The following is a 115,343-nucleotide window of genomic DNA, read 5'->3' as shown; positions in this document are numbered from 1 at the left end:
GGATTTTGAACAATAGTTACATTATATCCTTTTTTGGTTAAAATTTGGTACAAACCTTTCCATCCAGAACCGTCTGCGAAAGCACCGTGTACTAATACTACATTTTTAATTTGTGGAGCAGCTTGTGCGTTTACATTTGCTGATGTAAATACTAAACTAAAGATTATCGCTGCGAATGCTAAAAAGCTTTTAATTGTTTTCATTTTATTTAAATTTTAAAGTGTTGATTTTAATTGTTGTGTTGTTTTTATTTTATTCTTTTTGAAATTCCCACAATCTTTGTCATTCTGAGGAACGAAGAATCTTCGTTAGTAACTCCGTCTAGTAAGTCGCCAATCTTTGTAGAGCAGCTTGCGAAGATTCCTCCTCCGTCGGAATGACAAGATTGTGTTGAAATTTTATTATCTAGAAATTAGTTCAACGTTACCGCCAAAGTAATTTCAGTGTTTAATAATTTCGAAATTGGACAAATTTCTTTTGCTTTTTGAGCTGCTTGTTGAAAATCTTCTGCTGAGATTCCAGGAACTTTTCCAGTTAATTCTAATTGAATTAAAGTAATTGTACCGTCTTCAAAAGTTACTTTAGCAGTTGTATCTAAATCTTCCGGAACAAAACCAGCTTCAGATAATAAAAAGCTTAACTGCATGGTAAAACATCCTGAATGTGCTGCTGCGATTAATTCTTCCGGGTTAGTTCCAACACCTTGTTCGAAACGAGTTTTAAAAGATAATTGTGCATTATCTAAAGTTGTACTTTGAGTACTAATAGTACCTTTTCCTTCCATTCCTGTACCTTTCCAGTTTGCGTTTGCTCTTCTTGTAAATTTCATGATTTCTATTTTTTAAAGTTATTTTTTAAGATGATCAAATCATTTGTTTGATTTTGATGAGACAAATTTATGGCGATGATGTTTATTGATCAAATTAATAATTTTTAGTACTTATAAAAATAATTTATAATGATAGATTTTACTGGGCTGGATCAAAACTCGGGGCTATAATTTTTTTTCTGATAAATTTTAAATCTAAGGAGAAAGGATGATTATTTATCTCTTTTTTGGTTTCAAGTTAGAATTTGAAACCAACTAAATAGCTGAATAATAGTTTTATATGTTGTATGGATTTAATTTTATTCGAAACAATTTTAAAGGAATACCCCAGAGAATAAATTTTTAATGAATAATCTAACTTTTAAATTTATGAAAAAAGCTTTTCTAATAATTGTAGTTTGCCTGAGTACAGTTTTGTTCTCCTGCAAAAAAGATAAAGATACTGCTCAATCAAATCCGGAAGACGTAAAGTCTGATACTGCCGATGCTGCATTTGCCGATAACGGCTGGCCGCGCGAAACTGAAAACAACGGAACAAAACTCGTTTATTATCAGCCTCAGGTAGATGACTGGAAAGATTATAAAGAAATTACCGCCCGACTGGCTTTTTCGTTAACTCCAAAAGATGGAAAACAAGTTATAGGTGTAGCTTCTTTAAAAGCAGAAACTTTAGTAGATAAAGATAACCGAAGCGCTTATATTAAAAACCTTCAGGTAACTGATGTGCGTTTTCCAGCTCTCGACGAAAAGAAAGTTCCAGAAATGGAAAAACTGTTTAAAGAAACGCTGCCTAAAAGCGGAGATCCAATTTCTGTAGATCGTATTCTGGCAGATTTAAGCCAAACCAAAAGCCCTGCAAAAGGAATTGTGGCTAAGAACGATCCTCCCGCAATTTTTTACAGCACCAATCCTGCTGTTTTATTGATCGTGCAGGGAGAACCGGTTTTAGTGCCCGTAGAAAAAACAGATATACAATATGTAGTCAATACAAACTGGGATTTATTTTTTGATAAAACTTCAAAAGATTATTATTTATTGGCCGATAATGTCTGGCTGACTTCTAAAAAAATAGAAGGAAAATGGACAAAAACCGCCAAGCTGCCTTCGGGATTAATTAACCTGCCTTCGGGACAAAATTTTGATGATGTTAAAAAGATGATTCCGCCTCCGTCAACCGGAACAACGCCTGAAGTTTTCTACAGCAATAAACCCGCTGAATTGATTGCCATAAACGGAAATCCTAAGTTTATTAAAATAGACGGAACCAAATTATTATATATTGACAATACCGAAAATGATGTTTTTGCCGATGAAGGCGATGGACAATATTATGTATTATTATCAGGAAGATGGTTTAAATCGAAAGACTTAACCGGACCGTGGACGTATGCCGGAAATAACCTTCCTGCTGATTTTTCCAAAATCCCTAAAGATTCACCGCGTGCCAATGTATTATCATCTGTACCCGGAACGCAGGAAGCCCAAGACGCCGTTATGCTGGCACAAGTTCCCACAACTGCGATTATAAAGAAATCTGATGCCGAAGCCAAAGTAAAAGTTACCTATGACGGAGTACCGCAGTTTAAACCAATTGAAGGAACAAAAATGCAATATGCGAGCAATACACAGGAGAAAATTATAAAAGTAGGCGATTTGTATTATTTGTGTTTTCAGGCCGTTTGGTTTATGTCGACAAGTCCTAACGGACCTTGGAAAACAGCCGATTCTGTTCCGAAAGAAATATATACCATTCCGCCGAGTTCTCCGGTTTATAATGTAACGTATGTTACACAAACCACAACCGATACAACTGTCGAAAGCAGTTCAACAGCAGGATATTTAGGTGCTTTTATTATTGGTGCTACAGTAGGTGCTATATTAACGTATGGCACAGGATGGTATTATCCGCCTTATGTGTATTATGGCGGATTATACCCAATTTACCGCCCGTGGCCTTATGCGTACGGATCAGGAGCAGTTTACAATCCGTGGACGGGTGGTTATGCTGTCGGAAGACGTGTTTACGGGCCTTATGGCGCTGCCGGAACTTCGGCCTGGTATAATCCGGCAACGGGAAGATACGGACGTTCTGCAAGTGTGCAGGGCTGGTATGGCGGTCGAACAGCTGCAAGCACTTACAATCCGTGGACGGGAAATTACGCCAGAACCAATCAGGGGCATAACGCGTATGCGCAATGGGGACATTCTGCTGCTACAAATGGTAATCAATGGGTGCAGACGGGACACGTTACAACCCGACGCGGAACTGCAATTGGTTATGAAACTTCGGGAGGAAATAAAGGAGTAATTACGCATAACAGAGGCGGAGGAACAACAATTCATACCAACAATAATGTATACGCAGGTCACGACGGACATGTGTATAAAAAAGATGCAAACGGAAACTGGAGTCATTATAATAACGGAAACGGCGGCTGGACGCAAGCAGGAACTTTAGGTTCGTCAAACAAATCTGGCGGAGCTGTTGAACGTAATAAACCAAATCAGGGATTGGGTGCAAATGGAGCAGGAGAGAAGATTCAGCGTGATAATCTGCCGAAACCCGAACAAAACCTAGGCGGCGAAACCCGATTAGGCGACAGAACTCAGCGCGATAATTTCCCTAAAGCAGACCAAACCCTCGGACAACCGAATAAACCGCTTGGTGAAGCAGGTCGTCCTGATATTACAAACGATCTAGATCGCTCAGCTTTATCCAGAGACCGCGGAGAATCACAAACCCGAAATTTCAAAAACTTCCAACATCAAGGCGGTTTTGGCGGTGGAGGATTTAGAGGCGGCGGCGGTTTTAGAGGCAGAAGATAAATAAAAGTAAAAGGTTGATTATAAGAGGAAAATCAGGAATGGTAGTGATATTGCCAGACCTGATTTTTTTGTTTTTATTGTTTCAAGTTTCAGGTTTGAAGTTTCAGGTTTCACCAAAGTTTGTCATTTCGAGGAACGAGACTCGAGCGATAGCGAACAGGCGAAGCAAATCGCACTAGAAACTCTACAAAGATTGGCGACATTTATTAAAAATTCCAAATCCCAACGCAATCTTGTCATTTCGAGGAACGAGAAATCTTCGTAAGAAACTCTACAAAGATTGGCGAAATTCTGTACGAAGCTACTCGCGAAGATTTCTCCTCCGTCGAAATGACAAGATTGTGAAAAATTGGAATCGTTCTAAAACGAGCAAAGCGAGAAACGAAACATGAAACATGAAACAAAACAAAATCCCTATATTTAACATTTAAAAAATCAGACAAATGAACTCTAACAAACTTTTACTTTGTCTTTTATTCACAATGCAAATAGCATTAGGACAAATCAACCCGGACACTACTTTAAAACAATTAAGCAAACAGCATCAGTATGCTAAAATGGACAGCTTAAACAATATAGAAAAAGGCAAAGACTATTATTTCTATAAAGGATTATATGCCAATGTCTGCAACAAACCCAAGTTGTCAAACCAGTATTTAGACAGTTTGAAAAACAACGAACTGACCAATACTTACGAATTTGCGAAGCTGAAAAACGATAACTATATCAAACTCTTTAATTACAATTTGGCTTATACGGCTTCTAAAGTTTTGACGCTTAAATTTCAAAAGCATTATAAAGAAGACGAACTTCAGGACGAATTAAACACGCAGCGAATCTGGCAGACTTTACGCAATACGCGCGCGCAGACAATTGATAAATTTTCGACAATTTCAGTTGCTGCAGTAAAAGACAAAGCAGGTTTAATTACAACGGAAGTTAAGGCAAATGATACGCAGTCCAGTTTTGTTTTTGATACCGGAGCAGGAATTAGCTGTATTACCGAAAGTGTGGCGAAGAAAATGGGAGTTAAAATTCTGCCGGATAATAATATTTTGGTGGCGAGTTTTACGGGACAAAAAAACAAAGTTCGTATAGGCGTTGCACCCGAAATTAATTTAGGAGAATTGAAAATTCATAATGCGGTGTTTTTAGTATATCCTGATAAGGCTTTTACATTTGCAGACGGCGCTTATGTCATTAACGGAATTATTGGTTTTCCTATAGTAAAAGAGTTAGGAACGATTACGATTGAAAAAGATAAACTTACCTTTTCTAAAGAATTAGAAACCAATACAACCGAAAAAAACTTATTTGTAGACGAACTCAGAGCGATTGTAATGCTTACGTATAAAGGCAAAACCCTGCCGTTTAATTTTGACAGCGGAGCAAAAGAAAGTCTTTTCAACAAAGCGTTTTACGAAACCTTCAAAACCGATCTTGACCGTATGGGTACTTTAGAAACGACTAAATCTTCCAGTGCTGGCGCAGAAGTAGTTTCTAAAGAAGTTTTGGTTTTAAAAGACCAGCAAATATATCTTGGAAAAAAACTAATTCAACTCTCAAAAATGGAAATTGACCAAAAGGATTATGGCGTTTATGGTGAAGTAAATTTTGGAAATATTGGGCAAGATGTATTGGAACAATTTGAAAAAGTTGTGATTAGTTTTGATTTGAATTATTTGAGGTTGGAGGATTGAGTTATTTATTCTTCAAAAGAATAACCATCTTCTTCATGAAAAGAAGATTGACCAATCCAAATTTCTAATTCAATAAGTTCTACAACAATATCATTTAAATAAGAAATATCCAGTTCTTTAAATTTTATTATGACTTTTTTAGAATCACATAAAGAATCATATAGAGAAGCCAAAGTTTTAGTATCGAAAACACTTGTTTGTTTTAAGATACTTATAAATTTGATTTTAAAATTTTTGCTGCTGGTTCCTAATAACTCTATTTGATGCATGATTTTAATATAGTTCGTGTTATATTTTATGTTTACAAATTTGTTGTAATTAATCGTAAATTTTAAATTTTAATTCTAAATAATTAAGCTAAAATTAAAACTTTGTGTTTACGAACTGACTTAAATATTTTGAGGTATGGTTTTCCATAATATAATCTTGAATTTATTAATGTTATTTGTTTCCAAGAGTAGAAGTTTAAATTTCTAATCTTAAATAAAATGTTTAATTTAAAAATACATTAATGGAAACAATTCAAGCAATTAAACCTGGTCCAAAACCGAAAAAAGAAGATGGATCATTAGATGAAAGAAGGCGTGTAACTCCTGAAAAGAAGGAAGATTATCGCCCTTTAAAGCCTCATATTCATAAACCAAAGGATTGATGAATTATGATTTCAAAAAAAAAGAGACAGTTTAATGCTGTCTCTTTTCGTATAAGTTTTTCTTCTGCTAGCGCGAGCGTCCCGCTCGTGACACGTATGTTATAAATTAAGTTAAGATCAAAAACTTTGCGTTCACGAGCGGGACGCTCGCGCTAGCGAAGGGACGCGATTGTCTCGAAATAGATTGATTTTAAATTTTGGGACTGCCTTGATACAAACCGTCAATAAAAACTTGGGAAACTGTACTATATTTATTTTTGGCTTCTTGAAATTTTTGTTCAATCCAAAAAGCTCCTTCTTGACTCAGTTCAACATCGGGTTTCTGTTTTAAAGCTAATCTAGGATTGATGTTTTCTTCGCCAGATTCATGTCGTTCTTTGGTAGTTCGAAAACTCTCGTAACCTAATTCATTCATCATTCTTCCCATTCTTGGACAAGATGAAAATGTCGAATCTAAAAACTCAGATGAATGGACTCTGATATAAATATTATAATGACTTTTCCAAGAAATTAGCTTGATATCTTCTTCACTTGCAATATCATTAATTCGGTCATGCTTTTTTGCAATAGCTTTTCCAAATATTGCATATTCACTATCATTCATCAGATATGCCATATATACTATATCACCATCATTATATCTGTTTGGTCTTCCCATTGCACTTGGAAAAGTTATAGCAAAATGACAATGTGTACGTTCTACTAAATCTTTTATTTCCCAATCCCATTTTCCTCTATCATCACCTGTTCCATAAAATTTAATAAAATGCTTTTTGTCCCCAATTACTTTTCTAATAATTGACGTTCCATAATCTTTTAATTTAGGGATATTTGTTGGTAATCTATTTTCGGAAATGATTTTTTTCCATTTAGAAACTATATTCCGATCCAATACATTTGGATCAAGTATCCATAATCTATTAAAATAATCTAAAGCTTTTTTTATTTGTTCTTCATCTTTACTTTTAATACCCAATTCATAGTTAGTGAAGAATCCTCCATTTGTGAAATTTGCTGATGTAATGATCAAACTTTTTGTATCAAAAATATAGGCTTTACTATGTAAATTTTTTATCCCTTTTATTTCTATGCCCTTTTCAATTAATCTTTCTAATGCTTTGAGACTAGAGACACCTGAACGAAAATCATTTAAATTGAACCGGGTAATAACTTGAATTGTGTTTCCATGCCAATTATTTAATAAATGAGTAACCATATTATCAGTAATAAATGGAGATATTAATTTTAAATTTTTCGTATTTTCTAATTCTGTTAAAAAATTATCTAGCCATTTATTTTGTATTACTTCCATTTGTGTCTAATTTTATGAGTATTTATTTACTGTATATTGGAACAGGTGAATTAAAAAAACGAATTGATGATTATTAAATTTTTTCTGCAGACTTGGATCCACTGTTCGTAATATATCGATAATTAAGAAAAACTTATATTGTTAACGAGCTTGAGGTAAAATTAATGTGTTTCAAATTTGTTAAGATAGCATTGTAATTTCATAGCACAGTATATTTCAAATAAATACATTTCTTCATCATTTTCTATAGGGATGAATGCAATTCTTTGTTTTAAAAGAAACTCTTTTGCTGGCGTTACATCTAATTTGAAATCAAATTGTTTGCGTTTTCCAATATATTTTTCTCCTTTTTCAATTTCATATCTTATCAAACCTATATTAAAAGCTAGTGTAGATGTATTATGACTATGCCCTTTTAAATGTTGTAATGTTCTACCAATTACACCTTTTGAGATGCCAACATAAATTGGAGTGTTTTGATGAATATAGATGTACAGACCCTTAAAATCTGTTTTTATTTTCCCTCCTTTTGTTTTGTATTGGCGTAACCAATTTTTTTTAATAATCCCGTCTTGAATTAATTTATTTGTCACTTTTGAAATTCCGCATTTACCGCCGAAATATTTTTCAATTTCGAAACAATTTTGTACAGGATTAAATTCTTCAAATTTTCTTTCAAATTGAGATGTTATTTCTAAAAATGAAGTTTTGTAAGCCTGTTTTTTTGTTATGATGTTTGATAAGTTTTTTTCTAGTTCCATTTAATTGTATCGTATTTATATCTTTTGCGAATCAAATTAGGAGATATATCTTAAAAACAAATTTTAAATAATTAAGGTTAATTATACTCTTATATCATGGAAATTTTCAAAAGAAACGGGAATAATTTACTTATTATGTATTTAAATATTCTTAAATGTAAATCGTTTAATAAATTGATAATGCTTTCTTGAAAGACTAGCTTCTTGTTTTAATAAATTATTACCCTTTTCTGATAATAGTATTTTTAACTCATTTTTTTGTAGAAGTAGCTCATTTGAAAGCTCAAAAACATGAGTGTTCTCAAAGTATTCTGAAATATGAAGCTTTTTGTCAACTGCATTATCTAAAAAATATTCAAATGACTTTACTAAATTTTTGAATTCTCCTATTGATAAAGCTAAAAAGAACATAGCTATTAGTAGCTCATTTTCTTTGTTTTCTTCTTTATAACTAAAGTCTTTATGTGTTTTTATTATTCTATAAATATTAATGAATCTTTTTATACATCTTGGGTTTTTACCAATTATTTTAGTGAGACTTTTAATTTGTAAAATTTCTTCTGGTAAAATATCCAAAGAATCTATTTCTTCATTTTCTAGATTTAAACTTCCGTTGCTATCATCTAAATTTCTAATTTCAAATGAATTGTTTAACGGTTTACTATTTCCAACATTTGGTTTTTTTATATTTTTATCTACGGTTTCAGTTGTTTTTGCTATTTTATCAGTTGTTTTGATTTGTGCCAATTTCTCGATCATATTTTTAATATTTATGTCGTCAGCATCTTTTATATGAAAAGGAACTTGAAAGATTTTTTCTAAATAATTTGAAGCTGAAATTTTATCATCATTAGGATCACTTCCACTAAATAGCTTTTCATACTTATGATTTAATGCTGTTTTCACCCATCTAGGATCTACACCAACAACGACGATAAATAAAGGAAAAGCCATTAACAGATTTACAGCTTCTAAGACTTCAACAACTCTATCTTCTGGACATCGATCCAAATCATCTATGTAAAGAATAATTCGTTGAAGTGGTTTGTTAAACATTTTTTTGAAATCCTCACTTTCTTTGTTTTCTTCTGTTTCAATATTATGATCAGTTAATAAATCACTAAGTATTTCAAAATCTTTTCTGATTGTAGATACTATTCCTAGATGCTTTTTATAATCATCACTATTAGCTCTTTTTTCAATAAATGTATATAATGCTTCAGTAGATAGCGCATTATTTAATTTAAATTCTAATCTTGATTTTATCTCTAAAATATCACTTAATCTTTGGTTAATTATATTAATGTTTTCTTTCGAATTTTTAATTTCAAGCTTTAGAGCTTTTTCTCTTTGTTTAAACTTAAATATTGCATCTGCTTTTTCTATTTCATAATTAGTTTTGAGATTCCAAAATGAGGCTATTAAAGGGTGTAATTTATTGTATGTATCAATTGCTCTTTTCCAAAAATTTCCAAAAATTAATAAAAAACTTACTGTCTTGGCTGAAAAGGAAAAATCCTGCCAGCTTATTAAAAGTGAAGTTAAACTTGAGAAAATAGGTGTAAAAAAAATTATTGCTAATATTGCTAACAAATAGGATGTATTTTTCAGCCATTTGTCATTTTCAAAAAAAACTTTAAAAAAAGTATACTTTGATTTTGTCTGATTATATAATTCATTTGGAGAAACCCAGTATTTTTCGGGAATAATTTGTTTTAATTCATCCGTTGATTTAATAAATGTTGGATTCTCGTTTAAAGAATTTTCTATAGTTGATTTAACTGTAAATTTTTCATTAACATTTTTTAAAACCTTTTTTAAAGTATTTTGTTTTATAGTGTTAATTTTTAATTTGAGTTCTTTTTTTGCTACTATTTTTTGTCTATATAGCCCAAACAATTGAACTCTTATTATCTGACTTTGTTGTTCTAAAGATTTTATTTCTTCTTTTGAGAAGTTTAAATTTTGAGTTAATTTCTTTTCTATTTCTTTTTTAAAATTTTTAGCTTTAGTATCACTCGTAATATATTCTTGTAAGCCTTCAAAAATCCGAGTAACAATACTTGCCCAAAGATTAGAATCCATATACGACCAAGCATTAAAGTGTACGTGGGCTATTCCTTCACAGAATGCCTTTTGAGGATTTTTTAAAGATAAATATTGTATCTCTTCTTTTAATTTGTGCATGAAGAAGCTTTTTCCTGAGCCCCATTTTCCTAATAAAGCAATAGCTAATGGAGGGACAAAATTTTTAGCAGCTATAACACGAGCAAAAGCCTCATAATCTTCTTTTATGTTCAAATGATCTACCCCTTTATCAGAATCACTTAATATTCCTGGTAAAGTTGTAATATTTTGTTTAAGTTGTTTTTTTTCTTCTTTTTCATTAGAAGATATAACTCCGTCCCTTAAATCTTGTAATTCCTTTAATTGGGTTGGGTCAATTGATCCTCCAATATTTATATTATCTGGTTTAATTCCTGAGTGATAATTTTTAGATGATTCCTCAATTTTTTTATAGAGATCATTTCCATCTTTATCATTAGGTATAGAAATTATAAATTGACAATTGAATTTTTGAATATATGTTTCTAAATCCTTTAAGATGGATATTGTAACTTCATAACTTTCTTGATAACTAACTCTTCCAACACCAGTTGCCATTAATGGGATCCAAATCTTTTTGTTACTTAAAATTTCCCAATTAAATGTAATTGCTTGTCTTAGGTTTACATTTAAGTTGTTTACCGGATTACCTATACCAACAGTAACGATAAATAAAATTGGCTTGCCATTAAGTTGATATAAATCAAATCCTTTTGCTAAATTAAGTTGCTTAAGAATTGTTTTTTTGTAACCATATTCATCAAGGACTAATTGGTTTAATTGACCAATATTAGCATTCATATCTATAGAGACAATAGCAATATCAGCTTCTTTAGGAGAACTTCCAATTTTAGTTTGAGAATTATTTATGTCAAAAAAGAAAAACATTTCTAAAAAAATTTATGTTGTAAGAATAAGAAGTTTTACTTTGATCATCATACGGTAAATCCATAAACTCAAGTAAATTTATTGTTAACAAGTATATCAAAAATCCAAACCTAAAACAACGCGTACTTATACGGTATTTTTCACAAACCCAATAAAAAACAAAACCCTCAATCAAAAAAATGATCAAGGGTCTTAAAAATTTTAAAATAACTATTTACTCCACATCCAAATAAGGATTCAAAATCTCGGCTAGTTCATTGAGCCAGTAAAAGCTATTTTCAAGTTTATCGATTTCTTGCTGCAGGGTTTCGTTTTCACGAAAAACACTTAAAGCAAGAACAAAATTTACCTGCCTTAAGGCTTTTGCCATTTGTTCTGGCGCTACGGTTTGATTGAAGAAATTGGTTAGCCTGATTTCGGCTTCTTTGGAAAGGGGGTTGGTACTCATAATCTCTACTTTAAGGGAAATAAAACCCGCGTGACTTAGGTGTCCTACGCTGTAAAGAGAGCGTTGCAGCTGTTTCCAATACCGCCACCATACCACACGGGCAAATTTTTTTTCTGATATCATAACTCTACTTTTAGGACTGTAAAGATATCAAAAAAATATTTTATTATAGGAAAAATATTACTTTTAAGTATTTGTTTCTACATCTAATTTCCACAAAATCTTCTTATGAAAACGAGTGTCCTAGTCCTGATCGAAGCGGCATCCTTTTTTGCCGGGGTTCGGCATAAAAGATACAGCGGAGAGCAGGAATCAGCTCCTAAATAGTATTACGAATATAAGAAATGGAAATGAAAACCTAAGCTTCGATAATACTTAAAATGGTCTTTGGAATTTCGGCGAAAGCCTCAAAAGAATAGGGTTTTATAAGATAAGCTTTTACGCCCAGATCATCGCATTTTTCTTTGTACGACGGATTTATGCTGGTGGAATAAACAAAGCAGGGAATGTCTTTTAAATCTGAATTGTTTAGAATTTGCTGTAAGGCTTCGATGCCGTCGACAATGGGCATGTTGATATCGGTCAGGATTACGTCGGGATTTTCGTTTGCCGTGTCTTTTAGGTAATTGAGCAGTTCTTCGCCATTGGCTACGAGGCTTACTTTCCCGAAATTGGGGTTTTGGTTGAAGGTTTCACAGATAACGTCAGCGTCATCAAAGTCATCTTCGGCGATTATGATATGTAGGTTGTTTTTTTGTGGCATTTTATACAATTGGAAAGTAAAGATTAAATGTTGTGCCTTCGTTGAGCGTACTTTCGACGGTTATGTTTCCAGAGTGGTTTTCCATGATCTTTTTACAAATCGCAAGGCCAATTCCGTTTCCTGAATATTCGTTTCGGGCATGAAGGCGCTGAAAAATGGTAAAGATTTTAAGAAGATGGCTTGATTCCATGCCAATTCCGTTGTCTTTAATTTGAATCTTTACAAATTTAGCGTTTTGATTTGGCATTTCGGCGTTTAAATTTTCGGCCTGATAAATTTCTATAAACGGAGCAACGGCTTCTTTGCTGTATTTTATGGCGTTGGTTATCAGGTTTCCAAAAAGCTGTCGGATTTGAACTTTAGAGGCTTTTATGGCCGGAAGTTTTCCTATTTGAATCTCGGCTTTTTTATCGGTAATAATAATTTCGAGATCTTCAATGACTTCACCAATTATGGTTTTCAAGTCAATTTCGGTTCGTTCTTCCTGCGCGGTGTGCGACGAATACTGAACCAAATCATCAACAAGTGAATTCAATCGCAATGCCGATGATTTTAGAACGTTCATTGATTTGGCATCGGTTTCAGAAAGATAACTTCCATCAATTCTATCATTGTGCATGACAATTTTTCGAAGTGGTTCTTTTAAATCGTGCGAGATAACATGAATAAATTCTTCGAGATTGGTATTGATTCGGTTTAACTCCTTTATTTTTTCTTCTAATTCTTCTTGATGGCGAATTAAAGCTTCTTCGTGTTTTTTCTTTTCGGTTAAATCGGTAATTACGATTCCAATGGCTTCTACGGCGGGTTCAAGATCGGTTAAAGCGATATAAGCCGGAAAAGTATTTTTATCGTCATTCGATTTAAAAAGAATTTCGTGCGTGGCGATTCCGTATCTCAGTGCCTGAATAAGCTGGACAAACTGTGTGGGATTATCAAAATATTCGTTTAAATACGTACCAATAATCTGTTCTGAAGGAATACCAACGAGTTCAGAAAAATAATCGTTGCAATATAATATAAGTCCGTTGCGGGAAATACTAAGCGCGCCTTGTCTGAATTTTTCAATAAGAAGCCTGTAAGTATAATCGGCCGTTTCGAGAGAATATAGCTCCGGAACTCCGTTATTACTTACTACTAAAGCATCAACATCTCCTTGTTTTATAGCATTTACAATACTATTTGATTCAAAAAGTTCTTCCTTTAAGGATTCTATTTCTGCCAATAAAGATTCTATATTTCTTTTTTTTACCTCCAAATTATTGTTCAATATTTAATATATACAAGACCTTATCTTTATCTGATAAATCGCCCAAAATGATTCTTTTGGGTTCAGGATGTATTTTGATTAGTGTAGGGATAGCCACAATTTGATGAATCACGGCTTGTTCCTTGTCACGACTGATATCTATAATTTCTAATTCGTAATTATTTTTGAGATAGGTGTCGCATATTTTTCGTAAATTTTCGATTGCATGTCCTGATTTAACAGACATACCTGAAACAAAAAGTCTGAACTTATGTTTGGTTGTACTTGTGCCATCAGATGAATCTTCCATGATTATGAGTTTATAGGTTTGATATTAAGTCCTACAAGCACTCTTTCTTCATTTGAAAGGTCACCTATAATTTTACGAATTGGCTCAGGAAATTTTCTCACCAGGGTTGGTACAGCCAGAATTTGATCGCCTTCTGCCAATTGCGGATTCTTCAGCAAATCGATAATCTCGATGCTGTATTTACCTTTTAAATGTTCTTCGGCGTATTTTTTTATATTCTCAAGCGCCTTGATCGATTTTGGCGTTTGACCCGCTATATAGAGCAATAATTGCCATTCGGCTACTTCTTTTTTCATTTTAATTTTCTTTTTTCTTAGAAGACAGTTTTTCCTGCAATTCTTCTGTTGCTTTAAGGATACTCAGTTCTTCTTCTGCCGATTCAAATTCGGTTCTCAAGGCTTCAATATTAGCTTCAAGGACTTTGCGTTTACGCTCAATTTCACGGTCTTTTCTGTTGATTTCGTTTTGAAGCTTAATATCAGAAATGGTTTTCTTAAACTGATGAGATTTTCTGGCAGCTCCGGTCAGGATTCCCTGCGGACCTAATTCTACATCGAGTAATTCGATTCCGTTATTGGTAATCACAAATTCCCTAACTTGGTTAGAATGCCCCATTCCTCTGGCTTTGATAATGAAAATACCGCGGTTTCTTTCGCCAACTCCTTCCATATCACGAACGGTAATCCAGGTATCTACTAATGACGATACAGATTCTTCGGCTAAATCTGGTCTGAAATTATCCGTTTGTTTGTTTAATGACGTAAACATTGCCGTAATATTATTTGCTTTGAGCATATCAATGAGCCTTACGAGCATAGAACGAACTTCGTGTTCGCTTCCCACCGAAATAAGGTTACTGATAGGATCGATAATAATAGTGGTAGGCTGAAACTCTTTGATCATTTTTCTAAGCGTAAGCAAATGCAGTTCAAGACCGTTTAATGACGGACGTGAAGAATGGATTTGCAAAATACCTTTTTTGATGTGTTTGTCCAGATCGATACCAATTGATTTCATGTTGCGAACCAATTGATGCGGAGATTCTTCAAAAGCAAAATAAATCGTTTTTTCGTTCTTTTCGCATTGTTCATTGGCAAAATAACAGGCAACGGTTGTTTTAGCTGTTCCGGCAGTTCCTGATATTAAAATGTTGCTGCCGCGATAGAATCCGCCGCTGTTAAACATATCGTTTAATCCGGGAACACCAGTTGAAATAATATCCGAAGAAACTTCGTTATCGAGTTTTAATGATGTAATAGGAAGTACCGAAATACCTTCTTCATCAATTAAAAACGGATATTCGTTTGTTCCGTGTGTTGAACCTCTGTATTTTACAATGCGGAGTCTTCTGGTAGAAACCTGCTCAATAACACGATGATCGAGAACAATAACGCAGTCAGAAACATATTCTTCTAATCCTTGTCGGGTTAAAGTTGCTTCTCCGCGTTCGCCTGTAATTATTGCTGTAACTCCTTTTGTTTTAAGCCAATGAAATAATCTTCGTAATTCGGCTCTCAAAATTGCCTGGTTGTCAAGACCTGCAAATAAAGATTCGATCGTATCGAGTACAACGCGTGTTGCTTTTATAGAATCGATGGCGTGGCCTAATCTTATAAATAAACCGTCAAGATCGTATTCTCCGGCTTCTTCAATTTCAGATCTTTCGACGCGAACATGATCGACTACGAGTTTTTTATCTTTTTTGAGTTGTTCGAGGTCAAAGCCAAGGGATTTTACATTTAAAGTAAGATCATCCGAAGGTTCTTCAAAAGACATGAAAACTCCGGCTTCGCCATATTCAGTTATACCTTTAATAAGGAATTGCATTGACAATAATGTTTTTCCGCATCCGGCACCACCGCAGATTAAAGTTGGACGTCCTTGCGGAAATCCACCATCAGTAATCTCGTCTAGTCCGTCAACTCCTGTTGGAGTTTTTGGGAATATAAATTGATGTGATTTTGTTTTTTCTTGCACGATAATAAAATTCAGTATTATCTCAAATATACGTTTTCCTACACGATTTACAATGGATTCTTGTTAAGATTTAACAGCTGTTTAATGAAGTTTTAAAAATAAATTAAGAAAATCGAGCTTTAAATATGAATAAATCGGAGAATTTTAACCAAATAAATGCAAAATCAATTTGAACATTTAACAGTAATTTTTCAGTTTTGACTGAAATTGATTTTTGACAATATTTAAATGTTAAAATCTACTTTCCAGTATACTCTATGATACCTTTAAAAAAGCAATACCTTTCGTAATTTAACTTTGTACCGTTAATTTAAAACATATAAAAATGGACAATTTAAAAGATAAAGTAGCCGTAATTACAGGCGGAAACAGCGGTATAGGATATTCTACAGCAAAACAATTAAAAGAGCAGGGAGCAAATGTGATTATTACCGGAAGAAGAAAAGAAGCAATTGAAAAAGCAGCACTGGAATTAGGCGTTACGGCGATAACATCAGATCAATCGAGTATTTCAGACATTGAAAATCTGGCTTTAAAAGTTAAACAGGATTTTGGTAAAGTAGACATTCTTTTCATTAATGCCGGAATTGCAGGTTTAGGAAATATCGAGCAGGCATCAGAAGAACAATTTGACAGTATTATGAATGTGAACTTCAAAGGTGCGTATTTCACACTAAGCCGATTCATTCCCATTTTGAATGATTGTGCATCGGTAGTTTTTCTTTCTTCGAATACTGCCAGTATGCCTGGGCCGGGATCTTCGGTTTATTCGGCTAGTAAAACGGCTTTGAATTCGGTTATGAAATCAGCAGCATTAGAATTAGCGCCTAGAAAAATCAGAGTGAATTCTGTTAGTCCGGGGCCAACTCAAACTGAGGTTATGAAGAAAGTTGGTTTAGATGAAGCCACCGTAAATGGTATTATGGATATGGTTATAGAGAAAGTACCATTAAAACAAATGGGAAAATCTGAAGATGTTGCCAAAATGGTTGCATACGTAAGCAGTGAAGCCGCAAAATTCATCACCGGAGCAGATTTTATTATGGATGGGGGAATGGTGTTAGCTTAATTTAGTTTGTTTCAAGTTTCAAGTTTCAGGTTTCATGTTGGAATGCTGATGATTTAACCGCAAAGTTCGCTAAGGTTTACGCAATCCCGATAGCTATCGGGAGCTAAGATTTTTTTTAATCTCGCAAAGTCGCGAAGTCGCAAAGTTTTTTGTTTCCCGCAGAATCTGCGGAAGAAAATCATTTTAATCCTTTTAATCTGTGGCAAAAAAATAATAATCTGTGGCAAAAACACACATAAAGATCGCAAAGTTATTACCCACATAGCTTTGCGATCTTTGCATTTTTATAAAACCAAACGAGCCAAAAAACCTTAGCGAACTTTGCGTTAAAAAAAATCACATTTCACTCTGTCCGTTTCACCTCAAACTTCGTCCGTTTGGACTGTTTTCTCATTTCGTAAGAAGGGTTATCGAAATACTTTTGACGAAGAAATTAACTGATATTCAAATAATTTAAAAATCAAAAAAATGAAAACACTTCAACTAAACAAGCGTAGTTTTTTAAACGCTATTGCAACGGGAACTTTTATGCTGGCCACTGCCGTATCTTTTGCACAGAACGAAACTAAAACCGATTGTAATTTAATTCGTCCGTATCATATCAGCGTTTCACAGGAAGCGATTACAGAACTTCGCAATCGTGTAAATGCCACAAGATGGCCGGATAAAGAAACCGTAACAGATCAATCGCAAGGAGTAAAACTAGAGCAGATTCAGAATCTGGTTAAATATTGGGGAACGGATTATGACTGGCATAAAACAGAAGAAAAACTAAATGCACTTCCTCAATTTGTAACGAACATTGACGGACTGGATATTCAATTCATCCACATTAAATCAAAACATAAAAATGCTTTACCGTTAATTATTACCCACGGATGGCCGGGATCATTTTTTGAACTTTTAAAAGTAATTGGTCCATTAACAGATCCAACAGCTTATGGCGGAAAAGCCGAAGATGCATTTGATTTGGTTATTCCTTCAATGCCGGGTTACGGTTTTTCTGAAAAGCCAAAAGGAACAGGCTGGGGACCAGAGAAAATAGGAAATGCATGGGATGTTTTAATGAAACGTTTGGGTTACAAACATTATGTATCGCAAGGTGGTGACTGGGGTTCTGTAATTGCCGATGCGATGGCGCGCCAGGCTCCTGAAGGTTTATTGGGAATTCACGTAAACATGCCCGCAACAGTTCCAGCAGATGTTGCCAAAGCACTTAAAGACGGAGATCCTGCACCAAAAGGATTATCGGTTAAAGAAAATGCAGCTTTTAATTCGCTAAACAAATTATATACAAAAGGCGGCGGTTATGCCGGAATGATGGTGACGCGTCCGCAGACTATAGGTTACGGACTTACGGATTCTCCTGTTGGTTTGGCTTCGTTTTTCCTGGATAAATTCAACGATTGGACATACAGCGGAGGAAATGCAGAAAAATCACTGACTAAAGATGAAATGCTGGATGATATTTCACTTTATTGGTTTACAAATACAGCCAATTCATCTGCTAATTTATATTGGGAAAATAACAACAATAACTTCAATGCTGTAGAACAAAGAACGGCTGAAATCAAGATTCCGGTTGCGATAACTGTTTTTCCCGGAGAAATTTACCAAGCACCAAAAACATGGGCTGAAAAAGCATACAAAAACCTGATTTATTTTAAAGAAGTAAACAAAGGCGGACATTTCGCTTCTTGGGAAGAGCCACAATTGTTTTCAGTTGAACTTCGAGCAGCTTTTAAATCATTGAGAAAATAATCTAAATAATTTATTTAAACACATAGGAACATAGGTTGAAAGCTTGGTAAAAGGTTTTTGAAAAAATCTGGATTTTCACACATAGTTATGTTTGTCGATAAAAAGTTTCACGCAGATTCGGCAGATTTAAGCAGATTAAATTAAACAAAAAAATCTGCGTTTATCTGCTTAAATCTTTTTAAAATCTGCGTGAAAAACCCAGCAAACTATGTTTGTTCAAAACAAGTGAAACGCCTTTCCAGACAAAGAAAACTATGTCCCTATGTGTTAAAAAAAACTAACCACTAAAAAAAATAAAATCATGGAAACTAAAAAACAAAAAACTTGGGTAATAATTGCCATTATCATTTTAGGCATAATTGCCTTTCTAATTCCAAATCAAATTGCTGCCCAAACAGGAATAAAACGTACTGATTTACAAAAACACGATTTAAGCATTCCAGGAAGAGAAACCGTTCAAGCTAGAATCGATTTCGACGGACATACCGCTTTCGGAAAGCATTCTCATCCGGGTGAAGAAATCATTTATGTATTAGAAGGCTCACTAGAATATGAAGTAGAAGGACAAGCACCTGTAACCTTAAAAGCCGGAGAAGTTCTTTTTATCCCCGCAGGAGTTGTTCACTCCGCTAAAAATAATACGAATACAAAAGCATCAGAACTGGCAACATATATAGTTGAAAAAGGAAAACCGGTTTTGGTTATGAAAAAATAGTTTCAGGTTTAAAGTTTCAAGTTTCAGGTTGAAATGCGAATAGTTTAACCGCAAAGTGCGCTAAGGATACGCAAAGGTTCGCAAAGTTTTTTTCAGCATACAGCTTTGCGATCTTTGTTTTTTAAAAAGCCTTACGAGCCAAAAACCTTAGCGTACTTTGCGTTAAAAAAACATACGCTATCCGCATTTGAAACTCATAACTCAACCATTGTCCATTTCACCTTTTTCTTTGTCCACTTCAGCTTTTTTCTCCTTTTAAAACGTGGATTGTCGAGATACCTTTGACGAAGAAATTAACTGATAATCAACTAATCAAAAAAAATAATAATTATGAAAACGATATTAAAAATCAAAAACAGAATTACAAACGCAGTTCTTTTAATTGCCTTTCTTTTAGTAAACGCAGTATCAATTGCACAAACAGAAAAACCAGAAGGTTCACTAGGAACTTTAAAACAAATCAACGCCGGATTATTAAACGTAGGATATACCGAAGCAGGTCCTTCAAACGGAACTCCGGTAATCCTGCTTCACGGATGGCCTTATGATATTCACAGTTACAATGAAGTAGTGCCAATTTTAGTTTCAAAAGGATATCATGTATTTACGCCTTATTTAAGAGGTTCAGGAACAACAACCTTCCTTTCAAAAGATACTTTTCGAAACGGGCAGCAAGCAGCATTAGCAAACGATATTATTGCTTTTATGGATGCTTTAAAAATCGACAAAGCCGTAGTTGGCGGGTTCGATTGGGGCGCAAGAACAGCAGTAGTTATGGCAGCACTTTGGCCGGAACGTGTAAAAGGTCTGGTTTCGGTAAGTGGTTATTTGGTTGTGAATTTGGAAGCTAATTTAAAACCATTGCCTCCAAAAGCAGAATTAGGATGGTGGTACCAATATTATTTCGCAACCGAAAGAGGAAAACTCGGCTACAGCCAAAACACTTACGAATTCAACAAACAAATCTGGCAGATCGCTTCTCCATTATGGAGTTTCGACAAAGCAACTTACGATAAAACGGCTCAGTCTTTTGATAATCCGGATCACGTTGCAATCGTAATTCACAATTACAGATGGAGACAATCCCTTGAAGCAGGAGAATCTAAATATGATGCTTTAGAAAAACGTCTTGCCGCAAGACCCGAAATTAAAGTTCCAACAATTACAATAGGAAGTGATTTTGACGGCGCTTTCGCAGATGGAAAAGCATACGCAAACAAATTCACAGGAAAATACGCCCACAGAATTCTAAAAGGAATTGGACACAACGTTCCGCAAGAAGACCCGAAATCATTTGCACAAGCGATAATTGATGTGGATGGCTTCAAGAATTAAAAATTGAGAATTAAAAATTAAAAATCAGAAATAATCTAAAATCAACAATCTAAAATTTTTTAAACATGGACACAAAAGTATTATACACAGGAAAAACACACACAACAGGTGGTAGAGAAGGCACTTCTCAAAGTTCAGATGAACAATTGAATATCAAATTAAGTTCACCGGGAACATCACGTCCGGGAACAAATCCAGAGCAGTTATTTGCTGCAGGATGGTCGGCTTGTTTTATTGGAGCTTTAGGAATTGCTGCTTCAAAACAAGGAGTTAGACTTCCGGCAGAAACTGCGGTAGATGCAGAAGTAGATTTATGTGTAACTGAAGGCGAATATTCTTTGCAGGCACGTTTAAACATCAGCCTTCCGGGAATTGATCGTGAAACGGCAGAAGCTTTAGCAGCTCAGGCACACCAAACTTGTCCTTACTCAAAAGCAACAAGAGGAAATATAAACGTTGAGATTAATATTCTGTAAGTTGTAAAAAGTGAAATGTAAGCTGTGAAATGTAAAAAGAATACGTCATTTCACAGCTTACATCTCACATCTAACACAAAAATTATGAAAAAGATAAAAATAATAAGTGCTTTTGCAATGCTGTTTTTCTTAACAGGAAACACCATTTTCAGCCAAAGCAATCCCGATAAAAAAGGGTTTGCCCTTTTAGAATTATATACTTCCGAAGGCTGTTCGAGTTGTCCGCCCGCAGATGAGTTACTGGGGAAAATTCAAAATGAATTAAAAGATAAAAATGTTTATGTGCTTTCTTATCATGTTGATTATTGGGACAAACAAGGCTGGAAAGATATTTTCAGTAATGCCGATTATACTAAAAGACAATACGATTATGCGAAATACATGGAGAAAGATCCAATCTACACGCCGCAAGTAATTATTAACGGAAAAATAGATTATATCGGATCTCAGGAAACAAGCTTACGAAACGGAATCAAGTCGGCACTTTCTAAACCAGCTTTTACGAGTTTAAGCTTAGAAGCGACTCAAAATGCTAATGCTGTTGCTGTAAATTACAATGTAGAAGGAACTTCAAAAAACAGTCGTTTATTAATTGCTGTAGTTCAAAAAGAAGCCAAAAGCAATGTAAAAAGAGGGGAGAATGCTCATAGAGTTTTATCTCATTATCAAATCGTTCGTAATCAGCAATCGGTAGATTTAAACAAAGTTAAAAAAGGAACAGCATCGGTTCATCTTCCTAAAAATTATAATGCACAGGATTTTGAGATTATTGGGTTTGTTCAGGATATGAACTCAGGGGCAATTTTAGAAGTAAAACGAGCTTAAATTTTTTACGCAGATTTATGCCATGTTTGTCATTCCGAGGAACGAGGAATCTTCGCAAGTAACTCCATACAGTATGTCGCCAATCTTTGTAGAGCTACTCGTGAAGATTCCTCGTTCCTCGGAATGACAAAAATGAGTATAAAAACTTTGCGTCTCTGAGCGTTTGCGAGATTAAATGCAAACTTAAATTATCTGCTTATTCTTCTTGAATCTGCGTGAAAATTTCTAACAAAGCTATGTTTGTTTAAATTAGTAAAACGCCTTTACACACAAAGAAAAACTATGTTTCTATGTGTTTAAAAAAAATCAAAATAAAACTATCTTTGACAAACAGGATAAAAAACGGATACAATTATGGAAAAATCAAAACGTTTTCAGGTTTCGCTCAAAATTATTTGGGGAAGCTCGATTGCACTCGCAATTCTGGCTTCAATCCCCAAATTATTTGATGCCGATTCTACGCCTGGAGACATCATCATAAACTCTTCAATTACACTGCTGTTCTCCCTTTTTATATGGTATTACAACATTTATAGTCTACCCAAATTTTCATCGCAGCGTACGAATAAAAGTCTGTTTAACTGGAAACTTTTACTGAGTGTTGTTTTGGGGATTTTGCTGATGGTGATTCTTGTAATTGCACATCAGGAACTTTTTCAGGTTTCAAAAATGGACGCGCCAATCATGTTCGAACTTCGGGGTATTCTGATCAATTTGATAGTATATATGTTTCTGCATTTACTTTTTCAGAATTATCAAACACAGCAAATGGGAGTAGAGTTGGAACGCACCAAAGCAGTACATTTAGGAGCGCAATACGAATTATTGAAGCAACAGGTAAACCCGCATTTTTTATTCAACAGTCTGAATACTTTAAAATCGATGGTGGATATGCAGGATCCGCAGAGTTCTGATTTTATCCTGAAATTATCTGATTTTTACAGATTTACTCTCGAAAGTAGAAAAATGGATTTGATTCCGTTAAAAGAAGAATTACAGATATTAGATTCGTACGTATATTTGCTGAAAGCCCGTTTTGAAGACGGATTTGAAGTGATAAAAGAAATCGATGAAAAACAATTAGATTGTGCGATTCCGCCTTTTTCATTGCAATTATTAATCGAGAATTGTATCAAACACAATGTGGTTTCGCTTGATAAACCTTTGAAAATTAAATTATATACCGAAAATGATTTTCTGGTAATCGAAAACCCAATTCAGCTGAAACGAGGTACTTTGTCAACCGGCGTTGGACTGAACAATATCAACCAGCGTTTTCTGCATTTGGTTAACAAGGAAATTGAAATTGATAAAACCGAAACTCTTTTTAAAGTTAAAATACCACTGATTTATGACTATCGTAATAATTGAAGATGAAGTAAAAACGGCCAAAGCGCTTGGTCAGCTAATTTTGAGTATCAGACCCGATGCTCAAATTTTGTCGTATATTCAAAGTATAGACGGAGCTGTGAGTTATCTTTTAGAAAACGATCAGCCCGATTTGATTTTTATGGATATTCAACTTGCAGATGGTTTGAGTTTTGAAATCTTCAAAAATGTAGAAGTTTTGTCACCGGTTATTTTTTGTACGGCCTTTGATGATTACGCCATCGACGCTTTCAAATCAAACGGAATCGATTATGTCTTAAAACCTTTTTCAAGAGAAAGTATTTCGCAGGCTATTAAAAAAGCAGGCGAGCTGAAAAACTTCTTCCAAAGAAATAAAAAAATGATGCCTGATTTCGATTATCTCTTAACGAGAACAGGAGAAAATAAAGGAAAAAGCAGTTTTTTAGTTTTTAAAAACAACAAATACCAAACGATTCAAACAGAGAATATTGCCTTTTTCTACATCAAAAATGAAACACCAACCATCGTCACTTTTGATAAAACCGAATATCAAATTACGCAATCTCTCGATGAAGTTCATAAGCTTTTATCAGCCATTCAGTTCTTCAGAATCAACAGACAGTATTTGGTTAATTTTTCAGCGATAAGAGAAGCAGAGCATTATTTTTCAAGAAAATTAATTCTAAAACTTACTATTCCAACAGAAGAAAAATTATTGGTTGGGAAAGAAAAAGCTACGGCATTTTTAAGCTGGTTAGAGAATAGATAGTTTTTTTTAGTGGTCAGTGGTCAGTTTTTTAGTGATCAGTTTTAGTATCAGTTTAAAGAATTAACCTAATGCAGTTTGTCATTTCGAGGAACGAGAAATCGCACTAGATATTCCACACAGTAATTCTCCAATCTTTGGCGAGTTCCGTGTGCGATTTCTCGTTCCTCGAAATGACAAACTGTAACTGATTACTAAAAAAACTGACCACTAACCACTAAACCTTAGAAGGCGGTAACCCAAACTGTTTCTTAAAAGCAAACGAAAAATGCGATAAATCCTCAAAACCCACTTCTAAATAAACTTCCGAAGGCGTTTTTCCTTTTTCCTTAATTTGATAATAAGCTTCCTGTAATCTTTTCTGAATGAGCCATCGGCTAGGGGAAAGATCAAAAATACGCTGGAAATCCCTTTTAAAAGTCGCCAGACTTCTTCCAGTTAAATAAGCAAAACGATCTAATTGAACATTAAAATGAAAATTCTTTTTCATAAACGCTTCCAAATCAATTTTTCCGGGCTCGTTGAAATCAAATAAAATATCTTTTAATTCCGGATTGCATTGTAATAAAATCGTAACGGCTTCATTTACTTTTAAAGTCTGAAGATCTTCGGTAATAAGTTGGTCTTCGTTGATATACGGAATCAACGAATTCATAAAGCTTTTCAATAACGGAACTTCTTTTAACTGCAGAACCATTTCCGTTTCCGGACTTTTAATTAAATTTGTTTTTTGATTGTATTGTATGGAATAGTCCCGAAGTGCTTCCTGATTCAGATAAATCGAAATAGACTGAAAAGCGGTATTCGGATCGGGTTGTTTGATGAATTTTATTAGCTGATTTCTTCGGATAAATCTAAAATCACCAGGATTAAAAACATATTCTTTATTCCCATTATTTAAAGTCAGAACTCCCGAAATCTGAAAACTCAAAACATGTTGTGCAGCAAATTGCTCGCCTTCACGATTTTGTGTGTAATAGCAGGAATACGCAATGGGCGAGGTTTTCTGATTTATTTTTGAATCGTTCATATCACAAATTTATAAAAATTAAAGTTGGAGAATATTTTAAACACATAGAAACATAGATTATATTCTAAATAAAAGATGTTTTAAAAATCTAGATTTTCACACATAGCTTTATGTTTAAAATATTTCACGCAGATTTTAATGATTTAAGCAGATATACGCAGATTTTTTTTTAAATTTAATCTGCATAAATCTGCTAAATCTGTGTGATAAACAATAAGCTATGTTTATTCAAACAAGTGAAACGCCTTTATAGACAAAGAAAAACTATGTCCCTATGTGTTTAAAAAATTATGCATTAACCATTGATAATGCTTATTTCTTACCAGTATACCATTTTCCCTGAGCTGAATCAAAAAAACTTCCAGAATCTTCATGATCTGTAGACAAACTAACATTCATCCATTTCTCCATTTCTTCCGTTCTGCTTTTATCAGCATTTTGTAAAATTCCAATTGCCTCGCTTCCCAATACAAGATGTACAGGCGGATGTGGATGCGAAGCCAGATCAACCATCACTTTAGCCGCTTTTTCAGGATCACCAACCGGAACAAAATTTCCTCCTTTAAAGAAATCGGTACGTTGTTTCACCATTTCATAACCTTCAATATCTTCGGCATACGTCATCGATGCACCAGCCCAATCCGTACGGAATCCGCCTGGTTCTACGCTGGTAACTAAAATTCCAAGTGGAGCAACTTCTTTGGCTAAAGCCTCAGTGAATCCGCCAAGACCAAATTTCGCTGCCTGATAGATTGTTAAACCCGGATTTCCAACGCGTCCGCCAACAGAGCTTATTTGTAAAATTCGGCCAGAACCTTGTTTACGCATAAAAGGTAAAACAGCGCGTGTAATTTCAATTGGCGCATATAAATTGGTTTCTAACTGACTTCTAACTTGTTCGCTTGTATAAGCTTCCGCAGCGCCAATAATTCCGAATCCTGCATTGTTAACCAATACATCGATTCTTCCGAAATGCTCAACAGCTTTATTTACTGCCTGATGAACTTCATCATAATTGTTAACATCTAATTTCAAAGGCAGAATCTGATCCTGAAATTTTTCTTTTAAATCATTTAACTGATTAATGTCTCGTGCAGTTGCAGCCACTTTGTCACCGCTTTCTAAAACTGCTTCAGTAAGATTACGTCCTAACCCTCGAGAGCTTCCTGTAATAAACCATATTTTGTTCATTGTAATTGTGTTTTTAAGTTCATTACAAATTTACGTCAGTAATGGAGGTTGTTGTTTTGTTGAAAAGCTCAAAATTATTTGTTTAAAGGCTCGAAGATGTTTTGCCACGAAGACACAAAGGCACTAAGTTTTTTTTGCCACAGATTAAAAGGATTAATAGGATTTTTTATTTCACGCAGATTTAAAAAGATTTAAGCAGATGTGCGCAGATATTTTTAAATCTGCGTGAAATAAAAACTTTGCGTCTTCGCGACTTTGTGGCGAAAAAAATTAGTTAACTGTATAAGTTGCAGTATATAATCTTCTAAACATTATATAAGTAACACTTACCATAACAAAAGCAATAATAGCATCAATAGTTGCAGGGAAACCTAATACAACCAATTTTGAAAAGAAAGCGAAAATGATATCAAAAAATACTCCCGCAAATACCCATTCTTTTAATCGTAATAACCTATTCGGAATTAATAAAGTGATGACTCCTGAAACTTTCATTACTCCTAAGATGTAAATAAAATGAGCTGGGTAACCTAATAGTTGTGTAATTTCCCAAACTAATTTGTTGGTTGTAAGTTCAAAAAATCCGCTGGCACCAAACCATAAAGAAGTTAAAATAATTCCTGTCCAATAAATAATTTTTGTTGTTTTTGCATTCATGATTTTAAATTTTAAGTTGTTAAACAGGACAAATTTGCGGCAACGGCAATCGATTTCATATTCAAATTTTGGTGAAACGGACAAATTCAAATCCGAAATAGACAATCAATAAGTTCATTTGATTTTATAACTTTACAAAAGATTTTCAAACCCAATAGTCACCATTTAAAATGGAAGCCAAAACACTTTTAAAAGAACATATCACCAAAACAGTTTCGCTGACAGAGGAAGAGTTTGATTATTTCTTTTCGCATTTCAAACCATTATCTTTTAAAAAAGGGCAGACGATTATTAGCGCAGGCGATAAAGTCGATTGTGAGTATTTTGTGATTTCGGGTTGTCTGAAAGCTTTTTATATAAATGATGAAATCAAAATGTACATTTTGCAGTTTGCCATGCCAACTTGGTGGACATCTGATTATAATGCACTTTACAACCAAACTCCCGCCGCTATAAATGTTGATTGTATTACGGACGCCGAAGTGCTTTGCCTTTCTAACAGCGACCGCGAAAAACTCTGCGCCGAATTTCATCAGGTGGAACATTTCTTTAGATGGAGAACGAACAAAGGTTACATAGCATCTCAAAAAAGACTTTTATCTTTTATGAATAATAATGTCAAAATTCGTTACGAAGAACTTTTGGCTTTATATCCTCAATTATACAATTTAGTTCCGAAGCATTTAATTGCGGCTTATTTAGGTGTTTCGAGAGAAACCCTTAGCCGACTTTATAATTCTTGATTTTAGCCCACGGATTTTACGGATTCATTTTTTTGTTTTGCGCATATTTGGTTTCTCACAGATTTTCGGATTGAGCAGATTATTTTACTGCTGAGAAATATTGCCTGTGGTTTCAACCACAGGGATTTAGATTATGACAAAACTTTGCGTTCCAGCGGTTGAAACCGCTGGCTATGTTTTAAATTCTACATCAATATAAAAACCTTTGTCTCTTTGTCTCTTTGACCCTTTGAACCTAAAAAATAAGAATGTGATCTACATCACGTAACCGATTTCCATAGTCGCCGTTCCTTTGTACTGTACTTTTAAATACAATAAAAATGGAAACAATAAATTTTGAAATCGTAAGCTCAAACAGCAGCGTAGAATGGACTGGTAGAAAAGTTACTGGTGCACATAATGGTACAATTGGTATCAAAAATGGTAGTTTCATCTTTAATGATGGAAAAATAAAAGGAGGAAATGTTGTTATTGACACGACTTCTATTAAAATTCTGGATGTAACAGATCCGGCAACGAACACTCAATTTGCAGGACACCTTGCATCTGATGATTTTTTCTCTATCGAAAAATTCCCAACAGCAACATTAGATATTTTAAGCGTAAAAGAAATATCAGGCACAACGTATCATCTTGAAGGAAACCTGACTATAAAAGATATTACACATCTTGTTGGGTTTGACGTGCAGGTAAACAATGACAACAACACACTTTCACTTGGAGGTAAATTGATTATCGATCGTACCAAATACGATATCAAATTCCGTTCAGGAAATTTCTTCAAAGATTTGGGAGATACCTTAATCTACAATGACTTTGAGCTTGATTTTAATATCACTGCCGAAGCTGTTTTTACAGGACAATCTAAAAACTAATTATCATGCCTTACGTAAAAATCGAATTGACCCGCGAAGGAGTAACACGCGGGCAAAAACAACAATTAATCAGCGGCATTACCAACCTGATTACAGAAGTATTAAATAAAGATCCGCATTTGACTCACGTTGTGATTCAGGAAATTGAATTAGACGATTGGGGTTATGCAGGAGAACAAGTATCAGTATTAAGAGAAAAAGGCATAACAGCCGACAAAAAATAAACATCATGAAAAAACAAACAATAATCGTTACCGGAGCAGCTTCTGGTATCGGAAAAGGAATCGCTAAATATTTCTTAGACAGAGGCGATAATGTGGTTATAAACTCAGTTACAGCAGCTTCATTAGAAAAAACTTTCAACGAATTTGGCGCAGGCGAAAACCTTGCAATGTTTGCAGGAGACGTAAGTGATAAAAGAACCGGAGAACAATTGGTTAAAATTGCTTTAGAAAAATTTGGTTCTGTAGATGTATTGGTTAATAATGCAGGGATTTTTGCAAGCAAACCATTTTTAGAAGTGGATGAAGCGTATTTAGATACATTTTTGAAAACCAACCTAAAAGGAACTTATTTCACTACACAATCAGTGCTTCCGCAAATGCTAAAACAACAAGGCGGGGTTGTAATCAATATTGGAACTCCATTAGTAAATCATGGTTTAGGCGGATGGCCGGCTTCGGCTCCAATTGCAAGTAAAGGAGCAATTCATGCTTTAACGATTCAGTTAGCAGCAGAATTTGGGAAACAAAACATTCGTTTCAATACCGTTGCGCCGGGTGTAATTCGTACGCCAATGCACGGAGATAACGCAGATCAAAGTGCCGGTTTGCATTTATTAAACAGAGTAGGTGAGATCGACGATGTTTCTGAAATGGTCTACACAGTTGCCAAAAGCAATTTTATTACCGGATCAATCATCAATGTGGATGGTGGAAAAGGTGCAGGACACAATTTAAATTAAGGTGAAAACGATATTATTAACTGCTTTTATGCTCTGGAGTTTTCAGGGCATAAAAGCTCAAAATACTAATAAAATGGAAAATCAAATAGAAATTCAGGCTATTACCGATGCAATAGAAAACTATTACTTTAAAGGTATTTATGAAGGTGATGAAATCTTGCTTGGGAGTATTTTTCAACCTGGAACATTCCTTTTCGGAGATATAAACGGACAACCGTACTTCAAAACCGTTGATTTGTATTTAGACGGCGTTAAAAACAGACAAAGTCCAAAGGATTCAGGAAAACCTTTTAAAGGTGAAATTTTGCATATAAGCGTTGTAAATTCTATCGCTGTAGCGGAATTAAATGTTAAAATGTACGACTTTAATTATAGGGATTTTTTATCTTTCCATAAGATTAATGGCAAATGGCTTATCGTCAATAAAATGTTGACTGATACCAATAAATAACTTAAATTTTGAAGCTATGTGGTACAATACAAAAGCTAAGGAACTGTTAGGAATTGATTATCCAATTTTGCAAGGCCCTTTTGGAGGCAATTTATCAACGGTAGAATTAACGGCGACGGTTTCTAATCTTGGCGGATTAGGCGGTTATGGAGCTTACACTTTAAGTCCGCAGGAAATTTATGAAGTTGATAAACAAATAAAAGCAGCCACGGATAAACCATACAATATTAATCTTTGGGTTTCAGATCATGATATTCCGGATGGAGGTTTAACCGATGAACAATTTGAGAAAACAAAAGCACTTTTTAAACCTTATTATGACGAGTTAGGAATTCCGTTACCGGAAAAACCTGCACCGTTTCAATCGAGATTCGAAAACCAGTTACAAGTTATTTTAGATGTTAAACCCAAGGTCTTCAGCTTTATGTTTGGCGTTCCTTCAGATGATGTTTTAGAACAATTTCGAAGATCAGGAATTGTTACCGTCGGCGCGGCTACAACGCTTGATGAAGCTATTTTTCTGGAAAGTAAAGGTGTAGATATGATTATTGCTTCTGGTTTTGAAGCTGGCGGACACCGACCTTCTTTTTTAACCAATGCCGAAGCATCTGTAACCGGAACTTTTGTTTTACTGCAGTTAATGCGCGAAAAAATTAAAACTCCAATCATTGCAGCTGGCGGAATTGCCGACGGAAAAGGAGTTGCCGCAGCCTTAACATTAGGCGCAAGCGCAGCCCAAATAGGAACGGCTTTTTTAGCTGTCGATGAATCGAATGCATTGCCTATTCACAGAGAAATGTTATTTTCTGATGCTGCAAAATATACAACACTTTCACGCGCATACACCGGAAGACTCGGACGCGGAATTACAAGCCGAATTGCAAAAGATATTATAGGAAAAGAATCGAATATTCTGCCTTTTCCATTACAAACTACTTTTATTTCTCCTTTGAGAAAAGCAGCACTCGATCAGCAAAAATGGGATATGATATTATTTTGGGGAGGACAAATTTCGCCAATCTTAAAGCATACAAAAGCAAAGGAATTGATGCATTCATTGATTGAAGAAACTACAGCGTATTTTGATGGATTAAAATCTTAACTTTAGGTTGTTTTAATTAACAAGCTTTGGAGAAAATCACTGTAATTTCAAATCAATAATTTTTAAATGAAGTTAAAGAAGAATATTAAAATTGAATCGGCAAAAATAGGAAAGGATAAAAACCATTCTTTGATAAAATGCGACTTCAAGGTTTTAGAATTAGAAAAGTTCTTGAAAAGAAAAGAATATTTTTTCAAAAAAGACGGTATTAATTCAGATTATATTCTATTGGTTTTATCTTCTGAAAATAAAGGTTATAAAATATATTTAGGAGATTCGGCTTATGAAAAATCAATTGATAAAAATATTAAATTACTTAAAGAACATATTTTTATTCAAAACAAAAAAGTTACTTATAAGGAATATTTTGTTGTTCTGAAAAAAGATGATTTCATAGAAAATGAAGCTGTATTTTATGAATTATTCTCCTTGTTTAGTTTTTTATTGATTGCCGAATTAAAAGAAAAGCTCTCCAAAGATGATTTATTAAAAAAAATAAATAGATTTAGTCTTTATGGAATTTTCAATTTTAAACGATGGTCTGGTATTTCGAACGACCAGCTTTTTTTTGATGTTGATCATAACTGCGGAACACTAAAAAATTATGTTGTTCAGCTTTAATACAAACTCATTTCAAAAACGGAATGAGTTTTTTTATGCTTTTTCTACAGTAAAAAAGCAGAATTAGTCAATTTTATTCTATCAAACGTATGAATTTCCATTATAAAATAAGGAATTATTAAAATTTATTATTCTGTTTTAATTGTCTAAAAATCAATCATTTGTATTTCGTGTAAAATGTTTTTCAAATAAAATTCAAAAAAAATAATTTTAAACACTACTAATTCGGTAGAATTAATATATATTTGTATCACAGAAAAATTCTGAATGATACTTATCCAGAAAGACTGAGGGAGCAGGCCCTATGAAGTCTTAGCAACCTGTTATCGAATAAGGTGCTAAATCCTTCCCGTCTTGCGGGACAGATAAGAAAGATTGGCGCAAATCTGAATAAGATCATCATTGTTGAAATTATTTATTTTTTAAAATGAAAACCAAACTACATTTTTTACACGACAGTGACGAACTTTTGAATTCAATCTTCGAAGAATATAGTCTTGCCGGTTTCCGAATGCGAAAGCATTAAACTCTCTCTCATTTCTTTTAAATACCATTTACTAAAAGCCTTTTTATATCGGCTTAAAGGAATTCTTTTGCCCCAATATTAAACTATAATAAAAATCATATCATCACCTTAAAATCAAAATAAAATGAAAAAAATACTATTAGGTTTTGCCTTATTTCTTGGAGTTGCACAAACTCAGGCACAAGAAAATAATTTACAATTAAAAGGAACTGTTGTCGATACAGTTGCTCAATATGTGTATTTGCAAAAATTCCACAATAAAATGTTTACCACAATTGATTCGGTAAAAGTAAAAGACGGAAGTTTTAGTTTTAAAACTAAAGTAAAAACTCCAGAATTATATGGTTTAAGCGTAAACACAGAAGATTCTCCATTGTATATTTTCCTTGAAAAAACGCCAATTACAGTAAAATTAAGTCCGAAGAAATATTATACAAGTTCTGTAGTTGAAGGTTCTGAATCTCAGAATTTATTTGATTCCTATAAAAAATCAAAAGATGTAGAAATCAGTAAATTCATTACAGAAAATCCTAAATCTATTGTTTCGGCTTATGTATTGTACAGAAACTGGTCGTATAGATTAACGCCGGAACAAATTACTCAAAACATTGCTTTGCTTGATAAAAGTCTGCAAAGTACCACTTACGTGAAAGAACTTAAAGAACTGGTTACTGTTTTAGACGGATTAGCGGTTGGTAAAAAAGCCCCAGATTTTACTGCTAATGATCCGCAAGGTAAACCAGTTCGTCTTTCAGAAAATTTAAAAGGATATACTTTAGTTGATTTTTGGGCTTCATGGTGCGGGCCTTGCCGAAGAGAAAATCCGAATATCGTGGCGGCTTACAAAGAATATCATGACAAAGGATTTAACATTGTAGGTGTTTCTTTAGATAAAAAGAAAGAAAACTGGATTAAAGGAATTCAGGATGATAACTTGACTTGGACTCATGTTTCTGATTTACTTTTCTGGAATAGTGCTATTGCAAAATTATATGGAGTAAGAGCGATTCCTGGGAATTATTTAGTGGATTCAAAAGGAATAATCGTGGCAAAAAATCTTCACGGAGAAGAATTGCAGACTACACTAAAATCACTTTTAGAAAAAAAGATTTAGAAGACTATTTTCATTTTTGTCATTCCGAGGAACGAGGACCCGAGCGATAGCGAACTGGCGAAGCAATCTTCACAAGAAACTCGACAATCATAATTGACAATCTTTGCAGAGCTACTTGCGAAGATTCCTCGTTCCTCGGAATGACAAACAGAACTTATATAAGCCCAAATAATAAATTTAGTTAATTAAAATGATAAAGGAAATGAATGCTATTGAGACAACAACAGAACCAATCGAGTTGGAGTGTTACTTCTCTAAATTTAGAGAAAATACAATAGGAGTAGATCACCGCTTTAAATCCGTTTACGGAAAGCAAAACCTGCTTTATGCAGATTGGGTTGCCAGTGGTAGATTATACGCTCCAATTGAGGATATTATGCTCAATAAGATTGGTCCAATGATTGCCAATACGCATTCACTTTCTAGTCAGACAGGAAAGACTTCAACGCACGCTTATCAATATGCGAGAGATATCATTAAGAAATCAGTAAATGCCAATGAATCTGATGTTTTGGTGACAACCGGAACCGGAATGACAGCAGCTTTATCAAAATTACACCGCATTATGCGTTTGCGAAAAGAGTATGAAAATGATAAACCAGTTGTTTTTATTACGCATATGGAGCATCATTCGAATCAGGTTTCGTGGTATGAAACCAATGCCGATGTTGTTATTCTGCCTCCAGACGAAAATAATTTAGTTGATCCCAAAATCCTTTCCGAAGAAATTAAAAAATACGCTCACAGAAGCTTAAAAATAGGTTCGTTTACGGCTTGTTCCAATGTTACAGGAATTATTACGCCTTATCATGAATTGGCTAAAATCATGCATCAAAACGGCGGACTTTGTTTTGTTGATTTTGCAGCTTCGGCACCGTATGTCAAAATCGATATGCACCCAAAAGATACGGAACAGCAATTAGATGCTATTTTCTTTTCTCCGCATAAATTCTTAGGCGGACCGGGAACTTGCGGTGTTTTGGTTTTTAATGAAAAATTATATCAATCTGAGTTTCCCGATAATCCGGGCGGAGGAAATGTAAAATGGACGAATCCGTTAGGCAGATATTGTTATAGCGAGGACAAAGAAGTTAGAGAAGATGGCGGGACACCAGGCTTTCTACAAGTAATAAGAGCTGCTTTGGCTTTAGAATTAAAAGATAAAATGGGAGTGGCAAACATCAAAAACAGAGAAAAAGAACTGCTTGCTCTTTGTTTTTCAAGACTTCAAAAAATAAAAGGTTTGTCTATTTTAGGAGATTTAAAAACAGAAAGAATCGGCTGTGTTTCTTTTATAATCGAAGATATTCACTATAATTTAATCGTAAGGCTTTTAAATGACCGTTTCGGAATTCAGGTTCGCGGAGGCTGGTCATGTGCAAGTACTTATGCGCATTATTTGTTTAATATAAACGAAAAGAAATCGGCGCAAATTACAAACGAACTTCTGGAAAGAAATCAAACTAATAAACCGGGCTGGGTGCGTTTGTCGCTGCATCCAATTACGACAAATGATGAGCTTAATTTTATCTGTGACGCAATTGAACAAGTATCTTTACATTATAAAAAATGGCAGAAAGATTACGAGTATTATTCGGTTACAAATGAATTTGAAAATCCTGAAATTAAAGAAACTATAGCGGAAGAAGTAAATGAATGGTTTAAGCTGGATTAAATGTTTAAACACATAGAAACATAGATTTTTTTAGTTTGTATAAAAGTTGATAAAAAGAAACTAGTTTCTAACACATAGTTATGTTTGTTTAAACAAAGGAAATGTAAAAAGTTTGTTTGTCATTCCGAGGAACGAGGAATCGCACAAGAAACTCCGTACAGAATGTTGCCAATCTTTGACGAGTTGCGAGTGCGATTCCTCGTTCCTCGGAATGACAAATACTGACTAGCTATGTTTGTTTAAACAAGTGAAACGCCTTTTACCACAAAGAAAAACTATGTCTCTATGTGTTTAAAAAAAACTTAACAGCTATACTTTTGTATAACAAAACGATAAAAATGAAAGCAATTGTATTACAGGAAAACCGGGAATTTCAATTAGAAGATGTTGAAATTCCGCAGCCCTTAGATCATCAGATTCAGGTAAAAATTAAAGCTTCAGGTTTTAATCCGATTGATTATCAAATGACAGAAGACGGATCAGAAAGAAAGCTTTTGCATTCTCCAATTCTGGGGCGGGAATTCTCCGGAGTTGTATCGGCAATTGGTAAAAACGTAAGTGATTTTAAAATTGGTGATGCTGTTTTCTGCGGATCAGGAAGCATGGGTTCTAACGGAACTTATGCCGAATATATTTCTGTTCCCGAGGCAATTGCAGTAAATAAACCTTCTAATATTTCTTTTGAAGAAGCGGCAGCAATTCCGTCAGCAGGATTAACAGCTTTGCAAGCTTTTAAACGTATCAATGCCAGTTTTTCTGATTCGATATTGATTACCGGAGCTGCGGGCGGGGTTGGGAATGTATTTGTTAAAATATTGATAGCAAATGGCTTTCAAAATTTTGTAGTGACTGCCGGAAATGAAAACAGCATTAATGCATTAATTGACCTCGGTGTAAAACCAAAACAAATCATCAACTATAAAAAAGAAGAAATATACGAAGCTGCTCTTTCTTTAAACGGAAATAAAAAATTTGATATTGCAGTTGATTTGGTTGGAAATAGTGTTGCAGAAATTGCAGCAAAACTTTTGAAAACCAACGGAATTTATGTTGATGTGACGAATTTTTCGACTCCGGAATCTCGAGGAATTCTTTTTTCAAAAGGCGCTGCAATCTTAAATATTTCTAACTACGCATACGGACTTGAAAAACGCTACGATTATTATAAAAACGGATTGAATTCGTTACGATTACTTTTAGAACAGCAAAAGATTACACCACCCGCTATTTTAATAGTTGGAGAACTAGAAGTAAATACGGTAATAAATGCACATACAATACTCCGTGAAAATAAAACGGAAGGAAAAAAGTTAATCATGAAAATTTAGATATTTTTTCACGCAGATTTGGCAGATTTAGGCAGATTTTAATAGTAAAATGCCAAAAAAAAGTAATCTGCTCAAATCTGCCAAATCTGCGTGAAAGAATCTTTTTAATCCTTTAATCTGTGGCAAAAATTGGCGATAATCTGTACGGAGTTTCTAGTGCGATTCCTCGTTCCTCGGAATGACAAATTGGTCGTTTAAACAAAGTAGAGAAGCTTTAAATCAAAGCAATCGTTATAGTAATCTACTATTTTGATAGGTTAATAAAAGTTTTAATGGTTTTTATATTAAAATTAAAATTATCTGTTTAAATTTGCAGCAACAATGAGAAATAATAGCCAGAAAATGAATAATTATTATAGCTGCAGCATGATGTGCTGTGATGCTTTATAATTGATTTGGCTTATATATAAAATAATATTATTTATTTCAAAAAGCCTTTCAAATAATTATGAAAGGCTTTTTTGTTTTTAAACCTGAATTAAACAAATGATTGAATTAAAAAACGTTACCAAAACTTTTCATCAAAAGGACAGAATCGTTTCTGCTTTAGATGATGTTTCGCTAAAGGTGCCGCCTGGGAAAATTTTTGGTGTTATTGGAACTTCGGGAGCTGGAAAAAGTACACTGATTCGATGTGTGAATCTTTTGGAAAGACCAACTTCTGGAGAAATTATTGTAGATGGAAAAGCTTTGCAGCAATTATCAAATGCTGAATTGGCGATTGAAAGAAGACAAATCGGAATGATTTTTCAACACTTCAACCTGCTTTCTTCGAGAACAGTTTTTGATAATGTTGCTTTCCCGCTTGAATTGGTTGGAACTCCAAAAACGGCGATTAAAACTCGTGTTTTAGAATTACTGCAATTAGTTGGTTTAGCCGAAAAAGCAAACGATTATCCGGCAAGTCTTTCTGGCGGACAGAAACAAAGAGTTGCGATTGCGAGAACATTGGCAAATAACCCAAAAGTTTTATTGTGTGACGAAGCGACAAGTGCGTTAGATCCCGCAACCACACGTTCAATCCTGAATTTACTGAAAGACATTAACCGTCGTTTAAATATTACCGTTTTGTTGATTACACACCAAATGGAAGTCGTTAAATCGATTTGTGATGAAGTGGCGGTAATCAGTCACGGAAAATTAATAGAGCAGGGAAGTGTAGGCGAAATTTTTGCCGATCCAAAACATGAATTAACAAAAGAATTTATTGCTTCGTCGCTTCATTTAGAGATTCCAGACGTTTATCAGGAAAAACTACAAAAGACAGATAACGGAAGCTTAAATCCGTTATTAAAGCTTGAAATGACTGGAAAATCAGTTAATGAACCTGTGATTTCAGAGGTTTCAAGATTGTTTGATACCAATTTCAAAATCGTTAGCGCGCAGATGGATCAGGCCGGAGATGTGAACTTTGGCGTTATGCTGATTGAACTATCTGGAAAACGCGAAAACTACGACGCTGCCATTCAATATTTTATTTCAAAACACATTAAAACAGAAATCATAGGTTATGTCTGATTCTATTATCACTTTATTATTAAATGGAACCTGGGAAACTATTGTTATGACTTTTGTGTCTGGCTTTTTCGGTTTCCTAATCGGACTTCCAACGGGAGTTTTACTTTTCCTTACCCGAAAAAATCAAATACTGGATCAGCCAGTTTTAAACAGAACTTTATCGGTTATTGTAAACGTTTTTCGTTCGATTCCATTTATTATTTTAATTGTTTGGATGATTCCGTTTACACGTGCTATTGTGGGAACTTCAATTGGTGTAAGCGCTGCTTTGGTTCCGTTAAGTATTGGCGCAGCACCGTTTATTGCCCGTTTGGTCGAAAACAGTTTATTAGGTCTGCCATCAGGTTTAATTGAAGCTGCAAGAGCTTTAGGAGCAACACCTTTACAGATTGTATATAAAGTGTTACTTCCGGAAGCTTTGCCATCATTAATAAACGCAGCGTCGATTACTTTAATCACTCTTGTGGGTTATTCTGCAATGGGTGGAGCAGTTGGAGCCGGCGGTTTAGGACAAGTTGGTTATCAATACGGATATATTGGTTATGATGCCGTAACGATGAATTCGGTTTTGGCATTATTGGTGATTTTGGTTTTCCTGATTCAGTTTATTGGAGACAGGTTATCGAAACATTTTGACCACAGATAATTATCAATTAAAAATTAGGAATTAAAAATTAAAAATAGATTTGTCATGAAAATAAATTTCTTGAAAACAGCCGGAATTTTAGCTTTATCATTAGTTTTAGTGAATTGCGGAAAAAGTAAAAACAACGATCCGCATTTTATTAAAGTGGGTGTAGCTTCCGGGCCTGAATTAAAAGTTGCCGAGGCAGCAAAAAAAGTAGCCAAAGAAAAATTCGGACTTGAGGTAGAATTGGTTTCTTTCAACGATTATGTAATTCCAAATGAAGCTTTAAGCCAAGGAGATATTGATGCGAATGCTTTTCAGCATAAACCTTATTTAGATGAACAATCTAAGCAACGTGGTTATAAGTTGGCAATTATCGGAAATACATTCGTTTATCCGATTGCGGCTTATTCGAAGAAAATAAAAAACCTTTCTGAGTTGAAAAACGAAAGCACGATTATTATCCCAAATGATCCAACAAACGGCGGACGTTCTTTATTGCTTTTACAGAAAAACGGTTTATTAAAATTGAAAGATGGTGTTGGTTTGTTACCTAAAGTAACGGATATAGTAAGTAATCCTAAAAACTTAAAAATATTAGAGTTAGAAGCGCCTCAATTACCTCGTGCTTTAGATGATGCGAATGTTTCAATTGCAATTATCAACAATACTTTTGCTTCTGCAGCTGGATTAGTTCCGTCTCGTGATGCTTTATTTGTTGAAGATAAAGATTCTCCTTATGTAAACTTGGTTGTTAGTCGTGAGGACAATAAAAACGAAGAAAAAGTAAAACAGTTTTTACAGGCTTTTCAATCTCCGGAAGTTGAAGCTGCAGCGGAACTTGAGTTTAAAGGCGGCGCTGTGAAAGGATGGTAATAATAATTGTTAATTGTGAGTTGTTAATTGTGAGTTGTGAATTGAACTTTGACAACTAACTATTTGATATAAAAAAAGGCAGATGAAAATTGTTTCATCTGCTTTTTTTATTTTAATGTGGTATTTTTATCGGTAATTTCAAACCATGGTATTTTAAATTTACCTTTCATTAAATACACTTTTAATTCCTCATTTTTGTAATGACTATCATATTGCATTTGTGAAACGGAAATTTCGTGTGGTGCAATTTGTTTTCCCCAAGGCGTTAATTTTAAATAGTATGTGTGTCGTTTACCGTATGTCATTCTTTTTTCTAAAATGGAAGTATTAAATATTTCTGGCTTTGATGTATCGTATACGCAATTTAAAGATATATACGAACCATAGGCATAGCTAAAAGATAAAATTAATAAAGCCAAAATGCTTATAAAATTATTCGTTTTAATAAATTTAAATTCCTCATTACGAAAAAGTAAAAATGCTATCCCAAGAAATGCAATCACAAAAATAGGTACCCACACATTAGTATAATCTAAAATTTTAAAATCTAAAAAAGATCTTGTGATAACAGCTGTAATAGTTGAAAACACTCCAAAAAGAATACTGGGATATGTGGTATTTTTTCTTCCTTCAATTCTAATTAAACCTTTATAATAATTTAAAAGAAATACACATAAAACAGGGAAAATTATGGATGCAATTAATGCATATTTGTAATGATCTATAAAAATGAATGTCCAGATTCCAATTCCTATACCTGCAAATTTAGTTATTGCAGCGACCTTTTGAGCTTTTTTTAAGTTTGCCTCTCTTTCATTTTTATCTTTTCCAAATTTTGGATTATTTAAGATTTCATGTTTTTCTTTTAGTTCCTGTCTTAAATCAAGAGTAGAATCTTCTTTTATTAAAGGCATAATGATTTTAGTAGTTGTAGTAATAATGCGAATGCAAAACTAAGAGAAAAAGATTTATATAAGCCCCAACTGTCTCGCTTTATTAATAAGCTCTGTATCGCCGCCTTTTTCTAATAATAAATGACTTTTAATATTCGCTTTTCGTTTTTCAATTGAACTCATTGAAAGCGGAATATGATTGGGAATATTAACGGTTTTAACGCCTTGTGATAAAAGAATTAAAATCTGGCTGTCGTATTCGTCCCAATTTAAGTTTCGGTGCGTTAATTTCTTCTGAGATTTTACAATCTCATCACTGTAAATTATTTCCCCTTTTAGAATTTTTTGACAGATAGTTGGGAAAGATTCAAAATTAACTTCACTTTTTGATATAAACCCGTCGGGAGCAATAGTTTTTATAATTCTGTTTACGATGAAGGCTTCGGTATGCATTGTCAGTAATAGAATTTTGCATGAAGGAAGCACTTTTCTAATCGTTATAGCCAAATCAATACCATCGGTAATATTGAATTCTTCATAAGGCGGCAGATTAACATCCAGAATGGCAAAATCCAGCTTGGTATTTTGTTTTTCGAGCAGCATTATTTTTTTATAAGCAGTCTCGCAATTGTATTTTTTTAGGAAGGTTGGTTCAACTGTATCAAAGCAATCGTCAGACAGTAGGTTAACATAACTGTCTACCGTCATAGGATGATCATCAACAATTAAAATATTAAGTGACATTATAGTAAAATTTAAACAAAATTAAACAATCTTACGGATTTTCCGTAAAATATGCAACTTTTTTGGATGTTTTTTTGCAAAAACATAAAAATAACATACCATGAAAAGTAAAGTAATTCGTATTCTTTTTGCATCAGTTTTAATGATGAATTTATCTTGTACAACTGATGATCTTGACAACCAAGATTTTAATTCAACCGAAAAAAAAAAGCTAAATGATCAAAGCAAAGATGAAACTATTAACTCCAAAACTGTTGACTCTTTAAAAATCAGCTATAATTTACAAATGAGTGCTCCAGATGGAGATCCGCTAAATCCAAAAATTAAATAAAACATGTTCGACTCTATTTACTGAAGACTATAATACTGATATAGAAGTATTATAGTCTTCTTTATTTATAATATATTTGAATTTAATTTATAAAGTATCATTTTGAGATTGAAGTCGAAAATATATATTCCAATACTTCTATTAACAATAGTAATTTTATTAGTGTTTTATCATAGGAGAGATGAATTAAAAATTAGAAATCAAAATCAAAATACTTTTGATACGGAATACTTTAATAAAATTTCAGGAACAGAAAAAGAGAAATATTTAGATTCTCTTATTAATAATTTAAAGCATCTAAAAAATGACTCCATTGTTAGAAATTTATATTTAAAAGCAGGAGAGGAATATTATTACTTGAATAATATAAAAAAATCACATTCATCCAGCTTAACCGCTTTAAAATTATCCAGAGAAGAAAACGATAGTTCCAGAATAGCAAAGTCACTTTATTTTATTGGGGACTGCTACGAAAGTTCACAAAAAGACAGCGCTTACTATTACTATCTGCAGGCCCAAAAAATTTATTTAAAGATTCACGACTACGACAAGTTAGGACAAATGTATTTTAATAAAGCATATGTTCTTTTTTATGATGGAAATTATGTAGAATGCGAGGTGGAATTAACTAAAGGTCTCGGATATTTAAAAGATTCAGATAATATAAAATTGCTTTATTCCTGCAATACCTTAATGGGAAATTGCTTAGAAAAGCTGTTTATGTACGATCAGGCTTTAAAATATCATCAACTGGCGTTGAGAAATTTAAGGGCAATGAAAAAAAATAATACAGATAGTGATGAAGTAAATAATTTCAATATCTCTTCTGTAATTAATATTTGTAATTTATACGATCTAAAAGGCGATTATTCTAAATCAATTAATGAATTAAAGCCTTTGCTGACTAAAAATTTAAGAAAGAACTGGCCTCGTTTTTATGCCATCGTTTTGTCTAATCTGGCATATTCTAAAATGAAAAATAAAGAATATAAAAATGTTGAATCAATGTTTTTAGAGTCTTTAAAAATTGTTGACAGTCTGGGATATACTTCTGATGTGATGTATAAAAAAATTCATTTGGGAGAATTTTATCTGACACAAAAGGATTCTTTAAAATCCTTAAAAACATTGCAGGAAGCTTATACTGTTTCGATCAAATTAAAAAATACCAACGAAACTTTAAATACATTAAAACTGCTTACAAGAATTGACAGCAGAAAAAGACTGTTTTATGCCAATCAATATATTGCCATTAGCGACAGTATAAACAGTATTCAAAGCAGAACGAAGAATAAATACGCCAGAATTGAATATGAAACGGTTAAGGTCGAAGATGAGAATAAGGTTTTGACTAAAAAGAACTTTTATATTTTGATCTTTTCTTTTGCTTTGTTTCTGGCCTTGTCTGCAATTTCGGTAGCTATTTATTTAAAATACAAGAACAAAGAATTGCGATTTGTAAAACAGCAGCAAAGTGACAGCGATGAAATCTATCAGCTTTTGAGCGAACAGCAAAATATAATCAACGCCGCAAAAGAAGAAGAAAAGAATAAAATTGCAAGAGAACTTCACGATGGTGTAATGAATAAGGTTTATGGCGTAAGGATGAATTTAGGATTCTTTAATTCTAAATCAGATGAGAAAACGATAGAAAAAAGAAAGCAGTATATATTTGAATTGCAGAACATCGAAAATGAAATCAGAACCATTTCACACGATTTAAATCAGGATTCTTTTTTAGAAAGCAATGATTTTAATACGCTGTTATCCAATTTAATTAAAAGCCAAAATGAGATCAGTAAAACTCAGTTTAATTATTTTGTAGATGAGAGATTTGAGTGGGAGCAAGTGCAGAATATTTATAAAATAAACTTTTATCGTATTATTCAGGAAGCGCTTTTAAATATTCAGAAATATGCCCAAGCTTCAAAGGTCGAAGTAAAAATAGATTTAATTGATAAAGATGTTTTGCAATTATCAATTATTGATGACGGTGTTGGCTTTGATATCAATACAGCAAAAAGAGGAATTGGTTTATCTAATATAAAAGAGAGAACTAACTCTCTAAAAGGAAACTTCGAAGTAAAATCTAAACCGGGCGAAGGCACCGAAATCATTGTAACTTTTACTATTTAATTGAAAAATAAAGCAATAGAAAAATAAACCTTATTTTGTTGCTCTTCAGACTTTTAGATGTCTTTTTTTGATTTAATGCAGACTAATTTTGCTTCATTAATTTGATTAAAATAAAACAAATCAAATTAATGAAAACTATAGACTTTGCATTCAATTAAAAATACTTGTCATGAAAATATACAGCTTAATTTTTTTGTTTTTTACAATTAGTTTTTTTGGAAATCCTATAGAGGTTAAAAATGATACTCCACCATTAAGCCCGGAAATGGAAAGACTTAATACGGAACTTTTGGATGTGAAAGCGATGATTAAAAAAAATGCATCTTACAATACAAAAATTGCCTTTTTTATTGATATGAGAATTAAATCGGGTAAAAACAGATTTTTTGTTTACGATTTAGAAAAAGATGAAATTGTCGACCAAGGCTTAGTTGCAAACGGTTTTGGTTCTGAAACCAATGTTAGAGGAGAATTAAAATTTAGTAACGAACCTAATTCTAAATGTACATCTTTAGGGAAATATATTGTTGGTAAACCTTATAAAGGAATGTTTGGAAAATCTTATAAATTATCTGGTTTAGATGAAACAAACAGTAACGCCGCAAAAAGAGCGATTGTATTACATTCGTATTCAGCAGTTCCAAATGAAGAACAAGATTATTACATTTCAAACAGCCACGGCTGCCCAATGGTTAGTGAAGCTTTTTTTAAGAAATTAGAAAAGATCATTGATAGTTCTAAATCTAATATTATTATGCAGATCTATTATTAATGATTAATTGTGAGTTGTTAATTGTTAGTTATAAAAAAAAGAGACAGTTTTTAAAGCTGTCTCTTTTTTTATGTTTTCATATTTTATGAATTATCCGTGAGCAGCAACAGATACATCAGCCCATTCTTCCCATGTTTTTAGCTTTTGCTCGTATGTTTGTTTTGCAAATGGTAAAGCTATTTTTCCTAAAAATAAACGTAAAGGTGGATTTTCAGCTTCAACTAATTTAACGATTGCAGGAACTGTTGCGCTAACTTGTCCAAAAGTATCCGGATCATGTCCATCTGCAAGTGCTTTTTTGATTACGTCGTATGCAGGAATACTTTCGCTATGGAATCCGTTACCCCAAATATCTGTAAAATAACCATTTGGTTCTACTAAAGAAACATTAATTCCGAATTGTTTTACTTCAGAAGCTAAAGTTTCGCTTAAACCTTCAACAGCAAATTTTGAAGCATTATAAAGTCCGATAACCGGTAAAGTTGCGATTCCTAAAATAGAAGAAACCTGAATAATGTGTCCGCTTTTTTGATTTCTCATAATTGGTAAAACAGCTTGTGTTAACCATAAAGTTCCAAAGAAATTAGTTTCGAATTGTGCTCTAGCTTCTGCTTCACTTGCTTCTTCAACAGCGCCGTTTAAAGCGTAACCTGCGTTATTGATTAAAATATCAATTGTTCCGAAATGATTTTTTACTTTTTCAACGATTGCAAATGAATCTTCGCGTTTATTAACGTCAAGTTTTAATGGTAAAATTGCGTCACCGTATTTTGCTTTTAAATCATTTAATGTATCGATATTTCTGGCTGTTGCAGCTACTTTATATCCTTTTTCTAAAAATGCTTCTGTCCAGGCTTTTCCAAATCCTTTTGATGCTCCTGAAATTAAAATTGTTTTTGACATGATTTCTTAAATTGTTAATGTGAATTGTTAATTGTGAATGATCTTATTTTAATTGGTATTGTATTTTTTTATTGATATTGAAATTGTTATTTTAAAATATGACTGATCGGTCATATTTTTGATAAAAAAATTAAATGCTGTTTTGGTCTATTAAATTTTTTAGGGTTTTGACAATGACTTCCATTTTATCATTGTTTCCAGACATTCTGGACATTAAATGTCCGCCTTCGAGCATAGCAAACATTACGGTTGCAAAATCAGCCGGTTTTAAATCGGTTTTAAATTCTCCGTTTACTATTCCTTTTTCAGCTATGCCTGAAAGTAATTGCTGTGCGGTGTGAATAGCATTATTTACTTTCTTTTTTACGACAGGATTTGTATCATCGGCTTCTGTTCCAAAATTTAATATCGGACAGCCTCCAATAAGCGGTGACTCCAGCGGATTGCTAAAAAAATCTATATAGGCAAATAACTGTTCTTTTGATGTTTTAGGTTTGCTTAATGCAGCCTGAAGTTTAGCCGTTAAAACTTTTACATTATGATCTACAGCGGCACAGGCAAGTACTTCTTTATTTTCAAAGTGTACATACATGCTTCCTTTAGACAATTTGGTGGCTTCCATAATATCGCTCATAGAAGTAGCTGCAATTCCTTTTGTATTAAAAATAGGAGCGGCTTTTTCTATAATAAATTGTCTGGTTTCTTCACCTTTTGCCATGATAGCTTTTATTTAACGGTACAAATATATGACCGATTGGTCATATCTGCAAACAAAAAGAAGATTATTTTTTAAAAAATTTCAAAAAGTGCCTGTTTATGAGGGATTCGTGAGGGCAATAATTAATTTTTTGTGTTCAGGAAATTGGGTAATTAAGGTATCACGATCTCCTAAAAAGTAATTATTAGGATTAAATGGAGGTGCCATAGATACTCCCATAAGGCTCCAGGAATCTTTACTTTTAATTCTGGAACCAATCCATGTTCCGCCCGGAATCACTTTCATTGGTTTTCCGCCTTTGGCAATATCATTACTAAAAATACAGACTTCAGATTTTGGCGTATGTCCTTCCGGATACAATAAAAGCATTTCTACAGGCTTTCCGGCATAAAAATGATACAGCATATCTCCTGTAACTTTATGCATAATAGAGCAACGGGAATTATCCAGAAAATAATAGATCGCGCTGCAAGGAGTATTTTCTACAGGTGGAATAGGATAAGTATTCGCAAAATAACCGCCTTCGGTACTGTTTAGCTGCAAATTAAGCAGCCTGATTATTTCAGATGCTGGTGACATAATGTTAATGTTTAATTAGTTTGTTAGAAATAGTAAATCCCCGAAGATTTATAGTAAAACTTCGAGGATTTGGGGTTAGTAAGCATTATACTCTGGTTCGGTTAATCGGGCTGATATCTGTTAATTCTTTTGTTGGATTAAATGGCGAACCAACGCTTTGCTGGAAATTAAAATAGTTGTTGGGATCCACTTTCTTTTTAATTTCTAAAAGGCGTTTGTAATTGCTTCCATAATATTGTTCGGCCCAATTATGCTGTAAAGGATCGATGTAGTTGACATAAGCTCCTGTAGCATTTCCGGCATCAGATAATCTTTCGAAAAATTCATACGCCCATTCTACATTTTTTAATGTATCGCCAGGTTTGTCTAAATCCCAGATCGATTTAATTTCCGGAATAAAACGGCTGTTTCTATGTACGTATGCTGTGGCATCTGAGGCAACATTTTCGATTGCACCGCCGGCATGTGTCCAAACGGCAAAACTTTCCGGAGACGGAGCTTTGCTCATTGATTCCACAATAACCTTTGCTACTTTATTATTCATTCCGCCTTGTGGCAGAACAGTAGAACGGATGTAAGAACTCCTTCCGGCAACTCTTGTTGTGTAACCGTTATAAAATTCCCAGTCCGGAAGCGTCATATTAAACAAATCGGCATTAATTGGTTTAAGTTTTAAAAGCCCCTGAAGTAAATCAATTCCTTCGGCGCCATCACCATTAAAAACCGGAGTTAAACCCAGCACTTTTACATTGGTAGTTTTGTCGATTAGGTCTTTTTGATTTCCCATAAAACCGTAAACGGCCATTGCATCTGGAACTGTCTCAACCCAGTCATTGTAGTAACCTAAAACATCTTCGGCCATTTCTAACGGATATCGAATTTGCCCCACTAACATTTTTTTGCTTAATGGTTTACGAACTCTCATTTCCATTTCGACTACAATTCCAAAGTTTCCGCCGCCGCCGCCAGAGCAAGCCCAGAAAAGATCAATATCTTCGGCAGAAGTACTGTTTACACCAATATGACGTAATTCGCCGTCTGGAGTAACGATTTTTAAACTCTCCAGATTATCGATGCTCATTCCGTACGAACGCGAAACAAAACTATAACCGCCGCCAAGCATAAATCCCGGAGGCGCAACAGTAGGGCAGCCGCCGCCTACAGGAATTAATCCCGTATTAGTTAACTGCATAAACTTGTAAACATCGTACCAGATTACGCCCATTTCTGCCGTAACGGTTTCTTTTTTAGGGTCGAATGTAATTCTGTTTAAATTTTTCATTGCAATTACAACTCCGCCTTCATTCAGGCAGTAACCGGCAGCACTATGCCCGCCGCCTTTTATTGAAAAAGGAAGATTGTTTGTAATGGCAAATTTTAATCCCAGTCTCACATCTTCAACTACGGCCGGAAAAATGATTAAACGCGGTCTGAACTGAATTCGTCCGTTATCAATTTTTATAACGTCTTCATATTCTGAATCGCCGGGCTGAAGCACATAACCGCTCAGCTCACGAACTAATTCCTGAATTGCTGTTTCTATCATGATTTTTAATTTTTGGGGTTAATTTTTATCTGGTAAGCGAATACACTTTTGACTGGTATTTTATATAAGAATCAAAAATGTATGTGTTGTCAATCATTCCAGCTGTTGCAGGAAAGAATTCGTCGTGCTTTTTGCTTTTCAGATAATCATCGTACGCTTTTTTACTTTCGTAGATAATAGAAACCGCAACATCAAAATTTCTAACAGAAACATTTCTTTTAATATCCGTCAATCCTCCAGTTGAAAACTGCTGAATTCCCGGATGTCCTGCTAAATATTCTACACAGATATCCGTAAACTTTTTAATGTTTTCCGGTGATTTATCTTTTAGAGAGAAATATAGGTCATGAAACATACTTTGCGGATAGTTTCCATCGGCACCAATAGTCTGCGGTTCTGAAGAATTTCCTCCAATAATAAGATTGGTTACATAATAATCCATAACACGTCTTGTTGTACCCGGAACCCATCTGTTTACATCAATTACGAATTGATTGTGTGCAGAATCATTTCCATTATAGACATTAAAAGCATCTTCGTTTGCAAAAAGCTGATGCATGGCAATGTCATAATTAAGATCATTTTCAGGACGGATCATATCATCGGCCCTAACACCAATCCAGAAAGAAATCATTCCAACAGATTCAGAAAGATATTGTCTTGCTTCGGCCATATAAGCTTCTACAATGCCTTGCGTATTACTTGTACCCAGATTGAAGTACGTGCTGTGCAGCAACATGGGTGCGTTATTTGAATTTTCCATTTGAATTTCTTTTAAATATTTTAATTGATTTTCTTCAGAATTTATTCCTGAAGACGAAGTGTTGCTACTGAAATATGAGGCCATTTAATTTCTACAACGCTTCCATCTGGGGCAAAAACGGGGAAATCAAGGATTACGGTTTGTGTATACTGCAATTGAAGGAAAGAAGTTCCGTCTGCATTTTCAACAGTTTCGATCCAAAAAATTGCTGAAAGGCTGTTTGCATTGGCATTTACATTTACAAACGGAATGTTTGTAATTCCGCCAACAGGAGCTGTTGCGCCTGGAGTTGCTACGCCGTCTATTGGGTTTGCATCTAAAAAGATCACAACAGTTTTAGTAATGTTTTGTCCTTTAATGGCATTTTCCAAAAGAATATTCGGGTTCATAATTACTTCTTTTGGAATTCCCGGAGGCGGAACTGCATTTACCAATTGTGATAAATACGTTTCGCTGGTATCGTTTACTCTTTTTCCGTTTACGATAAAAAATGGAGTAGGATCTGCCACTTCAAATTGTGGCGGGCCGTTTACGGTAAAAAATGTTCCCTGAGCTAAAATTGAATCTCCATGTGGAATTGAACCTAATCTGGCGATACTGGGTTGTACCGCCGGATCAGTGCCACTTGGAAGATTTAAGAATAATCCCGTTTCTAAATGAATTCCGTTTTGACCGCTTGGAAGATTTACATCGTCTACCTGTTGTAAATAATGTAAGCCTTGAAATGCGATATCAGATTGTGCATTTCCACGGTTGATAATATCACCTCCAATAGAATTGAAAGTAAAAGTTTCTGCCGTTGAGTTTAATATGATTTTGAATTTATCAGCCGGCGGCGGACCCGGTTTTGCCTGATTCATATTTGGAACTTCAATTAAATTGAACCCCGGACCAACCCAGGTTCCTACTAATGTTTCTAATACACCAAGATCAACTGGTGCAGTTGTTACAGCTTCGGCTTTAAATTTTGATTTAAGTCCTTTGTTAACTGGTTTTGCTTCTAGCTTTTCTAAACCTGACAGGTTCAGGTTTGCTAACGGATTATTTTGTTGTGATGCCATTTTATTTTTTTTGAATTGATTTTGTTTTTTTGATGGGTTTATTTTTTCTTAGGATTTTAAAGTGCTTTTCGACTAAATCCCTGAATCTGAAATAATACTTCAGTGGTCATGAAAACATTTGGCGGCGTACTAAAATCGCTTAGAAATAAATCGCCGTAAGTTTTTACAAATTCAGTAAATATGGGACCGTTCACATGTTTAAAAAATGCGTCTTGGTTTTCATAAACTTCCCAAAAAATAACCTGACCCTGTGGCGGAGTCGGAAGGCTTTTTTGGTTGAAATCCGGAACGTGAACCATATACAATAAAGTTTCCGGTTCGTTTTCCTGAACATCTTTTGCCAGTTGAATCAAAGCTGTTTTTGCTTTTTCTTCATTTCCGGGCAAAATGGTCCATTTTGCTTCAAGTGGGTAATACATAGTTTTTTGAATTATTAGTTATGAATTATGAGTTATAGCCATTGCCATTGAAATTGCGATTGCTATTGTCATTACCATTGAAATTGCCATTTTTATACTGCTACATATTCAAATGTTGGCCCTGCACATTCACCATTTTCAAGCGGAATGTTTAGCAATTCCAGCGCTTTGTATTTAAGTTCATACATTACTGTAATTCCTTTAATAAGAAGTTCAGGTTCACCGCTCACTGCATCGTTAATTCCGTTTAGGAGCTGTACATATACTCTGTTGAAGTCTTTTGCTTTTTCCAGTAATTCAGGATTTTTTTCATAATCTTTCATTTTTGGATTCGCTTTCATGTTATAAACTGATGACCAGCTTACCGTAAAAGGTTTTCCTGTTGGGATACTTTTTACAGGCATTTGAAAATTGGTGTCATTCGCACTGTACATTCTTCCAAAACAGATTTCCTGAAACTTGAAATAGTGTGCGTATTCAATATCTTCTCCAAATAAAACCTGCTCCGTTGCAATAGTTCCGTCGATACCTTCACCTTGACCTACAATTTCTCCAATTGCTTCTTCAGCATCTTCATAATTTACAACTTTTGTGATTTTACCGCCGCTTCCGTAGTAATGTTCAGCAGTAATTTGACGGCTTGGATCTCCAATGAAAATACCATTCTTTGTTTTTTTCTTTGCTTCTTCATTTAAACGAAGTAAACCGTAACGAATCGCTTCATAAAACTGCCCAATACTATCAAAGTTTTTGGTAATAGGCGCTTTAGGATCAGAAGGTCTTTCGATTGTAGAAAATTCATCTAATGCTTCTCTGGAGAATTTTAAAAGATGAACTTCAAACGGAGGCGAACCTTTTGGAACTTCAGGAACAATGCCTCCCGGAAGCGGAGTAGGGTAGTTTGGAATAATATCTTTTACATTAAAAAGTTTATCTCCTTTTTTTATTGTTTTTGGATCTGTAATCGCGTTTAAAATATTGGATACCAAAACCATGTGCAGCATTTCTTCAACCACAACACTTCTAATAAGAGCTGCCGCTTCGACATTACTACCTTCTTTAATCGTGTAAAGTCCGCATAAATAAGGAGGAATTGTTGAAAGCTCTAATTTTAAAGCGGTTCTAAGAGAGTCCTGAAGATGTTTCAAATCTTTGATGTAATTTTTTACATCTCTTTTAGACATTTTCAATGATGTTTTCAAGGTGCTTTTTTGGGCTATTGCAGGCGCATCGATATTGAATTCATTATCAGCAATAAAGGCATTATCTGTAGCAACGGAGTAAACCTCTTCGTTAATATCCAGATCGGCAATTGGTTTAATTAGCTTTTGACGATTTGGATTGTTCTTTTGAAATAATTTATTTTCCATAATAGTTATTGTTCAAGTTGTTGAAGGATAGCTTCTGCCGCTTTAAAAGTTAGGGCAGACATAGTTAGAGTTGGGTTTGAAGTTCCTAGAGTCGGCATATTTCCGCAGCCAACCAAGTACAAGTTTTCGTGATCCCACGTACGCATATTGGCATCGACTACAGAATCTTCTTTTGAGAATCCCATTCTGTGTGTTCCTACAATGTGTCCTGCACCAGCAAAAGTGTAACCCTTGCCTTTGTAAGTCACATAATCAGCATCCGAAGCCGGATTGTATGAAGTAAAATCTTCGATACCACATTGACTGAACAATTGCTCAGAAACAATTCCTGATGCTTCAAAAGCTTTCAGCATATATTCTGTCGCTTTATAATAAATTATAGGTCTGTAATTGCCAATATTATCTTTGTATTGAGGATCAATTCTTACACGGTTTTCAGGATCCGGAGCCTGTTCGCATTCAAAATGAGTAAAGAATTGTCTCGTAACCAGATTTTCGATTTTAGCGCGAAGTTCTTTTCCAATAATACCTTCATTTACTGCATTAATAACATCTGTTGCAGGTGAACCAGTTGGCCATGCCCAGCCCCAGTTGTCCAGTGGTAAAATCCAGGCGGCATGATTTTTACGAAATTCTCCATCTCTAAAAGTTGGAATGTTAGAAGTAGAACCCGGACCACGATAAGGGTAAATAGGATCTTTTGCTAATCCCCATCTTAAAACCGTCATGTGATCCATTAAATTACGCCCCACCTGATCGCTGCTGTTTGCTGCTCCTGATGCTAATAATAATTTAGCATTTTCAATCGCGCTGCAGGCCATTACATACAATGTTCCTTTTGCAGTATGGGTCTCGTATGAAGAAGAACTTCCTTTAACGTACGTCTTGTATTCAACGCCGTTAATCCAGTTTGAAGTTTCGTTGATTAACAATCGGGAAGCAACGGCTTGTGTTTTTACGACAAGATTTCCCATGTCGCATTTTCTGAATGTTTTTAAGGCATTGTATTTTGCCTGAACCGGACAAATAGGTACACAGCTCGCATTTCCTTCGCAGCGCTGACCTGTATATTGATCCCAGTTTGCGCCAACCGGATCATATTCTCCGGGTTGATTTTTGATAATATCTAATTTTTTTGAACCTGGATTCCATTCAACGCCGCCAATATTGTAATCAAGATTCGGAATTGAATTTCGTCCTTGCGGAGTACTGATACAAGTTAATTTATAGTCTTTACCATTAAGTTTAATGTTATTGTTCTTATCAATTACCTTTTTCATTACGCCGTCAAGGTAACTCGTTGGAATACCTTTCATTGGAAACACGTAATCTTTACCAAAAATGTTTTTTTGTTCGATAGGATAATGCTGATCTTCTACATTTCCTGAAACACCAATTTCATTTTCGGCCATTTGATAATATCGGGACATATCTTCATACTTAATTGGCCAGTCTACACCAACGCCGTATTTAGATTTCATTACAAAATCGTTTGGCAGCATTCTAAGTGTGGTTCCAAGCCAGTGTAAAGTTGTTCCTCCAGGTGCTCTCGTATTATCACTTGCAAAAGGAAGCGGTCCCATTTGTACCAAATAACCTTTTGTTGAAGGTCCGTTTTTTGGGATTTTCTGAATATCAAGAACATTAATTGAAGGCGCATCTTTGATATTCGGGTAAGGTGCATTCGGAACTTTTGCAGAAGCATTATAAAACGTATTAAGATAATCCTGATAGTTTTTATAATTAGCATCCTGATCCATTGCCATACCTGCAGAAAGACCTGCTTCGAGCATTAAAACTTTTTTACCTGCATTGGTAAGAACCTTTGCTATTATTGATCCGGCAATACCAGAACCAACAATTACTACATCATAATTATTTTCCATTTGATTACCTTTTTGTTATGAATTTTTTACTGTAAGAGGACGTTCTGCCCATGAGCCGTAACCAGGTTGTTTTGCTCCCGGCGGATGTGTATGCGCAGCATTCCACATAAGGCCCTGAATGTAAGAAGCTGATGATACTACATCGTTGCCCCAATTTCCTGTATACCAAAGGATAATGATGTTTTTTGCCAATCCGTTGTAAGCAGAAGCAGCCATAAATTGTGAGGCTAAAGCAGCTTCAATGTTTTTTTTGGATTTGTCATTTAAAAGCACATGAACATCCAGAAAGAAGTAATCGATGTCTTGTTTGTCTGTGTTTTTCAGGATCGTGTTGTAGTAGGTTTCCAGCATTCCGGTGGCTTTAAGTTCAGTTTTACTGAAACCGGTTAGAAGCGCCGAAACCTCTAAAAAGAGTTTTGTGTGGGAATTAGGTTCCATGGTGTTAGTTTTTTGGGAATTAAAGGGTTAAACATTTTTTTGTTAATTAGTTTTTGATGTAACATGTTTAAGTCCAATATGCTAACGTTGTACCTTGAGTATAGATGCGATGATACCTCCAGAAGTAAAGACAGGCTTGTACAATTGGCTGTTTCAGCAAGTTTTGAAGCATAAGTATTAGTAGCATTACTTTGCTTCGACACAGTAGTATTAGTTTTGATATTGAGCCTTGTTTTTTCTACTAAAATTACTGGAGATATAAAACGGCTATTGATAAATTGACACAGGAGTAGGATTTTATGTCATAAAAGCGATAATTTTTGGTATTAAAACTTTTATAATGTTAGATTAGATGTTAAAAATTTGAAAAATTAACATTAGCTTAAAGATTATAACATATTGAAATTGAGTTTTCTATACTGTTTTAATTAGTATCGGATGTAAAATGAGTTTTTATTCTGTTCAGTTATAAGCATAAAAAAACTCCCAAATTGCTTTGGGAGTCTTTATTTGAGAATTTTTTTATTCTGAGAATAAAATCAAGATTAAAGTTTATTCGTTTTGGTATCAACAATTTTACTTACTCTAAATACTAAAAAGATAGTAAGTAACATAATTCCAGAAGCAGTCATCGCCAGAATATCATAATGTTCTAACGGTGCATAACTGTCTTTTTGATAAATGATTAATCCGGCAATTACAGCACCAAAACCTCCGGCCATTTGCTGTAAAGACGAGTTAATACTCATAAACGCACCACGATCCTGCGGATCTGGAATAGCAGAAGTTAAAGTCGTTGACGGAACCATTCTGCTCATAATTGTTGCCATCATCAGTACATTAATCACCAATACAATCCAAAATGGAGTTGGGCCAAACTGAGCATAAATATTGATTAGAATCACGGCAGATACGGTAGCAAATGCAAAGATTTTAAATTTATTTACTCTATCACTTAGTTTACCAATAAACGGCATTGTAATTAAAGTAGCAATTCCGGTAATCATGAATAATAGAGGTAACTGCTCATTAGTTACTTTAAGGTTGTTGATAGCAAACGCACTACCAAAAGGCATCATCATAAAACCTCCAATAGAAAGCAGGGCAGTAGCTAAAAAACCAACCTGATAGTTCTTCTTAGAAATAGTATGATACAAATGCATCAAAGCTGTTTTCTCTTGTTTTAAATGTAAATGCTCTGTAACCGGCTTTAATTTTACATATAAAATCATGGTAATAATGGCCGCCATTGCTGCAATCCATAAAAATGGAACATGCCATCCCCATGCATTTGCAATATATAAACCAATTGGGATTCCAAGAACCTGACTAACGCCAAATCCCATTTGAATAAATCCCATTACTTTTCCTCTTTGCTGCAAGCTGAATAAATCAGCAACAATGGCAAGAGAGATCGAACCAATTACACCACCAAATAATCCGGTGAAAACGCGTGCTGCAACTAACAGAAAAAAGTTAGGAGCAAGGGCACAGAATAAAGTCCCGATCGTGAACCCGATGTAAAAGAAAAGTAACAATTTTTTTCGGTCAAATTTATCTGCAAAACCAGCCGTTAGCAATCCGGAAATCCCGGCACTAAAAGCATAAGCAGAAACGGCAATACCAAATTGAGAAGCCGTAATATTTAAGGTTTTAATCATAATATCCCCAAGCGGCGACATTACCATAAAATCAAGCACAACTGTAAATTGTGTCATGGCTAAAAGAAATATAACCAGTTTTTGATAGCCATTAAAACTGGGTGCGATAGTTTGTTTTTCGTTCATATAATTATTATAGTTCTTTGCAGTCAAAATTATGAAAATTCAATAAATCAATAATTTGGGCTGCGTTTAGTTTTTCGCTTATAATTCTCAATACACAATCAATATCTTCCTGATCAATAGACCATTGCAGGATAGATTTGTTTGCATTTAAAAATGTTGCGATTTTGTTTTTACTTGTCTCTGTTTTTATATTAGTGGCGAATATCAATACATTCATAACATAAAATTTAAGGTGTTAATGCCTTTATCACGAGTCTAAAAGCTTCTTGTTGTATTTCATTTGTTAATTGAAATGGAGTGCTGCCTCCAAGTCCTTTACCTTTTTCATGAAAACGCAGCAAGTTGTACAACGGGCCATAAGCAATACTCCAGAATACCTCCTTTGATACTGGTACTATTTCTTTTCTTTCAATTGCCCGATGCAAAAACTTCGTCATGATTTCTTTGAGTTCCATCAAACTTTCGTTAACGATATGTTCGCCATAATTAGAATTTTGGAGAATTTCCCAGCAGGCAATTTTATCAGTGTTTTTCAGCATAAACTCTGATCGGTTTTCCCATTGCTTTGCAAGACCTTCTACAAAAGGCATATCTGGCGAGAAATCTTTAAGCGAACTTTTAAAGAAGTAAGTGCCCATTTCAGTTCCAATTTTTTTAATCAGATCTTCCTTGTCGGCATAATAAATATAAAGCGTCGCTACAGAAATCCCGCACTCTTTTGCAAGTTTGTTCATTGTAAAGCCTTCGATGCCATACTTTACAATCATTTCTATAGTTTTTTCTTTAACTAATTCTTCTTTATTAATATCTCTTGTTCTCAAAATGAAAAGGATTTTATTGAATTGACTCTGCAAAGATATAATAATAAATGAACGTTTATTCATTTATGAAAAATATTTTTCAAAATATTCAAAAAAACACCAAAAGTTGCTTCCAAATTTAATTTTACTATTTTTACTCTTAGCAGCTATCATACTCAATAATTATTTGGTATGAAATACTGAATTGTTTTATTAACCTAATTATTTAAAAATGAGAAAAAACAACGATTTTGGTTTGTTAATACTTCGTATTACAATTGGATTTTTAATGCTTTTGCATGGTATTTCAAAATTTAAAGGCGGATTAGATTTCATCAGTGGAATGCTTGTTGAAAAAGGACTTCCGGGTTTCTTTGCCTATGGCGTTATCATAGGCGAAATTTTGGCACCAATCTTAATTATAATTGGTTTTAGAACCAGAATTGCTGCTTTGATATTAGCTTTCAACTGTTTAGTGGCAGTTTTAATGGCACACAGTCAGGATATTTTTAAATTAAGTGATCACGGAGGTTGGGAATTAGACCTTCTGGGGTTATATTTCTTTACGGCAATTGCATTGTTTTTTACCGGAGGAGGAAAATTTGCTGCTTCAAAAAGCAATAAATGGGACTAAAAAACTCATTAAAATATAAAATTATAAAGCGGCTGTTGAGCCGCTTTTTTTATGATTTTATTAGTAAGAAAGTCAGTAAAATCAAAGGCTGATAATAATTTGAATTCTAATGTTATTCTAATGTAGCGACGAAAATTTAGTTTTAACTTGCGCCTTGAAATTTATTTTTTACTATGCTTAACAAAATTAAAAATAGCCTTTTATGTAAATGCCTTCAGGCGTTACTAATCGGCTATTTTTTAATGAGCAGTATTAATGTTTCAGCAACTTTTAGTAGAATTATAAAAGAAAATACAGAAACTCATTCGGTTAAAGGAATAGCGTGTACTCTTTTGAAGAAAATCTTTAAGTGTGACGGAATCCCAGAAGAACTGGACGATTATGAAACAAAAGATACGAAGACCACAAAACTTGCAAAAGGAATTGTGTTATTAGAATATCTGGTTCCTTTAGATGCGTCTGTACCGGGATTTTATTTTCAAAATAACCTTAAAGGAAAAAATTATATAGACAATCCAATTTTCTCGTTTGGATTTCACGGCAAGATACATTTGCCGCCTCCACGATTTGTAATATAAGTATTTAGTTTTGATTGGATTATGATATTTTTTGTAATCCTTAATGCGATATTTTTCGTAAATTAACATCTATTAATCTTGTATTTATATATAAATCCATGACACCTTTAAAACGTTTTTACAACTTACTTGCGTTAGACAAACGTGACGTATACCAAATTATATTTTATGCCGCTTTTGCGGGTTTGGTAAACCTTTCCCTGCCTTTAGGAATTCAGGCGATTATTAATTTTATTCAAAGCGGACAGCTTAGTGTTTCGTGGATTGTGCTGGTTTTTTTGGTTACAATTGGAGTTGGCTTTGGCGGAATTCTAACCATTCTTCAGCTGCGAATTGTAGAAAATCTGCAGCAGCGAATTTTCGTGCGTTCGTCTTTTGAATTTGCTTACAGACTGCCTTTAATTAAGTTTAAAGAAATGTATTCTGAATACGCGCCGGAAAAAGCCAACCGATTTTTTGATACACTTATGGTTCAAAAAGGAACAGCAAAATTATTACTGGACTTTTGTACTGCCTTTTTGCAGGTTGGTTTGGGGATTATTTTACTGGTTTTGTACCATTCCTTTTTTACCGTAATCGGACTTTTATTTGTTGTTATTCTGTATGTCATTTTTAAATTTTCTTATAAAGATGGTTTAGAAACAAGTCTTAACGAATCAAAGTTTAAGTATAAAGTTGCGGCCTGGCTTCAGGAAATTGCACGTAATCGTGAAAGTTTCCGCAGAAAAGGCGGCTTCGATTATGCATTAGACAGAAATGACGGCTATGTAAGTCATTATGTCAATTACCGCGAAAAACACTTTCAGGTAATGAAAAAACAATACATTCAGCTTACTATTTTTAAAGTAATTGTTACAGCTGCTCTTTTGTCGATTGGTGGTTTTCTGGTAATTCACCATCAAATGAACATTGGGCAGTTTGTGGCAGCTGAAATTGTAATTGTATTGCTGATCAATTCCGTAGAAAAAATAATCTTCGGACTGGAATCTTTTTACGATGTGTTGACATCTTTAGAAAAAATTGGTCAGGTTACCGATATGGAAATTTCATGTATTCCAAAAACATCTGCCGTAACCGAAACCGGAATTACAATCGAGACCGAAAGTATTGCTTACAATTATCCGGAACACAATAAAAAATCACTTAAAAATATTAACCTGAAAATAAATCAGGGCGAAAAGATCATTTTAAGAGGAACAAACGGCGCCGGAAAAAGTACTTTATTAAGATTACTTGCCGGATTGCTGGAACCAGAAGGCGGCGCCATGTATGTGACCGATAATTTCATGAACCGTTTAGACGAAGACACTTACAGAGCACAATCTGGAACACTTTTGCAGGGCGATACGCTTTTTGAGGGAACAATTAAGGAAAACATTCTTTTTGGAAATGAAACCATAAATAATGACGATTTAAAATGGGCTTTAGATAATGTGTGTTTAACGCCTTATATAAAAACTTTTCCGAACGGACTGGAACATCAGATTCATCCTGGAGGACGCGAACTTTCTGCTTCAGATGTACAAAAGATTCTTTTGGCGAGAAGTATTGTGACCAAACCTAATATATTATTCCTTGAAGATCCGGTTGATAAAATGGACGAACTAACGTCGGGTAAAATTGTTGACTTTTTACTTGCCGAAGAAAATGACTGGACGGTAATTGTTACTTCTAAAAATGATATCTGGAAGAACAAATGCAGCCGTATGATTACGATTGACGATGGAAAAATTATTAACGACATAAAGCTTTAATCATGCTTAATATATCTAAAGATAATAACGTACTTATAACGCCGGGAAAATACAAATCGATTACCGCCGTTGCCCGCAGACCGCACTATAAAATTTTAAACCGAGTAATTGTTGGATTTTTAATTTTCTGCATTGCCTGTCTTTTTCTTCCGTGGACACAAAATATTTCCGGAAGTGGTTCTGTTACAACCTTAAAACCAGATCAAAGACCACAGACTGTTCACAATGCTATTGCCGGAAGAATCGAAAAATGGTATGTACAGGAAGGAGATTATGTAAAAAAAGGAGACACAATTTTGTTTATTTCTGAAACCAAAGAAGATTATTTAGATCCGAATTTAGTTGGAAATACAAAAGATCAGGTTGATGCCAAAAAAATGGCTGTAGAATCGTATGCGGATAAAGTAAGTTCGCTTAACGTTCAGGCACAATCGCTTAATACCGAAAGAGAATTGAAACTGCAGCAGGCTCAAAATAAAATCAAGCAAGCCCAGCTGAAAATTAAAAGTGACAGCATGGATCTTGAAGCGGTAAAAACGCAGTTAAGAATCGCAAAAACACAATTTGACCGTTCGACTGCATTAAATAAAGAAGGCTTAAAACCACTTACAGATGTAGAACAAAAACGTTTAAAACTGCAAGAATCTGAAGCGTATATTATTACACAGCAAAATAAACTTTTGAGCAGTAAAAACGAATTGATAAACGCAAGAGTAGAAATAAGCCGCATCACTGCTGAATATTCTGAAAAAATATCAAAATCAAGAAGCGATAAATTCACCGCTTTAAGCACGCAATACGATACAAAAGCTCAGGTAAATAAACTGGAAAATCAATACATAAATTACAGTATTAGAAATGGTTTGTATTACATAACAGCTCCGCAAAGCGGATATGTAAACCGTGCTTTACTGGCCGGACTTGGTGAAACAATTAAAGAAGGAACGCCAATTATCAGCATTATGCCGGCAAGTTATGATATTGCGGTAGAAACTTATGTAGATCCTATCGATCTTCCGCTGGTGCATCGTGGTGCAAAAGTGCGTGTTTGGTTTGACGGATGGCCAAGAATTGTATTTTCTGGATGGCCGGGATTGTCCTACGGAACTTTTGGCGGCAAGGTAGTGGCAATTGAAAATTTTATTAGTGCCAATGGAAAATACAGGGTTTTGATTTCGCCAGATGGAAACAAAGATGAAAAATGGCCGAAAGAATTAAGCATTGGAGCAGGAGCGCAAAGTATTGCTTTATTAGAAACGGTTTCGGTTTGGTATGAAATATGGCGAAACTTAAATGGATTTCCGCCAAATTATTATAAGTCAGATGAAAAGGAGGCAAAAAATGGGAAAGACAAAAAATAAATTTAAGACTATAGTTCGACTGTTTTCTCTTTTATTTTTATTCGGTTTTTCAGCTTATAGTCAGGATTTTAATAAAGAAGAATTGAGTTACAGCGAATATTTAGGATATGTAAAAAAATACCATCCGCTGGTAAAACAGGCCAATCTTGAAATTAGCAATGCGCAGGCAGCGTTGATGCTAGCGCGTGGTGGTTTTGATCCGAAAATTGAAGTCGATTACAATAAAAAAGAATTTAAAGGAACAGAATATTATTCGCTTTTAAACAGTAGTTTTAAAATCCCGACTTGGTACGGAATCGAAATTAAAGCCGGATTTGACGATACAGACGGACAATATTATAATCCGCAGAATCGTACGCCGGATAATGGATTGACTTCTTTAGGAGTCAGCGTGGCGTTGGGGCAGGGAATGTTCATCAACCAAAGAATGGCTGATATTAGAGAAGGAAAACTGCAGTTAAAATTAAGCGATGCACAGCGAAAACTGAGAGCCATTGAGGTTTTGTATAAAGCAAGCGAAGCCTATTTTGAATGGAGAAAAAGCTATAATGAAGCTGAGCTTTATAAGCGATATCTTGGTTTTGCCAGTACACGTTTTACAGGTGTAAAAAAACTGATTGAACTTGGTGATTCTCCTGCAATTGACAGCGTTGAAGCCGGAATTACAGTTAGAAACCGGGAATTAAATGTTGAAAACGCAAATCTAAAATTAGCAAAAGCAAAATTGTATTTGTCTAATTATTTATGGCTTGAAAATGTGCCTGTTGAATTGGGAGATATGGTGAAACCGGAAGAAAATCTAATTCTGACTTTAGAAGAAACCCTAAAAACAGATGCGATGATGGTCAATGTGGAAACGTTAGATACGCATCCCAAAATTCAGGCTTTAGAAACTAAAATGTCAATGCTGGAAGTGAACAGACAATTGAAAGCTAATTCGCTTCTTCCCAAATTAAATGTGGGTTACAATTATATTTCTGAACCTTCTTATTTTGATTCTTTTAATGCCGATGATTATAAATTTAATATAGATTTCAGCATTCCAATTTTTTTGAGAAAGGAGCGAGGAAGTCTGAAAATGGCAAAACTTAAAATTCAGGATTTAAAATTTGATATCGAACAGCAGAGACTGGAATTGAAAAACAAAATAAAAGCACAGCAAACTGAAATTGCTTCTTTAAAAAGGCAGAAAAATGTTATCGACAATTTGGTAAAAGATTATGTAACGATGCTGAATTCTGAAGAGAAGTTATTTTCCTTCGGCGAAAGCTCGATCTTTTTACTTAATTCGAGAGAGAATAATTTGGTAAGCGCAAAACTGTCTCAAATTAGTATTGAAAATCAGTTTTACATTTCAAATGCTGAGTTGTATAAAATATTGGCTAATCCCGATTAATTTGAATTTCATGTTATCATTCCGTAGGAATGTTTCGTTGGTAGAAAAATAATGCCCAACGACATGTTTACGTTCCGTAGGAACGTTTGAGATGTTGGATTATTGAAAAAATGTCAAAATCAAACGTTCCTACGGAACGTAAACAATAATGACAATATATGTTTTCTACCAATGAAATGTTCCTACGGAACAAAGAACACATAAAATAAAAGGGATTGTTTCGATTTTTGAGACAATCCCTTTTATTTTCTAATTAAAATTTACTGGCAAATTCTTTCGCAAAATCTTCCAGTTTTATTTTTCCGTCAACAGAAGCATTGCTTGATAAGAAATGTTCAATGATTTTTCCACTTCTTAAACCAGTTCCCATTTCGGCATAAAGATTAGCAATTTCTTCCGGAATTCCTGCTTGTGCCATTCCTCCAAGAGCTTGTTCATCTGTAAATTCGACCCACGGTAATTCTGGTTTTGCAATTGCAGTACCCAACACTTTTGCTGCTTCACCAGGTTTACGAACATCACTGATAATATATCGGATATTTTTTCCTGCCGGAGTCTGCTGTAATTCTTCGGCGACAGCCTGAGCAATATCTACCGGATGCACAAACGGAATTGTTATATCTGCTGGATAATTTGAACCAATAATTCCAGCTCCCTGAATCATCGGAACATCATTATAAAAATTAGTGAAGAAGAAACCTGCTCTTAAAAAAGTTACAGAAGTATTTAATTCCTTATATATTTCTTCAATTTTATGAAGCCCGGCAATTGGACCAGTTCCGTTTGGTAAATGAGCACCAATACTGCTTAACATTACTACTCTTTTTATTTTAGCTTCTTCAATTGCTTTTGCAAAAGATCTACCAGCGTTTTCAGTATTCGCAATAACATTTGCTCCGCCTAAATTTGGAGGTGTCATGGCAAAAATGGCATCTGCACCTTTTAATGTTTCCAATAGAAATGCAGCATCGCTTACAGAACCTAATGCAGCTTTTGCGCCAAGATTTTCGATTGCTGTTTTTCTGTCAGCATTACTGCTTATTACGATTACGTCGTGACCAGCAGCGACAAGTTTTGTTGTTAATGGTTTTCCTATGTTCCCTAAAGAACCTGTTACTATAATTTTCATATATATAATTTTTTTTATTACAGTTACAAAGGTATCTTTGTACTTACTTTTATACAAGTACTTACCCTATAGTATGTATCATGACAGCAATTAAAGAATCATCGACAATTCAGGAAAATAAGCAGTATGCACTGGAAAAATGCCCAGTTACGTTTGTAATGGAAAAAATAGGCGGTTACTGGAAACCTATTATTCTTTGGCATTTATCAAGCGGAACAAAACGTTACAGCGAATTAAAAAGAGAAATTCCTGCCGTGACAGAAAAAATGCTTATTCAGCATTTAAAACAATTAGAAGCAGATGGTCTTGTGATTCGGGAAGCAAAACCTGTTGTTCCGCCTTTTGTAACTTACAGACTCAGCAATGCCGGACAAGGTTTACTGCCTGTTATTCAAGCAATGGCAGATTGGGCTTTTAAAGTTAAGGATGGAGATTTTTTGTAAGATTCTAAGTTTTTTAGTCGCAAAGGTGCAGAGTTGCAAAGGTTCAAAGGTTTTAGAAAAATCTTAGCATCTCAGAACCTTAGCAACTTAGCAACTAAAAATTACTTAACCACCGTCACTTCCAATTCTATCTTAACGGTTTCAAAAAGGCTTTTTACTTCCATCAAAGTTGTGGCTTGTTGAATGTTGTGTTTTGCAATCCATTCCTGCAGAATATTGAAGTGAGGCCAAAGCTCGGAAGTTGCAGTTGTGTAAATCGTTAATCTCACGATACCACTGCATTCGTAACCTGCTTCGGTGATTACTTGTTCCAGATTTTGGATCGCCAGTTTTAACTGTGATTCCATGTTTTCGTTGCTTGAAATTCCTTCGGCGTTTATAGCAGTCTGCCCGGAAACATATAATGTTCCCTGCGGATTTTTTACTTCAACTGCCTGATTATAACTACGCTCGTTTTGCCATTTCCACGGATTGATAACTCTTTTTTCCATTTGATTTCCTTTTTTAGTTTGTGCCAATATTGGCATTGTTGCGATTAATAATAATCCTAAAAGTTTTGTTGTTGTTTTCACGATTACAGTTTAAAATTTATACTGCAAAATTGAAAATAACTTGTGGAAACAGGTCTTGACATTTGTCACGATTATAATGTGCGAAATGTCACATTTACGAAGATAATCGGCTTAAGGTTTCGCGCGAAACGCCTAAATAAGAAGCGATAAGACTTTTAGGAATGCGCTGAAAAAGAGAAGGGTATTGTTTTAAAAGCTGCTCGTAACGTTCTTTGGGGTTAGAAGTCATCCAGTAAAGAATACGACGCTGTGAGGCAAGAAAACCAAAGTTGGCCTTTTCAAGAAGAAAGCGCAGCATTTTTGGGGAATTATCGCATAGATCTTTATAATCTTCCAAAGTAAAACAAAGCACTTCTGTATCTTCCAGACATTCTAAAGACATGGTTGCTTTGGTTTGAGTGAAAAAAGCATAATAATCGCTTTCCCACCAATCTTCCATAGCAAAAGAAGCAATATGCTGTTTTAGGGATTCATCGGTGTAAACCAATTTTAAAAGTCCGGAAATGACAAAATAAGCATATTTTACATCATCGCCTTCCTGAATTAAAAACTGATGTTTTTTAAATTTTTTGGTGATAAAATGCTGGCTGATAAATGAAAATTCTTCATCTGTCAGCTTTATTATTTTTTCGATATGTTCCCGAAGTTTTTCCTGCATGTTATGGTCAAAGATATTTAAATTTTTCGATGATCAAAATGGGTGGATTTCAATTCGGTTTCAATTCATTTTTGCGGAATATAAATATTAAACGTCGCGCCCTCCATTGGCTTTGCCGTGGCATTAATAATACCATTATGGTTTTCGACAATCTTTTTTACGATGGCAAGACCAATTCCGGTTCCGTCGTAAATATCACGGCTGTGTAAGCGCTGGAAAACACCGAATATTTTTTCGCTGTGTTCCGGTTCAAAACCAATTCCGTTGTCTTTAAAACTGATGTGACAATAATTTTCTGCTGACGATAATTTATCATTTTGTAATTCTTCACCACTGACGATTCGGCTTTTGATTTCAATTTGAAGCGGAATTTCCTTCTGAGAAAATTTCAAGGCATTATTTACCAGATTTTCAATAAGCTGAATAAACAAAAATGGAATGATATTTATTTTGCCATGAAGTTCCGTAATAATGGAGGCATTTTTTTCCTTAATATTTTCCCGAAGCGCTTCTTTTACATCTTCAATAATGATATTGAGATCCGTATTTTCATAAATACGATCTGTAATATTCGTTCGCGAAAAAGTCAATAGATCGTTGATCAGTTCCCGCATTCGGTTGGTGGAATATAAGATTCGCTCAAATTTTGCCTGCCCGTCTGGGCTTAAATTTGGATATTCTTTTGCCAGAATAATGTTTGTAAAAGTCTGAATTTTACGCAGCGGTTCCTGCAAATCGTGACTTGAGATATGTGTAAAAGCATCAAGTTCAGTATTTTTCTTTTTTAACTCAGTCGCATATTTTTCTATGGCAATATATTGCGCGGCCAATTCTTCATTTGCTTTTGTGATTTTGGCATTAAGCGCAGTGGCTTCTTTTTCTTTTAAAAGTAATTCCCTGTTTTTCTTATACAATTCTGTAAACACCATCACTTTGGCCTGAAGGATTTCTGCAGATAAAGGCTTAATCATATAATCAACAGCACCAGACTGATATCCTTTAAAGATATAATCTGTAGTATTCATATTGGCAGTTAAGAAAATAATAGGAACGTGTTTGAGTTTGTCGCTCTGGCGAATGAGTTCGGCAGTTTCGAACCCATCCATAAGCGGCATCTGCACATCCATAAGTATAATGGCAAAATCCTGACTTTTAAGCAGAATTCGCAGTGCATCTTTCCCGGAAGTTGCTTCTACAAACTCATATCCCTGATCTGCAAGTATGACCTGAAGCGAAAGTAGGTTTTCCTTCTTGTCATCGACAATTAATATTTTAACCGGATGTTCTTCTATGGGGTTCTGGCCTTTCATAATAGGGGAATTATTTTAACCACACTCTCATTAAAGAGGATAATTGTTCAACATTAACCGGTTTTGTAATATAATCTGATGCGCCGGATTCGATACAGCGCTGTCTGTCGCCTTTCATTGCTTTTGCTGTTACGGCAATAATAGTTAAGTCCTTATGCTTTAAATTTTGTCTAATGATTTTCATGGTTTCATAACCGTCTAATTCGGGCATCATGATATCCATTAAAACAATATCAATTTTTAAATTCTGACTCAAAATATCAATGGCTTCGTGACCGCTTTCTGCACTGATAACATCTAAACCAAAACGTTCTAAAGCAGTTGTAAGTGCAAATAAATTTCGAACATCATCATCTACTAAAAGTACTTTTTTATTGATTAAAACATCTTCTTTTAAATAATATGTTTCAATTCTGTCTTTCATACTTTCCGGCAGATCTTTGTGTACACGATGCATAAACAAGGCAGTCTGATCTACTAATTCATCAATAGATACAGCACTTTTTGTAATAATACTGTGTGCAAAACGGCTGAGTTTAGCACGCTGTTTTTTATTGACATCACCCGCAGAATGCACAATTATAGCCGTTTCCTGTCCGCTGATATTATTTTCCAGATCGCTGATTAAATCTAAGCCATCAGCATCAGGAAGCATTAGGTCTAATATAATACAATCGAATGATTTTTCCTGTATCAGTTTTACAGCATCTTTTGCCGTTAAAGCAGTTGAGACCAAAATGTCTTCGCCTTCAACAGCTTCAACAATTCGTTCCAGTTCAAATTCATTATCATCAACTACAAGAAGATTTTTTTCTTTCTTGTCTTTAAAGTCTTGAATATCATTGAAAAGAGAAGTCAATAATTCGTTTTTGACCGGTTTAAGGAAAAAGTTTCTCGCTCCGCGTTTTAAGCCTTTGTTTCTTTCATCTTCTCCCGAAATAATATAAACCGGAATATGACGAAGCGTGAAATCTGTTTTTAAACGGTCGAGGATTTTCCAGCCGCTCGTGTCCGGCATATTTAAATCCATTGTAATGGCGTGCGGCTGAAATTGATTGATATAATCTACAACATCATTTCCGCGAGTCGTTACAATCGCTTTTATACCATGCTGATGTGCTCTTTCTAATAATATTTTGGCGAATGTGACATTGTCCTCGGCAATTAAAAGAATTTTGTCATTTGGCTTAATATCAGTTCGATCGTCGCCAACTTCATCTACAAAATACAAATCAATATCTGATTTTTTGAAACTTGCAGACGGAAGTGATTTTAAACGGCTTTTTCCGGCGTGAATAACGTTTGTTTCTTCATTTACATTAATGTCTTCCAGTTCTGGAATATGAACGAATTTAAGCGGTAAGAACAAAGTAAATTTACTTCCAATGTTAGTATCACTTTCGAGTTCGATGCTTCCACCTAATAAATCAGAAAGTCCGCGGCTGATGGATAATCCTAAACCAGTTCCTCCATATTTACGGCTTGTAGATCCTTCTGCTTGTTGGAAAGCTTCAAAAATGATGTTTTGTTTTTCTTTGGAAATTCCAATTCCGGTGTCTGAGATTTCAAAAGCAACAACAGCTTCGGCATTTTCCAAACTTGCGTTTTTCGTTTTCCAGTTGCTATCTGCTTTGTAAATGTTTAATCTAACACCGCCTTTTTCAGTAAACTTGAATGAATTCGAAAGCAGGTTTTTCAGAATCTGATTCAATCTTTGCGAATCGGTTTCCATAACCTCAGGAAGATTATTATCCATCATAATTTCAAAATTAAGATGTTTCGCCTGAGAAATAGGGTTGAAGGTAGACTCCACAAATCGGCTGATTTCTGCAAAACTAATTGGATTGTAATCCACAGAAATGTAACCAGATTCAATTTTAGAAAGATCCAGAATATCGTTAATTAACTGAATTAAGTCATCTCCGCAAGAGTTGATTGTTTTGGCAAACTGAATTTGTTTTTCGGATAAGTTTCCGTCACGGTTCGCGATTAATTCGTTGGCCAGAATCTGCAAACTATTTAATGGCGTTCTTAACTCGTGCGACATATTTGCCAGGAATTCTGATTTGTATTTGGAAGTTAAAGTAAGCTGATCTGCTTTTTCTTCCAAAGCTTTACGGGCAACCTCAACTTCCTGATTTTTTAGCTCAACCTCTTCTTTTTGATTGGCTAATAAAATCGCTTTTTCTTCCAGCTCTTCGTTGGTATTTTTCAATACTTCCTGTTGACTTTTCAGCTCGCTTGCTAACGATTGTGACTGTACCAATAATTCCTCAGTTCTTGAATTTGATTCGATAGTATTTAATACAATACCAATACTTTCTGTTAACCCTTCAAGGAAATCTAAGTGCGTCTGACTAAAGGTGTCAAGCGAAGCCAATTCAATAACTGCTTTAAGTCTTCCTTCAAATAAAACCGGAAGAATAATTACATCTTTTGGTTTGGCATCTCCTAAACCAGAGTTGATTCTGATATAATCTTTTGGAACATTACTTAAAATAATTCGTTCTTTTTCTACAGCAACCTGACCTATAAGTCCTTCGCCCATAGCGTAGGAGGTAGGTGAATTTTTTCGTTTAATGTAAGCGTAAGAGGCAATTAAGTTTAGTTTTGAATCCATGAATTCTTCGCCTTCTTCCAGAATATAGAAAAGTCCGTGCTGTGCAGTAACTACCGCGGCAAGCTCAGAAAGGATTTTCATGGTAACAGATTTAAGCTCTTTCTGTCCTTGAAGCATTTGGGTAAATTTAGCCAAATTCGATTTCAGCCAGTCTTGTTCCTGATTACGTAAAGTAGTTGCTTTTAGGTTTGAAATCATTTGGTTGATAGTATCTTTAAGAGCCTCAACTTCACCTTTTGCTTCAACACCAATAGTTCGCGTTAAATCTCCCTGCGTTACCGCCGATGCTACCTCAGAAATCGCACGTACCTGTGTCGTAAGATTCGCTGCTAACTGGTTTACGTTTTCTGTTAAGTTTTTCCATGTTCCAGAAGCTCCGGGAACGTTTGCCTGACCTCCCAGTTTCCCTTCGGCACCTACTTCACGGGCAACTGTTGTTACCTGATCTGAGAAAGTGGCGAGTGTATCAATCATCTCATTAATAGTATCCGTAAGCTGTGCTACTTCACCTTTTGCATCAATAGATAATTTTTGTTTTAAGTTTCCTTTTGCTACGGATGTTACTACTTTTGCGATTCCACGAACCTGACCTGTTAAGTTGGATGCCATTACGTTAACCGAGTCTGTTAAATCTTTCCATGTTCCGGCAACACCTTTTACTTCAGATTGCCCACCCAGTTTTCCTTCGGTTCCTACTTCACGCGCCACACGCGTTACCTCAGATGCAAATGAATTTAACTGTTCCACCATCGTATTGAAGGTGTTTTTTAAATCTAAGATTTCTCCTTTTACGTCAACGGTAATTTGTTTGGAAAGGTCACCATTTGCAACGGCTTTTGTTACATCGGCAATGTTACGTACCTGACCTGTTAAGTTGGATGCCATTTGGTTAACGGAATCTGTTAAATCTTTCCAGGTTCCGGCAACTCCGGGAACGAATGCTTGCCCGCCCAGTTTTCCGTCGGTACCAACTTCACGCGCCACACGAGTTACCTCTGATGCAAAGGCACGAAGCTGATCCACCATGGTATTTACGGTTTCTTTTAATTGCAGAATTTCTCCACGAACGTCGGCCGTAATTTTTTTCGACATATCTCCATTGGCTACGGCAATCGTAACCTCAGCAATATTACGTACTTGTGTCGTTAAGTTACCTGCCATTTGGTTAACAGAATCTGTCAAATCCTTCCAAGTTCCGGCAACTCCGGGTACATTCGCTTGCCCTCCCAGTTTTCCTTCGGTTCCCACCTCACGTGCCACACGAGTTACCTCAGAGGCAAACTCACGAAGCTGATCCACCATCGTATTCAGGGTTTCTTTTAATTGCAGAATTTCCCCGCGAACGTCAACGGTAATTTTTCGGGACATATCTCCGTTGGCAACAGCAATCGCCACATCGGCAATATTACGTACTTGAGCCGTAAGATTTCCTGCCATTTGATTAACAGAATCTGTTAAATCTTTCCATGTTCCGGCAACTCCGGGAACATTCGCTTGTCCTCCCAGCTTTCCTTCAGTTCCTACTTCTCGTGAAACCCTTGTTACCTCCGAAGCAAAGCCTCGAAGCTGATCCACCATCGTATTAATTGTATTTTTTAACTCTAAGATTTCTCCTTTTACGTCAACCGTAATCTGGAGTGATAAATCTCCTTTTGCTACGGCTGTTGTTACTTCGGCGATATTACGTACCTGTCCGGTTAAGTTGGATGCCATTTGGTTTACGGAATCTGTTAAATCTTTCCAAGTTCCACCAACACCTTCTACCTGCGCTTGTCCTCCCAGTTTTCCTTCGGTTCCAACTTCACGCGCCACACGGGTTACCTCAGATGCAAATGAGTTTAGCTGACCCACCATCGTATTAATGGTGTTTTTCAACTCTAAGATTTCTCCTTTGGTATCCACCGTAATCTGGCGGGATAAATCGCCTTTTGCTACGGCTGTTGTTACCTCAGCAATGTTACGTACTTGTCCGGTTAAGTTGGATGCCATTTGATTCACAGAATCTGTTAAATCTTTCCATGTTCCGCCGACACCTTTTACTTTTGCCTGACCTCCCAGTTTTCCTTCTGTTCCCACCTCAAGTGCCACACGCGTAACCTCAGAAGAGAAGGAGTTCAGCTGATCCACCATCGTATTGATAGTTTTCTTTAACTCCAGGATTTCTCCTTCGGCTACAGCCGTAATTTTTTTCGAAAGGTCACCATTTGCTACGGCGGTTGTAACCTCGGCAATATTACGTACCTGTCCGGTTAAGTTGGACGCCATCTGATTCACGGAATCGGTTAAATCTTTCCATGTTCCTCCGACACCTTTTACTTTTGCCTGACCTCCCAGTTTTCCTTCAGAACCTACCTCACGCGCCACACGAGTTACCTCAGAACCGAATGAGTTTAGCTGATCCACCATAGTATTGATCGTATTTTTTAGTTCAAGAATTTCTCCCTCAACGTTTACGGTAATTTTTTTAGATAAATCGCCTTTTGCTACGGCTGTTGTTACCTCAGCAATATTACGTACCTGTCCGGTTAAGTTGGATGCCATCTGATTTACAGAATCGGTCAAATCTTTCCAAACTCCACCCACACCTCGTACTTTTGCCTGACCTCCCAGTTTTCCTTCAGAACCTACTTCACGTGATACACGAGTTACCTCAGAAGAGAAGGAATTCAGCTGATCCACCATCGTATTAATGGTATCTTTCAGCTCTAAGATTTCCCCTTTTACGTCAACGGTAATTTTTTTAGATAAATCTCCTCTTGCTACCGCAGTTGTTACATCGGCAATATTACGTACTTGCCCGGTAAGATTCGATGCCATTTGGTTTACCGAATCTGTTAAATCTTTCCATGTTCCACCAACACCTTTTACCTGTGCTTGTCCGCCCAGTTTTCCTTCTGTACCAACCTCACGCGCCACACGGGTTACTTCGGAAGAAAAAGAGTTCAGCTGATCCACCATGGTATTGATGGTATTTTTTAGTTCTAAGATTTCTCCTTTTACGTCTACGGTAATTTTTTTAGATAAATCTCCTTTTGCCACCGCTGTTGTTACATCGGCAATATTACGCACCTGACCAGTAAGGTTACTCGCCATTTTATTTACAGAATCGGTCAAATCTTTCCAAACACCGCCCACACCACGAACTTTTGCCTGACCTCCCAGTTTTCCGTCTGTACCAACCTCACGTGCCACACGGGTAACCTCCATCGAGAAAAGGTTCAGCTGTTTTACCATTCCGTTCACCTCTTTTGCAATTCTGAGGAATTCTCCCTGAAGCGGGTTTCCTTCAATAGACAAAGGCATTTCCTGAGATAAGTTTCCTTTTGCTACCGAGGTAATTACGTGCGCAATTTCAATCGTTGGGTGAACCAAGTCAGAAATCAGCGTGTTTACAGAATCAACGCAGGAACTCCACGAACCGCGCGCGCCATCAAGAACTACGCGATTGTTTAATTTTCCTTGTTTACCAATGCTTTTACCAACCTTTTGAAATTCAAAAACCATTCTTTCGTTCAGGTCAATGATTTCGTTTAAAGTATCACAGATCGATCTTTTTATTCCGTTTTGGTCGGTAGGGAAACGCTGCGAGAAGTTTCCGTTTTTAACTTTCAGCAAAATCTTTAAAAATTCGGCATCGTTAAGAATAGATTCTTCGGGTTCGATTTTTTTTACTTTGGTTCCAGATGGCTTTTTTTCATCTGTTATGATTGGCAGTGCGATCAAGACCTCATTTTCTGGCGCTTTATCGGTGTGTTTTGCTTTTTTCATAATTGGTGAGGAGTTGGGATATTTTAGATTTTAGAGTTCAGATTTTAGATTATTTCTGATTTCTAATTTTTGTTTTTTGATTTTTGATTTTTGATTTTGAAATTGTGATTGCAATTGACACTTTAAAATTTCTATTAAATTTAAGTATTTTCATTCAATAAAATTTTCCTTAGATGAAATTGTACAAAGGCATCCATAGAATCGGGTCTTTTTGTATTGTCGTTGTAATTCAATGGTTTAATGATATATCCTGAAATACCAAGTTCTTCGGCGGTAACTCTGTCGTTGCTTTCAGAAGATGTGGTCATAATAAAAACGTTCAGGTTTTTTAAACTTTCGTCGCTTCTTACGATTCTAAGAAATTCAATTCCGTTCATTCTGGGCATATTAATGTCCAGAAGAATTACATCCGGAACAAGCGGGTTTTCAGGATCTCTTAATAGTTTTAATGCTTCAAGTCCGTTGTAGGCGGTATGAAGAACATATTTGATTTCTAATTTTTTTAAAGAACGTTCTACCGAAATAGTATCCAGTTCATCATCTTCAATTAGTAAAATGTTTGGCTTTCTCATACGGCTTTAGTATTTCTCCAGGTAAAGGTAAATTGAGCTCCTTCGCCCAGTTTTGATTGTACATTGATGGTTTCACCTTGTTCGTCAATTATTTTTTTGACAATGGCGAGGCCAATTCCGGTGCTTTCCATTTCATTTTTTTCTCTTAGGGTTTGAAATATTTCAAAGATTTTTTGATGGTATTCAGCATCAATTCCAATTCCGTTATCTTTTATTGAAAACTCAAAAACGTTCATTATTTTTTCGCATTTTATTTCGATGCGTGGATTTTTAGGATTGGAATATTTTACAGCATTGCTGATTAAATTAGAAAAAACCTGCTCGAGTTTTAAACGTTCTGTAAAGATTACGGGAAGATTAATAATTTCTAATTTGAATTTCCTTGGAACAATAGACTGCGAGATTTCATCAACCATTATATTGGTATCCACTAATTCGGGAGTTGTTTTTCGGTTTATTCGGGCATAATCCAAAAGACCGTTTATTAGAGCTTCCATGCGCTGTGTTCTCTTCGGAATTATGTTCAGATAGTTTTTTAGGGCAGGAGAGAGCTCTTCGGATAAATCTTCTTCAATCCAGCTGATAACATTATAAATACCACGAAGAGGCGCTTTTAAATCATGAGAAACCACATAAGCAAATTTGTTTAGCTCTGCATTTTTGTTTTCCAGTTCCTGAATGTTTTTTTCGAGTCGGCGCGACATAATATTTAAAGAGGAAGAAAGTGCACTTAATTCATCCTTTCTATAATCTTCAACAATGGTAAATTTTCCTTTAGAGATAGTATCTGCCACGCGAACCATAGAGTTGATTCGGTTCGTAATCATAATAACGATGTAAGCTGTACTTGCAATACCAACAAATATGGTTAAGGATAAAAATATGAGCGAAAATGTTCTGGTATTTGCTAAAGATTGCAATAACATATCGCTGTGATATTTTCGAGTTTTGTATTCGATTTTGTCAAACCTTTTAAACTTTTTACTAATGGCATCGTTGATATTTTTGCCAATATGTTTTTTGAATTTAGTGTCAATAAGGTTTTGATAAACTACGGGATTATCGTTTCGGGTTCTAATTAATTCTGACGTGTACGCAAGCCATTCCATATGCAGCTGCGTTATAGAATCTATAATAGACCGCTGGGTATTATCAATGCCAATAAGGGATCGCTGTTCTTTAAGATATTCGGGTACTTTTTTTATTCCTCTGTGGTATTCTTCTAAAAATGTGGTATCGTTTGTTAAAAAATAACCTCTTACGGCACTTTGCATTTCAAGAATGGCTCTGTGGGTTTTATTAGAATTTCTAATTACAGCTTCAGATTTTGAAAGAAACTGAGAATTAAGCTGTACTTTTTTAGACAGCCTGTAATTCGTATAGGAATCTGCTACAGAAAGTAAGATGATAAGCGTAAAGGCGAGAAGTATTTGAGTTGATAATTTCATTGTTTTTTTGTTATGAATACCATAGAAACCAAGGTTTAACAATAAAAAAAGCAAAAAACGGCAGAGCGCAGGAAATGGTTTGAGCAGTATAATTAAGCGCAGTATACATCATACGATATAATGACTTAATATTTCTTTTAATTCATTGAAATCACTTGGCTTTGAGATGTATTCATCTGCTCCGTATTTTTTGGCCTTAAGCTTAATTTCTTCAAATTGTGAAGTAGAAAAAATGATGATAGGAATATCTTTAATTACTTCCTGCTTTTTAATTTCTATTAAAAATTCTAAGCCGGACATAACCGGCATATTGAGGTCCAGAAAAATAACATCGGGATTAATTTTTTTGTGGATTAATTTATTAAGTGCTTCTACAGGGTTTTGCATAGAAACATAATCAGCACTGGAAACTGCCTGAAGGGCTTCCATAAAAAAATCGCAATCGTCAATATCATCGTCAATTTGTAATATGTTTTTGTAAGTCATATAAATTTTGGGGTGTTTAAAAAAGATTGTATTTCGTTAAAAACGAATTGCATGGCAATATTCTTCTTACTCAAATGTAAAAATTATATTACCAATTTTAATCTCTTTTGATGTGTTTTTTGAAAGAAATTTATTAAAATTCTTAAAAAATATATTAATCGATAGTCGCTTTTAATGTGTCTGTTTTATGAATTGAAGCTTCTTTATGATCGCTTCTGGAATCTTCATCTTCGCAAAGCGATTCGCAGCTGTAGTTCAAAATTGAAATTAGGATAACAATTAAGAAGATTGATAAAAGTATTTTCATGGATTTATGTTTTGGTGAAACATTTATTTGACTGAAAAGTATAACTATACCTTAAAATTTTCTTACACAATTTTTAAATATTGTTCTATAATTCTCATGCCAAAATAATGTACATTAGTTTCCTGAAATTCTGTAACGATGAAACATTCAAAAAAAGGCGAATTTTACGGCGATACAAACAAGACTATTTATCTCGACGGAATTACTTTAACTGATACCGTTTACACACATCCAAAAGTGGACTGGCATTACCATGAACATGCTTATTTTACTTTTATTCTGGAAGGAAATGTTATTGAAGGAAATAAAAAAGAAGTCTACAATTGTTCTCCCGGAAGCCTATTGTTTCATAACTGGCAGGATGCGCATTATAACATAAAACCTGACGGATTTACGAGAGGTTTTCACCTTGAAATTGAAAAGCACTGGTTTGAGAATCTGAGTTTAAACAGCGAGAACATCGAAGGAAGCAATAAAATTGTAGATCCTGATATTAAATTGTTGATGTACAAGGTTTTCAGGGCTTCAAAAATAGACGATAATAGTGCTGACCTTTCTACTCAAATATTACTGCTCGAAATAATTTCACGTTTACAAAACAATTTTAAAGCAGTTTTAGATAAAAAACCAAAATGGGTAACAACGCTTGATGAAATCCTGCACGAACAATTTGCAGAACCTCTTACGTTAGAATATTTAGCCTCGATATTAGATATTCACCCGATACATTTGTCGAGGGATTTTTCTAAATATTTTCATTGCAATCTGGGCGAATATATTCGAAAATTAAAGGTTGAAAAGGCGCTTTCGCTGATGTCTTCCCAAAATCAGTCTTTTACCGAAATTGCTTATCAATGCGGATTTTCAGACCAAAGTCATTTTAATCGTTGTTTTAGGGAAATGAATGAAATTAATCCATCTCAACATAAAAAAATACTTTTTAAGAAATAACCGCAATGTTAATTCTGTACAATTTTTAGTGAATGGAACGACATAGTTTTGCTTTTCAAATATTTATAAAAACTAAAATGATGACACGAATAATATTGTTTCTTTTACTGTCTTTTTGCGGTAAAATTGCGGCTCAAAATGATTTATATAAAGCAGACGAAATCACTTATGATATTCATAAAACCAATATTAGCAAGGTTACTTTTATGAATGGAAATATTCCGCTGGTTGAATATAAAAAAACAGACATTTTAAAATCATTTGAACTTAGACCCAGATCAGATTTAAATATCAGGGTTTTTATGGATAATTCAGTAGTGAATTATTTACATCAATTAGCTCCTGAACTGCCTGCAGAAACACTTTTAAAAACCGGAAATCTTCAGTTTTCTTTTTATGTTGACGGTAAATTGATTTATACCGAAAATATTCATCACGGCTGCAATTTTGGTTCTGGCGGAAACAAAAATACATCGACAGTATTTAGGGTTCCGTTAACGAGTACAAAAGGAGAAGACTGGTGGGCTATGAATATGTGGGAACGATTTAAAAATAATGGCGGAGAAAAAGCCCTGAACGCAGGAACGCATGAACTCAAAATAGAACTCAGGCCTTATATAAAAATAGGCGACACTATAAAAACAGGAAATTTAATTGCCGAAGGTCAGTTAAAGCTGCTTATAAAACCTATTGTATTAACTAAAAAACAAATTGAAGTTCAGCAGATTCAACCGGGAAGCGATTGGGAAATTTCAAATCAGTCTTTTGATAAAAAGAAAATTGAGGAGTTAAATTCAGCTATTGGCACTTATAATTTAAAGGAAATTACAAGCGTCGTTGTAATACACAATGGTAAATTACTTCTTGAAGAATATTTTAATGATGCCAATAGAAATACGCTGCACGACACCAGATCTGCGGGAAAATCTTTTGCTTCTACAATGATGGGAATTGCGATTGATGAAGGTTTTATTAAAAATGAAAACCAGACTTTAAATACATTTTACGATTTAAAACAGTTTACTAATTATGAACCTAAAAAAGACAGCGTAAAAATAAGAGATCTTCTCACAATGAGTTCTGCTTTTGAAGGTTCTGACAGCAATGGAGATTCTCCGGGAAATGAAGATAATATGTATCCTGCTGAGAACTGGATAAAATTTGCGCTCAACCTGCCTATTGATAAAACCAAAACAAACGGCGGTCAATGGGATTATTTTACGGCAGGAGTTGTTGTTCTTGGTGATATTATAAACAAAACGGTGGCTCAGGGTTTAGAAAAATATACCGATGAAAAGCTTTTTAAACCTTTGCATATTACGAATTATCAATGGCAGTATACGCCTCAAAAAGTGCCTAATACGGCTGGAAGTTTACAAATGACTTCGCTGGAATATGCTAAATATGCGCAGTTGTATAAAAATAATGGTTTGTGGAACGGAAAACAGGTTTTAAGCCCAGAATGGGTTTCTAAAACTTTTACGAAACAAATCCAGATTCCGGAACGAAATAATGAATTCTACGGTTATTTGTTTTGGAATAAAACTTTTGCTTTTGAAGGAAAAAATTATGAAACGTTTTATTGTGCCGGAAATGGGGGAAATCAGTTTATAGTTTTTAAGGAACTTCCGTTAGTGATCATTATTACTTCAAAAGCATATAATAAACAATATGCACATCCTCAGGCAGAAAAAATTGTAAAAGATTATATTTTGCCGGCAGTTTTGAATTATAAACGGTAATATTTTAGGTTAAATTATCTTTTAAATGTGGGAAATATGTAAATTTAAACTGTAATTATTTCTTTAAAATCTTCGCGGGCATGGTAAATTGGGCTTTCAAAATAACAATGCCCGATGATGAAAAAATTACGAATCTCAATTATAAATATACACGGACTTTTAAAGGGTTCTGGTCTTGAAATTGGCAGGGATGCAGACAACGGGGGACAAACTAAATATGTCTACGAACTTGCAGAATTTTTATCCCAGCACAAAGATGTTGAGCACGTACATTTATTTACACGATTAATTGACGATCCTTTGCTTTCGCCGGAATATGCAGTTCCGGTGGAAGTAATCAATGATAAATTAGATATAAGACGAATTCCTTTTTTAGGAAAAAAATACAAATCGAAAGAACTACTTTGGGAAGATCTTGATACGTTTGTAAACGGAGCAATGCAGCATATTAAACTGCATAATATTTATCCCGACTGGATTCATTCTCATTATGGAGATGCTGGTTACGCTGCTGCCGAATTATCTGCGGTTCTCAATATTCCTTTTGCACATACCGGACATTCTTTAGGATTTTATAAAAAGAAAAAATTGCTTGAAAGCGGATTTACGGAAGAAGAACTGGAAAAGAAATTCAAGTTTAAAGCTAGAATCGCAGCTGAGGAAAAGACACTTGAACTTTCGGAATTTATTGTTACTTCTACCGAGCAGGAAATTGAAACCTATAAAGCGTATAAAAATTTTGAATTAGGAAAATACCACGCCATTTCTCCGGGAATCGATACTAGAAAATTTGTTCCTTATTATTTTCAGGAGCCGGATAATGATAAACATTTAGAAGAAACACAGCGAAAATACTGGGTTTCAGAAACGATTTCGAAATTCCTTACCAATCCGCATAAACCTTTTATACTGGCACTTTCGAGGCCTGACCGACATAAAAATCTCCATACACTTATTGATGTTTACGGTAAAGACAAAGAATTGCAGAGCATTGCGAATCTGGTCATTTTTGCCGGAATCCGTAAAGACATTGCCAAAATGCCGGAATCTGAAAAAGATGTTCTGACGGATTTATTATTGCAAATGGACAAATACGATTTGTATGGAAAAATGGCGATTCCGAAAAAGCATGATGTTGAGAATGAAGTTTCGATTATTTACCGTTATGCTGCCGAAAAAAGAGGTGTATTTGTGAATTTGGCTTTGCATGAAAATTTCGGTTTAACCGTTATAGAATCTGCCAGTTCGGGACTTCCGGTTGTGGTTACCAAAAATGGCGGGCCATCAGAAATTATTCCAGTCTGCCAAAACGGAGAATTGGTGAATCCGCAAGATGAAAATCAAATTAAAAAAGCACTTCGAAATATTTTAACCGATGAAAATCAGTGGAAATATTATTCGAATAACGGCGCGATAAATATTCAAAAACATTACAGCTGGTTAAGCCATGTTAATCAATATGTGGAATTGGTAAAAGAAAACTTATCCTTATCATCCGGAGCCGGAATCAAAAAACAGCATTATCCAAATATCAATATTGACCGATTGAAAAGAAAGATCGAAAACTTATTGGTTTCGGATATTGACGGAACACTGATCGAACCCAAATTAAATAATCCCGGATTAAAGGAATTAAAAGCGCACTTAACAAACCGTACGGATAAGATGGCTTTTGCGATGGCTTCGGGAAGAAATTTGACTTTGGTTAAAAAAATAATTGATGAAGAGGAGTTTCCGCTGCCGGATTTTATTATTTGTTCCGTTGGGACAGAAATTTATTATACTAATGGGGAAGATTATATTCTTGACAAAGGCTGGGCAAAATTCTTAGCCGGTAGATGGAAAAGAGAAGATATTGTCGAACGTTTAAAAGAGGTGAAATGGATCAGGCTTCAGGAAGAAGAAGCTCAGAATCCTTATAAAATTTCCTATTACTACGAAAAAGAAGATTACGATCACGACGAATTAATCAAGGCTTTAGGAACGGGGTGGTATAAAATAAATATTATTCCGAGCCATGGTCAATATCTGGATTTTATTCCGAAGCGGGCTTCAAAAGGAAATGCTATAAAATTTTTATGCCGTAAATGGAATATTTCATTATCGAATGTTATTGCTGCCGGAGATTCGGGAAATGATGTTGATATGTTCAGAGGCTTAGTAAAAGGTATTATTGTGGGAAACAGAAGCGCAGAACTGGCCGATTACGAAACGACCAAAAGTGTTTATGTGGCTAAGAATTCTGCTTCGGAAGGAATTTTAGAAGGATTGAAATATTATAAAATAATTAAGTAACGTGTTGAGATTATTTAAACACATAGAAACATAGGTTATATTCTAAAATTAAAAAGAGTATAAAAAGAAACTAGTTTCTCACACATAGCTTTGGGTCAACTTTGTCAAAGTTTTGAACTTTGACAAAGTTTACAGCAGCCCAACTATGTTTGTTTAAAACAAGTGAAACGCCTTTTTTAAGCTTCAAAAATCTATGTTTCTATGTGTTTAAATATTCTCATGCATTTAAAATAATTATACTAACAGATTAAATAAGTAATAAAATGTATTCAGGTTCAGGATTTAGCAATTGGGAAATTGGAGATGTTGATGTATTTATAGATGAAAAAGGAATGCATCATTTGTTTCATTTGATTATTCCCAATCACGATTATATTGCGCACGCAGTTTCAAAAGACGGTCTTTCTTGGAAAAGAGTAAAAAATGCTTTGTTTGTAGGTGATCCTGGAGAATGGGATGATGATATGTTGTGGACTATGCATGTAAGCAAAAGATCGGATAAAAAGGGTTACGAAATGTATTATACCGGTTTGAAACGTCAGGATAAAGGAATTGAGCAAAAAGTAGGCAGGGCAGTTTCGGCAAATTTAATTCATTGGGAAAAAGAAAATTTTGAAGGTCTGCCTTTTAAAAGTGAAGCACCGCATTATGAAAGTTCCTCTAATAATCCCCGGGAATGGATTAGTTTTAGAGATCCGTTTAAATACACATATGAAGGCGAAGATTATTTATTGATTTGCGCCAGAAGTGCTTCCGGACCAATTTACCGACGAGGCTGTATTGGTGTAGCCAAAAGAGAGAAAGAAGGTTTTGTGTTGCAAAAGCCGCTGCATTTCCCATATGTATATGATGATGTTGAATGTCCGTGTGTTATCGAAATAAAAGGAACTCATTATTTACTAGGCTCCATTCGAGAAGATGTTAAAGTACGCTATTGGTCGGCGTCGGAGTTTAGGGGAGAATATTGTGCTTTTCATAATAATGTATTGCTTCCGCAGGGGAATTATGCAGCGAGAGTTGTAAAAGACGGCGCGCATTTTTTAGTCTATAATTTTTATTTTGCCGATGGAAATGTCAATACACACCGAGTAATTCCGCCGCCAAAAGAACTGGATATTGACAAAAGTGGCAGACTTTTATTAAAGTCTTATTATTACTGGGAAAAACTCTACCAAAAAACAATTTTGCAAAAAGATTTACCGCAGCCCGTACCAATTTTGGGAAATCCAACTGCTGATTTTGTTCAGGAAAATGAAAACAAATGGAGATTTGGATGCCGAAGCGGTTATGAAATTTACTGCTTCGAAAAACCTTCAATGGATTTTGTCTGGGAAGGAACGCTTGCCGTTGAAGGAATGGGAAAAACAGGATTTGTAATTGAATGCGATAAAGAAGGAACAGCTTATTATATTTCGATTGATTTTGTAAACGGATTTGTGCAGTTCAGGGCTTGGGGATTTAATGAAAAAGACGTTAAGAATAATTTTATTTTTGAAAACATTCAAACCAATCAATTTGAAATTCAGGATAATAAGCAAATCTATTTTAAGATTATCCGTTACGGAAATTATTATGAACTTTCTATAAACGATGTTGTAAAGCTAACTTTACTGGATTTTAGATATAACGAAGGCAAAATAGGAATTTATGTCTGCTCGGCCGTAATATCCGTTAGTGATTCTAAAATTCATGTAATTCCCGAACCGGAAAACGAATACGCAGCATCAGATCCTGAAAAATATTCTAAAGATTACAGCCGGATGGTGCAGATTAATCCGAGTTAAATTAGAAAAAGCCATATCGTTGTTGATATGGCTTTTTTGATGGTTCTGATATTTGTTTTAAATAATCTTTTTTTGAAGGTTCATTAAAACTACAGCAAACAGGATTAATACAATTCCGAACCACTGCAATAAACTAACAGGTTCTGAAAGCCATATATAGGCGATAAATATAGAAACCGGAATTTCTACAGAGGCAACAATGGCTCCTAATCCCATTCCTGTTAAAGGCATTCCTTTTGTGAAAAGTAAAGGCGGAAGTATGGTTCCGAATAAAGAAAGTAATATTCCCCACTTTAATAATATCCCAAATGGAAATTCCTGATTTATGGAGGAATGAAAGATAAAACTAACCACAATCAATCCGCCTAAAATCATGTAGAGACTTCGTTTTAACGGAGGTAAATGCAATTCAATATTATTAGATGAATACATTGTCGCCGTATAAGAAAGTGCCGCCAGCATTCCATATAAGAATCCTTTCCAATTGATCACGGCAGTTTCTTTAATTAAATTGACTGCGAGTAATGTACCAATCAAAACAAGAACAATGGAAATGATTTTGCGCTGATTGGGAAATTTTCTATATAAAATAGTTTCTAAAACAGCGCCTATCCAAACGGTCTGCATCAATAACACAATGGCGGCACTAACGGGAATATACTGAACGGACAGATAATAAAATGTACTCGTTAAACCTAAAGAGCTTCCTGCTATTATTAGTTTTAAAGTACTTTTCAAACCCATTTTTTGAGACGATGACGGCGAATTTTTCTTTTGAAATAAATTTAAAATCAAAAGTCCTAAAAAACCTAAAGCATACTGCGAAAGCGTAACTTCGGCAGTTGTATAATTTTGCTGATACGCTATTTTTACAAATGTAGCCAGCATACCGTAACTGGAAGCTCCCAATGCAATATAAAGACTTCCTTTTAATGCATTATTTTTCATAATTAAAGAGCTTCTTTATCAAGAATTGATTTAATGCTTTGATGTGAATTTTCGATTGTTTGTTTTAAAATTGCTGCATCTAATGACGAACCATTAACGGCAATTACATGAATGTTTGTAATTCCCATCATATTGAATATCGTTTTCAAATAATCTGTCTGGAAGTTCATGTGTGCGTTTGGTTCTCCTTTTTCATATCCCTGTGAACCTCTTGATAACAATAGAAATAAAGTTTTATTCTCTAATAAACCAACATAAGGATTCTCCGGGTTTGATGGATTAATTTTAAACGTTTCATTAAGTCGTAATACTTGATCGATGTACGCTTTTAAAGAACTCGGAATAGACCAATTGTACATAGGAGCTCCTAAAACAATACAATCTGCTTCGTGTAATTCGGCAATATAAGAATCGCTTGTTTTTAAAATTTCAAGATCATTTTCAGTTCTTTTGGCTTCGGGCGTAAACGCTGCATTTACCCAATTTTCATTTATATGCGTAACTGGATTTGTTCCAATTTCACGAAAAGTAATTGTTGGGTTTTCATGAAGGTTTTTCCAATGTTCAACAAATACTTCTGTTAGTTTTCGACTGTGAGAATTAAGCGTTCTAACGCTTGAATTAATTACTAATACTTTTTTCATTTTGATAATTTTTGTCAAAAGTATTCGTAATCTGGATGCTGGTTCTAATCCAATTTTAATAAAAACTACAGCCCAGATTTATTATTAAAAATATCCAAATACGGACAAGATCATTTTATTTGGGTTAAATTTGCATAGTATTTTTAATAAAACTCCAGTCCAGATGCTTCCTTATAAAACATTAATTCATATTGATCGACATGCTCCTGTAACCTTATATATTCAGGTTTGCAACAACTTCATATCTTTAATAACTAACGGAACATTAAAACCGTCTGATGTTTTACCGAGTTCTCGTATTTTGGCAGAATTAATTGGTATCAACCGAAATACAGTAAAATTAGCCTACGAAGAATTAGTAAGTCAGGGTTGGGCAGAATCTGTTGAGCGAAAAGGCGTTTTTGTTCTCTCAAAACTTCCTGTTATTTCAAAAAGTATTGTTCCAAAAGAAGATAAAGAAACAGATACCGGAGATTCTTTTGTATGGACGAATAATTTTAAAAATGCAATTCCAAACCGAAATTATCAAAAAGCACTTTTAACTATTGATGATGGTTTTCCCGATGTGAGGCTTGCACCTGTAGATCAGCTTATGAGAGAATACCGAAGTCTTTCCAGAAAATTTTATGGAAGGAATTTTTTGAAATACGGCAGTTCAAAAGGATCTGAAAATCTTAGAAATTCTATTTCAAATTATTTAGCCAATACAAGGGGTTTGACCACTTCGCCTGAAAATATATTAATATCAAAAGGAAGTCAAATGGGAATATATTTGACCTCTCAATTGCTTTTAAATTCAGCTGATACTATTGCTGTTGGGGTTTCCAATTATAGTTTTGCCGATGAAACTTTTAAACATACGGGAGCAAAACTATTACGTATTCCTATTGATGCTAACGGAATGGATATTGATTATCTGGAAGAAATGCTGCAAAAACCAAAAAACAGTATTAAAGCGGTTTATGTTATTCCGCATCATCATTTTCCAACAACGGTAACACTTAGTATGCAGCGCAGGCTGAAATTATTGAATCTGGCAAAACAATATCATTTTGCGATTATTGAAGACGATTATGATTTTGATTTCCATTACGAGAACAAACCTTATTTGCCTTTAGCGAGCATTGATCATAATCATAATGTTATTTATATAGGATCAATTTCAAAAACTTTTGCGCCTGCGTTGAGAATTGGTTTTATGTGTGCTTCATCAGGATTTATTGATGCTGCGGCTTCTTTAAGAGAATTAATAGACAAACAGGGCGATACACTTTTAGAAGATGCCTTTTCGGTATTGTTCAATAATGGAGAAATGGACAGGCATTTTCGTAAATCTTTAAAAATCTATAAACAGCGCCGAAATCTTTTTTGTGACTTATTAGAATCTGATTTTAAAGAAACAATAAACTTTACTATTCCCGAAGGCGGACTTGCGGTTTGGTCTAATTTTGATTCTAAAATAGATTTGCATCAAATGTCTCAAACGGCTTCAAAAAACGGACTCAATATTGATAATGGCAATTTTTATAAAAACGAATCTTTTGTGACTAATGCTATGCGAATGGGTTTTGCTTCGCTCGATGAAAAAGAAATGATAAAGGCATTGGGAATCCTTAAAAAATCAATCCTCTAATATCTGGGCTGTACTTTATTTTAAAATTGGTCTATTTTCCATCCAGACTGCTTCGCTAATTTTGCTTCAGAATTATATCAAAACTGAATGCGAATAATGCTTTGCTGTTAAATACTTCTATATGGAAATGAATACTGTACATCAATCTATCCAGGAATCGTCTTTACATAAAAGAGTATTTTTAAATATCATGTATGCACAAAATCAATTAGTTGAAAGTATGATTGAAGTGCTAAAGCATCACGATTTATCTATAGAACAATATTATGTACTCAACATATTGAAGAAACAGAAAGGAAAAGCCACAAACATGTGTGTTATTCAGGAAAGTATGATTTCTAAAGCAAGCAACACCACGAGATTAGTTGATAAACTTCTTTTAAAAAACTATGTAATCCGGGAAGTATGCAGTAAAAACCGCAGAAAAATTGATGTGTTTATTACGCAGACCGGATTAAATATTCTGGATATCATTAATCCGTTAATAGAAATTCTCGAAGAAAAGTTTGCCAAAAATCTAAATGTAAATCAGTTGGAAGAACTGAACTCACTTTTAGAAAAATACAGAAGCTAATTAAATTTAAACAACAAATAATTTTATAAAAATGGAAACAAGAATTCGTATAGATCAGGTAGAACCAGACGGTTATAAAGCAGTCCTTGGACTTGAAAAGTTTATTGAAAGCACATCATTAACAAGAACACACAAAGAGTTAATAAAAATTAGAGCTTCGCAAATAAACGGATGTGCTTTTTGTATAGACATGCATACTAAAGAAGCGCGCAAAGCAGGGGAGACAGAACAGCGTATTTATGCCTTAAACGCCTGGCGAGATACACGTTTTTTTACAGAAGAAGAACGTGCTATATTAGCGTTAACGGAAGAAATTACATTAATTAGTAATCATGTAAAAGATGAAACTTATGCGCAGGCGGCAAAAGTTTTGGATGAAAAATATCTTGCTCAGGTAATTCTATCTATTATTACTATTAATGTGTGGAACAGAATTGGAATTTCTACCAATTTGATTCCGGCATAATTAGTACAGAATATTTTTAATTTTAATCAGTTTGATTTTTAGAACCTTCGGAAACATTGCTTTCGAAGGTTTTTATGTTTTAAATTTAATAGTATAATTCTGAATTGTTGATAATATGCTGATAAACAGTTAATAACTACTGCTTTGATTTTGATATACTTAAATATTTGAATGTTTATATTTGATAAAGGAATAGTTAAGGAATTAATTTAAATATTAATATATGGAACGAGCTATAAAACTACAAGTACGTAAAGAATTAGACGGACGTCAGCAATTTAATGTAATTAAGTTAAAAGGCAGTTTAATCTCCAAAGGCTACACTGAAATAATACATATATTAGATCAGGACGAAAATTATCATATTAATTCTTTCGCCACTCCGGCAGAAAGTAGAAATGAAGTAAAAGACTTTATTGCTGATTTTATTTCAAGCCAGAATCTTGCCGACGCAGTTACTGTTTTTAAATAAACTAATTACACCAAAACCAAAAAAAAAAGCTATCTGATTTCAGATAGCTTTTTTTTGATTATTTATTATTAGAGAGACTTACAACGGTCGGTCATAACTCTCCAGGGTTTCCTCTTCATCATCGTAATAATTGTCGTCTTCTTCCTCAAGGCTGTCATCTTCATCATCCCAGGAAACATTCTTACTCTGACCTCTAAAATATCGGCTTATTTCCTGATCGCCGCATATTGTTATCGAATCATACAGACAAAAAGATTCTTGTTTTCTAAATGTGGTTTCGTCATTTTCATTGCCTTCAAAGTTCATGATATCAGTATTTAGAGGTTAATAATTGTTGTTTAAATTGCGTTCGTGCAGATTTTTACTGCGGGAATGTAAATGTATAATTGTTAGTAGGAAATTATTTTATAGTTTAAATTTTTAAAGTTATATAATTCACATATTCAGTTTGTTAATAGAAAAATATTTTAATTCTTTTTACTAAGTTATCCCTAATTTTTATTCTTCCGGATTTTTACAATCTATTGGTAACAAACCAAACGAAATGTTAATACAATGTTTCATAATCCTGCTGTTTTATTAATGTAAACGTAACCTAACCGACCTACCCTCAGTTTTAATTTTGAAGACATATTATTAAAACAAACTATTGTAGTATATGTCATTTTTCAAAGTAAGCATACTTCACCAAATAAATGTTTTCGCAGACATTATTTTCCTGACCAATAATAAAGTGAAGTATTATGTATAAAGGTTATTCTGATGAAGAACTTGTTGAATTATTAAAACAAGGAAAAGATAAAGCTTTTGATGAACTGTATTTTCGATACCGTGATTCGCTGGTGCGCTTCGTTTATTTAAGGATGAAGTCGGTTCCTATTTCTGAAGAAATTGTTCAGGAAGTTTTTACCACTATCTGGGAACGCCGCAAAACCATCGTAATTCAAAAAAGTTTTGCAGCATACATCTACACTTCGGTTCGGTACACCACTTTAGATTATATTAAATCCCACACTGTAACAGATCAGTATATTCAGGAAGTTTTAGATAGAAATACCGTTTCTTATAACAGTCACAATGCAACCGAAGATTCTATTTTTTATGATGAACTACAAATAGCGGTTGACAAAGCTGCTTCGTTACTTCCAAAAAAATCAAAAGAGGTTTTTATTCTCAGCAGAATCAAACATTATTCTAATAAAGAAATTGCTGACGAGCTTAACGTTTCGATCGATACGGTAAAATATCATATTACATACGCCTTAAAATTTATGCGGACTTATTTAGGAGAGTTTAATTGATTTTTAAAATTTCCGAAAATGATAAGCCGACTTTTTTCTTAACAAAAGCGTAACCTTTTCAACCTACCTGAATTTTCAATTCCCAAGACATACTATTAAAGACATAAAGAAATTATAATGCCTGATAAATTAAAACAAGAAATAAAACATTTTTTAGGGGGAAATTATTCTCCAAAAGGACAAGAAATGTGGAATAAATGGTACGATCGTACTGATGAAGCTTTCGAGAATATGGAAACCATAAAATCAGATCATTCCAAACTAAAAAAAGAATTAAGACAAATAAAGAAATCAAACGAGGTTATATTTCTTCAAACTAAATACTGGGCAGCTGCGGCTTCCTTATTAGTATTATTTGGTGCATCATTTTTCTTTTACCAAAAAGCAATAAATGCAGTTGAAACAAAAGAATATGCGGCAAAGTTAGGCGAACACGCCAAGCTGACTTTAAGCGACGGAACACAAATTTGGTTAAACGCCGGAAGCCGTTTAAAATATCCAAAAGAATTTAAAGGTGATACACGTGAAGTTTATCTAACCGGAGAAGCTTTTTTTGATGTAGCCAAAGACAAAAAACATCCTTTTATAATCCATACCGATAAAATGGACACCAAAGTATTGGGAACGAGTTTTAATGTTCAGGCTTATCCGGACCAAAGAACACAGGAAGTTTCTGTTATGACCGGAAGAGTAAACGTAAAATCGACTGTTACAGAAGAAAATGTATATGTAACGCCGGGTCAGAAAGTTGTTTTTAAATCAAAAAACAACAAACTGCAAGCCTTTAAAGATGTTCCTGTAAACACGATTTCATTATGGCGTAAAAATATAATTGTTTTTGAAGATACGCCAATGCCGGAAGTGATCGCAACCATAAACAGAAACTACAATGTTGCCATCGAACTTAAAAACAAAAATCTAAACGCACTAAAAATAAACGCCTATTTCAAAGAGCTTCCTGTAGATCAGGTTGTAGCCTTGGTATGCAATATCGTAAACGCCGAATATAAAGTGGAGGACGGGGTTTATAAAATTCAATAGTTGTGAAAAGTGAATAGTAAAAAGTGAGAAGTAAATAGTAAAAAATCTAAAATCAGAATTCTAAAATCTAAAATTAAAAGCCAATCTAAAATCCAAAAACTATGAATGAAAAACAAAAGCGGTACGTCGTAAAGTTTCAAAGCATTAAAAAAGCTATGTGGGCAAAAGTAATCTTATTTATTGCTTTGTTTTTTACCGGATTAATAAATGCCGGAAATATTGATTTTGATAAAAAAGTAACCTTAAAGGTAGAAAATGAAAGCTTGAAAAATGTTTTTCAAAAAATTGAAAATCAGGCTGGTGTTCATTTTATGTACGAATCAAATCAAGTTAATACGAACCAAAAAATCAGTTTAAAACTTACGAATGTTAAGTTGGAGCAGGCATTAGATAAAATATGCAGTAATTTTTCGCTACGATATGAAATTGTAAGTAACAATATCGTTATTAAAAAAACGCAGAAAGTAGCTGGTTTAACGGATGATCAAAACAAAATTATTGTTTCGGGAACTGTTTTTGGCGGAGACGATAATATGCCATTGCCTGGAGTTGGAATTAAAGATAAAGGTTCTAATGCAACGACAGCAACAGATTTTGACGGAACTTTTAAAATGGAAATTAACGCATCTGAGGCAGTACTTATTTTCTCTTATGTTGGTTATGTAACACAAGAAATAAAAGTAACCAAATCAGAAAATATCACTGTAAAATTAGCAGCCGATATGAAACAGCTTCAGGAAGTTGTAGTTATGGGTTACGGAAGCGTAAAAAAGAATGAAGTTTTAGGATCGGTAGGATCTGTTTCTATGAAAGAAGCATCAAGCAGAACGTATAACAATGCGGGTGAATTATTGCAGGGAACTGTAGCGGGTGTTACGGTTATCAACGACGGAGGAGATCCAACAGCTTCGCCAACAATTAATATTCGTGGTATTGGATCTTTAAACGCAGAAACGCCGTTAATTGTTTTGGACGGAATTATCTACAGCGGTTCCTTAAATACGATTAACCCAAATGATATTGCTTCGATCAGTGTTTTAAAAGATGCGGCTTCGGCGGCGATTTACGGAGCAAGAGCTTCTGGAGGTGTAATTTTAATTACTTCTAAAAAAGGAATTTCAGATAAAATTAATGTAAACGTTAATTATCAGGGAGGTTTTCAAAATGTGGCTAAAAAACTAGATGTTTTAAACGCTGCAGAATATGCTGATGCCATGAATACAGCAAGAGATAATGCAGGTTTACCAAGAATTCCTGCTTTTGATCCTGCTTTTGAACCAACAGCAAGAACAACAAAAACAAACTGGATGGATGAAATTTTCCGTACAGGAGAAATTCAGGATTTATCTCTTTCGATAAATGGAAAAACAGAAAAATCAAATTTCTTTCTTTCAGGAAGTTATAGAAGAAACGAAGGTATTTTGCTAAATACTTTTGGAAACCGTTATACAGTAAGAGCAAATACCTCTTTTAAATTGGCGCCAAATTTTACACTTGGAGAAAATTTATCATATTCCTTAACAGATGGTCAGTCTGCTAATACTTCAAGCGCTTATACTGGAGCAATTTTAGGAGCAATTTTTTATCCGCCAAATGCAACAATTTACAGAGAAGATGGTTCTGGACAATTTGGAGGAGTTCCTGAAAAATATATTGGTTCTTACGGAGACGTTATTAATCCTGTTGCTTATTTAAAAAGATTAGACAACAGAAACCCAATTTCTACAGTTTTGATCAATCCTTATGCAGAATGGGAAATTATCGAAGGATTAAAAGTGAAATCAAACTGGGGTTATACAAGAATACAAGATAACGCAACAGATTTTACGGTTAAAATTACAGAACCGGGAAAAATATTCGACTTTAACAGATTGACTAAAAAGTCAATGACAACAACTGATTTATTGAGCGAGCAGACTATTTCTTATGAAAAATCATTAGGAAAACACAACTTCAAAGCTTTAGCAGGATATACGTATCAGGAAACAAAAAGAGATTATTACACCGTTGAAGGAACAGGTTTTGATAACGAAGATCCATCTCAGCGTTATTTGTTGAATGCAAAAGTAATTCAACAGACAGGAGCAGGTTTATCTGATGAAATTATTTCCTCTTATGTGGGAAGGTTAAACTACGATTTCAATCAAAAATATTTATTATCAGGAATTGTACGCCGCGACGGAACTTCAAAACTTTTACAAAATAACCGTTGGAAAGTGTATCCTTCAGTTTCGGCAGGATGGTTAATTTCTGAAGAAAGTTTCATGAAAAGCATTAACCCAATTGTAAGCAATTTAAAACTTCGTGCAAGCTGGGGACAAATAGGAAACTTAGGAAACCTTGGACCTTACCAGTTTAGTGTGCCTCTTACGCAGACATCAGCTTTAATTGGAGCTACTCCAACAATCAATTACGGTTATGCCGAAAGTGAATTATCTAACCCTAACTTAAAATGGGAAAGTTCTGAGCAGACTAATATAGGTTTAGATTTTACAATGTTTAACAATACAATTGTAGGATCTGTAGATGCTTATGTAAAAACAAACAAAGATATGTTAGTGCGCGATCAGCTTCCTGGAGTTTCGGGAACGCCTCTTGGCAGAATCGTTAATTCTGGGGATGTGGAGAATAGAGGTCTTGAAGCAAGCTTAACGTATCAAAAAACGCGTGGAGAATTTAAATTTGATGTAACCGCAAATGCTGCATTTTTAACAAACAAAATTGTTTCTATTAAAGATGATTTGACTTCACTTGAGCCTTTAAACTTAAGCCGAGTTCGTAGTTTACCTTTAGCGAATATTTATCAGGTTGGAAGCCCAGTTGGTGCTTTTTACGGATATGCAACTGACGGATTGTTCCAAAGTACTGCAGAAGCAAAAGCGTATGTAAATGCAAATGGAGTGGCGTATCAGCCAAATGCTGTTGCCGGAGATATTAAATTTAAAGATGAAAACGGAGACGGTGTTATTAACAACAGCGATAGAGTAGTGCTTGGAAGTCCGTTTCCTAAAACAACTTACAGTTTAAACGCTAACTTCAAATACAAAGGTTTCGATATGAATATCTTTTTTAACGGAGCGGCAGGAAACAGTGTTTTCAATGCTGTAAAACATACAGGTTTAAACGGTTCTTTCCCGGGTTACAACTTATTGGCTGAATCTAAAAATGCCTGGTCGCCAACTAATACAGATACTAATATTCCGGTTTTATCTTCAACAGACAACAACAATAACTTTGGTAGAATCTCTGATTTCTATATCGAAGATGCTTCTTTCTTAAGATTGAAAAACGTGTCGATTGGATATACAGTTAAAGAAAACTGGTTAAACGGAAAAGCAAAACTAAGATTCTTTATTTCTGGACAAAACTTGTTTACGATTACCAATTATTCAGGAATGGATCCGGAGGTTGGTCTTAGAAACTTCGGAATGGATGTAGGTAAATATCCGCTTTCCCGAATTTATATGACTGGTGTAAACGCTACTTTTTAAAAATATAAAATAAACAAAATGAAAAAATTAAGTCTTTTATTATTGAGTTTTGTGCTATTGGTAAGCACCACAGCTTGCGAAAGTGAACTTGATGTTATTCCGCAAGGAGCGCCGTCAAGCGGAAATTTCTGGAAAACTCCGGCAGACGCACAAGCAGGAGTAAATTCTATTTATGCTTTGTATTCTGATGATAATATGTACGGTCGTGGTTTCTTTTGGTTAAACAACGCCAGCGACGATATCGGAACAAAACCAAGACAAAATGCAGAACGTATCAAAAATTTTATTGTAGATGGAGCAGAATCGGATACAAAAGATATTTGGAGAATTCACTACGAAATTATGAAACGCTGTAACGACGTAATTCGTAATATCCCGAATATTCCTTTGGATGAAAAAACAAAAAACGGAATGCTTGGCGAAGCTTATTTTAATCATGCTGTAATGCATTTAGAATTAGCGTATCATTATGGAGACGATCGTGCCGGAATTCCTATTCAGGACAGAGAAAACTTTACAAACGTTTACGTTCCGCGTGCTAAAAACGTTGGAGAAAACTACGCTTATATCGCTGCCGATTTAAAGAAAGCAGCTGATTTATTACCGTACTTTAATGAGCTTACACCAGACAATTATGGACGCGCGCACAAAACGGCTGCGTGGGCTTATTTAGTTCGTACGTACTTGTATGCTAAAGATTGGGATAATGCTATAAAATATGCGAACATGATTGTTGCAAGCGGAAAACATAAATTGCTTGACAATTTTGAAGATGTTTTTAAAATTAAAAATAACTGGTCTACAGAATATATTTGGTCTGTAACTTCTAGTGCAGAAAATACAGGTTTGGGTTCCATTTTTCCTGGAGTTTGTTTAGAAGATAAAGGATGGGGAGCTTACAATGGCTGGGGAAATTTTTATCCAACAAAAGAATTGTTTGATACGTATGATCCAACAGATAAAAGACGAAGCGCGACCATACTTCAAAAAGGAGATAAATTCGTTTATTTTGGACAAGAAGTAACATTTAACGAAGGAAACTATATTGTAAGTTCAAGTAACAGAACGGGTTATCAGTTTAAAAAATACATGGAGCCGTTTAGTTATCCAAAAACAAATTCGGGAGCTGTAGATATTCGTTATGTAAATGCAAACGGAGACAAACCTTCAACAGCTTTAAATGTTCCGCTTTTACGTTATGCCGATGTACTTTTAATGTTGGCTGAAGCGAAATTAATGAAAGGTCAAAACGCAGATACTGAAATCAATTTGATTCGTCACCGTGCTGGTCTTGGAGATCTTGCCGGAGCAACATTGACTGATTTAAAAAGAGAAAGAAGATGCGAGTTAGCAGGGGAATGGACAGACCGTCATTTTGATTTAGTGCGTTGGGGAGATGCAAAAGATGCTTATGCAAAACCGCTTCACCACTATAACGGAACCGTAATTTATCCGGCTCGTAATTTCAATCCTGCGATTCACCACGTGTGGCCAATACCACCAGATGAAATAGCAGTGAGCAAAGGAGCTTTGACTCAAAACCAAGGATGGTAGTTTTAATTGTGAATTGTAAATTGTTAATTATGAATTAGCCATTTACAATTTATAATTCACCATTAACAATTAATTAGTTTGTTTGTTTATTTTTTTTTACGCTGCAGGCTTGTTGTGGAGTCTGCAGGCGGTAAAAAAATAATCGACAGCATTAAAATATTATAAAATCAGTCTTTTTTTGAAGGACTGGTTATTATTGTTTTTTTAGCCACAGATTTAAAGGATTAGAAAGGATTTTTTCTTTTGCCACGAATTACACGAATTTCCACAAATTTTATTCGCAAAACAAAAAAATAATTCGTGAAAATTAGTGTAATTCGTGGCAAAACCCTTTACTCAAAGTAATCTAAAAATCATTTTTAATCCTTTTAATCTGTGGCAAAAAACAAACAGCATTAATAAAAACATTTTCAATGAAAAAAATATTCACCCTTTTCTGCCTTCAATTCTTCCTGTTTGTACAAGCGCAGGAATATAGTTCTTCCAACATTCATTCACATAATGATTATGCAAGTCCGCTTCCGTTTTATGGAGCGTATTCTAACGAAACCGGCGTTATCGAAGCCGATGTTTTTGTCGTAAATAACGAATTATTTGTTGCGCACAACTTCAAAGATATTACACCTCAGAATACATTAAAAAGCATGTATTTGGAACCACTTTCTTTAAAATTAAAAAGTTTAGGAAGCAAAGCTTACCCAAGCAATAAACCTTTGATTTTAATGATTGATGTTAAGTCTGATGCTGATGCTACTTTAAAAGTTATTGCACAGCAGTTAAAAACATTTCCTGACATTATTGTAAATAAAAATATTAAAGTTGTTATTTCAGGAAACAGACCAAATCCTGCACAATGGAAAGACTATTCTGAATTTATTTATTTTGACGGAAGGCTTAATGAAGAATATTCACCGGAGCAATTAGCCCGTGTTGAAATGATCAGTGAAGATATAAAAGTGTTCACGCCTTGGAACGGGAAAGGTGTTTTAACACAAGCCGATTTAGAAAAAATTCAGGCAGTGATTAAAAAAGTCCACAATCAAAATAAAAAAATAAGATTTTGGGGCACGGCAGATAATGTAAATACGTGGATGACTTTGATGAATTTAAAACTTGATTTTATTGGTACAGATAATGTTTCTGAGTTGACACATTTCATTAATAATATCAAATCAACGTTTTATCAAAATACAGAATTTCACCAAGCGTATGTTCCTAAAAATGTTTCGGCTTTCGCCAAAAAGAAACCAAAAAATGTAATTCTTTTAATAGGAGACGGAATGGGATTAACGCAGATTTATTCGGGTTACACGGCTAATAAAGGGCAGTTAAGTTTATTTAATATTCCAACACAAGGACTTTCTATAACAAAAGCTTCTGACAGTTATATTACCGATTCTGCTGCCGGAGCAACAGCAATGGCAACTGGGCATAAAACCAACAACAGATTTATAAGTGTTGATGAAAGCGGAAAACCTTTAGAATTAATTACGCAGCAATTGGCTAAAAAGAATTATAAAACAGCCATTATTTCAGCAGGGAATATTACAGATGCAACTCCGGCCGCTTTTTATGCACATCAGCCGGAAAGAAGTTATAGTGAACCTATCGCAAATGATTTCTTAAGTAATCCGTCAGATATTTTAATTGGCGGCGGGACAAAAGAATTTAAATCCAGAAAAGATGGTAAAGATTTATCAAAAGCATTAATGGAGAAAGGTTATACTTTTTCAGATAAATTCAGCGCTTTAGATACTATTAAAAACAGCAAATTTGTTATTGCAGATGATGCAGCGGTAGTTTCGATGAAAAACGGAAGAGGAGATTTCTTAACTAAATCTTTTACTAAAACAGTAAGTACTTTTGCAAAATCAAAAAATCCGTTTTTTATCATGGCGGAAGGTGCACAAATTGATTACGGCGGACATAGCAATAATGTAGAATATGTGGTTCGCGAAATGCTTGATTTTGACAAATTAGTAGGGCAGGCAATGGAATTTGTAGATAATAATCCTGAAACTCTTTTAGTTGTAACGGCAGATCACGAAACAGGCGGACTTTCTTTAATCGACGGAAGTATTGAAAAAGGTTATGTTCACGGAAGTTTCAGCACAAATGATCATACAGCAGTTCCGGTTCCGGTTTTTGCTTATGGTGCAGGGGCTCAGAATTTTGCAGGTGTTTATCAAAACACTGAAATTTATGCTAAGATTATGGAAGCACTTAATACGAAGTAAAGTTCAAAAAAAAACAGTAGCAATGGCCTCCAAATCTATTAGTTTTGGAGGTCATTTAGTTTTATAGAAGCAAAGAATTTTAATAAATAGGTCAGTGATTTTTGATTTCTAATTAAAAGAGTTTCTGAATTCTAAAGGGGTCAGATTCGTTTTAGTTTTAAACAGTTTACTAAAAGATTGTGGATGTTCGAACCCTAATTCATAAGCAATTTCTGTGGCCGATAAATCTGTCGTCGAAAGTTTTAGTTTAGCTTTTTCTATGACCTTTTGATGAATATGCTGTTGGGTATTTAAGCCCGTTAAAACTTTAAGCAATTCACTTAAATAGTTTGATGACATATTGAGTTTTTCAGCAATTTTATGTACCGTTGGTAAACCGTTACTAGTCAGTTTTTCATCATTAAAATAATCGTTTAGAATATTTTCTAAATTTTCTAAAATTTGATGGTTGGTTTTTCTTCTTGTAAGGAATTGACGTTGATAAAATCGTTCGGCATAATTTAGCAAAACTTCTAGTTGCGCAATGATGATATCATGACTGAATTTGTCAATATTAGAATGGTATTCCTGCTTAATGCTTTCAAGAATATTATTAAGAACGTCTTCTTCTTTTTGCGAAAGAAATAAGGATTCATTAACCGAATAATCAAAATAGTTGTATTTCTTTATATTTTTTGCAAGCGAAGTATTCCAAAGAAAATCTGGATGAATCAGTAACATCCATCCAGAATGTTGTAATCTGGTATTTTGATCTATTTCGATTTTTAAAACCTGCCCCGGAGCCATAAAAAACATAATTCCTTCATCAAAATCATATTTTTGCTGACCGTAAAACAATTTATAATTCAAATTTCTTTTAACAGAAATCGAATAAAAATCAAAAACCGCGCTTAAACTTTCCGGTAAATGCTGGATTTTCGAATAATCTACTATACTGATTAGCGGATTTTCAGGTAACGGAAGTCCAGCTTGCCTGTGAAATTCCGTTATAGATTTTATATGAAATAGATTTGATTGTGCCATCTTTTATACCTGTTTTGCTTTTGCCTTTTCGATAGTTTTATCCATTACATTCAGGATAAAATTTGGGGCTAAGCGACTCATAAATTTAAGTATTTTAGCTAGTCCGGGCTTTATTTCTACTTTATTTTTTAATATTCCGTCTATAGCAATTTCAACCATTTTATCGACTTTCATATTCTGTTTGCTGTCGACAAATCCTTCAAAAGCATCGCCCAAAGGCGTTTCTGTTGCTGGCGGAGCAAGCTCAAAAACTTTAATATTTGTTTTCTTTAACTGAAGCCTTAATACCTGAGTATAAGAATGAATACCCGCTTTTGTGGCACTGTAAACGGGCGAGATAGGAAAAGGAACAAATGCCAAACCCGACGATACGTTTATAATTGCTGCTGACTTTTTTGTTTTTAAATGCGGTAAGAACTGGTGATTCATCCTGATTGGCCCGGACAAATTAATTGCGATCTCACGGGTAATATTTTCCAAATCCATACTGCTGTCATTCAAATCCAAATTACGCATAATTCCGGCATTATTGATAATAATATTAAGTTCCGGAAATTGTTGAATAACGTCGGTATATAGTTTTTCTATTTCTGTTGGCTTACTAACATCACTTTGAAAAGTATAAATATTTGGAAACTGTTTTTTTGCTTTGTCCAATTTATCCAAATCGCGACCTGTAATAATAATATTTTTGACTTCTTTTTTAGTAAGTTGTCGAACAAATTCAAGCCCAATTCCGCTTGTTCCTCCTGTAATAAGGATTGTACTACCTTTTAATTCCATTTTTTTATGTTTTTATTGAATTCAAAGGTAAATAGCTGTCATTGATGGTTTGTAGCTAAAATCAGGTTTAGAGTAGTCAAAATCAGGTTTATGGCATAATATTTTGATTTTTTTTAAGTATAAGCTCTATTCTTCGGTTTACGGTTAAATCGCCTGATATTTTTAGAATTGGTGATTCAAGAATTGTTAACCAATTTTCATGAGCTTTCAGGTTTCTGCTGGCAATTCCTTTACTGTCATCATAATCAGAAGCCCAGGTTATAAAATCTTCAAATTGTTTTATTCTTTCTGGTTCTGTATAAATTATGTTCCCATATCTTTCAAATTCTCTTTTCTTCAATCTTTCCATTCTAATTTCTTGAGGAATATATAAAAAGACCACTAAGTCAAACTCAGGAAAAACATTTTCGCCCCATTCAAATATAGAACCTCCAAGAATCCAATTTTCCTGATTTTCAAGATCTGATTGTATTGTAGAATTTCTCTCGTCAGGATCTCTTCTTATTGTAAAAGGAGTTTGGGTTTTCTCCCAAAAATAGGTATCGCTGTCAAAGTAAGGTATATTTAGTTTTTTGGATAAGGCTTCACCAGTTGTCGTTACGCCGCTTCCGGATGCACCAAAAATATGAATTTTCATTACGAAGAGTTACTTGCTGATTTGTGCATCAAAATTACAAATCTTTTAATGATTTGCTAATACAGCGATTTTTAGAAATGCGAGAACCTCTTGTAAAACTCTTTAAATACAGGAAACGGGTTTCAATATTAATAAATTATTAAATGACCAAATTGTAAAAAATACCAATAAATGTTTATTATACTTTTGTAAGGCTCTTCTTTAACATTTAAAATTGCATTATGAGTTCTAATTTGATATTAAGGTTGCGTGCTGGAGATGATTCTTGTTTTAAGGAAATATATGAATTGTACCATTTTAAAGTTTTTTGTTTTGTCAAAAAATATACAGCGCAGCTTGCAGATTCAGAAGATGTGACGCAAAATGTATTTATTCATCTTTGGAAATACCGAACAAAATTAGACCCAAATGTTACGCTGGAAGCCATCTTGTTTAAAAGTTCCAAACAGGAAATCTCAAAATGGTATAAAAAGCAAAACCGAATTTTTTCTGTAGAAGACGATCAGCTAATCAAGGAACTCGACAGTGCCGCCGAACCTGATGAAGATATCAGTTCGCAGCTGGAAAAAATCGAATATCTGCTTAATAAAATCCCTGAAAAAAGAAGAAAAATATTCAGCCTTCATAAATTCGAAGACCGGAGCTACAAAGAAATTGCGGTTGAAATGAATATGTCTCCAAGTGCCGTAGCAAACCAAATCTCTAAAACGTTACAATTTTTAAAGAAAAACTCGGTAAAGAACCATGAGCTTTATTGGTTTGCGCTTTTCTTTATAAGCCAGACTGAATTTATTTCTTAACCGGATTTAAATCCGGCCCTACAATATGAGCCAAGCCTTCGGCTCTTTTTTAATGCTGCCAAATCTTCTCGCAGATTAAGAAAATGTTAATAGTAACAACACCCCGTGACATTTAAAAAAATGAAAATCTAATGTAGTTGAATCGGGGAGATTCGCGCATGATTTTTCGATTCTAAATAAATCTAAATGAGAAATAAAAAATTAAAAGAAGAATGGAATGCTATACCCAACAGAGGTATTCTTCCAAATGATACGGAAGCCCGAATGTGGGATAATATTAGAAAGGCGACCATTCATAAATATAGAAACCTTTACAATTGGGCTGCCGTGGCGTGTGCCGTAATTGTTCTTTCTATTGGAAGTTATCATTCTTTAAACCGATTAGATTTATCTAAACCTAAAATTACTTCAACCATAACTTTTAAGGATGATATACGTCTTATATCTCTGCCTGATGGTACAAGAGTTTGGCTGAATCAAAATACAGAAATTGACTATCCATCTAAATTTTCAAAAAAGGAACGAAATGTAACGTTAAGAGGAGAAGCCTTTTTTGAAGTAAAGCGAGATGTTACACGTCCGTTTATTATTACTTCAGGTGCGGTAAAAACGACTGTTTTGGGAACTTCTTTCAATGTTAAAGCCTACAATGACAATGATGCTCAGGTAAGTGTTAGAACAGGAAAAGTAAAAGTAGAAAGTACACAAAACACCGTTTTGCTTGAACGAGGTTACAGGGCGATATATGCCGAAAAAACTGCTACAGTTAATAAAGAGAAAACAAACAATTTTGAACCTGAGTGGAAAAAAGTATTGCTCTATGTTGACGGTTCAACTCTGGATGAGGTTATTACAACACTTAAACGTGATCATAAGTTTACGGTGAATTATCTCGATGACGATTTAAAAAATCTAAAAATACAGGGAACTCTGGATACTAGACAAGGTTTTTATGAAACACTGCAAACTATTGCTTTTGCTTTAGAAATTCATATCAGCCCAGCCGGAAACAGCACTTATATAATCGGTAAAAAATAAAAAGCAATAATTTATTGTTTTACTGCCACTATTTTAAAATCACAAAATATTTAACGCAAAATATCTCATTAAAATTAATTACACAAACTAACAATTTCAACTATGAACAATGATTTTTCCAGGCATTATTTTATTGCCATCTGGATTTTGTTTTTGGGATTTTTTCTCGGAACAAACGCTATTTATTCGCAAACAGGAACCGTATCGGTTGATTTTAAAAACTCTTCGCCTCAAAAAATCATTGATAATTTAAAATCACAAACGCCTTATCAATTTGTTTATCAAAAAGACCTTGACTTAAGTTTTCCGCTTGTTACCTTAAAAAAAGATAATGTAACAATCGACGAAATACTGAATGATTTACAAACTTTAACCAATTTAGATTTTAGAAGAACGGATAATAATATTGCGGTTAAAAGAAACGACGCAGCTAAAAAAAAAAGGAGAGGGAAAATTGTAGGAAAGGTGGTTGACAACAATGGACTTTCGCTTCCTGGAGCCAATATTAAAGTGGTTGAAACAGGTTTCGGCGCACAGTCAGATATTGATGGAAGTTATACTTTAGAGCTTGAAGCCGGAGAATATACTATTGAAATAAGCGTAATTTCTTTTCAAACTCAAAAAATTACTCATGTAAAAGTGCAGGATGGAGAAGAGACACCACTAGTTGTTTCTTTAAAGGAAGATGCACAATCGCTAAATGAAGTAATCATTGTGCAAAATTATAAGCAGGCTACAGCTTCGGTTGAAGGAATGTTAATACAGCAAAAAAAGGCGGCACAATTTTCTGATGGTATTTCGGCAGAACAAATTGCAAGAACTCCTGATAGAGATGTAGCAGCTTCGTTAAAACGTATTACGGGAGTTACAACTGTAAATGATAAATATGTTGTAGTACGCTCCATGGGAGAAAGATGGAACCAGGCCGTTATGGACGGAATCGCTTTACCAAGTACAGACGCTTATCAGCAAAATTTTTCTTTTGATATTATTCCAACTGCAATGGTAGAGAGTATCATTGTAAGTAAATCTGCCACGCCGGATATGTACGCTAATTTTGCCGGAGGATATGTAGAAGTAAAAACAAAAGATATCCCAAAAGAAAATTTTACCAATTTTTCTATTAGTAATTCTTATAACAGCAAGAGTACTTTTAAAGAAAGACTATCAAAACAGGAGGGTGATTACGATTATTGGGGATTTGACGACGGAAGACGTAATTATCCTAATAATCACACAACAATAGATCCGCCAACAACAGAGGCAGCATCTGGACCATTTATTGCATATTCTAAACTATTTACCCAAGATAATTTTACTACTTATAAAACATATGGAGCACCGGGAACTACGCTTCAGTTTGGTTTAGGGCGTGTTTATAAATTAAAAGACAATAACAAATGGGGGTTTGTAGGTTCTTTTATTTTTAAAAACACGCAGGAAACCTTAGAAATTGAACACACTCAAAGAGGAAGTTACCAGAAGAATTCTTTATTTGAAGAAGAGAACAAAGATAGAGCTTATTCAACCTTTACAAGATACGGCTTTAGAAACTCAGGAAACAACTACAATTATAATTCAACATTAGGCGGTATGTTTAACGCCTCTATTCAATTAGACAATCATAAAATTACAATGCGTAACACCGTTATGCATATTTACAATAATCAATTAACACAAATTAGCGGCTGGACAGATGGTACTTATATTCCAGATATATTAAGCGGCCAAAATTTGCCTACAACATCTGAATCTAATTACCCTGTTTACACGACTTTTATTCAGAATAAAATTGAAGGAAATCACAAATTTGATAAGTTAGAAGTCAATTGGTATGGAGCGTATGGAAACGTTAGAAAAGATACCAAAGATGCAACGTTTGTAGACATTGGGAGAGTAAAAGTAGGTGATGATATTCTGTCAGCTTATAGTGTTGATAACACTAAACAGAGATTTCCATTTAGCCGTAGTTATTTTACAAATGACGAAGTAGATTACAATTGGGCAGTTAATTTTAAATACGTTTTGAATTTTGGTGATTCTTTTACAAACGATATCAAAGCAGGATATTTTGGCACTTATAAAAAAGCAACCAATCAACAGGAATCAGCAAAATTGATTACGGTTGGCCAGGCAGCTACTAATGTAACAATTTACGAACCTTTACCAGAATTTTTAGACGTTTCAAATTACTATTATGGCGGTTTTGGCTGGCAAAAATATGGTATCTATGGCAATAGATATGTTGGAGATGTTAAGGTGCATTCTCCTTATTTAATGCTCGATGATAAAATTGGTCAATATGTAAGATTCGTTTGGGGAGTAAGGGCAGAGAGTTATTTATACACACAAATAGAAAGCCAGTCTGAAAATCCAAATGGTTTTTCAGAAGTGCAGGGAGATGATAAAGTATGGCAATTTCTGCCATCTGCTAGTTTAATTATCAGCCCAACTAATAAGATGAATGTCAGATTGGGTTACAATAAATCAGTTTTACGTCCGCAATTTGCAGAACGCTTAGGTATTCCATATTATGACCCGCTTCGCGCTGCTAAAATTTACAATTATACAGACGGAATAGTTTCGAGCGTTGCTAATAATTATGATTTAAAGTTAGAATGGTTTCCTTCTGGAGGAGAAATTTTATCCTTTGGGATATATCACAAAGATATCGATAATCCAATTGAAGCTGTAGGGTTTTTAAATCCATCAGGTTTTAGAGATATCTACAATATTAATTCAAACAAAGCAAAACTTTGGGGAGTTGAATTAGAATTCTATAAAAGTCTTTCTTTTTTAGGTGAAGGTGATCTTTTAAAACATTTGTTTGTTTACGGAAATGCTTCTGTAAATGAGACAAAAGTTACTTCATACGTTAGTCTAGAGGGTAACGGAGAACTTTATGAAGCGAACAGACCGCTTTACGGGCAGTCGCCATATACTTATAACTTAGGAATGGATTATGTTGGCGACCGTTTTGGATTCAGCCTTAGACATAATGCTGTTGGAGATCAATATATTTTGGTTGGTTTTGACTATTCGGCAGAGGAAATCCGTATGCCTTATTCACAAACAGATGCGCAGCTGAGTTATAAATTTTTCAAGAAGAAAGACCTGCAGTTTAAATTCAGCATCAAAAATATGTTTGATACAGGCATACAAACCTACAATAACAGAAACAGTTACAGTAAAATAGTAGATGTGCCAATGGGATCTAACCCAAGGTCAGGATACAGTCTTGGAGCTAACGCAACCAAGAAGTATGACCCGGATATTGATCAGGTAGTATTTAAATCATTTGCTGGTAGAACGATTAGTATTTCTCTAAACTATGATTTTTAAGATTAGCTATTGTTAATATTAAATTCATAATCATAAGTATTTTCCTGCTGGATATTAAGAAAAAGTTAACAATAAAAAATACCCATGATATTCTGTTATTTCAAAAGCTAATACTAATAAATAAACAAGTTGGGTAAAAAATAAAAACTCTTTTTGCTGAGAGTATTTAAAATGTTCTTTGAAAAATTTAAATAGATAAAAGAATGAAACCTGCAGATATACGGAATCTTCAATTTAAGCCAAAAAACAATAAAGAAGACAAGGCATTAGGTTTATCATATCCAAAGACATTTATCTTTTTGTGTATTTAAATTTTAAAGGGAATCGAAGTTGATCCTTTCATTGAAATGAAAAAAATCCTAATAGTGAAAGATGGAAGTTAGGTAAGCTCCCCCGGACGGTAAAACGGATGCGTTTGAAAAAACAAATTTACCAAAAACGAGAAAGACCTGAGGAAAGAAATTTTGCTGCTCTCTCCAAAGGCCTAGTTTAATAGCGGCAAATATAGCAATAATTAAATTATTATGAAAAAATTTTTTATGTTCGCAATTGTAGCTCTACTTGTGAGTTCTTGCCAAAATGATGATTCTTCTGCTGATTCTTCTTTTTCTATGAAAGCTGCTGGGGCTGACTACAGCGGATATCCTACAACAGTACAAACTGTAAGTGGAGATATTACAACTAACACAACTTGGACAAGTGACAAAGTTTGGGAAATTAACGGAGTAGTTCGTGTAAAATCTGGAGCTACATTAACAATCCAGGCTGGAACTTACATTAAAGCAAAACCTCTTGCTGCTGGTGTTGCTACAGGAGTTCTTGTAATTACTAAAACTGGTAAAATTAATGCACAAGGAACTTTAAATGCTCCAATTATCTTTACAAGTTACAACTTGTTAGATGGTAACGCTTCTACAAAAGGAGCTCCTGGAGATTTTGGTGGTCTTGTAATTTTAGGTGATGATCAGGTAAATAACGGATCAACTACTAATATTATCGAAGGATTAGGAGATCAGCCAAATGTTTCTGATTTTTACTATGGTGGATCTAATGCTTCTCACAATGCAGGAACAATTTCTTATGTTCGTGTTGAATTTGCTGGTAGAATCTTAGATGCTGCAACTGGTGTTGAAATCAATGGTGTAACTTTTGGTGGAGTTGGTGCTCTTACTACAGTTAATCACGTTCAGGTTTCTTACGGTAGAGACGATTCATTTGAATTTTTTGGAGGTAGAGTTAATGCTACTCATTTAGTTTCTTTTGCTCCAGATGATGACAACTTTGACTTCGATTTAGGATACACAGGATCAATCACAAAAGCAATCGCTCTTGCTGATATCAATTCTACTCACAGTACAAGTGGTACTGCACCAAACTTAGTACCAGATTCTAATGGTATCGAATTAGATAACAATGCTGGTGGTACTTCTACAACAATTATTACACGTCCTGTTATTGCTCAATTATCTATTATTGGTGTTAGTTCTGCAACAGCTGCTAACTCATACGAAAATGGAATCCACGTACGTAGATTAGGGCAAATCAGTCTTACTGATGCTACTGTAACAGGATACAACAGAGGAATCAACTGGGAATCTCCTTCAGTATCAACTGGTTCTACTTGGTCTGCAATATCTATCCACGGATATGTTAATCCAGTATTGCCAACAACTGTTGCTTTAGGTTTTGGAAACGGTACATCTACTGTTGCTCCAGGAACTAAATGGTCTTTAACTCAGCCATTCTTTAATGATGGACCATTAGACTTTACAGGTGCTACAGGTGCATTCAAAACTGAGGCACTTTGGACAGCTACTTGGACTAAGTTTTCAAATTTCTAATTAGTTAGGTTAAGCAATATTTAATTCAGCATGGGCAGCATTTCTGTCCATGCTTTTTACAAATAAAATATGAAAAAAATTATACTATTATTTTTATTACTAATGATTACAACTGTATCATCTGCCCAGTTTACAATTTGGGAAGATGATTTTGAGGATGGTGACGTTTCAGATTGGACTTTATTAGACAAAGATGGCAACAGCAGTAACTGGAGTGCACGAAAAAATATTCAATTTGATGAAAGTACAGGAGGAATTAAAGATGGTAATTTTAATGTATTAGGTACTTATAATATTGATTTAAATTCAGGTGCGCCGCTTGATATAATAGAACAAAACTGGGCCATGCTGCCAGCAATAGACTTATCGTATTACAGTGGAAAAATTGAATTAGATTTTACAGCACAGATGGCAATTTTCGGCGGAAGCAAAAATATTTTAGTCTACGGAGGAACATCTCCAGATCCGGCTTCAGCCACACTTTTAGGAACTATTTATATGGAAAGAATATCACAATTAGATCCGGAATTTAAAGATTATGTGGTAGATATTTCGCAGTTTGTCGGCAATCAAAATGTTTACATTTCCCTTTTAAATGAAAACAGCAATTTTGTTGGATACGAAGTTGATAAAGTATGGATTACAGCCGAAGCACTTTTAGGTGTTGACGATTTCGATAAAAATAATACAATTCGCCTTAAACAAAACCCTGTTGCCGAAAATTTAGAATTAGAAATAAGCGAACAATTTCTAAGCGAAGATTTTGCAGCAAAAATTTATAATTCCTCAGGATTGTTAGTTAAAAGTAATGCAGATTTAAAAGAAAATATTTCAGTAGTAAATCTTCCGCAGGGAATTTATTTTCTGGTAATATCAAATAATACAACTTCCCAAAAAATAAAATTTATCAAAAAGTAAACAGATAATTATTTTCAGAAATAATTATAAAGACAAAATATAAAATATGAAAACTAAAATTGTTCCAATACTTTTATTTTCAATTGTACTTCTTCTTTGCCAGGCCTGCATTAATGAAGATATGGTTCCTTATTATGAAGAACAGCAGCCCGGAAAAGTAGTAATACAAGGTTACAATGCACAAAAAGATTCTATACAAATAGCGGTAGATGGAAAAATCCTTACAGAAGGAAAAACAAATGCCTACATAAAAAAAGTTGCTAAAAATTACGAATTTGTGTTTTATTCAAATAAAACGAAACTGGTTGAAATTACGAATAAAGTAAGCAAGCAGCTTCTTCAATCTTATCAACTAACTACTGCAAAACCTATTGATACTATTTCTTTTTATACCAAAGAAGATTTATGGATAAATAATGTTTTGGCAACGAAACCCGGAAAAATTACACAGACAGGAAATGCAGGTTTCAAATTTATTTTCCCGACCCTTAATAAATATTCTGCCAGCGGTTATACCGGTAAACTTGACGGAATCATGCGCAAAGTAAACGGCGAAGTAGTCGGAGTAGTTAAAAACATTGGCAAAGATAGCTTCAGCGATTTTATAGAATTCCCTTCAAGTCTGCCTCCAATTATCAGAATGGAATTGGTTAAACACAATACAACCGAATCTTATATAAGCGGCAGACAAGTTATTACAGTTATGCTGATGCTGCCAAACAAATCAGGATTAATCGTTTTGGACGAAAGAAAAGATGGAAATGGCAAATTTCAAAGTGTTGATGCAAGTCTGAATCTGGCAGATTTTTTTGATTTTACCGCTCATTAAAATAATTAAGATTATTATCCAATGAAAAACTGTTTGCCTATTAAGCTGTTTTCTTTTTTATTTTTTGCCCTGTTTCTTATTTCGTGCGAAAACACAGATGAGCCAGTAACCTATGAAGAAAATACAAATGAATATGTAAACGACTGGATGTACAATCAAATGAAAAGATATTACTTGTGGAATAATGCAATAAAAAACCAAGGTAATTTAGCATTAGATCCAAAAGAATATTTTAAAACCTTACTGCAGTCCGAAGATATTTATTCCTACGCAATACATCCTGAAAAACCCGAAACTTCACCTAAAAGCCTTAGAAGTAAATTCGGGTTTGACGTAAGTTTTATAACTTTTGAAGGGAAATATTATGGTGTGATATTATATGTTTTAGAACATTCTCCGGCAAAAAATAATGGTTTGCAAAGAGGACAGCTTATAACTCATATTGACGGAACAGAATTGAAATTGGATAACTACGATAATTTATATAATAGCATGCTTGACGATACGCAGCTCGATTTAAAAGTCGTTTCGTATTCTGCCCAAACAGGTTTTTCTAATCCAAAAACAGTTTCTGTTTTGCAGGGTTTTACCTTTTTGCAGCCCATTCCATATCAGGTAATCGAAAATAACAATACTAAAATTGGTTATGTAAGCATTCCGCATTTTGATGTTGGACAAGCACAATTGTATTTGCAAATGTTTCAGGAATTAAAAAGCAAATCCATAACAGAATTGGTTTTAGACTTAAGATACAATGGAGGAGGAGATATATCATCTGCGACAGCATTGAGTATAATTTTGGCACCCAATATTAAAGCAGAAGATCTTTTTATAAAATTTGAAGGAAATCAAAACGGAGGAAATGTTGACCAGTCTTTTTCTGCGGCTTTAAAAAGCAATGAATCTTCCGTAAGTTTTGATGCTTTACGCAATGCACATCCTGGAATTAATAAAGTTTATATTTTATGCGGAAAACGTACAGCATCAGCATCAGAACTTATTATAAATAATCTAAAACCGTATATGGAAGTTATTACAATTGGCGAAAAAACATTTGGTAAAGATGTAGCAGGATTTCCAATTGTTGATGATCGTAATCCGGATAAAAGAGGCTGGATATTATACCCTTCCATATATAAATTATTTAATGCCAGACACGAAGGAAATTATTCAAAAGGAATAAACCCTGAAATAGTTATAAATGAATTACAACAGCTGGAAGTATTTGCTTTAGGAAACCGCTCTGAAACTTTATTACAAGAAACCTTAAATAGAATATCAGGAAACACAAACAAAATAAAAATGAAAACAGAAACTGTACAATTACTGCCACTCAGCAAAATAAGTACAGACATTGACCCGCTTTTGCAAATTACACCATGAAAATTATAAATATATTGATCGTTCGTTATGCAGGGAATTGATAACATTGAACATCGAAAATTGCTGCAAATTTTTGAGAAATACAAAGATGAATCTATTGCGGTACAAACAACATCAGAAGATGATCTAAAGATTTACCAAAACATGGAAGAACTCGATGTTTTGTACAATTGTTTTAAAATCTTGTTGGCAGAATTACAAAAATGTACCAGAGATTATGAACTAAAGAAAAAATCAACCCGCAGCATCATTCATAAAAACTTAAGGAAAATAAAAACAGGGTCTGAAAAGAAGCTATAAATTATATTTCAGTATTTATTACAGGAGACAGTTCTTCTTTTTTGATTTGGCGAAATGGCGTTCTGATCTTATTTCTTTTAAGCCTTATTTTCTTTATTTGATAAAGACAATCCGTTAATAAAGCCTTTATCTCTAAATAAGAATTATTATGAAAAGAGCTGATATTGTATTTCAGTTTTTCGATATGATTTCCTGCGTTTATTAAATCAGCCTCAAATGTTTTTAATAAACCAATTTCAATATTCTTATTTTTTTTGTAATAATGAATACAGTTATGAAGATCCTCAATTTGTCCCGTAAAATCAAAAACGGCTTTTTTAGAAACTGCTCTGTGGTAGTAATAAGAAAACTCTAATGGATTAAATTCAATTACTTTATCAAAATCCTCAATGGCTTTATAATGATGTTCCAGTTTTTGAAAACAACTCGCCCTTAATTCATAAGCCGTCGAATCAAATTCATAATTGACCACATTATCTAAATGAATAATAGCCTCTTGAAAATGGCTGGTGGAATAAAGCTGTTTTCCTTTCTCTAAATCCACAAAACTTTTTTTAAGGTTTGATTTAAAAAATTTGTCCTTAAATGTTGTTTTTAAAGTCACGAACCATTTCATAATTTTAAATTTAGGAAGTTACAATTTTCAGCTGGCTAAATTTTGATGGGATGTTAAAGTTAATAAAAAATTAATACACAGCACATTATAATTTTTTATTTGAAGAAAAATAATCGTGTATTTTTTACATTTTAAAAAACATTCTTTTTAAATTAGAGGTTTGAAAGCAAATTATGATAATGAATTCAGCCAAAGAAATATTTCTAAAATCAGTAAAGGAAATTTGTCCTAACGTTACTGACGCTGAACTTTCTCAATTTGCTGCAAAAATTACCATTGAAGAATTCAATAAAAAAGACTTCTTTCTTCAATACGGAAAAGTACAAAAAGCTATAGGTTTTATAGCTAGCGGATTAGTGCGTTCCTCTTTTATAGATAACGAAGGCAATGAAATTACAGTAGGTTTTTATGCCGAGGGTGATTATGCCACACACTATCCCGCTTTTATAACACAGCAGCCCAGTAAATATTCCATTCAGTGTTTAGAACCTGTAATTATGGTTTGTCTTTCCTATGAAGACATGCAGTGGATTTATGAGCATTTACCAAGCTTTGAACGATACGGACGATTAGTCGCCGAAGAAATTTTAAAACGTCAGCAGGCCCGTATCGAAAGCTTTATATTTCAAACCGCCGAGGAACGTTATCTCGATTTTATAAAGTGTTATTCAGAGCTGTTTAACAGGATTTCCATTTCGCATCTTTGCAGTTATCTGGGTATTGAAAGACAAACACTTACCAGAATTCGTCAAAAATTAGCGCACCAATAGTTTTTGACACATTTGTGTCAGGAAGTACTTTCCATTATTTAAAATCTTTGCAGTGTCAAATTAAAATGATGCGCAATGAAAACGAATATCTTATTAATACTTGGTCATCCTTCTCAAAACTCATTTTGTAATGCCTTGCTTAATGCTTACAAAAAAGGAGTAGAGCGTACAGGAGCAATTTGTAAAACCATTTATATCTCTCAATTAGATTTTGATGTAAATCTTGCCGACGGATATAAAACCGGAAAAATAGTACCGCTTGAAAAAGATCTAATTCAGGCTCAGGAACTCATTTCCTGGGCAGACCACATTGTATTGTCTTATCCAAATTGGTGGGGTTTTATGCCTGCCATTACCAAAGGATTTATAGACAGAATCTTTATGCCTGATTTTGCATTCAAACATCACTCAGGCAAAATCTTCCCCGAAAAACTTTTAAAAGGAAAAAGCCTTAGGCTGTTAATTACGATGGACACTCCTAAATGGTGGTTCTATCTCATCTATCGTGCTTCTCAATATCAAATCCTTAAAGACATCGTATTCGGTTACGTAGGATTTGATCCTATCAAATTCTCCACTTTTGGATTTATGAGAAAATCAACAGAAGAACAGCGTATAAAATGGCTTAAAAAAACAGAAAAATTAGGAACACAACTTATATAAAACAATCAATTAATAAAATTTAATATCATGAGACATCTAGCAAACGAGCGTACAATTGCTCACATTGACCCTAAAAAAGGTTTCAGAATTCACTTATTAGTATTTGTATTATCAATTCCTGCCATTTGGACCATTTGGTTTTTAACAGACAGAACTTATCTATGGCCGCTTTGGCAGACTGGCGCATGGGCAGTAGGTTTATTATTTCATTATCTGGGTGTTTTCATCTTTAAAAACGGAAATAAATAATCTTAAAAATTTTAGAAGTTATGATCACAAAAGCAAAACTCACAGTTTCTAAAAAAGTCTTAGGGATTTTCACCGTTCTATTTTCATTGCAAAGCACATTGGCATCGGCACAAAATGAAACAGCTAAACTTACCCGCTATGAAGTAAAAGAGCAATATCAAGAGCAATTTCAAAAAGCCATAAGCGAGTATGTTCAAAAATCGCTCTTAAACGAAAGTAACATTATGTCTGAAGCTTATTTTGAACAAAACAAAAAAACGGTTATTTGGTTATTTGAACGCTGGACAAGCAAAACAGCATTGGATAAAAACAATTCAAAATCCATAAAAGAGCTTGTAAAAACTGCCTTAGCAAAACCTGAGAAAATAATCTATGTAAAAGATTTAGAACCTCTCACTAAAGAGCAATGGAGAAGAACGAGTAAAAAAGAAGACAATCAGTTAACCATTATGCTTTTTGTAGATGCAAAAGCCGGCACAGAGAAAAACTTCATGGAAGTTTACCATACCGCAATGCCGCAGTTTAGAAGTGAACCCGGCGTAGTAACGTATCAATTATCGCAGTTGGAAAATGATAAAACCCAATTTGTAACCTTCGAAAAATTCAGAAGCAACGATGCATTTCAATATCATTTAAATTTTCCGCCAATTCAGCCCGTAATAGATTACCTGAATACGAGTATAAAAAAACAGCCGTTTCAGGACGGAATTCATAACCTGATCGAATTTGCACCGCTTACTCGGGAGTAATATTCAGCAGAAAAAATCAACACAAATTATTAATATTTAAAACCTAAAAAAATGAAAACAATTAGTAAAATCATTGCAGCAGGTATAACAAGTGTACTTGCTGTAGTAAATGTAGAAGCACAAGTAACCGTAAAAACAAACGAAATGAAAACAAACTACAGTCATGAATTAGAAGTTGTAAATCAATTGTCTACTCAGTCAGCCGTTGTAAATATGCCGGTGACAAAATTATTAAACGCACCAGGGAACGAAGCATTAAAAGATTTCTTCTTTACACCTGTAAAAAACAAAACAGCCTTAAAAGGGAAAAAAATTGCCGTAATCGTAGCCGATGGTTTTGAAGAAATTGAATTAACCGGACCAGTATGGTATTTTAAAGAATTAGGAGCACAAGTTGAAATTGTGTCACCAAAATTTAACCCGGCTCCGGAAAGATATGGTTTAGTATTTCCTGAAATGGCAAATACCCATGTTATGGCGATACAATACTTACAGCCAGTTGGGTGGATAAAATTTGACCGTACCGCAGACCAAATAAAAGTTAGTGATTATGATGCTGTATTTATTCCGGGTGGAGCATGGAATCCGGATAACCTTCGTTATGACAAAGATGTGATCAAATTTATTCAGGATTTTAATAAATCTGGAAAACTGATTGCCGCTATTTGTCACGCTCCGGTTGTATTGGCTTCCGCCGATATTTTAAAAGGAAGAAAGCTGACGGGATATTGGAACATTCAGGTAGATTTAAAAAATGCAGGCGGAACTATTCTTGAACAACCCGTGGTAACAGACGGAAACATTATTACCAGCCGTCACCCAATTGATGTAGCAGATTTTTCAAGAGCTGTTGAAAGCTGGTTAATTAAAAAATAAGAAAGAGATTATTATGAAAATAGATATTTTTAAACCGGTTCAGATTGGTTCATTACAATTAAAAAACCGTATCTCGATGGCACCAATGACAAGAGCAAGAAATGAAGATGGTATTCCAAACGAAAATAATGCGGTTTATTATGAACAGCGTTCTGGCGCCGGTTTAATTATTACAGAAGGAACAGCCATTTCTGAAACAGCAAAAGGTGTACTTTATATTCCCGGATTATATACGGAGCAGCAAATAGAAGGCTGGAAGAAAGTTACAAAGGCAGTACATGAAAAAGAAAGTAAGATATTTTCTCAATTATGGCATGTAGGCAGAGTATCTCATACTTCAAATCAGCCTAACGGAGTCGCTCCAGTTGGTCCATCAGATATTCAGGCGCAAAATACCTCAGCTTGGGGTTATAATGAAAATGGAGTAGAAGGTTTTGTTCCGGCATCAAAGCCTAAAGCACTTTCTGTAAATGAAATTAAAAATGTTGTAACCGATTTTGCAAATGCAGCTAAAAATGCCATTAAAGCAGGTTTTGACGGTGTAGAAATTCATGGAGCCAATGGTTATTTAATCGAACAGTTTTTAAATCCTTTTGTAAACAATCGTACAGATGAATATGGAGGAAGTATCGAAAATCGTTCAAGATTTTTACTGGAAATTATAGATGCTTCGGTTGATACTGTAACCAATGAAAAAGTTGGGATTCGGTTAACGCCATACGGAGGTTTAGGAGACTTGCCGCATTATGATGAAATAGAAGCAACATATCAATATTTAGCCGTAGAATTAAACAAAAGAAACATCGCTTATATCCATATAATGGATCAGCAGTCAAAAGGAAGTCATGCTTTGCCTGATGGTTTTATAGAGCGTTTTCGTTCTTGGTACGATGGCGTTATTATTCTAGCCGGAAGCATGGACAGAGAAAAATCAGAACAACTCATTAATGCCGGAACTATTGATATTGCCGGATTTGGCGAACCGTTTATCTCGAATCCTGATTTAGTAGAACGTTTGCAAAACAATTGGGAATTAACGCAGCCAATTCGTGATTTGCATTACGGATTAGGTAATCACGGTTATACAGACTGGGAAGTTTATAAGCAGCCGGTAGAAATTTAATATTATAAGAATAAAGTTTTCCCTGAATGAATTTCATTCAGGGATTTTTTTTGAACAGAAAAACTTCTGCGGTAGTTTATATTAAGATTTTATCTATTTTTATAAAGAACGAAAGCATCTTTATATGGAATTACCTAAGTTGCCTTTTTATAAAAAATACAGTCTTGTTTTTAAAGCCGCTATTGCCGGCGGAATCTTAGGTTTACTATATGCCTCAATTACTGATGCAGAATCCAACTTTGATTATTTAAAGCTTTTGCCCGGCATAATTATAGGCGCTTTTATAGGTTTCATTATTATAACATTTGAGAAGCGCCTTATCAATTTAAACCGATATTCTTTTTTAGGCGCAATGCTTTTAAAAGCCATTATTTACAGCATAAGCATATTGTTGTTTTTACTATTCTTTGTTCTGATATTTTCAGAAATGTTAGGGCATCTTTCTTATCAGGAAGTTTTTATTAAATATGCTAAAGAACGTTTGTTCGAAGATTATATGTTTTCTCTTGGAGCATCTATATTTTTAATTCTCTTTTTAGAAATCAGCAGTTTATTAAGTACCCGTTTTTTCTATAATTATTTTACAGGACAATATCATAGACCAATTCAGGAAGAACGAATTTTTATGTTTGTCGATGTAAAATCGTCTACCACACTTGCAGAACAATTAG

Annotated in this window: 107 protein-coding genes and 1 riboswitch (2 of these 108 running past the window's edge); of the genes, 61 read left to right on the top strand and 46 right to left on the bottom strand. The window is 34.4% G+C overall.

Annotated elements, in window-relative coordinates; all coding sequences use genetic code 11:
- Both J2Y38_RS19915 and J2Y38_RS19910 read right to left on the bottom strand, forming a co-directional pair.
- Positions 1–203, bottom strand: partial view of an alpha/beta hydrolase gene (locus tag J2Y38_RS19915; RefSeq protein ID WP_309846018.1) — the 5' portion only. The gene continues 565 nt to the left of window position 1, outside the view; the window shows 203 of its 768 coding nt (coding positions 1–203); the start codon lies at positions 201–203; its stop codon lies beyond the left edge, outside the window.
- 209 nt (positions 204–412) lie between these two features.
- Entirely contained in the window at positions 413–829 is a 417-nt protein-coding gene (locus J2Y38_RS19910; RefSeq protein ID WP_053471827.1) for an OsmC family protein, read from the bottom strand.
- Positions 830–1,198: 369 nt separating this feature from the next.
- On the opposite strand from J2Y38_RS19910, the gene J2Y38_RS19905 reads away from it, so the two are divergent.
- A complete protein-coding gene (locus J2Y38_RS19905) occupies positions 1,199–3,655 on the top strand; it encodes a hypothetical protein (RefSeq protein WP_309846014.1) in 2,457 nt (818 codons plus the stop codon).
- A 443-nt stretch (positions 3,656–4,098) separates the two neighbouring features.
- On the top strand, positions 4,099–5,355 hold the full coding sequence (locus tag J2Y38_RS19900) for a retropepsin-like aspartic protease (RefSeq protein WP_309846011.1): 1,257 nt from the start codon (positions 4,099–4,101) through the stop codon (positions 5,353–5,355).
- A 5-nt stretch (positions 5,356–5,360) separates the two neighbouring features.
- Here the strand turns inward: J2Y38_RS19900 and J2Y38_RS19895 are convergent, their stop codons facing one another.
- On the bottom strand, positions 5,361–5,624 hold the full coding sequence (locus J2Y38_RS19895) for a hypothetical protein (RefSeq protein WP_309846008.1): 264 nt from the start codon (positions 5,622–5,624) through the stop codon (positions 5,361–5,363).
- Positions 5,625–5,866: 242 nt separating this feature from the next.
- On the opposite strand from J2Y38_RS19895, the gene J2Y38_RS19890 reads away from it, so the two are divergent.
- Positions 5,867–6,007: a hypothetical protein gene (locus J2Y38_RS19890; RefSeq protein WP_309846006.1), complete on the top strand. Its 141-nt coding sequence runs from the start codon at positions 5,867–5,869 to the stop codon at positions 6,005–6,007.
- A 190-nt stretch (positions 6,008–6,197) separates the two neighbouring features.
- Here the strand turns inward: J2Y38_RS19890 and J2Y38_RS19885 are convergent, their stop codons facing one another.
- From J2Y38_RS19885 to kaiC, 9 genes are all read right to left on the bottom strand, one after another.
- On the bottom strand, positions 6,198–7,319 hold the full coding sequence (locus J2Y38_RS19885; RefSeq protein ID WP_309846004.1) for a phospholipase D family protein: 1,122 nt from the start codon (positions 7,317–7,319) through the stop codon (positions 6,198–6,200).
- Between the two features lie 161 nt (positions 7,320–7,480).
- On the bottom strand, positions 7,481–8,080 hold the full coding sequence (locus J2Y38_RS19880; RefSeq protein ID WP_309846003.1) for a hypothetical protein: 600 nt from the start codon (positions 8,078–8,080) through the stop codon (positions 7,481–7,483).
- 141 nt (positions 8,081–8,221) lie between these two features.
- Positions 8,222–11,074: a P-loop NTPase fold protein gene (locus tag J2Y38_RS19875; RefSeq protein WP_309846001.1), complete on the bottom strand. Its 2,853-nt coding sequence runs from the start codon at positions 11,072–11,074 to the stop codon at positions 8,222–8,224.
- Between the two features lie 214 nt (positions 11,075–11,288).
- Entirely contained in the window at positions 11,289–11,522 is a 234-nt protein-coding gene (locus tag J2Y38_RS19870; protein ID WP_309846049.1) for a hypothetical protein, read from the bottom strand.
- A gap of 358 nt (positions 11,523–11,880) precedes the next feature.
- Positions 11,881–12,285 carry a response regulator gene (locus tag J2Y38_RS19865; protein ID WP_309845998.1) on the bottom strand — a complete coding sequence of 135 codons (405 nt, stop codon included), beginning with the start codon at positions 12,283–12,285 and terminating at the stop codon, positions 11,881–11,883.
- 1 nt (position 12,286) lies between these two features.
- Complete coding sequence (locus tag J2Y38_RS19860) at positions 12,287–13,543, bottom strand: ATP-binding protein (RefSeq protein WP_309845995.1); 1,257 nt, start codon at positions 13,541–13,543, stop codon at positions 12,287–12,289.
- 1 nt (position 13,544) lies between these two features.
- The gene (locus tag J2Y38_RS19855) at positions 13,545–13,844 is read right to left on the bottom strand and encodes a circadian clock KaiB family protein (protein ID WP_309845992.1); all 300 of its coding nucleotides are present in this window, start codon (positions 13,842–13,844) and stop codon (positions 13,545–13,547) included.
- Positions 13,845–13,846: 2 nt separating this feature from the next.
- On the bottom strand, positions 13,847–14,140 hold the full coding sequence (locus J2Y38_RS19850; RefSeq protein WP_095927489.1) for a circadian clock KaiB family protein: 294 nt from the start codon (positions 14,138–14,140) through the stop codon (positions 13,847–13,849).
- Between the two features lies 1 nt (position 14,141).
- A complete protein-coding gene (gene kaiC, locus J2Y38_RS19845) occupies positions 14,142–15,821 on the bottom strand; it encodes a circadian clock protein KaiC (protein ID WP_309845989.1) in 1,680 nt (559 codons plus the stop codon).
- Positions 15,822–16,146: 325 nt separating this feature from the next.
- On the opposite strand from kaiC, the gene J2Y38_RS19840 reads away from it, so the two are divergent.
- The 8 genes from J2Y38_RS19840 to J2Y38_RS19805 all read left to right on the top strand — a co-directional run bounded on the left by J2Y38_RS19840 (position 16,147) and on the right by J2Y38_RS19805 (position 24,121).
- Positions 16,147–16,890 (top strand): SDR family oxidoreductase, encoded by a 744-nt coding sequence (locus J2Y38_RS19840; protein WP_309845988.1) that lies wholly within the window; start codon positions 16,147–16,149, stop codon positions 16,888–16,890.
- 468 nt (positions 16,891–17,358) lie between these two features.
- Positions 17,359–18,651: an epoxide hydrolase gene (locus J2Y38_RS19835; protein ID WP_309845985.1), complete on the top strand. Its 1,293-nt coding sequence runs from the start codon at positions 17,359–17,361 to the stop codon at positions 18,649–18,651.
- Positions 18,652–18,952: 301 nt separating this feature from the next.
- Positions 18,953–19,366, top strand: a complete 414-nt coding sequence (locus tag J2Y38_RS19830) for a cupin domain-containing protein (RefSeq protein ID WP_073487539.1) — start codon at positions 18,953–18,955, stop codon at positions 19,364–19,366.
- Positions 19,367–19,696: 330 nt separating this feature from the next.
- Complete coding sequence (locus J2Y38_RS19825; protein ID WP_309845981.1) at positions 19,697–20,701, top strand: alpha/beta hydrolase; 1,005 nt, start codon at positions 19,697–19,699, stop codon at positions 20,699–20,701.
- A gap of 65 nt (positions 20,702–20,766) precedes the next feature.
- The gene (locus tag J2Y38_RS19820; RefSeq protein WP_309845979.1) at positions 20,767–21,177 is read left to right on the top strand and encodes an organic hydroperoxide resistance protein; all 411 of its coding nucleotides are present in this window, start codon (positions 20,767–20,769) and stop codon (positions 21,175–21,177) included.
- Positions 21,178–21,261: 84 nt separating this feature from the next.
- Positions 21,262–22,002, top strand: a complete 741-nt coding sequence (locus J2Y38_RS19815; protein ID WP_309845977.1) for a DUF1223 domain-containing protein — start codon at positions 21,262–21,264, stop codon at positions 22,000–22,002.
- Positions 22,003–22,356: 354 nt separating this feature from the next.
- Positions 22,357–23,373 carry a sensor histidine kinase gene (locus J2Y38_RS19810; RefSeq protein ID WP_073487546.1) on the top strand — a complete coding sequence of 339 codons (1,017 nt, stop codon included), beginning with the start codon at positions 22,357–22,359 and terminating at the stop codon, positions 23,371–23,373.
- Positions 23,354–24,121, top strand: a complete 768-nt coding sequence (locus tag J2Y38_RS19805) for a LytTR family DNA-binding domain-containing protein (RefSeq protein WP_053472760.1) — start codon at positions 23,354–23,356, stop codon at positions 24,119–24,121. The genes J2Y38_RS19810 and J2Y38_RS19805 overlap by 20 nt, the downstream gene beginning before the upstream one ends.
- A gap of 214 nt (positions 24,122–24,335) precedes the next feature.
- On the opposite strand, the gene J2Y38_RS19800 is transcribed toward J2Y38_RS19805, so the two are convergent.
- The 3 genes from J2Y38_RS19800 to J2Y38_RS19790 form a co-directional block, all read right to left on the bottom strand.
- The gene (locus J2Y38_RS19800; protein WP_309845970.1) at positions 24,336–25,148 is read right to left on the bottom strand and encodes an AraC family transcriptional regulator; all 813 of its coding nucleotides are present in this window, start codon (positions 25,146–25,148) and stop codon (positions 24,336–24,338) included.
- Positions 25,149–25,460: 312 nt separating this feature from the next.
- On the bottom strand, positions 25,461–26,339 hold the full coding sequence (locus J2Y38_RS19795; protein WP_309845967.1) for an SDR family NAD(P)-dependent oxidoreductase: 879 nt from the start codon (positions 26,337–26,339) through the stop codon (positions 25,461–25,463).
- A 270-nt stretch (positions 26,340–26,609) separates the two neighbouring features.
- Complete coding sequence (locus J2Y38_RS19790; RefSeq protein WP_309845966.1) at positions 26,610–26,996, bottom strand: DoxX family protein; 387 nt, start codon at positions 26,994–26,996, stop codon at positions 26,610–26,612.
- Between the two features lie 170 nt (positions 26,997–27,166).
- Between J2Y38_RS19790 and J2Y38_RS19785 the strand changes: the two genes are divergently transcribed.
- From J2Y38_RS19785 to metQ, 13 genes are all read left to right on the top strand, one after another.
- A complete protein-coding gene (locus J2Y38_RS19785; RefSeq protein ID WP_309845964.1) occupies positions 27,167–27,739 on the top strand; it encodes a Crp/Fnr family transcriptional regulator in 573 nt (190 codons plus the stop codon).
- 320 nt (positions 27,740–28,059) lie between these two features.
- Positions 28,060–28,614, top strand: a complete 555-nt coding sequence (locus J2Y38_RS19780; RefSeq protein ID WP_309845962.1) for a YceI family protein — start codon at positions 28,060–28,062, stop codon at positions 28,612–28,614.
- A 5-nt stretch (positions 28,615–28,619) separates the two neighbouring features.
- Positions 28,620–28,838: a 4-oxalocrotonate tautomerase family protein gene (locus J2Y38_RS19775; protein WP_056198604.1), complete on the top strand. Its 219-nt coding sequence runs from the start codon at positions 28,620–28,622 to the stop codon at positions 28,836–28,838.
- A gap of 5 nt (positions 28,839–28,843) precedes the next feature.
- Positions 28,844–29,578, top strand: a complete 735-nt coding sequence (locus J2Y38_RS19770) for an SDR family NAD(P)-dependent oxidoreductase (protein ID WP_291148128.1) — start codon at positions 28,844–28,846, stop codon at positions 29,576–29,578.
- 73 nt (positions 29,579–29,651) lie between these two features.
- Positions 29,652–30,029, top strand: a complete 378-nt coding sequence (locus J2Y38_RS19765) for a nuclear transport factor 2 family protein (protein ID WP_253792146.1) — start codon at positions 29,652–29,654, stop codon at positions 30,027–30,029.
- Positions 30,030–30,045: 16 nt separating this feature from the next.
- Positions 30,046–31,131 (top strand): nitronate monooxygenase, encoded by a 1,086-nt coding sequence (locus J2Y38_RS19760; RefSeq protein WP_309845956.1) that lies wholly within the window; start codon positions 30,046–30,048, stop codon positions 31,129–31,131.
- Positions 31,132–31,197: 66 nt separating this feature from the next.
- Positions 31,198–31,752: a hypothetical protein gene (locus tag J2Y38_RS19755; RefSeq protein WP_309845955.1), complete on the top strand. Its 555-nt coding sequence runs from the start codon at positions 31,198–31,200 to the stop codon at positions 31,750–31,752.
- 271 nt (positions 31,753–32,023) lie between these two features.
- Positions 32,024–32,124, top strand: a riboswitch (SAM riboswitch).
- Positions 32,125–32,402: 278 nt separating this feature from the next.
- Positions 32,403–33,392, top strand: a complete 990-nt coding sequence (locus tag J2Y38_RS19750) for a TlpA disulfide reductase family protein (protein ID WP_309845953.1) — start codon at positions 32,403–32,405, stop codon at positions 33,390–33,392.
- Between the two features lie 202 nt (positions 33,393–33,594).
- Entirely contained in the window at positions 33,595–35,067 is a 1,473-nt protein-coding gene (locus J2Y38_RS19745; RefSeq protein WP_309845951.1) for an aminotransferase class V-fold PLP-dependent enzyme, read from the top strand.
- A gap of 338 nt (positions 35,068–35,405) precedes the next feature.
- On the top strand, positions 35,406–36,395 hold the full coding sequence (locus J2Y38_RS19740) for an NADP-dependent oxidoreductase (protein ID WP_309845950.1): 990 nt from the start codon (positions 35,406–35,408) through the stop codon (positions 36,393–36,395).
- A 486-nt stretch (positions 36,396–36,881) separates the two neighbouring features.
- Positions 36,882–37,913, top strand: a complete 1,032-nt coding sequence (metN, locus tag J2Y38_RS19735; RefSeq protein WP_309845948.1) for a methionine ABC transporter ATP-binding protein MetN — start codon at positions 36,882–36,884, stop codon at positions 37,911–37,913.
- Positions 37,906–38,559 carry a methionine ABC transporter permease MetI gene (locus J2Y38_RS19730; RefSeq protein ID WP_309845946.1) on the top strand — a complete coding sequence of 218 codons (654 nt, stop codon included), beginning with the start codon at positions 37,906–37,908 and terminating at the stop codon, positions 38,557–38,559. Before metN ends, J2Y38_RS19730 begins: the two co-directional genes overlap by 8 nt.
- Positions 38,560–38,604: 45 nt before the next feature.
- A complete protein-coding gene (metQ, locus tag J2Y38_RS19725; RefSeq protein WP_309845943.1) occupies positions 38,605–39,417 on the top strand; it encodes a methionine ABC transporter substrate-binding lipoprotein MetQ in 813 nt (270 codons plus the stop codon).
- Between the two features lie 107 nt (positions 39,418–39,524).
- Here the strand turns inward: metQ and J2Y38_RS19720 are convergent, their stop codons facing one another.
- Together J2Y38_RS19720 and J2Y38_RS19715 are read right to left on the bottom strand one after the other, a co-directional pair.
- Positions 39,525–40,331, bottom strand: coding sequence for a hypothetical protein (locus J2Y38_RS19720; RefSeq protein ID WP_309845940.1), 807 nt, complete (start codon positions 40,329–40,331; stop codon positions 39,525–39,527).
- Positions 40,332–40,385: 54 nt separating this feature from the next.
- Entirely contained in the window at positions 40,386–41,054 is a 669-nt protein-coding gene (locus J2Y38_RS19715) for a response regulator (protein WP_309845937.1), read from the bottom strand.
- A 100-nt stretch (positions 41,055–41,154) separates the two neighbouring features.
- Between J2Y38_RS19715 and J2Y38_RS19710 the strand changes: the two genes are divergently transcribed.
- From J2Y38_RS19710 to J2Y38_RS19700, 3 genes are all read left to right on the top strand, one after another.
- Positions 41,155–41,385, top strand: a complete 231-nt coding sequence (locus J2Y38_RS19710; protein WP_309845936.1) for a hypothetical protein — start codon at positions 41,155–41,157, stop codon at positions 41,383–41,385.
- A 108-nt stretch (positions 41,386–41,493) separates the two neighbouring features.
- On the top strand, positions 41,494–43,521 hold the full coding sequence (locus J2Y38_RS19705; RefSeq protein ID WP_309845933.1) for a sensor histidine kinase: 2,028 nt from the start codon (positions 41,494–41,496) through the stop codon (positions 43,519–43,521).
- A 169-nt stretch (positions 43,522–43,690) separates the two neighbouring features.
- Complete coding sequence (locus J2Y38_RS19700; protein WP_309845930.1) at positions 43,691–44,293, top strand: murein L,D-transpeptidase catalytic domain-containing protein; 603 nt, start codon at positions 43,691–43,693, stop codon at positions 44,291–44,293.
- A 90-nt stretch (positions 44,294–44,383) separates the two neighbouring features.
- Here the strand turns inward: J2Y38_RS19700 and J2Y38_RS19695 are convergent, their stop codons facing one another.
- The 13 genes from J2Y38_RS19695 to J2Y38_RS19635 all read right to left on the bottom strand — a co-directional run bounded on the left by J2Y38_RS19695 (position 44,384) and on the right by J2Y38_RS19635 (position 56,584).
- Positions 44,384–45,196 (bottom strand): SDR family NAD(P)-dependent oxidoreductase, encoded by an 813-nt coding sequence (locus J2Y38_RS19695; RefSeq protein ID WP_309845928.1) that lies wholly within the window; start codon positions 45,194–45,196, stop codon positions 44,384–44,386.
- A gap of 130 nt (positions 45,197–45,326) precedes the next feature.
- Positions 45,327–45,914: a TetR/AcrR family transcriptional regulator gene (locus tag J2Y38_RS19690; RefSeq protein ID WP_309845926.1), complete on the bottom strand. Its 588-nt coding sequence runs from the start codon at positions 45,912–45,914 to the stop codon at positions 45,327–45,329.
- A 96-nt stretch (positions 45,915–46,010) separates the two neighbouring features.
- Positions 46,011–46,493 (bottom strand): cupin domain-containing protein, encoded by a 483-nt coding sequence (locus J2Y38_RS19685; RefSeq protein ID WP_309845924.1) that lies wholly within the window; start codon positions 46,491–46,493, stop codon positions 46,011–46,013.
- Between the two features lie 85 nt (positions 46,494–46,578).
- Positions 46,579–48,039 (bottom strand): FAD-binding oxidoreductase, encoded by a 1,461-nt coding sequence (locus tag J2Y38_RS19680; protein WP_309845921.1) that lies wholly within the window; start codon positions 48,037–48,039, stop codon positions 46,579–46,581.
- 25 nt (positions 48,040–48,064) lie between these two features.
- Complete coding sequence (locus J2Y38_RS19675) at positions 48,065–48,802, bottom strand: Dabb family protein (RefSeq protein WP_309845920.1); 738 nt, start codon at positions 48,800–48,802, stop codon at positions 48,065–48,067.
- Between the two features lie 41 nt (positions 48,803–48,843).
- On the bottom strand, positions 48,844–49,863 hold the full coding sequence (locus tag J2Y38_RS19670) for a heme-binding protein (protein ID WP_309845918.1): 1,020 nt from the start codon (positions 49,861–49,863) through the stop codon (positions 48,844–48,846).
- 56 nt (positions 49,864–49,919) lie between these two features.
- A complete protein-coding gene (locus J2Y38_RS19665; RefSeq protein WP_053472730.1) occupies positions 49,920–50,282 on the bottom strand; it encodes a putative quinol monooxygenase in 363 nt (120 codons plus the stop codon).
- Between the two features lie 92 nt (positions 50,283–50,374).
- On the bottom strand, positions 50,375–51,652 hold the full coding sequence (locus J2Y38_RS19660) for a ferritin-like protein (RefSeq protein ID WP_309845912.1): 1,278 nt from the start codon (positions 51,650–51,652) through the stop codon (positions 50,375–50,377).
- A 5-nt stretch (positions 51,653–51,657) separates the two neighbouring features.
- Positions 51,658–53,538: a GMC family oxidoreductase gene (locus tag J2Y38_RS19655; RefSeq protein WP_309845909.1), complete on the bottom strand. Its 1,881-nt coding sequence runs from the start codon at positions 53,536–53,538 to the stop codon at positions 51,658–51,660.
- A gap of 15 nt (positions 53,539–53,553) precedes the next feature.
- Positions 53,554–53,976, bottom strand: coding sequence for a sugar dehydrogenase complex small subunit (locus J2Y38_RS19650; RefSeq protein WP_309845904.1), 423 nt, complete (start codon positions 53,974–53,976; stop codon positions 53,554–53,556).
- A gap of 545 nt (positions 53,977–54,521) precedes the next feature.
- Positions 54,522–55,763, bottom strand: coding sequence for an MFS transporter (locus J2Y38_RS19645; protein ID WP_309845902.1), 1,242 nt, complete (start codon positions 55,761–55,763; stop codon positions 54,522–54,524).
- 7 nt (positions 55,764–55,770) lie between these two features.
- Positions 55,771–55,980: a hypothetical protein gene (locus J2Y38_RS19640; protein WP_309845899.1), complete on the bottom strand. Its 210-nt coding sequence runs from the start codon at positions 55,978–55,980 to the stop codon at positions 55,771–55,773.
- A gap of 10 nt (positions 55,981–55,990) precedes the next feature.
- Entirely contained in the window at positions 55,991–56,584 is a 594-nt protein-coding gene (locus tag J2Y38_RS19635; RefSeq protein ID WP_309845897.1) for a TetR/AcrR family transcriptional regulator, read from the bottom strand.
- A 211-nt stretch (positions 56,585–56,795) separates the two neighbouring features.
- On the opposite strand from J2Y38_RS19635, the gene J2Y38_RS19630 reads away from it, so the two are divergent.
- From J2Y38_RS19630 to J2Y38_RS19610, 5 genes are all read left to right on the top strand, one after another.
- Positions 56,796–57,197, top strand: coding sequence for a DoxX family protein (locus J2Y38_RS19630; RefSeq protein WP_291148069.1), 402 nt, complete (start codon positions 56,796–56,798; stop codon positions 57,195–57,197).
- Positions 57,198–57,439: 242 nt separating this feature from the next.
- A complete protein-coding gene (locus J2Y38_RS19625; protein ID WP_234984771.1) occupies positions 57,440–57,775 on the top strand; it encodes a hypothetical protein in 336 nt (111 codons plus the stop codon).
- Between the two features lie 98 nt (positions 57,776–57,873).
- Positions 57,874–59,529, top strand: coding sequence for an ABC transporter ATP-binding protein (locus J2Y38_RS19620; RefSeq protein ID WP_309845896.1), 1,656 nt, complete (start codon positions 57,874–57,876; stop codon positions 59,527–59,529).
- Positions 59,530–59,531: 2 nt separating this feature from the next.
- Complete coding sequence (locus tag J2Y38_RS19615; RefSeq protein WP_309845893.1) at positions 59,532–60,890, top strand: biotin/lipoyl-binding protein; 1,359 nt, start codon at positions 59,532–59,534, stop codon at positions 60,888–60,890.
- The gene (locus J2Y38_RS19610; protein ID WP_309845890.1) at positions 60,871–62,286 is read left to right on the top strand and encodes a TolC family protein; all 1,416 of its coding nucleotides are present in this window, start codon (positions 60,871–60,873) and stop codon (positions 62,284–62,286) included. The genes J2Y38_RS19615 and J2Y38_RS19610 overlap by 20 nt, the downstream gene beginning before the upstream one ends.
- Positions 62,287–62,539: 253 nt before the next feature.
- Here the strand turns inward: J2Y38_RS19610 and J2Y38_RS19605 are convergent, their stop codons facing one another.
- Positions 62,540–63,415: an NAD(P)H-binding protein gene (locus J2Y38_RS19605; RefSeq protein WP_309845887.1), complete on the bottom strand. Its 876-nt coding sequence runs from the start codon at positions 63,413–63,415 to the stop codon at positions 62,540–62,542.
- 80 nt (positions 63,416–63,495) lie between these two features.
- On the opposite strand from J2Y38_RS19605, the gene J2Y38_RS19600 reads away from it, so the two are divergent.
- Positions 63,496–63,858, top strand: coding sequence for a helix-turn-helix domain-containing protein (locus tag J2Y38_RS19600; protein WP_309845884.1), 363 nt, complete (start codon positions 63,496–63,498; stop codon positions 63,856–63,858).
- A 101-nt stretch (positions 63,859–63,959) separates the two neighbouring features.
- Here J2Y38_RS19600 and J2Y38_RS19595 read toward each other — a convergent pair whose 3' ends face one another.
- The 8 genes from J2Y38_RS19595 to J2Y38_RS19560 form a co-directional block, all read right to left on the bottom strand.
- Complete coding sequence (locus tag J2Y38_RS19595; protein WP_309846047.1) at positions 63,960–64,349, bottom strand: RidA family protein; 390 nt, start codon at positions 64,347–64,349, stop codon at positions 63,960–63,962.
- Between the two features lie 175 nt (positions 64,350–64,524).
- Entirely contained in the window at positions 64,525–65,088 is a 564-nt protein-coding gene (locus J2Y38_RS19590) for a Crp/Fnr family transcriptional regulator (RefSeq protein ID WP_309845883.1), read from the bottom strand.
- Positions 65,089–65,153: 65 nt separating this feature from the next.
- Positions 65,154–66,398 carry a response regulator gene (locus tag J2Y38_RS19585; protein ID WP_309845881.1) on the bottom strand — a complete coding sequence of 415 codons (1,245 nt, stop codon included), beginning with the start codon at positions 66,396–66,398 and terminating at the stop codon, positions 65,154–65,156.
- Between the two features lie 10 nt (positions 66,399–66,408).
- Positions 66,409–72,786, bottom strand: a complete 6,378-nt coding sequence (locus tag J2Y38_RS19580) for a HAMP domain-containing protein (RefSeq protein WP_309845878.1) — start codon at positions 72,784–72,786, stop codon at positions 66,409–66,411.
- Between the two features lie 140 nt (positions 72,787–72,926).
- Complete coding sequence (locus tag J2Y38_RS19575) at positions 72,927–73,358, bottom strand: response regulator (RefSeq protein WP_309845875.1); 432 nt, start codon at positions 73,356–73,358, stop codon at positions 72,927–72,929.
- Positions 73,355–74,806 (bottom strand): ATP-binding protein, encoded by a 1,452-nt coding sequence (locus J2Y38_RS19570; protein ID WP_309845872.1) that lies wholly within the window; start codon positions 74,804–74,806, stop codon positions 73,355–73,357. The genes J2Y38_RS19575 and J2Y38_RS19570 overlap by 4 nt, the downstream gene beginning before the upstream one ends.
- Before the next feature lie 108 nt (positions 74,807–74,914).
- Positions 74,915–75,292, bottom strand: a complete 378-nt coding sequence (locus J2Y38_RS19565; protein WP_309845870.1) for a response regulator — start codon at positions 75,290–75,292, stop codon at positions 74,915–74,917.
- A 154-nt stretch (positions 75,293–75,446) separates the two neighbouring features.
- Positions 75,447–75,599 (bottom strand): hypothetical protein, encoded by a 153-nt coding sequence (locus J2Y38_RS19560; RefSeq protein WP_309845869.1) that lies wholly within the window; start codon positions 75,597–75,599, stop codon positions 75,447–75,449.
- 138 nt (positions 75,600–75,737) lie between these two features.
- Between J2Y38_RS19560 and J2Y38_RS19555 the strand changes: the two genes are divergently transcribed.
- The 4 genes from J2Y38_RS19555 (at position 75,738) to J2Y38_RS19540 (ending at position 82,371) form a co-directional block, all read left to right on the top strand.
- Positions 75,738–76,550 carry a helix-turn-helix transcriptional regulator gene (locus J2Y38_RS19555; protein WP_309845866.1) on the top strand — a complete coding sequence of 271 codons (813 nt, stop codon included), beginning with the start codon at positions 75,738–75,740 and terminating at the stop codon, positions 76,548–76,550.
- Between the two features lie 77 nt (positions 76,551–76,627).
- On the top strand, positions 76,628–78,292 hold the full coding sequence (locus J2Y38_RS19550) for a serine hydrolase (RefSeq protein ID WP_309845864.1): 1,665 nt from the start codon (positions 76,628–76,630) through the stop codon (positions 78,290–78,292).
- Between the two features lie 114 nt (positions 78,293–78,406).
- Positions 78,407–80,587, top strand: a complete 2,181-nt coding sequence (locus J2Y38_RS19545) for an HAD-IIB family hydrolase (RefSeq protein ID WP_309845862.1) — start codon at positions 78,407–78,409, stop codon at positions 80,585–80,587.
- Positions 80,588–80,850: 263 nt separating this feature from the next.
- Positions 80,851–82,371, top strand: a complete 1,521-nt coding sequence (locus J2Y38_RS19540; protein WP_309845859.1) for a glycosyl hydrolase family 32 — start codon at positions 80,851–80,853, stop codon at positions 82,369–82,371.
- Positions 82,372–82,428: 57 nt separating this feature from the next.
- On the opposite strand, the gene J2Y38_RS19535 is transcribed toward J2Y38_RS19540, so the two are convergent.
- Together J2Y38_RS19535 and J2Y38_RS19530 are read right to left on the bottom strand one after the other, a co-directional pair.
- Positions 82,429–83,319: a DMT family transporter gene (locus J2Y38_RS19535; RefSeq protein WP_309845857.1), complete on the bottom strand. Its 891-nt coding sequence runs from the start codon at positions 83,317–83,319 to the stop codon at positions 82,429–82,431.
- Between the two features lie 2 nt (positions 83,320–83,321).
- A complete protein-coding gene (locus J2Y38_RS19530) occupies positions 83,322–83,963 on the bottom strand; it encodes an NAD(P)H-dependent oxidoreductase (RefSeq protein WP_309845855.1) in 642 nt (213 codons plus the stop codon).
- Between the two features lie 163 nt (positions 83,964–84,126).
- On the opposite strand from J2Y38_RS19530, the gene J2Y38_RS19525 reads away from it, so the two are divergent.
- From J2Y38_RS19525 to J2Y38_RS19510, 4 genes are all read left to right on the top strand, one after another.
- Positions 84,127–85,596, top strand: a complete 1,470-nt coding sequence (locus J2Y38_RS19525) for a PLP-dependent aminotransferase family protein (RefSeq protein ID WP_309845852.1) — start codon at positions 84,127–84,129, stop codon at positions 85,594–85,596.
- Positions 85,597–85,717: 121 nt separating this feature from the next.
- Positions 85,718–86,170, top strand: coding sequence for a MarR family transcriptional regulator (locus tag J2Y38_RS19520; RefSeq protein WP_309845849.1), 453 nt, complete (start codon positions 85,718–85,720; stop codon positions 86,168–86,170).
- Positions 86,171–86,201: 31 nt separating this feature from the next.
- Positions 86,202–86,636, top strand: a complete 435-nt coding sequence (locus J2Y38_RS19515; protein ID WP_309845847.1) for a carboxymuconolactone decarboxylase family protein — start codon at positions 86,202–86,204, stop codon at positions 86,634–86,636.
- Positions 86,637–86,859: 223 nt separating this feature from the next.
- The gene (locus J2Y38_RS19510; RefSeq protein WP_309845845.1) at positions 86,860–87,108 is read left to right on the top strand and encodes a hypothetical protein; all 249 of its coding nucleotides are present in this window, start codon (positions 86,860–86,862) and stop codon (positions 87,106–87,108) included.
- Between the two features lie 78 nt (positions 87,109–87,186).
- On the opposite strand, the gene J2Y38_RS19505 is transcribed toward J2Y38_RS19510, so the two are convergent.
- Positions 87,187–87,414, bottom strand: coding sequence for a hypothetical protein (locus J2Y38_RS19505; RefSeq protein WP_309845842.1), 228 nt, complete (start codon positions 87,412–87,414; stop codon positions 87,187–87,189).
- Positions 87,415–87,851: 437 nt separating this feature from the next.
- Here J2Y38_RS19505 and J2Y38_RS19500 point away from each other — a divergent pair, with 437 nt between their 5' ends.
- The 5 genes from J2Y38_RS19500 to J2Y38_RS19480 all read left to right on the top strand — a co-directional run bounded on the left by J2Y38_RS19500 (position 87,852) and on the right by J2Y38_RS19480 (position 96,732).
- The gene (locus J2Y38_RS19500) at positions 87,852–88,409 is read left to right on the top strand and encodes an RNA polymerase sigma-70 factor (protein ID WP_309845841.1); all 558 of its coding nucleotides are present in this window, start codon (positions 87,852–87,854) and stop codon (positions 88,407–88,409) included.
- Between the two features lie 117 nt (positions 88,410–88,526).
- Complete coding sequence (locus J2Y38_RS19495; protein ID WP_309845837.1) at positions 88,527–89,450, top strand: FecR domain-containing protein; 924 nt, start codon at positions 88,527–88,529, stop codon at positions 89,448–89,450.
- 101 nt (positions 89,451–89,551) lie between these two features.
- Complete coding sequence (locus J2Y38_RS19490; RefSeq protein ID WP_309845835.1) at positions 89,552–92,941, top strand: SusC/RagA family TonB-linked outer membrane protein; 3,390 nt, start codon at positions 89,552–89,554, stop codon at positions 92,939–92,941.
- A gap of 18 nt (positions 92,942–92,959) precedes the next feature.
- Positions 92,960–94,495 carry a RagB/SusD family nutrient uptake outer membrane protein gene (locus tag J2Y38_RS19485; protein ID WP_309845831.1) on the top strand — a complete coding sequence of 512 codons (1,536 nt, stop codon included), beginning with the start codon at positions 92,960–92,962 and terminating at the stop codon, positions 94,493–94,495.
- Positions 94,496–94,908: 413 nt separating this feature from the next.
- Complete coding sequence (locus tag J2Y38_RS19480) at positions 94,909–96,732, top strand: alkaline phosphatase (RefSeq protein ID WP_309845828.1); 1,824 nt, start codon at positions 94,909–94,911, stop codon at positions 96,730–96,732.
- 108 nt (positions 96,733–96,840) lie between these two features.
- On the opposite strand, the gene J2Y38_RS19475 is transcribed toward J2Y38_RS19480, so the two are convergent.
- The 3 genes from J2Y38_RS19475 to J2Y38_RS19465 form a co-directional block, all read right to left on the bottom strand.
- The gene (locus J2Y38_RS19475) at positions 96,841–97,755 is read right to left on the bottom strand and encodes a helix-turn-helix domain-containing protein (RefSeq protein WP_309845825.1); all 915 of its coding nucleotides are present in this window, start codon (positions 97,753–97,755) and stop codon (positions 96,841–96,843) included.
- A gap of 3 nt (positions 97,756–97,758) precedes the next feature.
- The gene (locus tag J2Y38_RS19470) at positions 97,759–98,538 is read right to left on the bottom strand and encodes an SDR family NAD(P)-dependent oxidoreductase (protein ID WP_309845822.1); all 780 of its coding nucleotides are present in this window, start codon (positions 98,536–98,538) and stop codon (positions 97,759–97,761) included.
- 88 nt (positions 98,539–98,626) lie between these two features.
- Positions 98,627–99,175: an AAA family ATPase gene (locus tag J2Y38_RS19465; protein ID WP_309845820.1), complete on the bottom strand. Its 549-nt coding sequence runs from the start codon at positions 99,173–99,175 to the stop codon at positions 98,627–98,629.
- A gap of 221 nt (positions 99,176–99,396) precedes the next feature.
- On the opposite strand from J2Y38_RS19465, the gene J2Y38_RS19460 reads away from it, so the two are divergent.
- The 8 genes from J2Y38_RS19460 to J2Y38_RS19425 all read left to right on the top strand — a co-directional run bounded on the left by J2Y38_RS19460 (position 99,397) and on the right by J2Y38_RS19425 (position 109,626).
- Positions 99,397–99,975 (top strand): sigma-70 family RNA polymerase sigma factor, encoded by a 579-nt coding sequence (locus tag J2Y38_RS19460; protein ID WP_309845819.1) that lies wholly within the window; start codon positions 99,397–99,399, stop codon positions 99,973–99,975.
- A 186-nt stretch (positions 99,976–100,161) separates the two neighbouring features.
- Complete coding sequence (locus J2Y38_RS19455; protein ID WP_309845817.1) at positions 100,162–101,013, top strand: FecR domain-containing protein; 852 nt, start codon at positions 100,162–100,164, stop codon at positions 101,011–101,013.
- Between the two features lie 102 nt (positions 101,014–101,115).
- On the top strand, positions 101,116–104,355 hold the full coding sequence (locus J2Y38_RS19450; protein ID WP_309845816.1) for a TonB-dependent receptor domain-containing protein: 3,240 nt from the start codon (positions 101,116–101,118) through the stop codon (positions 104,353–104,355).
- 524 nt (positions 104,356–104,879) lie between these two features.
- Positions 104,880–106,196: a hypothetical protein gene (locus tag J2Y38_RS19445; RefSeq protein ID WP_309845813.1), complete on the top strand. Its 1,317-nt coding sequence runs from the start codon at positions 104,880–104,882 to the stop codon at positions 106,194–106,196.
- 69 nt (positions 106,197–106,265) lie between these two features.
- The gene (locus tag J2Y38_RS19440; protein WP_309845810.1) at positions 106,266–107,114 is read left to right on the top strand and encodes a T9SS type A sorting domain-containing protein; all 849 of its coding nucleotides are present in this window, start codon (positions 106,266–106,268) and stop codon (positions 107,112–107,114) included.
- Positions 107,115–107,160: 46 nt separating this feature from the next.
- Positions 107,161–107,943, top strand: coding sequence for a hypothetical protein (locus J2Y38_RS19435; RefSeq protein WP_309845807.1), 783 nt, complete (start codon positions 107,161–107,163; stop codon positions 107,941–107,943).
- Positions 107,944–107,964: 21 nt separating this feature from the next.
- Positions 107,965–109,326: a S41 family peptidase gene (locus J2Y38_RS19430; protein WP_309845804.1), complete on the top strand. Its 1,362-nt coding sequence runs from the start codon at positions 107,965–107,967 to the stop codon at positions 109,324–109,326.
- A 27-nt stretch (positions 109,327–109,353) separates the two neighbouring features.
- A complete protein-coding gene (locus J2Y38_RS19425) occupies positions 109,354–109,626 on the top strand; it encodes a hypothetical protein (protein ID WP_053472695.1) in 273 nt (90 codons plus the stop codon).
- 1 nt (position 109,627) lies between these two features.
- Here J2Y38_RS19425 and J2Y38_RS19420 read toward each other — a convergent pair whose 3' ends face one another.
- Positions 109,628–110,170: a hypothetical protein gene (locus tag J2Y38_RS19420; protein WP_309845801.1), complete on the bottom strand. Its 543-nt coding sequence runs from the start codon at positions 110,168–110,170 to the stop codon at positions 109,628–109,630.
- A 251-nt stretch (positions 110,171–110,421) separates the two neighbouring features.
- Between J2Y38_RS19420 and J2Y38_RS19415 the strand changes: the two genes are divergently transcribed.
- The 7 genes from J2Y38_RS19415 to J2Y38_RS19385 form a co-directional block, all read left to right on the top strand.
- A complete protein-coding gene (locus J2Y38_RS19415) occupies positions 110,422–111,012 on the top strand; it encodes a Crp/Fnr family transcriptional regulator (protein WP_309845799.1) in 591 nt (196 codons plus the stop codon).
- Positions 111,013–111,087: 75 nt separating this feature from the next.
- Positions 111,088–111,675 (top strand): NAD(P)H-dependent oxidoreductase, encoded by a 588-nt coding sequence (locus J2Y38_RS19410; protein WP_309845797.1) that lies wholly within the window; start codon positions 111,088–111,090, stop codon positions 111,673–111,675.
- A 27-nt stretch (positions 111,676–111,702) separates the two neighbouring features.
- Positions 111,703–111,924 (top strand): 2TM domain-containing protein, encoded by a 222-nt coding sequence (locus J2Y38_RS19405; protein WP_309845795.1) that lies wholly within the window; start codon positions 111,703–111,705, stop codon positions 111,922–111,924.
- A 20-nt stretch (positions 111,925–111,944) separates the two neighbouring features.
- Positions 111,945–112,673 (top strand): antibiotic biosynthesis monooxygenase, encoded by a 729-nt coding sequence (locus J2Y38_RS19400; protein WP_309845793.1) that lies wholly within the window; start codon positions 111,945–111,947, stop codon positions 112,671–112,673.
- A 51-nt stretch (positions 112,674–112,724) separates the two neighbouring features.
- Entirely contained in the window at positions 112,725–113,549 is an 825-nt protein-coding gene (locus J2Y38_RS19395) for a type 1 glutamine amidotransferase domain-containing protein (RefSeq protein WP_291147975.1), read from the top strand.
- Positions 113,550–113,562: 13 nt separating this feature from the next.
- Positions 113,563–114,672, top strand: coding sequence for an alkene reductase (locus J2Y38_RS19390; protein WP_309845790.1), 1,110 nt, complete (start codon positions 113,563–113,565; stop codon positions 114,670–114,672).
- A gap of 124 nt (positions 114,673–114,796) precedes the next feature.
- Positions 114,797–115,343 carry the 5' portion of an adenylate/guanylate cyclase domain-containing protein gene (locus J2Y38_RS19385; protein WP_309845789.1) on the top strand. Its footprint extends 506 nt past the window's final position, so the window shows 547 of its 1,053 coding nt (coding positions 1–547); the start codon lies at positions 114,797–114,799; the stop codon falls past the right edge of the window.

This window comes from Flavobacterium sp. 2755 (assembly GCF_031455715.1).
Lineage (GTDB): Bacteria > Bacteroidota > Bacteroidia > Flavobacteriales > Flavobacteriaceae > Flavobacterium.
This window is presented reverse-complemented; position numbering and strand designations above follow the sequence as displayed.

Coding starts and splice junctions, on each gene's coding strand:
- J2Y38_RS19760 (WP_309845956.1), top strand. CDS start 30,046: ATGTGGTACAATACAAAAGCTAAGGAACTGTTAGGAATTGATTATCCA.
- J2Y38_RS19855 (WP_309845992.1), bottom strand. CDS start 13,844: ATGGAAGATTCATCTGATGGCACAAGTACAACCAAACATAAGTTCAGA.
- metQ (WP_309845943.1), top strand. CDS start 38,605: ATGAAAATAAATTTCTTGAAAACAGCCGGAATTTTAGCTTTATCATTA.
- J2Y38_RS19455 (WP_309845817.1), top strand. CDS start 100,162: ATGAGAAATAAAAAATTAAAAGAAGAATGGAATGCTATACCCAACAGA.
- J2Y38_RS19645 (WP_309845902.1), bottom strand. CDS start 55,763: ATGAACGAAAAACAAACTATCGCACCCAGTTTTAATGGCTATCAAAAA.
- J2Y38_RS19505 (WP_309845842.1), bottom strand. CDS start 87,414: ATGAACTTTGAAGGCAATGAAAATGACGAAACCACATTTAGAAAACAA.
- J2Y38_RS19490 (WP_309845835.1), top strand. CDS start 89,552: ATGAATGAAAAACAAAAGCGGTACGTCGTAAAGTTTCAAAGCATTAAA.
- J2Y38_RS19515 (WP_309845847.1), top strand. CDS start 86,202: ATGGAAACAAGAATTCGTATAGATCAGGTAGAACCAGACGGTTATAAA.
- J2Y38_RS19440 (WP_309845810.1), top strand. CDS start 106,266: ATGAAAAAAATTATACTATTATTTTTATTACTAATGATTACAACTGTA.
- J2Y38_RS19655 (WP_309845909.1), bottom strand. CDS start 53,538: ATGGAAAATAATTATGATGTAGTAATTGTTGGTTCTGGTATTGCCGGA.
- J2Y38_RS19460 (WP_309845819.1), top strand. CDS start 99,397: ATGAGTTCTAATTTGATATTAAGGTTGCGTGCTGGAGATGATTCTTGT.
- J2Y38_RS19520 (WP_309845849.1), top strand. CDS start 85,718: ATGGAAATGAATACTGTACATCAATCTATCCAGGAATCGTCTTTACAT.
- J2Y38_RS19535 (WP_309845857.1), bottom strand. CDS start 83,319: ATGAAAAATAATGCATTAAAAGGAAGTCTTTATATTGCATTGGGAGCT.
- J2Y38_RS19405 (WP_309845795.1), top strand. CDS start 111,703: ATGAGACATCTAGCAAACGAGCGTACAATTGCTCACATTGACCCTAAA.
- J2Y38_RS19555 (WP_309845866.1), top strand. CDS start 75,738: ATGAAACATTCAAAAAAAGGCGAATTTTACGGCGATACAAACAAGACT.
- J2Y38_RS19395 (WP_291147975.1), top strand. CDS start 112,725: ATGAAAACAATTAGTAAAATCATTGCAGCAGGTATAACAAGTGTACTT.
- J2Y38_RS19465 (WP_309845820.1), bottom strand. CDS start 99,175: ATGAAAATTCATATTTTTGGTGCATCCGGAAGCGGCGTAACGACAACT.
- J2Y38_RS19485 (WP_309845831.1), top strand. CDS start 92,960: ATGAAAAAATTAAGTCTTTTATTATTGAGTTTTGTGCTATTGGTAAGC.
- J2Y38_RS19475 (WP_309845825.1), bottom strand. CDS start 97,755: ATGGCACAATCAAATCTATTTCATATAAAATCTATAACGGAATTTCAC.
- J2Y38_RS19415 (WP_309845799.1), top strand. CDS start 110,422: ATGAATTCAGCCAAAGAAATATTTCTAAAATCAGTAAAGGAAATTTGT.
- J2Y38_RS19390 (WP_309845790.1), top strand. CDS start 113,563: ATGAAAATAGATATTTTTAAACCGGTTCAGATTGGTTCATTACAATTA.
- J2Y38_RS19745 (WP_309845951.1), top strand. CDS start 33,595: ATGAATGCTATTGAGACAACAACAGAACCAATCGAGTTGGAGTGTTAC.
- J2Y38_RS19605 (WP_309845887.1), bottom strand. CDS start 63,415: ATGAAAATTATAGTAACAGGTTCTTTAGGGAACATAGGAAAACCATTA.
- J2Y38_RS19910 (WP_053471827.1), bottom strand. CDS start 829: ATGAAATTTACAAGAAGAGCAAACGCAAACTGGAAAGGTACAGGAATG.
- J2Y38_RS19685 (WP_309845924.1), bottom strand. CDS start 46,493: ATGTCACCAGCATCTGAAATAATCAGGCTGCTTAATTTGCAGCTAAAC.
- J2Y38_RS19890 (WP_309846006.1), top strand. CDS start 5,867: ATGGAAACAATTCAAGCAATTAAACCTGGTCCAAAACCGAAAAAAGAA.
- J2Y38_RS19675 (WP_309845920.1), bottom strand. CDS start 48,802: ATGGAAAATTCAAATAACGCACCCATGTTGCTGCACAGCACGTACTTC.
- J2Y38_RS19615 (WP_309845893.1), top strand. CDS start 59,532: ATGCTTAATATATCTAAAGATAATAACGTACTTATAACGCCGGGAAAA.
- J2Y38_RS19885 (WP_309846004.1), bottom strand. CDS start 7,319: ATGGAAGTAATACAAAATAAATGGCTAGATAATTTTTTAACAGAATTA.
- J2Y38_RS19665 (WP_053472730.1), bottom strand. CDS start 50,282: ATGTATTACCCACTTGAAGCAAAATGGACCATTTTGCCCGGAAATGAA.
- J2Y38_RS19800 (WP_309845970.1), bottom strand. CDS start 25,148: ATGAACGATTCAAAAATAAATCAGAAAACCTCGCCCATTGCGTATTCC.
- J2Y38_RS19410 (WP_309845797.1), top strand. CDS start 111,088: ATGAAAACGAATATCTTATTAATACTTGGTCATCCTTCTCAAAACTCA.
- J2Y38_RS19540 (WP_309845859.1), top strand. CDS start 80,851: ATGTATTCAGGTTCAGGATTTAGCAATTGGGAAATTGGAGATGTTGAT.
- J2Y38_RS19790 (WP_309845966.1), bottom strand. CDS start 26,996: ATGAATGCAAAAACAACAAAAATTATTTATTGGACAGGAATTATTTTA.
- J2Y38_RS19850 (WP_095927489.1), bottom strand. CDS start 14,140: ATGAAAAAAGAAGTAGCCGAATGGCAATTATTGCTCTATATAGCGGGT.
- J2Y38_RS19770 (WP_291148128.1), top strand. CDS start 28,844: ATGAAAAAACAAACAATAATCGTTACCGGAGCAGCTTCTGGTATCGGA.
- J2Y38_RS19905 (WP_309846014.1), top strand. CDS start 1,199: ATGAAAAAAGCTTTTCTAATAATTGTAGTTTGCCTGAGTACAGTTTTG.
- J2Y38_RS19400 (WP_309845793.1), top strand. CDS start 111,945: ATGATCACAAAAGCAAAACTCACAGTTTCTAAAAAAGTCTTAGGGATT.
- J2Y38_RS19580 (WP_309845878.1), bottom strand. CDS start 72,786: ATGAAAAAAGCAAAACACACCGATAAAGCGCCAGAAAATGAGGTCTTG.
- J2Y38_RS19570 (WP_309845872.1), bottom strand. CDS start 74,806: ATGAAATTATCAACTCAAATACTTCTCGCCTTTACGCTTATCATCTTA.
- J2Y38_RS19880 (WP_309846003.1), bottom strand. CDS start 8,080: ATGGAACTAGAAAAAAACTTATCAAACATCATAACAAAAAAACAGGCT.
- J2Y38_RS19680 (WP_309845921.1), bottom strand. CDS start 48,039: ATGATAGAAACAGCAATTCAGGAATTAGTTCGTGAGCTGAGCGGTTAT.
- J2Y38_RS19815 (WP_309845977.1), top strand. CDS start 21,262: ATGAAAAAGATAAAAATAATAAGTGCTTTTGCAATGCTGTTTTTCTTA.
- J2Y38_RS19425 (WP_053472695.1), top strand. CDS start 109,354: ATGCAGGGAATTGATAACATTGAACATCGAAAATTGCTGCAAATTTTT.
- J2Y38_RS19700 (WP_309845930.1), top strand. CDS start 43,691: ATGAAAATATACAGCTTAATTTTTTTGTTTTTTACAATTAGTTTTTTT.
- J2Y38_RS19765 (WP_253792146.1), top strand. CDS start 29,652: ATGGAAAATCAAATAGAAATTCAGGCTATTACCGATGCAATAGAAAAC.
- J2Y38_RS19810 (WP_073487546.1), top strand. CDS start 22,357: ATGGAAAAATCAAAACGTTTTCAGGTTTCGCTCAAAATTATTTGGGGA.
- J2Y38_RS19565 (WP_309845870.1), bottom strand. CDS start 75,292: ATGACTTACAAAAACATATTACAAATTGACGATGATATTGACGATTGC.
- J2Y38_RS19610 (WP_309845890.1), top strand. CDS start 60,871: ATGGGAAAGACAAAAAATAAATTTAAGACTATAGTTCGACTGTTTTCT.
- J2Y38_RS19730 (WP_309845946.1), top strand. CDS start 37,906: ATGTCTGATTCTATTATCACTTTATTATTAAATGGAACCTGGGAAACT.
- J2Y38_RS19875 (WP_309846001.1), bottom strand. CDS start 11,074: ATGTTTTTCTTTTTTGACATAAATAATTCTCAAACTAAAATTGGAAGT.
- J2Y38_RS19470 (WP_309845822.1), bottom strand. CDS start 98,538: ATGGAATTAAAAGGTAGTACAATCCTTATTACAGGAGGAACAAGCGGA.
- J2Y38_RS19740 (WP_309845950.1), top strand. CDS start 35,406: ATGAAAGCAATTGTATTACAGGAAAACCGGGAATTTCAATTAGAAGAT.
- J2Y38_RS19600 (WP_309845884.1), top strand. CDS start 63,496: ATGACAGCAATTAAAGAATCATCGACAATTCAGGAAAATAAGCAGTAT.
- J2Y38_RS19595 (WP_309846047.1), bottom strand. CDS start 64,349: ATGGAAAAAAGAGTTATCAATCCGTGGAAATGGCAAAACGAGCGTAGT.
- J2Y38_RS19560 (WP_309845869.1), bottom strand. CDS start 75,599: ATGAAAATACTTTTATCAATCTTCTTAATTGTTATCCTAATTTCAATT.
- J2Y38_RS19805 (WP_053472760.1), top strand. CDS start 23,354: ATGACTATCGTAATAATTGAAGATGAAGTAAAAACGGCCAAAGCGCTT.
- J2Y38_RS19585 (WP_309845881.1), bottom strand. CDS start 66,398: ATGAAAGGCCAGAACCCCATAGAAGAACATCCGGTTAAAATATTAATT.
- J2Y38_RS19755 (WP_309845955.1), top strand. CDS start 31,198: ATGAAGTTAAAGAAGAATATTAAAATTGAATCGGCAAAAATAGGAAAG.
- J2Y38_RS19530 (WP_309845855.1), bottom strand. CDS start 83,963: ATGAAAAAAGTATTAGTAATTAATTCAAGCGTTAGAACGCTTAATTCT.
- J2Y38_RS19480 (WP_309845828.1), top strand. CDS start 94,909: ATGAAAAAAATATTCACCCTTTTCTGCCTTCAATTCTTCCTGTTTGTA.
- J2Y38_RS19690 (WP_309845926.1), bottom strand. CDS start 45,914: ATGGCAAAAGGTGAAGAAACCAGACAATTTATTATAGAAAAAGCCGCT.
- J2Y38_RS19660 (WP_309845912.1), bottom strand. CDS start 51,652: ATGGAAAATAAATTATTTCAAAAGAACAATCCAAATCGTCAAAAGCTA.
- J2Y38_RS19430 (WP_309845804.1), top strand. CDS start 107,965: ATGAAAAACTGTTTGCCTATTAAGCTGTTTTCTTTTTTATTTTTTGCC.
- J2Y38_RS19865 (WP_309845998.1), bottom strand. CDS start 12,285: ATGCCACAAAAAAACAACCTACATATCATAATCGCCGAAGATGACTTT.
- J2Y38_RS19445 (WP_309845813.1), top strand. CDS start 104,880: ATGAAAAAATTTTTTATGTTCGCAATTGTAGCTCTACTTGTGAGTTCT.
- J2Y38_RS19695 (WP_309845928.1), bottom strand. CDS start 45,196: ATGTCAAAAACAATTTTAATTTCAGGAGCATCAAAAGGATTTGGAAAA.
- J2Y38_RS19900 (WP_309846011.1), top strand. CDS start 4,099: ATGAACTCTAACAAACTTTTACTTTGTCTTTTATTCACAATGCAAATA.
- J2Y38_RS19870 (WP_309846049.1), bottom strand. CDS start 11,522: ATGAGTACCAACCCCCTTTCCAAAGAAGCCGAAATCAGGCTAACCAAT.
- J2Y38_RS19575 (WP_309845875.1), bottom strand. CDS start 73,358: ATGAGAAAGCCAAACATTTTACTAATTGAAGATGATGAACTGGATACT.
- J2Y38_RS19620 (WP_309845896.1), top strand. CDS start 57,874: ATGACACCTTTAAAACGTTTTTACAACTTACTTGCGTTAGACAAACGT.
- J2Y38_RS19830 (WP_073487539.1), top strand. CDS start 18,953: ATGGAAACTAAAAAACAAAAAACTTGGGTAATAATTGCCATTATCATT.
- J2Y38_RS19715 (WP_309845937.1), bottom strand. CDS start 41,054: ATGTCACTTAATATTTTAATTGTTGATGATCATCCTATGACGGTAGAC.
- J2Y38_RS19590 (WP_309845883.1), bottom strand. CDS start 65,088: ATGCAGGAAAAACTTCGGGAACATATCGAAAAAATAATAAAGCTGACA.
- J2Y38_RS19835 (WP_309845985.1), top strand. CDS start 17,359: ATGAAAACACTTCAACTAAACAAGCGTAGTTTTTTAAACGCTATTGCA.
- metN (WP_309845948.1), top strand. CDS start 36,882: ATGATTGAATTAAAAAACGTTACCAAAACTTTTCATCAAAAGGACAGA.
- J2Y38_RS19435 (WP_309845807.1), top strand. CDS start 107,161: ATGAAAACTAAAATTGTTCCAATACTTTTATTTTCAATTGTACTTCTT.
- J2Y38_RS19495 (WP_309845837.1), top strand. CDS start 88,527: ATGCCTGATAAATTAAAACAAGAAATAAAACATTTTTTAGGGGGAAAT.
- J2Y38_RS19525 (WP_309845852.1), top strand. CDS start 84,127: ATGCTTCCTTATAAAACATTAATTCATATTGATCGACATGCTCCTGTA.
- J2Y38_RS19780 (WP_309845962.1), top strand. CDS start 28,060: ATGGAAACAATAAATTTTGAAATCGTAAGCTCAAACAGCAGCGTAGAA.
- J2Y38_RS19450 (WP_309845816.1), top strand. CDS start 101,116: ATGAACAATGATTTTTCCAGGCATTATTTTATTGCCATCTGGATTTTG.
- J2Y38_RS19720 (WP_309845940.1), bottom strand. CDS start 40,331: ATGCCTTTAATAAAAGAAGATTCTACTCTTGATTTAAGACAGGAACTA.
- J2Y38_RS19670 (WP_309845918.1), bottom strand. CDS start 49,863: ATGGCATCACAACAAAATAATCCGTTAGCAAACCTGAACCTGTCAGGT.
- J2Y38_RS19630 (WP_291148069.1), top strand. CDS start 56,796: ATGAGAAAAAACAACGATTTTGGTTTGTTAATACTTCGTATTACAATT.
- J2Y38_RS19710 (WP_309845936.1), top strand. CDS start 41,155: ATGAAAAGTAAAGTAATTCGTATTCTTTTTGCATCAGTTTTAATGATG.
- J2Y38_RS19895 (WP_309846008.1), bottom strand. CDS start 5,624: ATGCATCAAATAGAGTTATTAGGAACCAGCAGCAAAAATTTTAAAATC.
- J2Y38_RS19750 (WP_309845953.1), top strand. CDS start 32,403: ATGAAAAAAATACTATTAGGTTTTGCCTTATTTCTTGGAGTTGCACAA.
- J2Y38_RS19825 (WP_309845981.1), top strand. CDS start 19,697: ATGAAAACGATATTAAAAATCAAAAACAGAATTACAAACGCAGTTCTT.
- J2Y38_RS19640 (WP_309845899.1), bottom strand. CDS start 55,980: ATGAATGTATTGATATTCGCCACTAATATAAAAACAGAGACAAGTAAA.
- J2Y38_RS19510 (WP_309845845.1), top strand. CDS start 86,860: ATGGAACGAGCTATAAAACTACAAGTACGTAAAGAATTAGACGGACGT.
- J2Y38_RS19785 (WP_309845964.1), top strand. CDS start 27,167: ATGGAAGCCAAAACACTTTTAAAAGAACATATCACCAAAACAGTTTCG.
- J2Y38_RS19545 (WP_309845862.1), top strand. CDS start 78,407: ATGATGAAAAAATTACGAATCTCAATTATAAATATACACGGACTTTTA.
- J2Y38_RS19820 (WP_309845979.1), top strand. CDS start 20,767: ATGGACACAAAAGTATTATACACAGGAAAAACACACACAACAGGTGGT.
- J2Y38_RS19625 (WP_234984771.1), top strand. CDS start 57,440: ATGAGCAGTATTAATGTTTCAGCAACTTTTAGTAGAATTATAAAAGAA.
- J2Y38_RS19550 (WP_309845864.1), top strand. CDS start 76,628: ATGATGACACGAATAATATTGTTTCTTTTACTGTCTTTTTGCGGTAAA.
- J2Y38_RS19840 (WP_309845988.1), top strand. CDS start 16,147: ATGGACAATTTAAAAGATAAAGTAGCCGTAATTACAGGCGGAAACAGC.
- J2Y38_RS19500 (WP_309845841.1), top strand. CDS start 87,852: ATGTATAAAGGTTATTCTGATGAAGAACTTGTTGAATTATTAAAACAA.
- J2Y38_RS19795 (WP_309845967.1), bottom strand. CDS start 26,339: ATGAACAAAATATGGTTTATTACAGGAAGCTCTCGAGGGTTAGGACGT.
- J2Y38_RS19775 (WP_056198604.1), top strand. CDS start 28,620: ATGCCTTACGTAAAAATCGAATTGACCCGCGAAGGAGTAACACGCGGG.
- J2Y38_RS19650 (WP_309845904.1), bottom strand. CDS start 53,976: ATGGAACCTAATTCCCACACAAAACTCTTTTTAGAGGTTTCGGCGCTT.